General features: G+C 68.4%; 117 protein-coding genes and 3 pseudogenes (1 of these 120 only partly in view). 66 read left to right on the top strand and 54 right to left on the bottom strand.

Annotation, left to right across the window (positions count from 1 at the left end; genetic code table 11):
• The 3 genes from NA3_RS00860 to NA3_RS00850 all read left to right on the top strand — a co-directional run.
• Positions 1–656, top strand: the 3' portion of a protein-coding gene (locus tag NA3_RS00860) for an exodeoxyribonuclease III (RefSeq protein WP_062961670.1). The gene continues 133 nt to the left of window position 1, outside the view; only the last 656 of its 789 coding nucleotides appear in the window; its start codon lies beyond the left edge, outside the window; its stop codon occupies positions 654–656.
• Positions 657–760: 104 nt separating this feature from the next.
• Positions 761–1,273: a guanyl-specific ribonuclease gene (locus tag NA3_RS00855; RefSeq protein WP_062961669.1), complete on the top strand. Its 513-nt coding sequence runs from the start codon at positions 761–763 to the stop codon at positions 1,271–1,273.
• A complete protein-coding gene (locus NA3_RS00850) occupies positions 1,273–1,791 on the top strand; it encodes a barstar family protein (protein ID WP_062961668.1) in 519 nt (172 codons plus the stop codon). Before NA3_RS00855 ends, NA3_RS00850 begins: the two co-directional genes overlap by 1 nt.
• Positions 1,792–1,798: 7 nt before the next feature.
• On the opposite strand, the gene NA3_RS00845 is transcribed toward NA3_RS00850, so the two are convergent.
• Entirely contained in the window at positions 1,799–2,440 is a 642-nt protein-coding gene (locus NA3_RS00845) for a TetR/AcrR family transcriptional regulator (RefSeq protein ID WP_227995372.1), read from the bottom strand.
• A gap of 99 nt (positions 2,441–2,539) precedes the next feature.
• On the opposite strand from NA3_RS00845, the gene NA3_RS00840 reads away from it, so the two are divergent.
• From NA3_RS00840 to yhjD, 3 genes are read left to right on the top strand one after another with little or no spacing between them, the layout of a single operon-like run.
• Positions 2,540–3,472: an oxygenase MpaB family protein gene (locus NA3_RS00840; RefSeq protein WP_062961666.1), complete on the top strand. Its 933-nt coding sequence runs from the start codon at positions 2,540–2,542 to the stop codon at positions 3,470–3,472.
• A 59-nt stretch (positions 3,473–3,531) separates the two neighbouring features.
• The gene (gene trpS, locus NA3_RS00835; protein ID WP_062961665.1) at positions 3,532–4,554 is read left to right on the top strand and encodes a tryptophan--tRNA ligase; all 1,023 of its coding nucleotides are present in this window, start codon (positions 3,532–3,534) and stop codon (positions 4,552–4,554) included.
• Between the two features lie 50 nt (positions 4,555–4,604).
• Positions 4,605–5,618 carry an inner membrane protein YhjD gene (gene yhjD / locus NA3_RS00830; RefSeq protein WP_062961664.1) on the top strand — a complete coding sequence of 338 codons (1,014 nt, stop codon included), beginning with the start codon at positions 4,605–4,607 and terminating at the stop codon, positions 5,616–5,618.
• A gap of 21 nt (positions 5,619–5,639) precedes the next feature.
• On the opposite strand, the gene NA3_RS00825 is transcribed toward yhjD, so the two are convergent.
• Positions 5,640–6,071: a YbaB/EbfC family nucleoid-associated protein gene (locus NA3_RS00825; RefSeq protein ID WP_063917251.1), complete on the bottom strand. Its 432-nt coding sequence runs from the start codon at positions 6,069–6,071 to the stop codon at positions 5,640–5,642.
• Positions 6,072–6,175: 104 nt separating this feature from the next.
• On the opposite strand from NA3_RS00825, the gene NA3_RS00820 reads away from it, so the two are divergent.
• From NA3_RS00820 to NA3_RS00795, 6 genes are all read left to right on the top strand, one after another.
• Positions 6,176–6,685: a YbaB/EbfC family nucleoid-associated protein gene (locus NA3_RS00820; protein ID WP_062961663.1), complete on the top strand. Its 510-nt coding sequence runs from the start codon at positions 6,176–6,178 to the stop codon at positions 6,683–6,685.
• Positions 6,686–6,692: 7 nt separating this feature from the next.
• On the top strand, positions 6,693–7,052 hold the full coding sequence (locus NA3_RS00815) for a WXG100 family type VII secretion target (RefSeq protein ID WP_062961662.1): 360 nt from the start codon (positions 6,693–6,695) through the stop codon (positions 7,050–7,052).
• 3 nt (positions 7,053–7,055) lie between these two features.
• Positions 7,056–8,084, top strand: coding sequence for a WXG100-like domain-containing protein (locus NA3_RS00810; RefSeq protein ID WP_062961661.1), 1,029 nt, complete (start codon positions 7,056–7,058; stop codon positions 8,082–8,084).
• Between the two features lie 98 nt (positions 8,085–8,182).
• Positions 8,183–8,806 carry an antibiotic biosynthesis monooxygenase gene (locus NA3_RS00805; protein WP_062961660.1) on the top strand — a complete coding sequence of 208 codons (624 nt, stop codon included), beginning with the start codon at positions 8,183–8,185 and terminating at the stop codon, positions 8,804–8,806.
• 534 nt (positions 8,807–9,340) lie between these two features.
• Entirely contained in the window at positions 9,341–10,219 is an 879-nt protein-coding gene (locus NA3_RS00800; protein WP_062961659.1) for a helix-turn-helix domain-containing protein, read from the top strand.
• Positions 10,219–10,419 carry a DUF397 domain-containing protein gene (locus tag NA3_RS00795; protein ID WP_062961658.1) on the top strand — a complete coding sequence of 67 codons (201 nt, stop codon included), beginning with the start codon at positions 10,219–10,221 and terminating at the stop codon, positions 10,417–10,419. Before NA3_RS00800 ends, NA3_RS00795 begins: the two co-directional genes overlap by 1 nt.
• Positions 10,420–10,455: 36 nt before the next feature.
• On the opposite strand, the gene NA3_RS00790 is transcribed toward NA3_RS00795, so the two are convergent.
• Both NA3_RS00790 and NA3_RS00785 read right to left on the bottom strand, forming a co-directional pair.
• A complete protein-coding gene (locus tag NA3_RS00790) occupies positions 10,456–11,556 on the bottom strand; it encodes an NAD(P)-dependent oxidoreductase (protein WP_062961657.1) in 1,101 nt (366 codons plus the stop codon).
• Between the two features lie 31 nt (positions 11,557–11,587).
• Positions 11,588–12,898 carry a D-alanyl-D-alanine carboxypeptidase family protein gene (locus NA3_RS00785; RefSeq protein ID WP_062961656.1) on the bottom strand — a complete coding sequence of 437 codons (1,311 nt, stop codon included), beginning with the start codon at positions 12,896–12,898 and terminating at the stop codon, positions 11,588–11,590.
• 320 nt (positions 12,899–13,218) lie between these two features.
• Here NA3_RS00785 and NA3_RS00780 point away from each other — a divergent pair, with 320 nt between their 5' ends.
• Positions 13,219–14,679, top strand: a complete 1,461-nt coding sequence (locus NA3_RS00780) for an MFS transporter (protein WP_062961793.1) — start codon at positions 13,219–13,221, stop codon at positions 14,677–14,679.
• Between the two features lie 49 nt (positions 14,680–14,728).
• A complete protein-coding gene (locus NA3_RS00775) occupies positions 14,729–15,319 on the top strand; it encodes an acyl-CoA-like ligand-binding transcription factor (protein WP_439956159.1) in 591 nt (196 codons plus the stop codon).
• A 12-nt stretch (positions 15,320–15,331) separates the two neighbouring features.
• Here the strand turns inward: NA3_RS00775 and NA3_RS00770 are convergent, their stop codons facing one another.
• From NA3_RS00770 to sdhC, 7 genes are all read right to left on the bottom strand, one after another.
• The gene (locus tag NA3_RS00770; protein WP_062961654.1) at positions 15,332–16,216 is read right to left on the bottom strand and encodes a phenylalanine 4-monooxygenase; all 885 of its coding nucleotides are present in this window, start codon (positions 16,214–16,216) and stop codon (positions 15,332–15,334) included.
• 121 nt (positions 16,217–16,337) lie between these two features.
• Positions 16,338–16,772 carry a PIN domain nuclease gene (locus NA3_RS00765; RefSeq protein ID WP_062961653.1) on the bottom strand — a complete coding sequence of 145 codons (435 nt, stop codon included), beginning with the start codon at positions 16,770–16,772 and terminating at the stop codon, positions 16,338–16,340.
• Complete coding sequence (locus tag NA3_RS39170) at positions 16,769–16,978, bottom strand: type II toxin-antitoxin system VapB family antitoxin (protein WP_039776673.1); 210 nt, start codon at positions 16,976–16,978, stop codon at positions 16,769–16,771. Before NA3_RS39170 ends, NA3_RS00765 begins: the two co-directional genes overlap by 4 nt.
• 172 nt (positions 16,979–17,150) lie before the next feature.
• Positions 17,151–17,927, bottom strand: coding sequence for a succinate dehydrogenase iron-sulfur subunit (locus NA3_RS00755; protein WP_036498394.1), 777 nt, complete (start codon positions 17,925–17,927; stop codon positions 17,151–17,153).
• Complete coding sequence (gene sdhA, locus NA3_RS00750; RefSeq protein WP_062961652.1) at positions 17,927–19,711, bottom strand: succinate dehydrogenase flavoprotein subunit; 1,785 nt, start codon at positions 19,709–19,711, stop codon at positions 17,927–17,929. Before sdhA ends, NA3_RS00755 begins: the two co-directional genes overlap by 1 nt.
• 13 nt (positions 19,712–19,724) lie before the next feature.
• A complete protein-coding gene (locus NA3_RS00745; protein ID WP_062961651.1) occupies positions 19,725–20,156 on the bottom strand; it encodes a succinate dehydrogenase hydrophobic membrane anchor subunit in 432 nt (143 codons plus the stop codon).
• Between the two features lies 1 nt (position 20,157).
• Complete coding sequence (sdhC, locus tag NA3_RS00740; RefSeq protein WP_051024341.1) at positions 20,158–20,559, bottom strand: succinate dehydrogenase, cytochrome b556 subunit; 402 nt, start codon at positions 20,557–20,559, stop codon at positions 20,158–20,160.
• 329 nt (positions 20,560–20,888) lie between these two features.
• Here sdhC and NA3_RS00735 point away from each other — a divergent pair, with 329 nt between their 5' ends.
• The 5 genes from NA3_RS00735 to NA3_RS00715 all read left to right on the top strand — a co-directional run bounded on the left by NA3_RS00735 (position 20,889) and on the right by NA3_RS00715 (position 24,988).
• Positions 20,889–21,290 carry a cytidine deaminase gene (locus NA3_RS00735; RefSeq protein ID WP_030513574.1) on the top strand — a complete coding sequence of 134 codons (402 nt, stop codon included), beginning with the start codon at positions 20,889–20,891 and terminating at the stop codon, positions 21,288–21,290.
• 44 nt (positions 21,291–21,334) lie between these two features.
• Positions 21,335–22,621: a thymidine phosphorylase gene (locus tag NA3_RS00730; protein ID WP_062961650.1), complete on the top strand. Its 1,287-nt coding sequence runs from the start codon at positions 21,335–21,337 to the stop codon at positions 22,619–22,621.
• 150 nt (positions 22,622–22,771) lie between these two features.
• Positions 22,772–23,284, top strand: coding sequence for a DMT family transporter (locus tag NA3_RS00725; protein ID WP_167354937.1), 513 nt, complete (start codon positions 22,772–22,774; stop codon positions 23,282–23,284).
• Positions 23,281–23,784 (top strand): DMT family transporter, encoded by a 504-nt coding sequence (locus NA3_RS00720; RefSeq protein WP_062961648.1) that lies wholly within the window; start codon positions 23,281–23,283, stop codon positions 23,782–23,784. The genes NA3_RS00725 and NA3_RS00720 overlap by 4 nt, the downstream gene beginning before the upstream one ends.
• A 109-nt stretch (positions 23,785–23,893) precedes the next feature.
• Positions 23,894–24,988: an adenosine deaminase gene (locus NA3_RS00715; protein ID WP_062961647.1), complete on the top strand. Its 1,095-nt coding sequence runs from the start codon at positions 23,894–23,896 to the stop codon at positions 24,986–24,988.
• Between the two features lie 40 nt (positions 24,989–25,028).
• Here NA3_RS00715 and NA3_RS00710 read toward each other — a convergent pair whose 3' ends face one another.
• From NA3_RS00710 to NA3_RS00690, 5 genes are read right to left on the bottom strand one after another with little or no spacing between them, the layout of a single operon-like run.
• Positions 25,029–26,291, bottom strand: coding sequence for a SatS C-terminal domain-containing protein (locus NA3_RS00710; RefSeq protein ID WP_062961646.1), 1,263 nt, complete (start codon positions 26,289–26,291; stop codon positions 25,029–25,031).
• A 33-nt stretch (positions 26,292–26,324) separates the two neighbouring features.
• On the bottom strand, positions 26,325–26,657 hold the full coding sequence (locus NA3_RS00705) for a YbaB/EbfC family nucleoid-associated protein (protein WP_030513580.1): 333 nt from the start codon (positions 26,655–26,657) through the stop codon (positions 26,325–26,327).
• Between the two features lie 16 nt (positions 26,658–26,673).
• On the bottom strand, positions 26,674–27,024 hold the full coding sequence (locus NA3_RS00700) for a hypothetical protein (RefSeq protein ID WP_030513581.1): 351 nt from the start codon (positions 27,022–27,024) through the stop codon (positions 26,674–26,676).
• Positions 27,021–28,163, bottom strand: coding sequence for a C40 family peptidase (locus NA3_RS00695; protein WP_062961645.1), 1,143 nt, complete (start codon positions 28,161–28,163; stop codon positions 27,021–27,023). Before NA3_RS00695 ends, NA3_RS00700 begins: the two co-directional genes overlap by 4 nt.
• Entirely contained in the window at positions 28,160–28,486 is a 327-nt protein-coding gene (locus NA3_RS00690; protein WP_439956156.1) for a type VII secretion target, read from the bottom strand. The genes NA3_RS00695 and NA3_RS00690 overlap by 4 nt, the downstream gene beginning before the upstream one ends.
• A 140-nt stretch (positions 28,487–28,626) precedes the next feature.
• Between NA3_RS00690 and upp the strand changes: the two genes are divergently transcribed.
• On the top strand, positions 28,627–29,256 hold the full coding sequence (gene upp / locus NA3_RS00685) for a uracil phosphoribosyltransferase (protein ID WP_062961644.1): 630 nt from the start codon (positions 28,627–28,629) through the stop codon (positions 29,254–29,256).
• A gap of 151 nt (positions 29,257–29,407) precedes the next feature.
• Here upp and NA3_RS00680 read toward each other — a convergent pair whose 3' ends face one another.
• Positions 29,408–31,036: a phospho-sugar mutase gene (locus NA3_RS00680; protein ID WP_062961643.1), complete on the bottom strand. Its 1,629-nt coding sequence runs from the start codon at positions 31,034–31,036 to the stop codon at positions 29,408–29,410.
• An 8-nt stretch (positions 31,037–31,044) separates the two neighbouring features.
• Positions 31,045–31,824 (bottom strand): purine-nucleoside phosphorylase, encoded by a 780-nt coding sequence (locus NA3_RS00675; protein ID WP_062961642.1) that lies wholly within the window; start codon positions 31,822–31,824, stop codon positions 31,045–31,047.
• A 101-nt stretch (positions 31,825–31,925) separates the two neighbouring features.
• On the opposite strand from NA3_RS00675, the gene NA3_RS00670 reads away from it, so the two are divergent.
• From NA3_RS00670 to NA3_RS00655, 4 genes are all read left to right on the top strand, one after another.
• Positions 31,926–32,834, top strand: a complete 909-nt coding sequence (locus NA3_RS00670) for a ribonuclease Z (RefSeq protein WP_062961641.1) — start codon at positions 31,926–31,928, stop codon at positions 32,832–32,834.
• A 113-nt stretch (positions 32,835–32,947) separates the two neighbouring features.
• Complete coding sequence (locus NA3_RS00665) at positions 32,948–33,649, top strand: enoyl-CoA hydratase-related protein (protein ID WP_062961640.1); 702 nt, start codon at positions 32,948–32,950, stop codon at positions 33,647–33,649.
• A gap of 45 nt (positions 33,650–33,694) precedes the next feature.
• A complete protein-coding gene (locus tag NA3_RS00660; RefSeq protein WP_227995371.1) occupies positions 33,695–35,053 on the top strand; it encodes a M20 family metallopeptidase in 1,359 nt (452 codons plus the stop codon).
• Positions 35,054–35,274: 221 nt separating this feature from the next.
• Complete coding sequence (locus NA3_RS00655; protein ID WP_062961789.1) at positions 35,275–36,438, top strand: M20 family metallopeptidase; 1,164 nt, start codon at positions 35,275–35,277, stop codon at positions 36,436–36,438.
• Between the two features lie 57 nt (positions 36,439–36,495).
• Here NA3_RS00655 and NA3_RS00650 read toward each other — a convergent pair whose 3' ends face one another.
• Complete coding sequence (locus NA3_RS00650; RefSeq protein WP_039776727.1) at positions 36,496–36,978, bottom strand: gamma-glutamylcyclotransferase family protein; 483 nt, start codon at positions 36,976–36,978, stop codon at positions 36,496–36,498.
• 201 nt (positions 36,979–37,179) lie between these two features.
• Here NA3_RS00650 and NA3_RS00645 point away from each other — a divergent pair, with 201 nt between their 5' ends.
• The 4 genes from NA3_RS00645 to NA3_RS00630 all read left to right on the top strand — a co-directional run bounded on the left by NA3_RS00645 (position 37,180) and on the right by NA3_RS00630 (position 42,620).
• Positions 37,180–38,598: an NAD(P)H-quinone dehydrogenase gene (locus tag NA3_RS00645; protein WP_227995492.1), complete on the top strand. Its 1,419-nt coding sequence runs from the start codon at positions 37,180–37,182 to the stop codon at positions 38,596–38,598.
• A gap of 359 nt (positions 38,599–38,957) precedes the next feature.
• Entirely contained in the window at positions 38,958–40,097 is a 1,140-nt protein-coding gene (locus NA3_RS00640; protein WP_227995370.1) for a hypothetical protein, read from the top strand.
• Between the two features lie 84 nt (positions 40,098–40,181).
• Complete coding sequence (locus NA3_RS00635) at positions 40,182–41,351, top strand: DUF8176 domain-containing protein (RefSeq protein WP_062961638.1); 1,170 nt, start codon at positions 40,182–40,184, stop codon at positions 41,349–41,351.
• An 84-nt stretch (positions 41,352–41,435) separates the two neighbouring features.
• Positions 41,436–42,620 carry an aminotransferase-like domain-containing protein gene (locus NA3_RS00630; protein WP_062961637.1) on the top strand — a complete coding sequence of 395 codons (1,185 nt, stop codon included), beginning with the start codon at positions 41,436–41,438 and terminating at the stop codon, positions 42,618–42,620.
• A 10-nt stretch (positions 42,621–42,630) separates the two neighbouring features.
• Here the strand turns inward: NA3_RS00630 and glpK are convergent, their stop codons facing one another.
• A complete protein-coding gene (gene glpK / locus NA3_RS00625; RefSeq protein ID WP_062961636.1) occupies positions 42,631–44,130 on the bottom strand; it encodes a glycerol kinase GlpK in 1,500 nt (499 codons plus the stop codon).
• A gap of 133 nt (positions 44,131–44,263) precedes the next feature.
• Here glpK and glpD point away from each other — a divergent pair, with 133 nt between their 5' ends.
• Positions 44,264–46,012, top strand: a complete 1,749-nt coding sequence (gene glpD / locus NA3_RS00620; RefSeq protein ID WP_062961635.1) for a glycerol-3-phosphate dehydrogenase — start codon at positions 44,264–44,266, stop codon at positions 46,010–46,012.
• 15 nt (positions 46,013–46,027) lie between these two features.
• Here the strand turns inward: glpD and NA3_RS36585 are convergent, their stop codons facing one another.
• The 4 genes and pseudogenes from NA3_RS36585 to NA3_RS39420 form a co-directional block, all read right to left on the bottom strand.
• A complete protein-coding gene (locus tag NA3_RS36585) occupies positions 46,028–46,201 on the bottom strand; it encodes a hypothetical protein (RefSeq protein ID WP_157126518.1) in 174 nt (57 codons plus the stop codon).
• Between the two features lie 119 nt (positions 46,202–46,320).
• A complete protein-coding gene (locus NA3_RS00615) occupies positions 46,321–47,127 on the bottom strand; it encodes an Fpg/Nei family DNA glycosylase (protein ID WP_062961634.1) in 807 nt (268 codons plus the stop codon).
• A gap of 41 nt (positions 47,128–47,168) precedes the next feature.
• A pseudogene (locus NA3_RS39425) lies at positions 47,169–49,892 on the bottom strand (Lhr family ATP-dependent helicase); the annotation flags it as partial.
• A gap of 354 nt (positions 49,893–50,246) precedes the next feature.
• A pseudogene (locus NA3_RS39420) lies at positions 50,247–52,091 on the bottom strand (DEAD/DEAH box helicase); the annotation flags it as partial.
• A gap of 163 nt (positions 52,092–52,254) precedes the next feature.
• On the opposite strand from NA3_RS39420, the gene NA3_RS00605 reads away from it, so the two are divergent.
• From NA3_RS00605 to NA3_RS00595, 3 genes are all read left to right on the top strand, one after another.
• Positions 52,255–52,719, top strand: a complete 465-nt coding sequence (locus tag NA3_RS00605; protein ID WP_084490798.1) for a VOC family protein — start codon at positions 52,255–52,257, stop codon at positions 52,717–52,719.
• 81 nt (positions 52,720–52,800) lie between these two features.
• Positions 52,801–53,748, top strand: coding sequence for a patatin-like phospholipase family protein (locus tag NA3_RS00600; protein WP_062961633.1), 948 nt, complete (start codon positions 52,801–52,803; stop codon positions 53,746–53,748).
• Positions 53,745–54,596, top strand: coding sequence for an SDR family NAD(P)-dependent oxidoreductase (locus NA3_RS00595; protein ID WP_062961632.1), 852 nt, complete (start codon positions 53,745–53,747; stop codon positions 54,594–54,596). Before NA3_RS00600 ends, NA3_RS00595 begins: the two co-directional genes overlap by 4 nt.
• A 4-nt stretch (positions 54,597–54,600) precedes the next feature.
• Here NA3_RS00595 and amaB read toward each other — a convergent pair whose 3' ends face one another.
• The gene (gene amaB, locus NA3_RS00590) at positions 54,601–56,130 is read right to left on the bottom strand and encodes an L-piperidine-6-carboxylate dehydrogenase (RefSeq protein WP_062961631.1); all 1,530 of its coding nucleotides are present in this window, start codon (positions 56,128–56,130) and stop codon (positions 54,601–54,603) included.
• A gap of 97 nt (positions 56,131–56,227) precedes the next feature.
• Between amaB and NA3_RS00585 the strand changes: the two genes are divergently transcribed.
• The 5 genes from NA3_RS00585 (at position 56,228) to NA3_RS00565 (ending at position 61,164) form a co-directional block, all read left to right on the top strand.
• Positions 56,228–56,680 (top strand): Lrp/AsnC family transcriptional regulator, encoded by a 453-nt coding sequence (locus tag NA3_RS00585; protein WP_030513603.1) that lies wholly within the window; start codon positions 56,228–56,230, stop codon positions 56,678–56,680.
• Between the two features lie 76 nt (positions 56,681–56,756).
• The gene (lat, locus tag NA3_RS00580) at positions 56,757–58,109 is read left to right on the top strand and encodes an L-lysine 6-transaminase (protein WP_265338015.1); all 1,353 of its coding nucleotides are present in this window, start codon (positions 56,757–56,759) and stop codon (positions 58,107–58,109) included.
• A gap of 146 nt (positions 58,110–58,255) precedes the next feature.
• Positions 58,256–59,896, top strand: a complete 1,641-nt coding sequence (locus NA3_RS00575; RefSeq protein WP_062961629.1) for an acyl-CoA carboxylase subunit beta — start codon at positions 58,256–58,258, stop codon at positions 59,894–59,896.
• 205 nt (positions 59,897–60,101) lie between these two features.
• Positions 60,102–60,437, top strand: a complete 336-nt coding sequence (locus NA3_RS00570; RefSeq protein ID WP_062961628.1) for an acyl-CoA carboxylase subunit epsilon — start codon at positions 60,102–60,104, stop codon at positions 60,435–60,437.
• A gap of 1 nt (position 60,438) precedes the next feature.
• Positions 60,439–61,164 carry a Maf family protein gene (locus NA3_RS00565; protein ID WP_062961627.1) on the top strand — a complete coding sequence of 242 codons (726 nt, stop codon included), beginning with the start codon at positions 60,439–60,441 and terminating at the stop codon, positions 61,162–61,164.
• On the opposite strand, the gene NA3_RS00560 is transcribed toward NA3_RS00565, so the two are convergent.
• Positions 61,078–61,863, bottom strand: coding sequence for a helix-turn-helix transcriptional regulator (locus NA3_RS00560; protein ID WP_062961626.1), 786 nt, complete (start codon positions 61,861–61,863; stop codon positions 61,078–61,080). The genes NA3_RS00565 and NA3_RS00560 overlap by 87 nt on opposite strands.
• A gap of 158 nt (positions 61,864–62,021) precedes the next feature.
• On the opposite strand from NA3_RS00560, the gene NA3_RS00555 reads away from it, so the two are divergent.
• The gene (locus NA3_RS00555) at positions 62,022–62,951 is read left to right on the top strand and encodes a sulfurtransferase (RefSeq protein WP_062961625.1); all 930 of its coding nucleotides are present in this window, start codon (positions 62,022–62,024) and stop codon (positions 62,949–62,951) included.
• A gap of 121 nt (positions 62,952–63,072) precedes the next feature.
• A complete protein-coding gene (locus NA3_RS00550) occupies positions 63,073–64,875 on the top strand; it encodes an acetyl-CoA carboxylase biotin carboxylase subunit (protein WP_062961624.1) in 1,803 nt (600 codons plus the stop codon).
• 216 nt (positions 64,876–65,091) lie between these two features.
• Here NA3_RS00550 and NA3_RS00545 read toward each other — a convergent pair whose 3' ends face one another.
• Positions 65,092–66,705, bottom strand: a complete 1,614-nt coding sequence (locus tag NA3_RS00545; protein ID WP_062961623.1) for a serine/threonine-protein kinase — start codon at positions 66,703–66,705, stop codon at positions 65,092–65,094.
• A gap of 287 nt (positions 66,706–66,992) precedes the next feature.
• Here NA3_RS00545 and NA3_RS00540 point away from each other — a divergent pair, with 287 nt between their 5' ends.
• The 7 genes from NA3_RS00540 (at position 66,993) to NA3_RS00510 (ending at position 71,697) form a co-directional block, all read left to right on the top strand.
• On the top strand, positions 66,993–67,448 hold the full coding sequence (locus tag NA3_RS00540) for a DUF1707 SHOCT-like domain-containing protein (RefSeq protein WP_062961622.1): 456 nt from the start codon (positions 66,993–66,995) through the stop codon (positions 67,446–67,448).
• Positions 67,448–67,786, top strand: coding sequence for a hypothetical protein (locus NA3_RS00535; RefSeq protein ID WP_030513613.1), 339 nt, complete (start codon positions 67,448–67,450; stop codon positions 67,784–67,786). The genes NA3_RS00540 and NA3_RS00535 overlap by 1 nt, the downstream gene beginning before the upstream one ends.
• A 132-nt stretch (positions 67,787–67,918) precedes the next feature.
• Positions 67,919–68,149, top strand: a complete 231-nt coding sequence (locus tag NA3_RS00530) for a hypothetical protein (protein WP_062961621.1) — start codon at positions 67,919–67,921, stop codon at positions 68,147–68,149.
• 117 nt (positions 68,150–68,266) lie between these two features.
• Positions 68,267–69,064 (top strand): biotin--[acetyl-CoA-carboxylase] ligase, encoded by a 798-nt coding sequence (locus NA3_RS00525; protein ID WP_227995369.1) that lies wholly within the window; start codon positions 68,267–68,269, stop codon positions 69,062–69,064.
• A 29-nt stretch (positions 69,065–69,093) separates the two neighbouring features.
• Positions 69,094–69,642, top strand: a complete 549-nt coding sequence (locus tag NA3_RS00520; RefSeq protein ID WP_062961619.1) for a PH domain-containing protein — start codon at positions 69,094–69,096, stop codon at positions 69,640–69,642.
• Between the two features lie 60 nt (positions 69,643–69,702).
• A complete protein-coding gene (locus tag NA3_RS00515) occupies positions 69,703–70,380 on the top strand; it encodes a response regulator transcription factor (protein ID WP_030513615.1) in 678 nt (225 codons plus the stop codon).
• Positions 70,381–70,386: 6 nt separating this feature from the next.
• On the top strand, positions 70,387–71,697 hold the full coding sequence (locus NA3_RS00510; protein ID WP_062961618.1) for a sensor histidine kinase: 1,311 nt from the start codon (positions 70,387–70,389) through the stop codon (positions 71,695–71,697).
• 9 nt (positions 71,698–71,706) lie between these two features.
• On the opposite strand, the gene NA3_RS00505 is transcribed toward NA3_RS00510, so the two are convergent.
• On the bottom strand, positions 71,707–72,252 hold the full coding sequence (locus tag NA3_RS00505) for a GtrA family protein (RefSeq protein WP_062961617.1): 546 nt from the start codon (positions 72,250–72,252) through the stop codon (positions 71,707–71,709).
• Positions 72,253–72,403: 151 nt separating this feature from the next.
• On the opposite strand from NA3_RS00505, the gene NA3_RS00500 reads away from it, so the two are divergent.
• Complete coding sequence (locus NA3_RS00500) at positions 72,404–73,606, top strand: 5-(carboxyamino)imidazole ribonucleotide synthase (protein WP_062961785.1); 1,203 nt, start codon at positions 72,404–72,406, stop codon at positions 73,604–73,606.
• Entirely contained in the window at positions 73,599–74,135 is a 537-nt protein-coding gene (gene purE, locus NA3_RS00495; protein WP_062961616.1) for a 5-(carboxyamino)imidazole ribonucleotide mutase, read from the top strand. The genes NA3_RS00500 and purE overlap by 8 nt, the downstream gene beginning before the upstream one ends.
• Positions 74,136–74,142: 7 nt before the next feature.
• Here the strand turns inward: purE and NA3_RS00490 are convergent, their stop codons facing one another.
• Positions 74,143–74,709: a PIN domain-containing protein gene (locus tag NA3_RS00490; RefSeq protein WP_062961615.1), complete on the bottom strand. Its 567-nt coding sequence runs from the start codon at positions 74,707–74,709 to the stop codon at positions 74,143–74,145.
• Position 74,710: 1 nt separating this feature from the next.
• Entirely contained in the window at positions 74,711–75,163 is a 453-nt protein-coding gene (locus NA3_RS00485; protein WP_062961614.1) for a helix-turn-helix domain-containing protein, read from the bottom strand.
• A 101-nt stretch (positions 75,164–75,264) separates the two neighbouring features.
• Here NA3_RS00485 and NA3_RS00480 point away from each other — a divergent pair, with 101 nt between their 5' ends.
• From NA3_RS00480 to NA3_RS00470, 3 genes are all read left to right on the top strand, one after another.
• Positions 75,265–75,945 carry a TetR family transcriptional regulator gene (locus NA3_RS00480; protein WP_062961613.1) on the top strand — a complete coding sequence of 227 codons (681 nt, stop codon included), beginning with the start codon at positions 75,265–75,267 and terminating at the stop codon, positions 75,943–75,945.
• Positions 75,946–76,127: 182 nt separating this feature from the next.
• Positions 76,128–77,285 (top strand): acyl-CoA dehydrogenase, encoded by a 1,158-nt coding sequence (locus NA3_RS00475; protein WP_062961612.1) that lies wholly within the window; start codon positions 76,128–76,130, stop codon positions 77,283–77,285.
• Positions 77,286–77,586: 301 nt separating this feature from the next.
• Entirely contained in the window at positions 77,587–77,895 is a 309-nt protein-coding gene (locus NA3_RS00470) for a hypothetical protein (RefSeq protein ID WP_030513629.1), read from the top strand.
• A 37-nt stretch (positions 77,896–77,932) separates the two neighbouring features.
• On the opposite strand, the gene NA3_RS00465 is transcribed toward NA3_RS00470, so the two are convergent.
• Positions 77,933–78,223, bottom strand: coding sequence for a GNAT family N-acetyltransferase (locus NA3_RS00465; protein ID WP_062961611.1), 291 nt, complete (start codon positions 78,221–78,223; stop codon positions 77,933–77,935).
• Positions 78,224–78,280: 57 nt separating this feature from the next.
• The gene (locus NA3_RS00460) at positions 78,281–79,639 is read right to left on the bottom strand and encodes an FAD-binding oxidoreductase (RefSeq protein WP_062961610.1); all 1,359 of its coding nucleotides are present in this window, start codon (positions 79,637–79,639) and stop codon (positions 78,281–78,283) included.
• Between the two features lie 50 nt (positions 79,640–79,689).
• Here NA3_RS00460 and NA3_RS00455 point away from each other — a divergent pair, with 50 nt between their 5' ends.
• A complete protein-coding gene (locus NA3_RS00455) occupies positions 79,690–80,010 on the top strand; it encodes a GroES family chaperonin (protein ID WP_030513633.1) in 321 nt (106 codons plus the stop codon).
• Positions 80,011–80,057: 47 nt separating this feature from the next.
• Here NA3_RS00455 and NA3_RS00450 read toward each other — a convergent pair whose 3' ends face one another.
• On the bottom strand, positions 80,058–81,521 hold the full coding sequence (locus tag NA3_RS00450; protein WP_062961609.1) for an MFS transporter: 1,464 nt from the start codon (positions 81,519–81,521) through the stop codon (positions 80,058–80,060).
• A gap of 157 nt (positions 81,522–81,678) precedes the next feature.
• On the opposite strand from NA3_RS00450, the gene NA3_RS00445 reads away from it, so the two are divergent.
• Entirely contained in the window at positions 81,679–82,266 is a 588-nt protein-coding gene (locus NA3_RS00445) for a TetR/AcrR family transcriptional regulator (RefSeq protein ID WP_062961608.1), read from the top strand.
• A 12-nt stretch (positions 82,267–82,278) separates the two neighbouring features.
• On the opposite strand, the gene NA3_RS00440 is transcribed toward NA3_RS00445, so the two are convergent.
• Positions 82,279–82,923: a cysteine hydrolase family protein gene (locus NA3_RS00440; RefSeq protein ID WP_062961607.1), complete on the bottom strand. Its 645-nt coding sequence runs from the start codon at positions 82,921–82,923 to the stop codon at positions 82,279–82,281.
• A gap of 4 nt (positions 82,924–82,927) precedes the next feature.
• The gene (locus tag NA3_RS00435; protein ID WP_062961606.1) at positions 82,928–83,254 is read right to left on the bottom strand and encodes a YciI family protein; all 327 of its coding nucleotides are present in this window, start codon (positions 83,252–83,254) and stop codon (positions 82,928–82,930) included.
• Positions 83,255–83,321: 67 nt separating this feature from the next.
• On the opposite strand from NA3_RS00435, the gene NA3_RS00430 reads away from it, so the two are divergent.
• Positions 83,322–83,654, top strand: a complete 333-nt coding sequence (locus NA3_RS00430) for a winged helix-turn-helix transcriptional regulator (RefSeq protein WP_062961605.1) — start codon at positions 83,322–83,324, stop codon at positions 83,652–83,654.
• A gap of 26 nt (positions 83,655–83,680) precedes the next feature.
• Here NA3_RS00430 and NA3_RS00425 read toward each other — a convergent pair whose 3' ends face one another.
• From NA3_RS00425 to NA3_RS00415, 3 genes are read right to left on the bottom strand one after another with little or no spacing between them, the layout of a single operon-like run.
• Positions 83,681–84,331: a Type 1 glutamine amidotransferase-like domain-containing protein gene (locus tag NA3_RS00425; RefSeq protein ID WP_062961604.1), complete on the bottom strand. Its 651-nt coding sequence runs from the start codon at positions 84,329–84,331 to the stop codon at positions 83,681–83,683.
• Between the two features lie 6 nt (positions 84,332–84,337).
• Complete coding sequence (locus NA3_RS00420; RefSeq protein WP_062961603.1) at positions 84,338–85,177, bottom strand: maleylpyruvate isomerase family mycothiol-dependent enzyme; 840 nt, start codon at positions 85,175–85,177, stop codon at positions 84,338–84,340.
• Positions 85,174–85,644, bottom strand: coding sequence for an HIT family protein (locus NA3_RS00415; protein ID WP_062961602.1), 471 nt, complete (start codon positions 85,642–85,644; stop codon positions 85,174–85,176). Before NA3_RS00415 ends, NA3_RS00420 begins: the two co-directional genes overlap by 4 nt.
• A 248-nt stretch (positions 85,645–85,892) precedes the next feature.
• Between NA3_RS00415 and NA3_RS00410 the strand changes: the two genes are divergently transcribed.
• The 4 genes from NA3_RS00410 (at position 85,893) to NA3_RS00395 (ending at position 89,321) form a co-directional block, all read left to right on the top strand.
• A complete protein-coding gene (locus tag NA3_RS00410; protein WP_372464249.1) occupies positions 85,893–87,059 on the top strand; it encodes a Re/Si-specific NAD(P)(+) transhydrogenase subunit alpha in 1,167 nt (388 codons plus the stop codon).
• Positions 87,059–87,376 carry an NAD(P) transhydrogenase subunit alpha part 2 gene (locus NA3_RS00405; RefSeq protein WP_039776763.1) on the top strand — a complete coding sequence of 106 codons (318 nt, stop codon included), beginning with the start codon at positions 87,059–87,061 and terminating at the stop codon, positions 87,374–87,376. Before NA3_RS00410 ends, NA3_RS00405 begins: the two co-directional genes overlap by 1 nt.
• A gap of 3 nt (positions 87,377–87,379) precedes the next feature.
• The gene (locus NA3_RS00400; protein ID WP_062961601.1) at positions 87,380–88,792 is read left to right on the top strand and encodes an NAD(P)(+) transhydrogenase (Re/Si-specific) subunit beta; all 1,413 of its coding nucleotides are present in this window, start codon (positions 87,380–87,382) and stop codon (positions 88,790–88,792) included.
• Positions 88,793–89,003: 211 nt separating this feature from the next.
• Positions 89,004–89,321, top strand: a complete 318-nt coding sequence (locus tag NA3_RS00395) for a hypothetical protein (protein WP_062961600.1) — start codon at positions 89,004–89,006, stop codon at positions 89,319–89,321.
• Positions 89,322–89,327: 6 nt separating this feature from the next.
• On the opposite strand, the gene NA3_RS00390 is transcribed toward NA3_RS00395, so the two are convergent.
• Positions 89,328–89,834 (bottom strand): MarR family winged helix-turn-helix transcriptional regulator, encoded by a 507-nt coding sequence (locus NA3_RS00390; RefSeq protein WP_084490792.1) that lies wholly within the window; start codon positions 89,832–89,834, stop codon positions 89,328–89,330.
• Positions 89,835–89,893: 59 nt separating this feature from the next.
• On the opposite strand from NA3_RS00390, the gene NA3_RS00385 reads away from it, so the two are divergent.
• Positions 89,894–91,330, top strand: coding sequence for an MFS transporter (locus tag NA3_RS00385; RefSeq protein WP_062961599.1), 1,437 nt, complete (start codon positions 89,894–89,896; stop codon positions 91,328–91,330).
• A gap of 6 nt (positions 91,331–91,336) precedes the next feature.
• On the opposite strand, the gene NA3_RS00380 is transcribed toward NA3_RS00385, so the two are convergent.
• The 4 genes from NA3_RS00380 to NA3_RS00365 are packed head-to-tail and all read right to left on the bottom strand — an operon-like array spanning position 91,337 to position 93,681.
• Entirely contained in the window at positions 91,337–91,621 is a 285-nt protein-coding gene (locus NA3_RS00380; RefSeq protein ID WP_062961598.1) for a hypothetical protein, read from the bottom strand.
• A gap of 9 nt (positions 91,622–91,630) precedes the next feature.
• Positions 91,631–91,933, bottom strand: coding sequence for a hypothetical protein (locus NA3_RS00375; RefSeq protein WP_062961597.1), 303 nt, complete (start codon positions 91,931–91,933; stop codon positions 91,631–91,633).
• Positions 91,934–93,355 (bottom strand): hypothetical protein, encoded by a 1,422-nt coding sequence (locus NA3_RS00370; RefSeq protein ID WP_063917250.1) that lies wholly within the window; start codon positions 93,353–93,355, stop codon positions 91,934–91,936.
• Between the two features lie 5 nt (positions 93,356–93,360).
• Positions 93,361–93,681 (bottom strand): hypothetical protein, encoded by a 321-nt coding sequence (locus NA3_RS00365; RefSeq protein ID WP_062961595.1) that lies wholly within the window; start codon positions 93,679–93,681, stop codon positions 93,361–93,363.
• 407 nt (positions 93,682–94,088) lie between these two features.
• On the opposite strand from NA3_RS00365, the gene NA3_RS00360 reads away from it, so the two are divergent.
• From NA3_RS00360 to NA3_RS00355, 3 genes are all read left to right on the top strand, one after another.
• Positions 94,089–94,316: a hypothetical protein gene (locus tag NA3_RS00360; RefSeq protein ID WP_128145096.1), complete on the top strand. Its 228-nt coding sequence runs from the start codon at positions 94,089–94,091 to the stop codon at positions 94,314–94,316.
• A 115-nt stretch (positions 94,317–94,431) separates the two neighbouring features.
• The gene (locus NA3_RS36570; RefSeq protein WP_157126517.1) at positions 94,432–94,590 is read left to right on the top strand and encodes a hypothetical protein; all 159 of its coding nucleotides are present in this window, start codon (positions 94,432–94,434) and stop codon (positions 94,588–94,590) included.
• Positions 94,578–95,009, top strand: a complete 432-nt coding sequence (locus NA3_RS00355; RefSeq protein ID WP_062961593.1) for a DUF4254 domain-containing protein — start codon at positions 94,578–94,580, stop codon at positions 95,007–95,009. The genes NA3_RS36570 and NA3_RS00355 overlap by 13 nt, the downstream gene beginning before the upstream one ends.
• A gap of 71 nt (positions 95,010–95,080) precedes the next feature.
• Here NA3_RS00355 and NA3_RS00350 read toward each other — a convergent pair whose 3' ends face one another.
• The 3 genes from NA3_RS00350 to NA3_RS00340 all read right to left on the bottom strand — a co-directional run bounded on the left by NA3_RS00350 (position 95,081) and on the right by NA3_RS00340 (position 97,881).
• The gene (locus NA3_RS00350) at positions 95,081–95,869 is read right to left on the bottom strand and encodes an SDR family oxidoreductase (RefSeq protein ID WP_062961592.1); all 789 of its coding nucleotides are present in this window, start codon (positions 95,867–95,869) and stop codon (positions 95,081–95,083) included.
• A 71-nt stretch (positions 95,870–95,940) separates the two neighbouring features.
• The gene (locus tag NA3_RS00345; protein WP_062961591.1) at positions 95,941–96,516 is read right to left on the bottom strand and encodes a TetR/AcrR family transcriptional regulator; all 576 of its coding nucleotides are present in this window, start codon (positions 96,514–96,516) and stop codon (positions 95,941–95,943) included.
• A 9-nt stretch (positions 96,517–96,525) separates the two neighbouring features.
• A complete protein-coding gene (locus NA3_RS00340; protein WP_062961590.1) occupies positions 96,526–97,881 on the bottom strand; it encodes an MFS transporter in 1,356 nt (451 codons plus the stop codon).
• A gap of 354 nt (positions 97,882–98,235) precedes the next feature.
• Here NA3_RS00340 and NA3_RS00335 point away from each other — a divergent pair, with 354 nt between their 5' ends.
• A complete protein-coding gene (locus tag NA3_RS00335; RefSeq protein WP_227995368.1) occupies positions 98,236–98,697 on the top strand; it encodes an acyl-CoA thioesterase in 462 nt (153 codons plus the stop codon).
• On the opposite strand, the gene NA3_RS00330 is transcribed toward NA3_RS00335, so the two are convergent.
• Genes NA3_RS00330 through pdhA form a run of 3 tightly spaced genes read right to left on the bottom strand, consistent with a single transcriptional unit; the run spans position 98,694 to position 102,217 of the window.
• A complete protein-coding gene (locus NA3_RS00330) occupies positions 98,694–100,079 on the bottom strand; it encodes a dihydrolipoamide acetyltransferase family protein (RefSeq protein WP_062961589.1) in 1,386 nt (461 codons plus the stop codon). The genes NA3_RS00335 and NA3_RS00330 overlap by 4 nt on opposite strands.
• Before the next feature lie 24 nt (positions 100,080–100,103).
• Entirely contained in the window at positions 100,104–101,084 is a 981-nt protein-coding gene (locus tag NA3_RS00325) for an alpha-ketoacid dehydrogenase subunit beta (RefSeq protein ID WP_062961588.1), read from the bottom strand.
• Complete coding sequence (gene pdhA, locus NA3_RS00320; RefSeq protein WP_084490772.1) at positions 101,081–102,217, bottom strand: pyruvate dehydrogenase (acetyl-transferring) E1 component subunit alpha; 1,137 nt, start codon at positions 102,215–102,217, stop codon at positions 101,081–101,083. The genes NA3_RS00325 and pdhA overlap by 4 nt, the downstream gene beginning before the upstream one ends.
• A gap of 177 nt (positions 102,218–102,394) precedes the next feature.
• On the opposite strand from pdhA, the pseudogene NA3_RS00315 reads away from it, so the two are divergent.
• From NA3_RS00315 to NA3_RS00305, 3 genes and pseudogenes are all read left to right on the top strand, one after another.
• Positions 102,395–102,877, top strand: a pseudogene (locus NA3_RS00315) (Lrp/AsnC family transcriptional regulator); the annotation flags it as partial.
• Positions 102,878–103,125: 248 nt separating this feature from the next.
• The gene (locus NA3_RS00310) at positions 103,126–104,280 is read left to right on the top strand and encodes a benzoate/H(+) symporter BenE family transporter (protein WP_062961781.1); all 1,155 of its coding nucleotides are present in this window, start codon (positions 103,126–103,128) and stop codon (positions 104,278–104,280) included.
• Positions 104,281–104,342: 62 nt separating this feature from the next.
• Positions 104,343–105,158 carry a sulfurtransferase gene (locus NA3_RS00305; RefSeq protein WP_062961780.1) on the top strand — a complete coding sequence of 272 codons (816 nt, stop codon included), beginning with the start codon at positions 104,343–104,345 and terminating at the stop codon, positions 105,156–105,158.
• A gap of 12 nt (positions 105,159–105,170) precedes the next feature.
• On the opposite strand, the gene atzF is transcribed toward NA3_RS00305, so the two are convergent.
• The 5 genes from atzF to NA3_RS00280 are packed head-to-tail and all read right to left on the bottom strand — an operon-like array spanning position 105,171 to position 111,715.
• A complete protein-coding gene (gene atzF, locus NA3_RS00300) occupies positions 105,171–106,763 on the bottom strand; it encodes an allophanate hydrolase (protein ID WP_062961586.1) in 1,593 nt (530 codons plus the stop codon).
• A 10-nt stretch (positions 106,764–106,773) separates the two neighbouring features.
• Positions 106,774–108,792 carry a 5-oxoprolinase/urea amidolyase family protein gene (locus tag NA3_RS00295; RefSeq protein ID WP_084490766.1) on the bottom strand — a complete coding sequence of 673 codons (2,019 nt, stop codon included), beginning with the start codon at positions 108,790–108,792 and terminating at the stop codon, positions 106,774–106,776.
• Entirely contained in the window at positions 108,789–109,409 is a 621-nt protein-coding gene (locus NA3_RS00290) for an urea amidolyase associated protein UAAP2 (RefSeq protein ID WP_062961585.1), read from the bottom strand. Before NA3_RS00290 ends, NA3_RS00295 begins: the two co-directional genes overlap by 4 nt.
• Positions 109,406–110,158: a DUF1989 domain-containing protein gene (locus NA3_RS00285; protein ID WP_062961584.1), complete on the bottom strand. Its 753-nt coding sequence runs from the start codon at positions 110,156–110,158 to the stop codon at positions 109,406–109,408. Before NA3_RS00285 ends, NA3_RS00290 begins: the two co-directional genes overlap by 4 nt.
• Positions 110,159–110,191: 33 nt before the next feature.
• Positions 110,192–111,715 (bottom strand): amino acid permease, encoded by a 1,524-nt coding sequence (locus NA3_RS00280; RefSeq protein WP_062961583.1) that lies wholly within the window; start codon positions 111,713–111,715, stop codon positions 110,192–110,194.
• Positions 111,716–111,887 lie beyond the last annotated feature (172 nt).

Raw genomic sequence — 111,887 nt, 5'->3', positions numbered from 1 at the left:
ATGAGCAGACTCGCAAGGCGCTGGCGCCGGTCCTCGACGCCGGGTGGTTCCTCGCCCACGCCGAGCCGGGCGCCAAGGGTCGCGCCGGGGTGGGAATACTGTCGCGCCGCGAGCCCACGCGGGTGCGGATCGGCTTCGGCAGCAGCGAATTCGACGGCGTCGGCCGTTACGTGGAGGCCGATTTCGACGACGTCACCGTCGCGAGCGTGTACGTGCACACCGGTGAGGCCGACACTCCCATGCAGGACGAGAAATATCGTTTCCTCGGCGAACTGGGCGCGCATATGAAGGCGCAGACCCGCGATTTCGTGATCTGCGGCGACTGGAACGTTGCGCACACCGAACTCGACATCAAGAATTGGAAGGGCAACGTCAAGAACTCCGGCTTCCTGCCGGGGGAGCGGGCGTGGATCGACGAGATGCTGGCCGCGGGCTATGTCGACGTGGTCCGCCAACTCCATCCGGGCGTGGCCGGCCCCTACAGCTGGTGGTCGTATCGCGGCCGCGCCTACGACAACGACGCCGGGTGGAGGATCGATTACCATCTCGCGCGCGGTGCGATCGCCGGCCGCGCGAAGCAGGCCGTCGTCGAGCGCGCGCCCGAATACGCGCTGCGCTGGTCGGACCACGCTCCGGTCACAGTCCAATACCGCTGAACCCTGATCGACCCCTTGCGGTGGGAACATCGGTTCCGCACCGCGTCCCCCGTCAGCGTGGACGGGACTTCCGCAAGTCCGGCAGCACCGATGAACAGGCACCGATGAACATGTCCGACAAGAGAATTCGCATCCTGATGGTTCTGGGTGGGCTGGTGATCGCGGCGATCGTGGCCGGCGTCCTGGGCCTGCGCGGCGGTTCCACCAGCCACGACACCGCGAGTTCGGTGGCGGCGACCGTGCACTCCACCAAGGCCGCGCAGTCCACCACCCAGTCCGCCAAGCCCGCGCCCGGAAACGGCGCCACCCCCGCCGCGTCGGCGACCCGGGCGCCGGGCGTGCCCGATCGCGCCTACGCCACTCTCGCCGAGATCGACGCCGGACGCTGGCCCGGTTCGGCGAACGCGCCGGGCACCAAGGGCGGCGATCAGTGGATGAACCGCGCGGGGACCCTGCCGAAGACCGACTCGAGCGGGAAGGCGATCACATATCAGGAATGGGACGTCAACCCGAAGCAACGCGGCCAGACCCGGGACGCCGAACGCATCGTGACCGGCAGCGACGGGTCGGCGTACTACACCGGCGACCACTACCAGACCTTCACGAGGATGCGCTGATGGCCGAAACCATGTCGTTGTCGCAATTCCTGGCCCCGCCGGCATCCGGCTCCGACGCGATCGCGGCGCGGCACAACGCCCACCGGGCCGCGACGGGGCCGGTCCTCGGTGCCCTCGATGTCGGCGCCGGACCGTTCAGCGGGGTGCGATTCCAGGTCCCCGACGGGTATATCGCCCGCGAGGTCCGGGGCACGAAGATGCGCACCACCGCCGGAGTCTTCGACGAATTCGCCGCCGCCCTGCAGTTTCCCTACTATTTCGGCGACAACCGCGACGCGTTCGACGAATGTCTGCGCGACCTGGACGAATTCGTCGGCGAAGCGCCGGGATACGTTGTCGTGATCCGTGATTCGAGCGAGTTGCTGGCCGACCAGCGCGAAGATCTGGAATGGTTCGCCGACGCGATGACTCGGGCGGCCGAATACTGGGCCGTGCACGGCACGGTCTTCCGGGTGGTGCTGCAGCAGCATCCGGCGGTGCTGTCGCCGGTCGAGCTCACCATGGCCGACCCGGCGTGAGGTCCTTTCAGCGGAGGCGCTGTGCGAGGTCCTCGCCGAGGAGGACGAACACGTCGGTCGTCTCGTCGATGAGCTGTTCCCGCGTCATATCGATATCGCCCTGCAACCAGCTGGTGAGTGTCTGCACCAGCCCGCCCACCAGGTAGGTCGCGCGGAAACCGATCGCCGGGTCGGGCGTGGGCGTGCCGAGGCCGTAGAAGTCGATGCCGCGCGCGGCGACCAGATTCGCGAACGAGGCGATCGTTTGCAGCGTGCGGGAGCGCAGCTCCGGCGTGGAGGCACTCACCGCGAGCGCGACCTGGGCCTTGCGCGGATCGTCGGTCAGCACGTGGATACCGGCCGCGACGGCGGCGTGCGCCATCGTGCGCGTATCGGAGCCACCTGCCACCTCCTGCAGCGCCCGCACGATGGCGTTCGCGAGTTCCTCGGCGATGCCGTCGAACAGCGCGGTGAGCACCGCGTCGCGGCCGGTGAACTGTTCGTAGTAGTAGCGCTCGTTCAACCCGGCCTGGGCGCACAGCCCGGCGACCGTCAACTTGTCCACGCCCTGGGTGCCGATGATCTCGAGAGCCGCGTCGAGCAGCGCGGCACGCCGGCCCGCGCGCCGTTCGGCGGCCGAGATACCGCCATAGGTCCGCTGTGCCGTCACGGTCCGATTGTGGCACGGACGCATTTCTGGCATGGACTCTTGCCAGAACGAGGGTTTCTGGTGGATGCTATTGCCAGATTCCATGCGAGGAGGGCGACGATGCCTGGTCCGGGATATTTCTCCGACGATTCGATGATCCGCCGGGTGATGCGCAAACGGGCCGTGGGACTGACCTACGGCCTGCGGGCGCTGGTGATCGGCGCGGTCCATCCGCTGCTGTTCGTCGGCACCGCCGAGAACACCGCCCACCGCGCCACTCCCTACACGCGGCTCGCGCTCACCGGCCGCCTGTTCGAGGCGGTATTCCTCGGCGACAAGGACGAGGCGGACCGCGCGCTGGCGTTCACCCGGAAACGCCACCTTCCGGTGGACGGTGTACTGCCCGAGGACGCGGGCCCGCATCATCCGGCCGGTTCGCACTACTCCGCGCTGGACCCGCATCTGATGTTCATGACCATGGCGTTCACCGCCGACTCCGCAGAGGTCATGCACGACCTCCTGGTGCGCAAGCTGACCCCGGGCGAGCGGGAGGCCCTCTACCAGGACTACGTGCGCTGGGGTGAGTTGTTCGGCATGCGGCGGTCGGCCGCGCCCGCCGACTATCCGGCCTTCCGGCGCGTTTTCGATGCCTACCTCGCCTCCGACGAGCTGTATCTGACCGACGAGGCGCGGCTGGTCGGCTCGTATCTGGCGGGCGCACAGGTGCCGCATCCGCTGCCGCGCCCGTTCCAGCAGGCCAGCAGCGGGGCGCATCTGCTGGTCCAGGGCTCGCTACCGCCGCGGATCCGGCGGATGTACGACATCCGATGGGGCCGGCGCGAGGAGCTCGCCTATCGCGGGCTCGCGCAGGCCGTGCGCACCGCCCATCTGCGCCCGCCGCTGGCGCCGCCGGTACTGCGCGACACCCTCTCCGGCCCGAGTGCCCCGGTCTATCGCCTGATCACGCGGCGGGAAAAGGACCTGGTCGCCAGCGGCCGGTCCAGCATGCCGGGGGTCGATCCGCGGAACTACGCCCAACGGCACGCGGTCTGAGCGGCGCCACCCCGCTCCCTCGGGAAAAACCACTTGGGCGTGCATGGGAAGATCGGTTCATGTCCAGTCCTGCCCCCAGCGAACGCAAGCAGCGGGTCCTCTCCGGCGTCCAGCCGACCAGCGACTCCTTCCACCTCGGCAACTACCTTGGTGCGCTGCAGTATTGGGTGCCGCTGCAGGACGACTACGAGGCGCTCTACTTCATTCCGGACATGCACGCCATCACGGTGTCCCAGGACCCCAAGCAGCTGCGCAACCGCACCGTGCGCAGTGTCGCGCAGCTGCTCGCGATAGGTGTCGACCCCAAGCGGTCCACCCTGTTCGTGCAGAGTCAGGTGCCCGAACACGCCGAGCTCACCTGGGTGCTGAGCTGCATCACCGGCTTCGGCGAGGCCAGCCGGATGACCCAGTTCAAGGACAAGTCGGCCAAACAGGGCTCCGACAACGCCACCGTCGGACTGTTCACCTATCCGATCCTGATGGCCGCCGACATCCTGCTGTACCGCCCGCAGCTGGTACCGGTCGGTGAGGATCAGCGCCAGCACCTGGAGCTGACCCGAAACCTGGCGCAGCGCTTCAACACTCGTTTCAAGAAGACCTTCGTGGTCCCCGAACCGCATATCGTCACCGGCACGGCGAAGATCTACGACCTGCAGGATCCGACCTCGAAGATGAGCAAGTCCGCCGCCAGCGACGCGGGCCTGATCAATCTGCTCGACGACCCGAAGGTGTCGGCGAAGAAGATCCGCTCGGCCGTCACCGACACCGAACGGGAGATTCGCTACGACCCGGAGACCAAACCGGGCGTCAGCAACCTGCTGGTGATCCTGTCCTCGCTCACCGACACGCCCATCGTGACACTCGAAAAAGGCTTCGAGGGCAAGGGATATGGCGAGCTCAAAGCCGATGTGGCCGACGCCCTGGTGGAATTCGTGACACCGCTGCAGGCGAAAGTGCAAGAGTATCTGGACGATCAGGGCGAACTCGATCGCATTCTCGCCACCGGAGCCGAGCAGGCGCGCGAGATCGCCGGTAAGACCCTCGCGCAGGTGTACGACCGAGTGGGTTTCCTGCACCGCTGATCTGCGCCGCGCGAGGCCGTGTGTTGCGTTGAACAGGTTCGGGAGGACAGGTGCTCGACAAGCTGAAGGCGCGGATCCAACGTGAGGTGCGAGCACGGCCGTGGCTGGACCACGCCGTCCGCGCCGGCGGCAGCTACCAGCGCCAGCGTGGCGACTACTTCGCGGCCGGCATCACATACTTCACCGTGCTGTCACTGTTTCCGCTGCTGATGGTCGCCTTCGCGGTCGCCGGATTCGTCCTCGCCCGCGATCCGCACCTGCTCGACGAGTTGCGCGACAAGATCGTCGAGAACATCCCGGGCTCGTTCGGCGGCCAGGTCAACGATCTGATCGACCAGGCCATCAAGTCCCGGACCAGTGTGGGCATCATCGGTCTGTTCATCGCCGCCTACAGCGGACTGGGCTGGATGGCCAACCTGCGCGCCGCCCTGACCGAACAGTGGGAACAGCCCGCGCACGAAGGCAATTGGCTCAAGACCAAACTGTCGGACCTGCTGGCCCTGGCCGGACTCGGTGTCGCGATGGTGGTGTCGCTGGGCTTGTCCGCGCTGTCGTCCAGCGGGCTGGCGCTGCAGGTGCTGGAAAGCGTCGGTCTCGACAAGGCGCCGGGTGTCTCGTGGCTGTTGCGATTGCTGACGCTGGTCCTCGCGGTGCTCGCGTCCTGGGCGGTGTTCGTGTGGATCATCGCCCGGCTACCCCGCCAGCCGGTGACCTTCCGCAGCGCCGTGCGCGCGGCGTTCATCGCCGCGATCGCGTTCGAGATCTGGAAGCAGGTGGCCTCGTTCTACCTGCAGAAGGTGCTCACCAGCCCCGCGGGCGTCGCCTTCGGCTCGATCATCGGTCTGATGGTCTTCGCCTACATCACCGCCCGCATCATCCTGTTCGCCACCGCCTGGGCGGCCACCGCCCGGGAGAACGAGGTGGAGGCCGAGATCCCCGCGCCGGGACCCGCGGTGATCGAGCCGCGGATGCACGCGGGCATGTCGGCGAGCACGGGCCTGGCCCTGTTCGGCGTGGGCGCGGCGCTGGGTTCGATGATCGGTATCGCGCGCCGGAAGCGGTGAGGCGTCCCGTCGGGCCGAAAGTTACTGTCCGCCTGGCTGTCTCGGCGGCGAACCGTCCGCATCGGGGCCGAAGTCCGGCTCGGTCTCCTCGGGATCGGGGAACCGCTCGGCATAACGGCCGATGATGTTCGCCCCCGCTTCGTCGTCGCCGACCGTCTCGTGCACCGTGGCCGCGATCTGCTCGCGCATCCGCACCTGGGCGCGCTGCAGGGTGCGCATCAGCTCAGCGGACAGCGCGGCGGGTTCGGTGCCGCGAACGGACTCGGCGAAGCGGATATCGGTGGGGATTCCCTGGGCGTCCACCGTCACCGCGATGCCGCCTCGTGAGGTTTCGGTGACGCTCAGACTCGACATCCGGTCGTGCAGTTCCCGGTACTGCTCGGCCTTGTGCTCGAGGTCGTCGGCCCAGGCCGTCAGCTGATCGGCGGCGCCGTCCGGGTCGTTCGGATCCACGGGGACCATCCTGACACAACGGACAGGTTTGCCGGGCGCTGGAACCGGCAACCGATCCGATGCGTCGGAGTACAGGACGCGACAAGTCCGATTGAGGGGAACCAGTGGATTCATCCGGTTACGATCAGCTGCGCGCGCGAACCGACGCCCTGCAGGTACAGGTCGATTCGATGCTCGAGAGCTACGAGCATCAACTGCGCGATATCGCCACGGCCCGAGACACTTTGGCCGCCACGACCGCCGAAGGGTGGTCATCGGACAATCTGATCCGCGTCACCAGCAATTCGGCGGGCATCCCGATCGGGGTGTGGGTCGACCCTGCCGCGTTCAAACGCACGACCCCGGAGAAACTCGGCGCCGCCATCACCGAGGCGGCACAGGCCGCCGCCCGCGCGGCGAAGTCGGAGGTCGGTGCGGCGATGGCCCCGATCCTCGCCGAGGAGAAGCGCTTCCACATCACGAATCCGCTCGGCGAGGATCTGGACCTGGAGCGCGTCGTGGGCGGCATCCTGCCGCCGCCACCGCAGCCGGCGGCCGACCCGGAACCGGCCGCGGAGCCGCCGCGTGTCGCGGACGACGACGAGGACAACGGTCCGCACTGGAAGGGTTGGTGAGCCGGAAATGACCAGCGGCAACGAGTTTCGCATCGAGCTCGACGAATTCCGGCGGCACGCACCGCGTCTGGGCCAACTCGGCAAACAGCTCGAGCAGGATCTGAAGAATCTCACGGTCGACCTGGGTGAGGTCACCGGCGCATGGGGAGACGACATCTTCGGTTCCGCGTTCGCGCAGAACTATCTACCGAAAGCCGAACAGGCGCTACAGGACATAGCGAAGGCGGCGCTGATGTTCGCACATCTGGAGGAGTCGTCCGGCGCTGCCGCCGACACGCTCGAGGCCGCCGACGAGGGACTCGCCGGGGTGCTCGACAAGGTCCGCGACACCATCGAGAAGAACGGCATCAACAGGGGGAAAGCGTAAGCGATGGGCATCGAGATCCCCGACTATCTGAAGCCGGTCGCCGCCCTCGTCGCCTGCGAGTGGCCCAAGGCCGACGAAACCGCCCTGCTGCGGATGGCCGACCACTGGGAACACATGGGCGACACGCTGTCGCAGATCCGTGCGGAAGGCGACGCCGTCACCACCGCGATTCTCGCCCGCATCGACGGCCGGACCCACGAATCCATCCAGCAGTTCTGGCGTACCGCGGGGGACGACCTGGACGGTCTGGTCACCTTCTGCAAGGCGATCGCCATCGCCTGCCGGGTGATGTCCGTACTGATTCTCGCGGTGAAGCTCTACATCATCGCGATGCTGGTCGAACTGGCGATCAACCTCGCGATCGCCGCCGCCGCGGCCGTCGAGACACTGGGCGCGAGCATGGCCGAGGCGGCCGCGGCCGAGGTCGCGACCCGCGTGGTGATCCAGCAGGCGCTGAAGCAATTACTGACGCGCATCATCAAGGAAACCGCCATCGAGGGCTTCAAGGGATTCATGAAGGGGGCCGGTAAGGAGCTGGCCTGGGAGGCGGGGGAGAACGCACTCGGCCTGCGCGACGGCTTCAGCCTCGACGACATCGGGAAAGCCGGTCTGCACAACGGCATTTCGAGCGCGGCGAGCGGTGCGCTCGGCGGCGCTCTGCGCAAGGTCGGGGTGGACGAGCACAACAAATCCCCCGACGGGCGCAACCCGCACACCCATGAGCCGGAGAGTCCCGGCGCGCCGAAGACCAAGGAGCGCAAGAAGTTCGAGGGGAAGGTCGGCGACTTCGGGGAGAAGGTCGCCGGAGAGGTCGTCGAGGGTCCGCAGGACGACAAGAAGCGCTTGAAGACCGATGCCACACAGCTGGCGAAGAACAGGTTCGGCCACGACTCCGGCAGCGGCGGCGATGCCGAGGTACCGCAGCCGGCCGTGAGTAGCGCCGCAGTGAGCGGCAACTCCGGTTTCAGTCTCGATCTTGACGGTGACACCTTCTACCGGGAGGAGAACGGCGGCCGGTTGCGCCTCGACTGACGCCGAAACGGCCTATTGCGAGCGCCCGCGCATCGGAGCAGGCTGAGATGCACCGGTGGCGCCGCCGGGCGCTGCCCCGAGCAGAGAGGGGGTGGGTCGTGTTCGCACGGTCTACCACGATTCAGGCGCAACCCTCCGCTATCGACGCCGGAATTGCGCATATGCGGGACGAGGTCATGCCGGTGCTCGAGGAGACCCCGGGCTGTACCGGTTTGTCCCTGCTGGTCGATCGCACCTTCGGTCGTTGCATCTCCACCACGGGCTGGGAGTCCGAGGCCGCGATGCACGACAGCGAGAGCGCCTTCATGGCCGCGCGCGACCGGGCGGTGACGGTTTTCGGCGGTACCGCCGCACAGGTCGCGGAATGGGAGATCGCCGTCCTGCACCGGGACCATCGCACGATGCCCGGAGCCTGCGTGCGCGTCACCTGGATCAAGACCGATCCGAGCCGCCTCGACATGTCGACCGACGCCTACCGCAACTACATCCTGCCGGGGATGGAACAACTCGAGGGATTCTGCAGCGCGAGCCTGCTGATCAACCGCGCGTCCGGCCGTGCCGTCTCCTGCGGCGTCTTCGACAGTGCCGAGGCCATGCAGCGCAACCGCGAACAGTCCGCGGCACTGCGGGTCGACGCGGCCCGCCAGGTCGGCGTCGAGGCGATCGACGTGCGCGAGTTCGAACTGGCGCTGGCCCATCTGCGGGTGCCCGAGCTGGTGTGAGGGCGGCGCGGAGCGGTGCCGAAGTTACTTCGGCACCGCCGGCCGCTTCCAGCTTCGCGGCGAGCCACCGTCCGTCCACGAACTGCATCGTCAGCAGAACCGAGATCCGGCTGCTCCGTTCGGTCGAAACACTGAGCGCCGGACACGTGGGATCGCGCCTGCGACTGGGCGACGACATCCTGCACGGTACGGAGCCGGACGCAGGTGCCGCGTGCGGCGCGTGAGTCGCGCTTCCGGCCCATGCGCAATGAGCGGCGGCCGCGAGTTCGCCGCAGCTGCTGAACCGCTCCTGCTGATTCTTCACCGTGGCCCGCGCAGTCACCGCGCCGAAAGCCGTTGGCAGCCAGGGGTTCTGCTGTCCCGCCGGGGAAAGCCCCCGGTGCGCCGTCCGGAATGCGGGTCGGAAGGCGCCGGTCGGTGCAAAGCTTCCTGGGATTATGCGGAGATCGAATGAAATTCCGCGGTGGACGCGTCGTGACGGTTCGCGTGATGGTGTGCTGGCGGCGTCGAATCGGAACCTGTTGGGAGGCAGGCATGTCGGAGTACGGGTCCACCTTGCCGCGACGGCAGCTCGGAAGGTATCTGCGCAACGGGCGTGAGGAATGCGGGCTGACCCTGCATCAGGCCGCCGCGCTCATCCAGCGCAGCGCGAGCACCCTGCAACGCATCGAGCACGGCATGGTCGCGCAACTGCGGGAGGTGGATATCGAAGCCTTGTGCAAGATCTACGGCTTCGAGGGGGACGCCGTGCTCGCGATGAAAGCTCTTGCGGTCCAGGGCAAAGAGTTGAGCTGGTGGTGCGAATACGGAGACGTGATTCCGGAGAACTTCGACTTCTATGTCGGGTTGGAGGCGTCGGCGCGAAGTTTGAAAACTTACGAACCGGAACTCGTTCCCGGTCTTCTCCAAACGCCCGCGTATGCCGGCGCGATGTGCTCGACTGCTCATCCGGAAGACACCGCCGAGGAGCATGCGCGCCGGGTGCAACTGCGGATGCGCAGGCAGACCAGAATCACGCGCAAGTATCAGCCTGCCGTGCTGGACGTGATCCTGCGGGAATCGGCCCTCAGGTGTGTGGTGGGCAGCCCCAAAGTGATGTCTGCGCAGCTGAAACACCTCGCGGACGTGAGCTGTCGCCCGAATGTCAGCGTGCAGGTACTGCCGGATCGCGCCGGGTTTCCTCTCGGCGAAGCAGTCGGCTCGTTTGTGATCCTCGACTTCGGCAAAGACCGCGGCGGGCAGCTCGCAGAGCCGCCGGTTGTCTATGTCGAAGGCTTCATCGGGGATATGTATCTCGAAAAACCGGTAGCGGTGCAGCGGTACCATCAAGCCTACGAAGGTCTCCGGCAAAGCGTGATGGATCCGGTCGCGAGCCGATCCCTGCTCCGGCAGATAGCGAAGGAGTACGTGTGATGGTCGATCTCGCGGGTGCGCGGTGGTTCAAGAGCAGCCGTAGCGGCGGCTCCAAGAACTGTGTCGAAGTAGCGTTCCTGGACGATAGCCTTGTAGGAGTGCGGGATTCGAAGAATATCGCCGGTCCGGCGTTGATCTTCACCGGGGCGGAGTGGACGGCGTTCACCGCGTCCGCAGCCCGGGGTGACCTCGACTTCTGATAGCGCCGTCGCCCGCGCCGAGGTCTGGTGGTGCCTTCAGTCAGGTCGGGCAGTGAACTCCGCTGCGCTCTGATAGAACCGCGAGATCGCGGTAAGCAGCTGCGCGGAACTGGCTTTCATCGCCTCTACCGTCATTCCGCCCACGTGCGGGCTGAGCGTGGTGTGCGGATTCGATGCCAGGGGCGACGCGAATTCTGTTCCTTCCGTGGCGAATACGTCGACAGCCACGTGGCCGAGACCGCAATCCGGGTCGCGCAGTGCCGCATCGAGAGCGTCTTCGGGAACCACCTGCGCCCGTGAGGTATTGACCAGGATCGAGCCGGGTTTCATCCACCGCAGTTCCCGCGCGCCGATGAGCCCGGCGGTCGCCGCGGTGGACGGTACGTGGACGGAGACGATGTCGCAGCCGGTCATCAGCTCGCGGAGGGTGGCTGTCCATCGCGCGGGCCAGCGCTCCGCATCCCGCGCGGTGAAGCGCGGCGAGCCGTGGACCCAGATCTCGGCTCCGCACGGTCGGAGTCGTGCCGCCACTTCCCGTGCGATCGCGCCGTTCCCGATGAGGCCGACGCGCGAATCCACCAGGCTCCGAACCGGAATACCGCCGATCGCCGCACTCCAGTCACCGGCGCGCAGTGCGGCGTCGCGCGTGCTGATTCCGCGCAGAGCGTCGAGCATGAGACCGATCGTCAACTCGGCGACCGCGCCGGCATTCGCGCCCGGCGTGGACAGCACGGTGATGCCCCTGTCGGCGGCAGCGTCCAGGTCGAAGCTGTCCACACCCGAGGCGGCCTTGGCGACCAGGCGCAGCGGTTGGTCGTGCGTGTTCGCGGTCAGTCGCTCGAAGACGTCGCAGGTCAGCGGTATGCCGGCGCGGCATTTCAGCGCGTCGTAACCGCCGTGGCCGTCGAACGCCGTCACGATGTCGTCCGCACGGAAACCGTCGATGTCGATCGAGTCCCACCGGCGGGAGATCTCCGAACGCAGCTTCGGATCCGCTACTCGCCGCAGGTTGACCGTCGGGGCGAGTCCGAGTGCCGCCAGGGCCTCGAGTTCCGGGATCGCGAGCTCGCCCGGTGCGGGATCGATGACGAGGACGCGAGGGTGTGCGGGCCGTTTCCTCGGCTCGGCGGTTCTCACCGCACGCTCGCAAGCCGTCTGGACGGGCCGGCTACCGCCGCGACCGTCCCATGCGTGACCACCCGAACAAGCCCAGCGCGATCGCCAACCCCAGCGCGCCGATGATCCCGATCGTGCGCAGGTTCGAGTTGCCGTGGGGCGTCGTCGGCGCGGCGGCGGTCGGGGTGTCGTGGGCCGGCGGGGACGCCAGGGCGACGTTGGTGTTCGAGTCCGCACCGGCGTTGCGGTCGGGGAGGGAGCCGATGGTCGAGCCGGAGGGGAGGGCGAAGGCGTAGTCCAGCAGGCGGGCGGCCTGCTCCGGCGGGCGGATGGGCAGGACGTCGGCCTTGAGCAGGGTGACGACGAGGCGGTGGCCGTTGCGTTCGGCGGCGGTCACGAAGGTTTGCCGCGCGTCGTCGGTGTAGCCGGTCTTGCCGCCCAGGTCGCCGTCGTAGTCGTAGAGCAGGCGGTTGTCGTTGGCGATGGGGAAGCCGGGGTGGTCCTTGTCGTCGGGGATCGCCGGGTTCGCGGGATAGCCGGGGAAGTCGTACTGCTCGGTGTGGATGATCGAGGCGAAGGTGGGGTTCTGCATGTCGTGGCGGAAGATCGTCGCCAGGTCGTAGGCCGAGGTGCTCATCCCGGGGCCGTCCAGGCCGGAGGGGGTGGCGGCGCGAGTGTCCATGGCCTGCAACCGTTTCGCCATCGCGTTCATCTTCGCCACGGTGGCTTCGTCGCCGCCGAGCTGGGTGGCGATGGCGTGGGCGGCGTCGTTGCCGGAACACATCAGCAGCGCGTGGAACAGCTGGTCGTTGGTGTAGCGGCCGCCGGGGCCGATGCCGACCCGGGTGCCGTCGGCATTCGCGTCGTCCTGCGTGCCGATCACGACCTGGTTCGGGTCCAGCGCGGGAAGTGCGACAGCGGCCAGCAGCGTCTTGATCGTGGAAGCCGGCCGGTAGCGGCCGTGTGGATCCTTCGCGGCCAGCACCTTGCCGGTGTCGAGGTCGGCGACCAGCCAGGCGGTCGCCGAGATGTCGGCGGGCACCGGTGGTGCGCCCGCCGGAACCACCACCCCGCAGCGTCCGAGTTTGTCGCCGCCGATCGGATCGGACGGCACCGGGAGCGGTGATGGCGTCGTGCTCCCGGGCACCGGCACCTCCGACGTGTCGATCGGCGGCGGCGGAGCGGTCTTGTTCGGGCACGAATCCGTATTCGGCGTGGTGAACGGCGTGGACGGCGGCGTGGGGGCCGCGTCTGCCACGTCGAGCCCGGTGACCGCGGTGGCGCCCAGCAGCCCGGCAGTCAGTACGGCGGCCGCCACCGCGCGGGATCGGCGGCGGACGGTGCGGGACATGCGGGTGTTCATCGATATGCAGCTTATGCGGCGTTGCGCGATGGTGCCGCGAACACCCGCGGCCCGAAGTATTGACAGAGACGGGGAAATGAGAGCTACTATCAAAATGTAGACACAGCCAACTGAATGGACATGTCATGAACCTGCGGAGATCATCGGAATCGCCCGCACTCGCCGGGGCCGCGGCGCGAGACGAAGCGACCGACAGCCCGCAAGCGACCGGCGGGCCGTCGGCCTTGGGCCGCGAAGTGTCCACTGTCGATGCGCCGGGAGTGGATGCGCCGGGCGCCGGCCGGGCGCGCTGGCTCGCCCTCGGTGCGCTCGCGCTCGCGATGCTCACCATCGGCCTCGACACCACCGTGCTGGTCGTCGCGCTACCCACCATGGCCATCGACCTGCACGCGAATACCGCTGCGCTGCAATGGTTCACCACCGCCTACACCCTCGCGCTGGCGGCCGTGATGCTGCCGGCGGGCGCGCTCGGCGACCGCTACGGCCGCAAGAAGTTCCTGTTGGCGGCGCTGGTCGTCTTCGGCGGGGCGTCGCTGTGGTGTGCGCTGGCGACCTCGGCGGGGATGTTGATCGCCGCGCGCGCGGTACTGGGCATCGCGGCGGCCGCGATGATGCCGCTGTCGATGTCGGTGCTGCCCGGCCTGTTCCCGGACCAGGCCGAACGCCAGCGCGCGCTGACGATCTGGGTCAGTTCCACCGCATTGGGTCTGCCGCTCGGGCCGATCGTGGGTGGCTGGCTGCTGAACCACTTCTGGTGGGGTTCGGTCTTCTTGATCAACGTGCCCCTGGTCGTGGTCGGACTGATCGCGGTCGCGCTCCTGGTTCCGGAGACCCGCAGCGATACGGCCTTCCGCATCGATCTGCCCGGTGTGCTGCTCTCGGCCGCGGGCATGCTGGGATTCACCTACGGATTCATTCGATTCGGCGAACAGGGGTGGGGTGACGGCGCGGCCTGGGCGGCGGTGGTCGCCGGTGCGGCGCTGCTGGCCGGCTTCGTGTGGTGGCAGCGGCGGATCGCGCACCCGCTGGTCGACATCGCACTGTTCGGCAACCGTGGTTTCCGGTGGGGCACGGCGTATTCCGTCTTCGTGAACTTCGCGATGTTCGGCATGTTCTTCACGGTGCCGCAGTACTTTCAGGCGGTGCTCGGCGTCGATTCGCTCGGCAGCGGGCTGCGGTTGCTGCCGCTGATCGGCGGGCTGGTGGTCGGCACGCGCGCGGTCGACAAACTGCTGCCGAAACTCGGGGCGCGGATCGTGCTCAGCGTCGGCTTCCTGATCCTCGGCGCCGGCCTAGCCATGGGGGCCATGACCCAGGTGAGCAGCGGCTACGGTTACACCGCCGCCTGGACCACGATCCTGGGCTTCGCGATGGGCCTGGTCATGCCGGCCGCCATGGGAATGGCGATGGGGCAGCTCGGCGCCGAGCGCGCCGGTTCGGGTTCGGCGCTGCTGCAGGCGCTGCGCCAGGCCGGCGGCACCATCGGCGTGGCGGTGCTGGGCACCGTCCTCGCCACGCAGTATCGCTCCGACCTGGGCTCCTACAACCACGAGCCGGTCTCGAACGGTGTGAACGCGGGTGTCGCGGTGGCTCATGCCACCGGCAACGCCGACATGCTCGCCCAGGTGCAATCGGCCTTCGTCTCGGGTATGGGCGCGATGCTGTGGCTGTGCGCCGGAGTGTGCGCGGTGGCGGCGCTGCTCGCCGCGATCCGGACCCGAAGCGGGGAGCCGGACCCGCACCCCGGCGCCGATGCGGGAGAATCGGTGCATGTCGGCTGAGTCGAACGCACCCGCTCGGGCCCATTCCGGGGCGACCACGTCGCCCCGGATGGGGCTGCGCGAACGCAAGAAGCAGCGCACCCGCCGCACCATCCGCGCGGAGGCGATGAAACTGTTTCAGCGGCAGGGGTATTCGGCGACCACCATCGAGCAGATCGCCGAAGCCGCCGATATCTCGCCGAGCACGTTCTTCCGCTATTTCCCGTCCAAAGAGCAAGTGGTGCTGGCCGACGACGTCGATCCGATCATGATCCACGCGCTCGAATCCCAGCCGCCGGAGCTGACGCCGCTCGCCGCGTTCCGCCAGGCGATGCGGGACACCTTCGACAATCTGGACCCGCAGGACTGGCAGTTCGAGCAGGACCGGATGAAGCTGATCTACAACGAGCCCGAGTTGCGCAGCGTGATCATGCAGGAGACCGAACGCAACGTGGATCTGGTCTCCGCGCTGCTCGCCCACCGCGTAGGCCGCGACCCGGGCGACTTCGAGGTCCGCGCCTTCTCCGGGGCGATGATCGGGGCGATGATGACCGCGTTCGGCCGGGAGGGGCTGGATCTGGACAAGATCGACCGGATCGTGGAATTCATGGAGGCGGGCATGCCGCTGCGACCGGCGGCTCCCTCGGAATCCGGCGACTGACCGCTCCCGCACTCAGGACGCGGCCAGCTCGGCGGCGGCGCTGTCGTCGGTCATGGTGGCGAAGAAGCCGCCGATCACGTCCTCGATCTCGGAAATCGACTGCGCGCAATACAGAATCGGCTGATAGTGCGTGATGTCGTAGGTCGCGGTGCCCATATCGTGAATGTTCAGCGGACGCAGCCGGGCGTGCCGGAACTCCTCGATCTCGCCGTACGAGGACAGCAAACCCGCACCGTAGCAACGCACTTCGCCCTTTTCGCGCACCACGCCGAATTCCATGGAGAACCAGAACACGTCGGCCAGGAACTTCAACGCCGCTTCGGTCTCCAGCCGGGCGGCCGCGGCGCCGACTTCGGCATAGATCGCGGCGAACCGCGGCGACGCCAATTGATTTGCGTGCCCGATTATTTCGTGGATCGAATCCGGCTCCGGCGTGTACAGCGGAGCGGAATGGTGGCGAATGTACTGGGTGGAGTGGAAAATTCGATCGGCGAACGAGCCGAAGAACTCGCGCAACGGCACCAGCCCCGCCGCCGGCACATAGCGAAAGCCGGTGAGCGGAACCAATTTCGCGGTCACCTCGTCCAGCTGCGGAATGTGATCGGCGGGCAGGTCCAGCCGCCGTGCGCCCTCGAGCACCTCCGCCGACGCGTAGGTCCGATGTTTGCGCGTCAACTCCGCCGACACGATGCGCCAGACCTGCTGCTCCTCCTCGGTGTAGTCGATGCGCGGCAGCGTCTCGCCCTCCCGATACGCCAGCGCCAGCGCGGCGATAGCGTTGCGCCGCGCCCGATACTCCGGATCGTGCACCCCCGGATGCTCGGCACTCAAATGCACCGTGACATCGCCGTCGCTACCCGTGGTAACCGGCGAATACAGCTGACCTTCGGTGAACATGCCTCAAGGCAAGCACCCCGCCCCGGATCCGACAACAAACCCCCGGCAAACTGAGCAAATTGCCTAGTTGCGGCCGGTCCACCGGCCACCGCGCTCGAAGTGACCTTTCCGGACTCGATCGTCAGTCGATACTTCCTCTCGGCACGACCCAGACATGTGGCTGACGCGTGACCGAGGCGATGTGTTCGAAGTCTTCGTCATAGTGCAGGATCGTGGCTCCGTGGTACTCGGCGACTGCCGCGGTGAGTAGATCGACGATCCCGGCGGCGCGGTGTTTTCCGTGTCTGGCGAGCAATAGCTGCACCTCACGAGCCCGGTCGGCGATCGGCTCGGTAACCGGAAGCGTGGTGAATCGTGCCCGGCGGCTGTGCGCGATGTTCTGGACGTCTGCCAGATTTCGACCCGAGTAGCCGGCTTCGAGATCGAGCGTGACGCACGTTGCGGCCGCACGATCGGCGAGCAGACCGGCGATGACGGTCCGGACGCCGGGGTCGCTCAGGCGGGCATATGCGGATGTATCGATCAGGTGCAGACGCAGTGGGATCGGTTCGATCACCGCCGAGCCCCGCGCATGACCTCGGGGTCGCCGATATCGGGACCGACTCCGAAGCCGTAGGGATCGTTCAGAATCTCCTCGACGCGTCGGCGACGTTCGGCGACGAACCGGAGCGCCGCGTTGACGGTGTCCTTCTTGGTGGTGGTGCCCAGCTCCTTCGCCGCCAGGGTCAAGGCCTCGTCGTCCAAGTCGATCATCGTCTTCATATTTACCACGGTATGTCCGCCCCCTTATGACGAGCAATACTGGTTGATGCAACCGTTATTCGGCGCCACCGGCCATATGGATGGGTGCGTGCGGGGCGGCCCGGCACCGGATACGAAAAGGCCGCCCGCATCGAAAGATGCGGGCGGCCTTCGTGTTTCGGGCTCTGCTACCTCAGGGTCGGGCGAACAGGAGGGCGCGCTTGACCTCCTGGATGGCCTTGGTGACCTCGATGCCGCGGGGGCAGGCGTCGGTGCAGTTGAAGGTGGTGCGGCAGCGCCAGACGCCTTCGACGTCGTTGAGGATGTCGAGACGCTCGCGGGCGCCCTCGTCACGGCTGTCGAAGATGAAGCGGTGGGCGTTCACGATCGCGGCCGGGCCGAAGTAGCTGCCGTCGCTCCAGTACACGGGGCAGGAGGTGGTACAGCAGGCGCACAGGATGCACTTGGTGGTGTCATCGAAGCGGTGCCGGTCGGTCTGGGACTGGATGCGCTCGCGGGTCGGCGCGTTACCCGAGGTGATCAGGTACGGCTTCACCGCGCGGAACGCGTCGAAGAACGGCTCCATGTTCACCACGAGATCCTTCTCCACGGGCAGGCCGCGGATCGGCTCGACGGTGACGGTGAGCTCCTTGCCGTTCTTCGGCAGCATGTCGCGCATCAGCACCTTGCACGCCAGCCGGTTCACGCCGTTGATGCGCATGGCGTCGGAACCGCAGACACCGTGCGCGCAGGAGCGCCGGAAGGTGAGCGTGCCGTCCAGGTAGGACTTGATGTAGATGAGCACGTTCAGGAAGCGGTCGGTCGGCAGGACCGGCACCTGGAACGAATCCCAATGCGCGCCCTTGTCGTCCTCCGGGTTGAACCGGGCGACCTTGACCGTCACCATGGTCGACCCGTCGGGCACGGGGGCCGGCTTCTGCCCGGCCGGGGCTTCGGCTACAGCAGTCATCAGTACTTACGCTCCATCGGCTCGTAACGGGTCTGCACGACCGGCTTGAAGTCGAGCTGGATGTCGGCGATCAGCTCCGCCGGCTTACCGGGCTCGACCTGCTTGTACGCCATGGTGTGGCGCATGAAGTTGACGTCGTCGCGGTCGGGGTAGTCCTCGCGGGCGTGGCCGCCGCGCGATTCCTTGCGGTTGAGCGCGCCCACGACGGTGACCTCGGCCAGCTCCAGCAGGAAGCCGAGCTCGACGGCCTCGAGCAGGTCGCTGTTGTAGCGCTTGCCCTTGTCCTGCACGGTGATGTGCTGGTAGCGCTCCTTGAGCGCGTGGATGTCGGTCAGCGCCTGCTTCAGGGTCTCCTCGGTGCGGAACACCGCGGCGTTGGCATCCATGGTGGCCTGCAGCTCGGTGCGGATGTCGGCGACCCGCTCGTTGCCGTGATCGCTCAGCAGCAGCGCCAGCCAGTCTTGCACCATCTGCGCCGGGTTCTCCGGGAGCTCGACGAATTCGGTGCGGGCGGCGTACTCCGCGGCGGCGATACCCGAGCGGCGGCCGAACACGTTGATGTCCAGCAGCGAGTTGGTGCCCAGGCGGTTCGAGCCGTGCACCGACACGCAGGCGCACTCGCCGGCGGCGTACAGGCCGGGGACCACGTCGGTGTTGTTGCGCAGCACCTCGCCGCGGATGCGGGTCGGGATGCCACCCATCACGTAGTGGCAGGTCGGCATGACCGGCACCGGCTCCTTCACCGGGTCCACACCCAGGTAGGTGCGGGAGAACTCGGTGATGTCGGGCAGCTTCTCCTCGAGCACGTCCTCGCCGAGGTGGGTCACGTCGATGAAGACGTAGTCCTTGTTCGGGCCGCCACCGCGACCCTCGAGGACCTCCTTGACCATCGACCGGGCCACGATGTCGCGGGGCGCGAGGTCCTTGATGGTCGGGGCGTAGCGCTCCATGAAGCGCTCACCGGAGGCGTTGCGCAGGATGCCGCCCTCACCGCGGACGGCCTCGGAGATCAGGATGCCCAGACCGGCCAGGCCCGTCGGATGGAACTGGTGGAACTCCATGTCCTCCAGCGGCAGTCCCTTGCGGAACACGATCGCCATACCGTCACCGGTCAGCGTGTGCGCGTTGGAGGTGGTCTTGTACATCCGGCCGGAACCGCCGGTGGCGAAGATGATCGCCTTGGCGTGGAAGACGTGGATCTCACCGGTGGCCAGCTCGTAGGCGACCACGCCGGTGGCGACCGAACCGCGGTCGGTCTCGCTCATCACCAGGTCGAGCACGTAGAACTCGTTGTAGAACTCCACGTCGTGCTTGACGCAGTTCTGGTAGAGCGTCTGCAGGATCATGTGGCCGGTGCGGTCGGCGGCGTAGCAGGCGCGGCGCACGGGCGCCTTACCGTGGTCGCGGGTGTGACCGCCGAAGCGACGCTGGTCGATCTTGCCCTCGGGCGTCCGGTTGAACGGCAGGCCCATCTTCTCCAGGTCCAGCACCGCGTCGATGGCCTCCTTGGCCATGATCTCCGCGGCGTCCTGGTCGACCAGGTAGTCACCACCCTTGACGGTGTCGAAGGTGTGCCATTCCCAGTTGTCTTCTTCGACGTTGGCCAGCGCGGCGCACATACCGCCCTGGGCCGCGCCGGTGTGGCTGCGGGTCGGGTACAGCTTGGTCAGCACAGCGGTGCGAACCCGGGGGCCGGCCTCGATCGCCGCACGCATCCCCGCGCCGCCGGCACCGACGATGACCACGTCGTAGCGGTGCTCCTGAACCGGTCGAGTCTCACTCATCGCGGAGGCGTTCCTAACTGATGTTGGGGTCGAAGGTGAAGATGACGTAGGTGCCCACGCCCATGATCAGGACCATGGCGACGACCAGCAGGGTCTTCAACCAGAAGCGGGTGGAGTCCTTGCGGGAGTAGTCGTCGATGACCGTGCGCAGGCCGTTGCCGCCGTGCAGCTGCGCCAGCCACAGCATGGCCAGGTCCCAGCACTGCCAGAAGGGGCTGGCCCAGCGGCCGGCCACGAAGCCGAAGTTCAGCCGTTTCACGCCGCCGTCGAGCATCAGCATGATCGTCATGTGGCCCAGCACCAGCACGATCAGCAGCAGGCCGGAGAAGCGCATGAACAGCCACGCGTACTTCTCGAAGTTGTTGCCGGAGGAGCGGCGCGGGGCGCGCGGCGAGTCGAGGCTCGCGGGCCGGTCGTAGGACTTGCCGAGAACAGGTGCGGTCATATCAGTGCTCCGTCAGCAGGTAGAAGAACTGGCGGCCGACGCCGGCGGCGGAGACCAGAACCCAGATGGTGAGCACGATCCACAGCATCAGGCGCTGGTACTTGGGGCCCTTGGACCAGAAGTCGACGAGGATCACGCGGACGCCGTTGAGCGCGTGGAACAGCACGCAGACGACCAGGCCCATCTCCATGAGGGCCACGACCGGGTTCTTGTAGGTCTCGATGGCCCGGTCGTAGGTGTCCGGGCTGACCCGCACCAGAGCGGTGTCGAGTACGTGGACGAACAGGAAGAAGAAGATCGTGACACCGGTGATCCGGTGCATCGCCCAGGACCACATACCCGGGTCGCCGCGGTACAGGGTCTTCCGCTTCGGCTGGGCCGGAGCTTCCAGTGTGGTCGTCATAGAGTGCGGTGCCTCCAACGTCGTTGATGGACACGCCGGCGAGCCGGCAGTCGGATCCGGTCGCAGCTTCGGCATACGCCGAGCATGTGAATCTGGAGAAACACCAGCTCATCTCGGGCGCTGACATCCGGAGGCGGTGGCCGGCGGTGCGTTGCCAAACCTGGACCGATCTGTGGAGAACTCTAATCCCCGGCGATTCGCGGAACTAATTCGGCGTGCCGTGCGTTGAGCCTCCAAGCGGGGAGTTAGGTTTGCCTTGCCTGAATGTTCGACAGCGTCGCGATGCCATTTCTACGCTGTCATATCAGCCATTCGAGCGGAGGTCCGATATGCCGGAAATTGATTGGGATTCCCTGCGTCACAACGCATTTCGAGTAATGCGTAATGCGTATGCGCCGTACTCCGGCTTTCCGGTCGGTGCCGCCGCTCTCACCGCCGGCGGTTCCATTGTGAGCGGCTGCAATGTGGAAAATGTCTCATATGGGCTCGGCGTCTGTGCCGAAACTGTACTCGTCGGTAACTTTTGTTCCTCCGGGGGCGGCCGTTTGCTGGCGGTCGCGGTCTGTGATTCGCACGGGGAAATCCTGATGCCCTGCGGACGGTGCCGGCAGGTGCTCTACGAGCACGGCGGGCCGGAACTGCTCGTCGACCATCGCGACGGACCGGTACCGCTGGCGAGGTTGCTGCCGGACGCCTTCGGGCCGGACGATCTGGCCGCCGGCCGGAAATGATGTGAATTTCCGCACCCCGAACGGGATCTGGAAGGCTTTTCGCCATGACCCATACGGCGGTGTCGGTGATCGCGGCCAAGCGCGACGGTGCGGAACTCGACGACGAGCAGATCGATTGGGTGGTCGACGCGTTCACCCGCGGCGAGGTGGCCGACGAACAGATGTCGGCTCTGGCGATGGCGATCGTGCTGCGCGGCATGACCCGCCGGGAACTCGCCCGGTGGACCGCCGCGATGATCGCCTCCGGGCAGCGGATGGACTTCACGGACCTGCCCCGGCCGACCGTCGACAAACACTCGACGGGAGGGGTCGGCGACAAGATCACCCTGCCGCTGGCGCCGCTGGTGGCTGCCTGCGGGGCGGCGGTCCCGCAGTTGTCGGGGCGCGGACTGGGCCACACCGGCGGGACCCTGGACAAATTGGAATCCATTCCGGGCTGGCAGGCCGATCTGGACCCCGCGCGGATGCGTGCGATCCTCACCGATCCGAAGATCGGCGCGGTGATCTGCGCGGCCGGGGCGGATCTGGCGCCCGCCGACAAGCGCCTGTACGCGCTGCGCGACGTCACGGGCACCGTGGAATCGGTGCCGCTCATCGCCAGTTCGATCATGAGCAAGAAGATCGCCGAGGGGACCGGCGCACTCGTCCTGGATGTGAAGGTCGGCAGCGGCGCGTTCATGAAGAACTTCCGTGACGCCACCGAATTGGCCACGGCCATGGTCGAGTTGGGGACCGACGCGGGGGTGCGGACGGTCGCGTTGCTGACCGCGATGGACACCCCCCTCGGGCGTACGGCGGGCAATGCCCTCGAGGTCGCCGAATCGGTGGAGGTGCTGGCCGGTGGCGGCCCGGCCGATGTCGTCGAGCTGACCGTGGCCCTGGCACGAGAAATGGTGGCGCAGGCGGATATTCGCGATGTCGATCCCGCCGATGCGCTGGCCGACGGACGCGCGATGGATCACTGGCGGGCGATGGTCGCGGCGCAGGGCGGCGATCCCGACGCGCCACTGCCGCGGGCGCGGCACACCGAAACCCTGGTGGCGCAGGAATCGGGCGTCCTCACCCGGCTGGATGCGATGGCCGTCGGGCTCGCCGCCTGGCGGCTCGGTGCCGGACGCGCTCGTCAGGGTGATCCTGTGCAGTCCGGCGCGGGCGTCGAAATGCACTGCAAGCCAGGCGATTCGGTGACGGCCGGGAAGCCGCTGTTCACCCTGCACACCGACTCCGAAGCGGCCGTACCCGCGGCGATCGCAGCACTGCGGCCGGGATTCGACATCGGGCCGGTCCCGCCGGCCGCGCATCCGCTGGTCCTCGGCCGGATCGGGCTCTGAGCACACGAGTGACCTATTTATTGTGCCGATAACCAACGGCACGTCACTTGGGTTGCTATTCTGTGCTCGCACGACCGCAGAATCCGGCTGGTGACGAAGTACCGCCTGCGTGCGGACGGCATTCGATTGCCTAGCGAAGGACGTGTGCTCGTGGGTGCTGTCGCTCTCGGACTCATCTTCGTGTTCATCCTGGCCGCCGGCGGATTGCGGTCCGTCGAGGTCGGCTGCCAGAACACGCAAAAATTCCATCTGAAGAACATGTGGCTGTGCGCGGTGGTGTCCTACGCCGTCGCGCTGGCCGGATTCTCGGTCTTCCTCGTCATCTCGACCGTGGTCTCGCATTCGCCGTGGCCGACCTGGGACGATGTGGAACGGATGCCCTGGTGGGCGCCGTTCGGCGGGCTGATCGGGGGTGTCGCGGTGCTCGGCATGATCACCGTGGCCAAATATGTCGGTGTCGCCACTTTCAACGCCGTCGTCATCGTGGCCGAAATGCTGGTCGCGCTGGTGATGGACGACCTGGGCGCGATGGGGTTCGCCGAGCGGCACGCGACGCCGCCGCGGCTGCTGATCACCGTGGCCGTGTATCTCATGGCGAGCGATTCTCGTGAGGCCGCGCCCCGCCGACCCGAGTTCGCCCCGGCCGGGGAGGCGGCACGATGACCGCCCGCACCACGGTCCGGCGGGCGGCCCTCGGCCGCGGGGCGATGATTCTCGTCTTCGTCCTCATGCTCGTCGGCGGCGCCCTGCGCTCGGTCGAGGCCGGATGTCAGAACTCGCTGAAACTTGCCTTGCACAACGTCTTTCTGTGCGGCGTGATCTCCTACGCGGTGGCGCTCGCCGGTGTCGGCGCGATTTTCGCTGTGACACTGGCGGTTTCGCCGCGTCAGCCATGGCCGTCCCGAGCGGATCTGAAGGCGATGCCCCGATGGGCTCCCTTCGGCGGGCTCACCGGTGGCGCCGCCATCTTCGCGATGATCACCGTGGCGTCCAGCGTCGGCGTGAGTACGTTCAATGCCCTGATCATCGCCGGTCAGATGCTGCTCGCGGCGGTCATGGACCATTTCGGTGTCATGGGTTTCCCGCGCCGGCCGGTCAGCGCGCAGCGACTGGCGGGCTGTGCGCTGATCGTCGTGGGCGCCTATCTGATGGCGAAGTACTGAGCCGGGTCCGGCTACGCGCGGGCGACCATCGGGCAACGACAGTCCGGCGGGTAGATGCACACCGGGCAAGTTGCCTGCGCGGGCCCGCGAATGCGGATAGCGTCGTTACATGACTGGACCGATGCCTTTGACTCTCGCCTCGATCCGCCAGGCCCCCAAGGCCGTGCTGCACGACCATCTCGACGGTGGCCTGCGTCCCGCGACCGTGCTCGAACTGGCCGAGGATTGCGGATACGACCAGCTACCCGCCACCGATGCGGAGGCGCTGGCGCACTGGTTCCGCGAAGCGGCCGACAGCGGATCGCTCGAGCGCTACCTCGAGACCTTCGCGCACACGGTGGCGGTGATGCAGACCCCGGAGGGACTGCGGCGGGTGGCCCGCGAATGCGCGCTGGACCTGGCCGCCGACGGCGTGGTGTACGCCGAGGTCCGCTTCGCGCCCGAACAGCATCTCGAACGCGACCTCACCCTCGACGAGGTCGTCGAGCACACCCTCGTCGGCTTTCGCGAGGGCGAGCAGCTGGCCGCCGAAGCCGGCACCCCCATCCGGGTGACCTGCCTGCTCACCGCCATGCGTCATGCCGCCCGGTCCCGTGAGATCGCCGAACTGACGGTGCGCTTCCGCGACCGCGGCGTCGGCGGGTTCGATATCGCCGGCGCCGAGGCGGGCTATCCGCCCTCGCGGCATCTGGACGCCTTCGAATACATGCGGGCCAACTGCGCGCAGTTCACCATTCACGCCGGAGAAGCGTTCGGACTGCCGTCGATCCACGAGGCGCTGGCGTTCTGCGGCTGCGATCGGCTCGGGCACGGAGTGCGGATCACCGACGACATCTTCGACAGCGACGGCGCCGAGCCCACCCTCGGGCTGGTGGCAAATTACGTTCGCGACAAACGGATTCCGCTCGAGCTGTGTCCGTCGTCGAATGTGCAGACCGGTGCCGTGCCGGCCCTGGACAAGCATCCGTTCGACCTGCTGGCCCGGTTGCGGTTCCGGGTCACGGTCAATACCGACAACCGGCTCATGAGCGATACCGACATGAGCCGGGAAATGCTGAAGCTGGTCGAAACCTTCGGCTACGGGTGGAGCGATCTGGAACGGTTCACGATCAACGCCATGAAGTCGGCGTTCATCCCGTTCCCGGACCGGCTGCGCATCATCGACGAGGTGATCAAGCCCGGGTACGCCGTGCTGATCGGATGACCGCCCTGTCCTCGGACGACTGCTGCGCCTCGGGAACCGGCTAGGCCTTCTCCAGCCGGTTCTCGAAGGCCTGCTCCAGGGCTCGCCAGCTCTCGGCCTCGGCGGTGAACGGCGGGCTCGGCGCCAGCCGGGTCGGGTCCGGCTCCAGCAGATAGGAGACGTACCAGCCCAGCGGCGTCGACTTCGCCAGCGCCTGCTCGACCGAGTCGTCACCGGCGTAATCGGCTGCGTCGGTGAACAATTCGACCGCCAGATCCAGTTGGTCGATGTCCACCGCCTTGGGGCCCTGCCCCAGATCGTCGGCCAGGCCCGGGAGCACGTAGATGTTCTCCTCGGTGACCTCGACCTCGAGCGAACCGTCGGTCGCCGCTGTGCGGACCTCACCGTAGGTGCTGACCCGTGCCAGGTCGTGGTCGTGATCGTCGGCCAGGTAGCGGGCCAGTGCGCGCTCGGAGGGGAAAACGGTGATGGTGCCGTTGCGGCCGAGGAACACCGGCTCGTCGTCCAGATAGCAACGCAGGGTGAAGAATTCGCCCTCGGAGGTGACGATCTTGACCGGGTCGATGCCGACCTCGTGCCAGAAGGTCTCCTCTTCGTCCTCGTCGTCTTCCTCGTCGGTGTCCTCGTCCTCGTCGAGGTCGACCGGCTCGATATCGTCGTCGTCGGTGTCGGCGACGTCCTCGGCGTCGACGACGTTCTCCTCGGCGGCCAGCAGTTCCGCCTCGGCCACGGCCAGCGCTTCGGCGTCGACCTCCGGCGAGGCCACCACCGAATCGATGGCGTCGACGACCTGGTCCCAGTCCTTGGCGATCGCGTTGCCGACCTGGTCCCACAGCTGTTCGCCGTCGCGGCCGACGAACGCGGTCACACCCGCCGGCAGTGCGCCGAGGACGGGATGTGAGCCGAAGAACTTGGTGACCACCTCGAGTTCGCACACCTCGCCGATGGTGCGGACCATCTCGAGGGTCTCTTCCAGTTCCGCGATGGTCTCCGGGTCGGGTTCACCGGCCGCCAGTTCGGGCACGCCGACCAGATCGAAGACGTGCTCCTCCTGGGGTTCCAGCTCGGCGGCGGACAACCCGACGACGACCTTCCAGGACGGATGGTCCACCAGATCGTTGTCGTCGTTGGTACGGATGAACGCGGCGAGCTCCGCGGGGGAGTCGAATCCGTAGAGCTTGTCCTCGTGACCGAGGAATGCCTCCCACTCGTCGTCACCGTCTCGCCAGCGCGGTGCCCACAGGGTGACCAGATCGCCGTCGGTGAGACCGAGCTCGATCGGGACGATGTCTCCAGAAGCCATGAACGGAAGCCTATCGAGCCGTTGCCTTCGGCACTATTCGGCCCGCCCCCCAACGTTTCCCGATTCGGGTGCGGTGAAGGCGGAATTCAGGGTGGCGACCACCTCCGAGCGCTGCTCTCCCGCATTCTGCGCAGCTTGCTGGCACGCCCAGATGATCAACTGGCCCACCTCGGCCGGTGAATGGGAGGTGACGGCCTCGGACAGGTCCAAGCCCACGAGGGCGCCGTCGCTGTCGACCTCGACGCTCACCGAACCGTCCTCGGCGGTGAAGCGGCCGCGCACGTTCTTCAGGTTGTAGAGCGCGGCCTCGAGGGCCTCGAGTTTGTTCGTCGCCGCGGCGACGAGGGCATCCATTTCCGCGCTCACAGTGCGTCCTTTCCGGTCATACGGGCCTCATCCAGCTGGTGGGTCCGGTGTCCTCGTCGTCCATGCGGTCGAGTTCGTCGACGGCTTCCTGACGGGTGGGCAGGCCCAGCTTGTCCAGGATCTCGGTGGGCATGCCGGATTCGGCGAGCAGTTCACGCCGGCGGGCCTTGGCGACGATCGCCGACCGCTTGGTCAGCCGCAGGATCTCCGCCGCCAAAGCCTGTGCGCCGTACCGGTATTCGCTGCGCTCGAATTTGATCTCGACCGGAATGCCCTGATCGGTGGCCCGCACACTGATGGTGCCGGCGCGATTGGTGCTGGCGGCGACCGTGACGCTCGGGATCTGCTGGTGCTGCGGCTGGCTCATGACGTCGGCCTGTAGAACCCGTGGAACGCCATTCCCATGTTCTCCGTTCGAATCGGGTCGATCTGCACCGGATCACCGGCCTCGACCATCTGTCCGTTACCGACGACCATCGCGACGTGCCCGTCCCAGATGGCCAGATCGCCCGGCATGACCTCGCCCGGACTCACCGGTGTGGCGCCGGCACTCTGATCGCAGGCGAGCCGGGGCAGATCGACGCCGGCCTCGCCGTAGGCCCACTTGGTCAGGCCGCTGCAGTCCAGGCCGGCCCCGGGGGTGTTGCCGCCCCAGACGTACGGCGTGCCGCAGGCGCTGATCGCCGCCTTGACCGCGGTGGCGGCCTTCTGATTGGGCGCCTCGACCTGACTGCCGTCGGGCAGGGTGATCATGACGCCGCCGTGGCGGCCCGGCTTGTCGGCGCCGGACTGCTGCGCTCCGGGGGTTTTCGTGGCGCCCGAACTCGACCGCGACCGCGTCGCCGCGGAGGCCGGGGTGGTCATACTGCTCATCATCGAACCGCCGCTCGACACCAGCCCGCCGAGCAGTGAACCGGCCGTCTGCGCGCCGGTGCTCAGCGCGGGCGCGGCGACCGAGGCCGCGGCCACCGGGGTACCCGACATGGACGGCGTCGGCGGGGGCGGGGTCAGTTCGGTCATCGAGGCGGTGTGCGTGTCGAGTTCCGACCGCACCCGGCCGACCACGCCCAGCGCTTGGCCGAAATGGTCGATCGCGGAGTTGACCACCGTGATCAGTCCCGGGGGAGTCGTCACCGCCGGCCCCAGCGCCGTGACCGACTGCACGAACGACTGGACGATTCCGTCGAGTTCCTTCTGGCCCGTCTGCACCGAAGCGGCGGCCTGACTGACCACATCGGCCATATCGTTGCCGCGATCCGACATCGCGGCCGCCGAGGTCTGCACCTTGAGCGCCTTGTCCATCGCCGCGTCGCCACCACCGCCGTTCCAGGCGTTGGTCATCTGATTGATGCTCGCGCTGCCGGCCTGGTGAATTCCGTCGAGGTGGATGGACACCTGGCGCAGCGCATCGGCCGGGCCGCCGGCGGGCAGCACACCGGAGCCGAAGCTGGTGAGCAGATCGATGAGTGGTTGGGCGAGTGCGTCGAGATCGATGACGCCCGTCATCCGATCGGCCCTTCCGCGGCGCGCAGTGCGGCGGCGTGGGCGGCGTCGGTTTCGGAGTAGGTGGCGGCGGCGCCCGTCGCGGCGGCCCCCACGCTGCCCATCACCGCGGACAGTTCGCCGATCCCCGCGACGTGCCCGGCGTGGGCCGCGGCATAGGCAGCGACGAAATCGCCCCCCACCAGTCCGAAGATCGGGCCGAGCAGGACCGGGTCGGCTCCGGCGGCGCCCGCCGCGGCCACACCCATTTCACCGGCCAGTCCCGCAGCTGTGGCACCGTAGGCGGCGACGCCCTCGGTGTCGACCGAGATCTTGTGCATCAACATCCCCCATCGTGCTGGTCTGGTGGCAGATTACGTCATCCGAGTAGTTCGACGCATGCCCCTGCGCAACGGTTCCCACTCCGGATGCGGAAATCCGCCCTCGGTTGAGGATTTCGAACCCCGACAGACCTTATCGTTCCCTCATGCGTACGCATATCGTGGAACACCCGCTGACGGCCACCCTCCTGACGGCCATGCGCGATGCCCGCACACCCAACGCGGGTTTCCGGGCGGCACTGGCGGATCTGACCGGATTCCTCGTCTACGAAGCGCTGCGGGAAGCCCCGACGCACAGCTTCGACATCGACACCCCGGTCGCGCCGACCCGGGGCACCCGGCTGGCGCAACCACCTCTGCTGGTGCCGGTGTTGCGTGCCGGCCTCGGCATGGTCGACGCCGCCAGCGCGCTGATTCCGGAATCCCGAGTGGGTTTCGTCGGCGTGGCGCGCGACGAGCAGACCCATCGTCCGGTGCCGTACATGGAATCGCTGCCCGCGGATCTGTCGGGCCTGCCGGTCTTCGTCCTCGATCCGATGCTGGCCACCGGCGGATCGATGCGCCACACCCTGGAACTGCTGTCCGCCCGCAACGCCACCGACATCACCGCCATCTGCGTCGTCGCCGCCCCGGAAGGCATTGCCGCACTGGAGAACTCGGGCCTGCCGGTGCGATTGGTGACCGCCGCGGTCGACTCCGGACTCAATGCCGACGCCTTCATCGTGCCCGGCCTCGGCGACGCCGGCGACCGCCAATTCGGTCCGCGCCACGACTGATGCCGCGCGGCGGTGGGCCGCGAAACGATGGTGCGTGCGCGGGTCGCCGATCCGGTGTGACAGCGCGACGCCCGGCCGAACTGCCGACGGTCGCGCGGCGGTCTGCGCCGAGGGGTCCCGGCGCGGAATCGGGCCGGGCGGCTCGGGCGGCTCACAAATTTTCGCAGAAGACCCGTAGCGCCGAGAGTCGATCTGCTGCGATCGCTTTCGATCGATCCAGTGCATCGCGGTCGGGAACCGGTTCGACTACTTCCAGATAGCACTTGAGCTTCGGCTCGGTACCCGAGGGACGGATGACGATGCGCTGCCCATCGCCCTCGAAGATCAAGGCGTCGGTTCGCATCCTGCCGCGCACCGTGGACAGGTCGGTGCAGGTGACCGGGACACCCGCGATGACGTCGGGCGGCGTATCGCGCAGGCGCGTGACGGCTTGCGCGGCGGCCGGCTGATCGGCCAGTCGCAGCGACACCTGGTCGCCGGCGTGCAGGCCGAACTCCACGGCGTAGTCGTCGAGGACGTCGAGCAGGGAACGTCCCTGCTCTCGCAGACGGGCGGTGAGGTCGGCGGCGGCGACGGCGGCGGTGATGCCGTCCTTGTCGCGCACGGCGGCCGGATCGACGCAGTGTCCGATGGCCTCCTCGTAGGCGTATACGAGGCCCGCTCCGGCGCGGGCCAGCCATTTGAATCCGGTGAGTGTTTCGGCGTAGCGGGCCCCGCGCGCGGGCGCGAGCTTCCCCAGCAGCCGCGACGACACGACGGTGGTCGCGACCAGCGCGTCCGGTGCGGCGTTGCGCAGGACGTAATCGGCCAGCAGCACACCGGTTTCGTCGCCGCGCAGCATGCGCCATCCGCGCGGGCCGGGGACCGCGAGCGCGCAGCGATCGGCATCGGGATCGAGTGCGACGGCGAGGTCGGCGTCGATCTTCTCCGCGAGCGCCAGCAGCAGATCCGCGGCGCCCGGCTCCTCCGGATTCGGAAAGGCCACCGTCGGGAAGTCCGGATCGGGCGCGAACTGTTCCTCGACCACGTGGACGTCGTGGAACCCGGCGGCGGCCAGCGCGGCCATCGCCGTCTCGCCGCCGACGCCGTGCATGGGAGTCAACGCGATCCGGATATCGGTGCGCTGCACCGTCATTCGGTCCCCGGCGGCCGGTTCGCCGTCCGGTGTCCCGCCCGCCGCGTGGTGGCCCGCATGGACCGGAATCGTTCGTGCGCCGCCGATCGTCTCGGGCACGGCGGCGGCTCGTGCCAGGTAGCGGCGAACGAGTTCCTCGCCGAGTTCGGCTCGGGCGGCGTCCGCGGGGAGCGACAGGATCGACGGCGACGGGGCGCCGGCGGCCGGATCGGTGCGCGCGATCGGTTCGGTGACCGCATCGATGCAGCGCTCGATCTCCGCGTCGGCGGGCGGGATCAGCTGCGAACCGCCGTCCAGATACAGCTTGTACCCGTTGTCGGTGGCGGGATTGTGGGACGCGGTGATCTGCACTCCGGCGACCGCACCCAGCTCCCGTACCGCGAACGCCACGATCGGCGTCGGCAGTGGACGCGGCAGCAGCAGAACGGAAAAGCCCGCTGCCGCAAACACTTCCGCGGTGACCGTGGCGAACTCCGCGGAGCCGTGCCGGGCATCGCGACCGACGATCACCAGGCCGCCGCCGAGGCAGCGGTCCCGGAGCCATGCGGCCACACCGGCGCTCGCGCGTGCCACGGTGCCGACGTTCATTCCGTCCGGCCCGTCCTGCAGAGGGCCGCGCAGACCGGCCGTTCCGAATCGCAACATGCGCCCGCCTACAGCCGTTCCAGCACACCGCGCAGCAGTTTGCCCAATCTCGGTGCGGCGGCCTGCCCTTCGGCGAGTACCTCCTGATGGGACAGGGGTGCGCCGGTCACGCCCGCGGCCAGATTGGTCACCAGCGATATGCCCAGCAGCCGCAGCCCCAGCGAGCGCGCCGCGATCGCCTCCAGCACGGTCGACATGCCGACCAGGTCGGCGCCCATACCGCCCAGCATGCGAATCTCGGCGGGCGTCTCGTACTGCGGCCCGTTCAGGCCCGCATAGACGCCCTCACCGAGCGAGGGATCGATTTCCCTTGCCAGCGTGCGCAATTCGGGATCCCAGGCGTCGACCATGTTCACGAACGCGGCCCCGGTGAGCGGGGTGCGCCCGGTGAGATTGAGGTGATCGCTGATCAGCACCGGCTCGCCGACGCGCAGGCCCGGGCGGATACCACCCGCGGCGTTGGTGAGGATCACCGTCTCGGCACCCGCCGCGGCCGCCGCGTGTACCGCGTGCACCACCCGATGCGGTTCGTAGCCTTCGTAGAGGTGCTGGCGGCCCATCAGCAACAGCACCGGCACCTCGCCGACCTGCACCGAATGGACGATGCCCTGATGTCCCTGGGCCGTCGGCGGTTCGAAGCCGGGCAGCTCGGTCATCGGAATCGACGCTCGCGGCGCTCCGATCTCGGTGGCGGCGGACTGCCAGCCGGATCCGAGTACCACCGCGACCCGATGACGCGTGACTCCCGTACGTGTGGCGATCGCCTCGGCGGCCTGTTCGGCAAGCATGGGCCCACGATAGTGCGCCGGCAGGCCGGTTGTGCGCGTCGCGGGCCGGACACGGGTGCCGCCGCCGGGCGCGGTCGCCGGGGCGAGGGCAGGATGGTGCCGTGCGTGAACTCGTGGTCCTCGGGACGGCCAGTCAGGTGCCGACCCGCCGACGCAATCACAACGGATATCTGTTGCGCTGGGACGGTGACGGCCTGCTCTTCGACCCCGGCGAGGGGACACAGCGGCAGATGCTGTTCGCGGGGGTTTCGGCGAGTGGCATCACCCGGATCGGCCTGACCCATTTCCACGGCGACCACTGCCTGGGCCTGCCCGGGGTGCTGGCGCGGCTCAATCTGGACCAGGTCACCCATCCGGTCGACATCTGCTTCCCGGGATCGGGCGCCGAGCTGCTCACCCATCTGCGCGGCGTGGTACCCGCGTTTCCCGGTCTGCGCGAACATCCGATCGACGCGGACGGTCCGGTGCCGCTGCCGGACGCCCCGTTCACCTTCGAGGCGGTGCGGCTGTCGCATCGCATCGACACCTTCGGCTATCGGCTCGTCGAACCCGACAGCTATCGGATCCTGCCGGAGCGGCTCGCCGAATTCGGCCTGGCGGGTCCGATGGTCGGGACCCTGCAGCGCGAGGGCGCGGTCCGGCTGCCCGACGGTCGCACGGTCACCGTCGACGAGGTCTCGGCCCCGCGGCCCGGCCAGCGCTTCGCCTTCGTGATGGACACTCGAATGTGTTCGGGGATAGCGGAATTGGCCGAAGGCGCCGATATGCTGGTCATCGAGTCCACCTTCCTGGAGGCCGAGGCGCAGCTGGCCGACGATTTCGGCCACCTCACCGCGGGGCAGGCGGCACGGGTGGCCGCGGAGGCGGGCGTGCGGACACTCGTCCTGACCCATTTCTCGCAGCGCTACGGCGATCTGGCCGGGCACCGGGCCGAGGCGGAGCGGTATTTCGACGGGGACCTGGTGATCGCCGAGGATCTGATGCGGGTGCCGATTCCGCCACGTCGCTGACCCGTACCCGGGCAGGGTCGCCGGCCCGTACCCGGGGCAGTGATGACAACTCGTCGGTAACTTGGCCGGGGGTGTGATGCGGGCGTTCATCCGGAGCTGCATATTCTCTGCCTATGCCGTACTTGGACCGTGACGGGGACGTATTCGTGCTCTACCTCGGCAACGAGGGTCAGACCGACAGCGAGAACCGCTTCCATCCCGACTGGATCGACGCCATCCACGCCAAACTGGACGAGGTCGAGGCCGCCGAGGGGCCGGCGGCGCTGGTCACGGTGGCCACCGGAAAGTTCTTCAGCAACGGCCTGGACACCGATTGGCTGTTCGGCAACATGGACAAGATGCACTGGTATCTCGACCGGGTGCACACCGTCTTCAGCCGGCTGCTGGCCTTCGGCATGCCGACCGTCGCCGCACTGAACGGCCACGCCTTCGGTGCGGGCGCCATGCTGGCCACTTCGCACGACTTCCGGGTGATGCGCTCGGATCGCGGGTACTGGTGCCTGCCCGAGGTTCACCTGGGGATGCCGTTCACGGTCGCGATGAACGCGCTCGTCACCGAACGGCTGGCCAATCAGGTCGCGCTCGAGGCGATGACCACCGGCCGCCGCTACGGTGCCGCCGACGCGATCGCCGCGGGCATCGTCGACGAGGCGGCCGAGGCGGACGGCGTCTTGGCCGCGGCCGTGGCGCGGGCCGCGGCACTGACCGGCAACCGCAAGCCGAATCTGCCGGTCATCAAGCGTGCGCTGCACGGACGGGCCCTCGCGGGCCTGAATACCCCCACCACACCGGAGAATCTCGCCTTCGGCTCCTGATAACCCGATGATCATCGCGTGGCGCACAGTGCGAGACTGTGTGCCATGCCACGCAGCGGGGACGAACGCAGCTGGAGTCGAACGGACCGGTCGGCGCACCGGGCCGCCGCACCCGGCTGCGCCCGCGCCGACGAACCTGGCGCCGATGACGCCGGCGACGGTAACCCCGGTACTCACGGCGTCCGCGCCGGCGATGCCGACGCGGCGGTGGCCCCGGCGGATCCGGACCTCCTCGCCGCCGCCGATGCCGCGGTCACGGCCGCCGCATCGGATCTGATCGCCCTCTCACATTCCATCCACGCCGAACCCGAGCTGGCGTTCGCCGAACACCGCAGTGTCGCCAAGACCCTGGCCCCGCTGCGTGAACGCGGTTTCGGTATCGAGACGCCGGTCGCGGACCTGGACACCGCCTTCGTGGCCACCTTCGGCAGCGGTGATCTGGTGGTCGGAATCTGCGCCGAATACGACGCGCTGCCCGAGATCGGTCACGCCTGCGGCCACAACATCATCGCCGCGGCCGCCGTCGGCGCGGGGCTGGCGCTGGCCGAGGTCGCCGATCGGTGCGGGCTCACCGTGAAGGTGTTCGGCACGCCGGCCGAGGAGAGCGGCGGCGGCAAGGTGCTGATGCTCGAGCGCGGCGTCTTCGACGGGGTCGCGATGGCCCTGATGGTGCATCCGGGTCCGCTGGACATCGTGGGTGCGCGGTCGCTGGCCCTGGCCGATCTGTCGATCACCTTCCACGGCCGCGAGGCACATGCCAGCGCCGCGCCGGAGTACGGCCGCAACGCCGGGGACGCCGCCACCGTCGCGCAGGTCGCACTGGGTCTGCTGCGTCAGCATCTGCGCCCCGGCCAGCAACTCCACGGTATAGTCGAGTCGGGCGGTGTTGCCCCGAATATCGTGCCCGGCCATGCGGAACTGTTGTACTACCTGCGGGCAGACGACTCCGCATCCCTCGACGATCTGCTGCAGCGCGCCTCGGCCTGCTTCGAGGCGGGAGCGCTGGCTACCGGATGCACCCATGAAATCCGGGCGCTGGCGCCCACATATACCGAGCTCACGCCGGATTCCGCACTACTGTGTGCCTACCGCGAGCAAATCCTCGGTATGGGTCGTATGCCGCTCGCGCCGGACCTCGAGGCAGCACGGCCGCTGGGCAGTACCGATATGGGCAATGTCACGAACGTCATTCCCGGCATCCACCCGGTTATCGGCATCGAGGCGAGCGGCGCGGTGACGCACCAGCGGGAGTTCGCCGCGGCCTGTGTGACGCCGTCGGCCGATCTCGCGGTGGCGGATGGGGCGCGCGCACTGGCCCGTACCGCAATCCAGGTTGCGGGCGATCAACTACACAGGGACAGGTTGTTGGAGCGCAGTATTCAGCGACAGGAGGAAATTCGGTGAGCACGATCGGCCGGTCATCACCGGCGGGCCGCGAAGGAGATGCCGCGGCGGGCCGCGGCGACGAGACCGCCACCGGTTCGGAGGACGACTCCGCGACCGGTTCGCGCCCTTCCGCGGCGGCGGGCCGCAAAGCAGCAGCCCCGGGCCTGCAGAGCAAGGCGGCGGGCCCGGAGGCCGGTACCTGTCGGCACACCGGGCTCGCGACCGGACGGCAGGCGGAGATCACGGCCGGACAGGCCGCGGTCGAGGCGTGGCTGCGCGACCACGGTGACGATCTGATCGGCTGGCGCCGCCACATCCACGCCAACCCGGAACTGTCCCGCGCCGAGCACCGCACCACCGAATTCGTCGAGTCCTGGCTGGTCAAGGCCGGTCTGGAACCGCGCAAACTGCCCACCGGCACCGGTTTGATCTGCGATATCGGCCCGGCCGGGCCGCGCCTGGCCCTGCGCGCCGATATGGATGCGCTGCCGCTGCAGGAGTACACCGGGCGGCCGTTCGCCTCGGCCGTCCCCGGCGTATCGCACGCCTGCGGTCACGATGCCCACACCTCGATCCTGCTCGGCACCGCCCTCGCCCTCGCCGAGCTGGACGAACTTCCGGTCGGCGTCCGGCTGGTCTTCCAGCACGCCGAGGAGGTCATGCCCGGCGGTGCCATCGATATGGTCGCCGCGGGTGCGATGGACGACGTCTCCCGCGTCTTCGCCCTGCACTGCGATCCCCGGCTCGAGGTCGGCCGGATCGGGGTGCGGGTCGGCGCCATCACCTCGGCTGCCGACACCGTGGAACTCGTGCTCGACTCGCCGGGCGGGCACACCTCCCGGCCGCATCTGACCAGCGATCTGGTCTACGCCATCGGCACCGTCATCACCGGCCTGCCGGGTCTGCTCAGCCGCCGCATCGATCCGCGAACCAGCACGGTGATGGTGTGGGGCGCGGTATCGGCGGGTAAGGCGCCCAATGCGATTCCGCAGACCGGCATGCTGACCGGGACCGTGCGCACCGGGGACCACACCACCTGGTCGCTGCTCGAGCCGATGGTCCGCGAGATCGTCGACGGGCTCCTCGCGCCGACCGGTGTGCGGTACCAGCTGAACTACAAGCGTGGCGTGCCGCCGGTGGTCAACGACGAATTCTCCACCCGGATGTTCGAGGACGCGATCCTCGGCCTGGGCCCGGACGCGCTCTCGGATACGCCGCAGTCGGGCGGTGGCGAGGACTTCTCCTGGTACCTCGAGGAGGTTCCGGGTGCCATGGCGCGGCTGGGCGTGTGGTCGGGCGAGGGCCCGCAATTGGACATCCACCAGCCGACCTTCGACATCGACGAGCGCGCGCTGGCGGCCGGCGTGCGCGTGATGACCAATCTGGTCCTGCAGGCACGCTGACCGGGCGGCCCGCCGGGTGCGAACTCGGCGGGCTACACCCAGGCGGGGCCGGGCCGGCTACATCGAGCCGAAGGTCCCCGGGCCCACGTTGCGGCTGTTGCGGGTGCGCAGCGCGTGGACGTAATCGGCCGGGGCTCCGGCCTTTTCGGCCGCGTCCGCGATCACTCCGATGTAGCGGGCCGAGGGCAGCCCGCCCTCGTAGGCGTCCAGGACGTACAACCACGCCAGGACCGGCTGTGTACCCGTGCCCGAATTGGGCGAGACCCGGAGCCGGATCTTCTTGTGGATACCGAAATCCGAACCCTCCCACCGGTCGAGGCTCTGCTCGTCCTCGGCGGAGACGTCGTACAGCACGACGAACACCCGGGAGCCCGGATCCTCGACCACCGTCGCGAGCGGCCCTTCCCAGCCGATGTCGTCGCCGGCGAAGGTCAGGCGCCACCCTTCCAGCCAGCCCGTTCCGTAGACGGGGGAGTGCGGACAGCGCTTGAGCATCTGCTCCGGGTCCATATTGGATCCGTAGGCGGCGTATATCGGCACCTGGCAAGAGTATCGAATGTAGGGACCGCTTGTTTCGATCCGGCCGGGTTCGGTCCCTGCCTGTCTTCGGCGAGGCGGGCGTATGTCCGGAGAATTGCCGGAAGGTGACACGCGCAACGTCACCCATGACGCGGTCAAAACGATGAGGAGCAGGACCGATAACGTTGACGGCAGTGCCGGAGATCCCGGCCGCACGGCTCGATAGCGGAGGTACACATGGCCCGCATTGCAATCATCGGGGGCGGCCCCGCCGGCTACGAGGCGGCGCTGGTGGCAGCTCAGCACGGAGCCACGGTCACCGTGATCGACTCCGACGGTATCGGTGGCGCATGCGTGCTGTGGGACTGCGTCCCGTCCAAGACCTTCATCGCTTCGACCGGGGTGCGCACCGATCTGCGGCGCGCGCGTGATCTGGGCATCACGCTGCACATGGCGCAGGCGCAGGTGCGGTTGTCGGAGGTGAACTCCCGGGTGAAGGCGCTGGCGCAGGCGCAGTCGTCCGATATCCGGTCCAAACTGCAGGCCGCCGGCGTCACCATCCTCAACGGCCGCGGTCAGCTGATCGACCAGATCGCCGGACTGGCCACGCATCTGGTGCGCGCGACGCTCGCCGACGGCACCGAGCGGGTGATGGAGGCCGAGATCGTCCTGATCGCCACCGGCGCCAGCCCGCGGGTGCTGCGCGGCGCCGAACCCGACGGTGAACGCATTCTCACCTGGCGTCAGCTCTACGACCTCAAGGAGCTGCCGGAAACGCTGGTCGTGGTCGGCTCGGGTGTCACCGGCGCCGAATTCGTCTCCGCGTACACCGAGATGGGCGTGAAGGTGAAGCTCGTCTCCAGCCGCGACCGGATGATGCCGGGCGAGGACGCCGACGCCGCCCTGGTCCTCGAGGACGCCCTGGCCGAACGCGGGGTGGAGCTGGTCAAGCAGGCCCGTGCCGACGCCGTCGAGCGGACCGCGGACGGGATCGTGGTGAAACTGTCCGACGGGCGCACGGTCACCGGCTCCCACGCGCTGATGACGGTCGGTTCCACGCCCAATACCCAGGACCTGGGCCTCGAGCGCATCGGTATCGAACTCGATCGGGGCGGTTATCTGCGTGTCGACCGCGTGTCGCGGACCTCGGTGCCCGGTATCTACGCCGCCGGTGACTGCACCGGCCTGCTGCCGCTGGCCTCGGTCGCGGCGATGCAGGGCCGGATCGCGATGTATCACGCGCTCGGCGAGGGTGTGCAGCCGATCCGGTTGAAGACGGTCGCCTCCGCGGTGTTCACCCGGCCCGAGATCGCCACCGTCGGTGTCAGCCAGACCGCGATCGACAACGGTGAGGTGCCCGCGCGCACGGTGATGCTGCCGCTCAACACCAATCCCCGAGCCAAGATGTCGGGCCTGCGCCGCGGCTTCGTGAAGATCTTCTGCCGGCCCGCCACCGGTGTGGTGATCGGCGGCGTGGTGGTCGCACCCATCGCCTCCGAACTGATCCTGCCGATCGCGATCGCGGTCCAGAACAACCTGACGGTGAACGACCTGGCGCAGACGTTCTCGGTATATCCGTCGCTGTCCGGATCGGTCACCGAGGCGGCGCGGCAGCTGATGCGTCACGACGACCTCGATTAGTGGGCAGCGGCTGTTTCAAATGCACTGCCCCGCTTGACGTTTTGCCGGACGGAGTGCGGCTTCCCACAGTCGGGTAGCACCGGTTGCCTGAAACTTGTTCGTATGGTTCACTTCCGGCAGAGATGTCACTGGTGGGCGGTTGGCAGGTTCACGTGCGGGGGGAATGAATGCAAATCTTTCCCGGGCCGGGAATCCGCGAGCGGCTCGCGGACCGCAGCAGGGTGCGGACCGGACATCGATGAGGGACCAATGGAGACGGCCCCATCGGACGGCGTTCGTCGGTCGGTGGCAGTGGCCGAGCTCGGGAAAGGGATTGCGAGACAGTGAAACATCGTAAGCCGAGTCGGGCGCAGCGAGCGATGGCCACGACGTCGTTGCCACTGGCCACGGCGGCCGCCGTGGCAACCATCCTCGCGTCGGGTACGGCGAGCGCCGCGCCGGCCGATCAGCCGAGCGTGCCGACCACTCCGGCGCAGCCGGGCGCCACCAACGAGGCACCCGCGCAGGACAACAACAACGGCCAGAGCCAGGACGCGCCGGGCACGCAGCAGAATGCCCCGCAGCAGAACGGCACTCAGCAGAACGGGCCGCAGAACAACAACCAGCAGAACGGCCCCCAGCAGAACGGCCCGCAGCGCAACGGAACTCCGCAGCCGGGCGTCACCACCCCCAATCAGCCGGGTGTCACCACGCCGAACCAGCCGGGCGTCACCACCCCGCAGCCGGGCGTCACGACCCCGAACCAGAACACCCCGAAGCCGGACCAGAACCTGGCCTCGCCGACGCAGCCGGGTGTGACCACTCCGCGTGTCGCGCCGCTGCCGGTGCCCGGCCAGGGCAGCCAGGTGCAGCCGGCCGTCGTTCCGGACCAGCCTGCGCCGAACGGTCAGGCCGACCAGCTGAAGCCGGGACAGCAGGCGCCGGACCAGACCGTGGGCACCCCGAACAAGCCGCAGTCCCACGACGGCAGCATGGACACACTGCGTAGCCAGCAGGGCAACTCGTCGCCCTCGCAGCAGGCGCAGTGGACCTCCCCGAGCCTGCAGTCCGCACCGGCCGCACCGGTCGTGCAGATGAACGGCCCGCACACCGAGGTCGGCGCCAACGTCGACGGCGGCGGTCTGCTGCCGGGCTATGTGGCCAACACCCACCACTTCAGCAACCTCGACGGCTATGTCGGCACCGTCGGCTACAGCACTCCCAACGGGGTGGGCGACGCGGGTGTGTCGGTGGAGTTCGTCGAGGCGAACAAGGTCAAGATCACCTCGTACACCCACGCCACCGGCTTCGACGATCTGAAGTCCGAGAACTACGTCGACACCACCGAGGCCAATGCGGCCAAGGCGGCCGTCGAGGGCTGGATCAAGCAGCAGCCGGGTGGCGCCGCGGCACTGGATGCGGCCGCTCAGATTGGTAGACTCCCGCAGGGTGATATCGCTCCGCAAACGGTGAATGTCGCTGGTGCGACCACACAGTGGGGTGGCACGGTCCAGTACTGATCGGGTACTGATACAGACTGAATCGACGCGTGGGGCGGTCGTTCGCGACCGCCCCACGCGTGTGTCTCGGGGAAGGAACGGGTGATGGCCTCCGGCGACGATCAGGGCCGGGACGAAGGCGAGTCGGAATTCGGCCCGCCGGTTTCCGGATTCGGACCACCGCTGAACGATTTCGGGCCGCCGACGGGTGAAACGGGTGCGATCGGCTGGGCGCCGGTCGGGGAACCGGAACGTCCCACCTTGGGCTGGCAGCCCGCCGACGCTCCCGCCACGCCGTCCGTCCCGCCGCCGCCCGCGCAATATCGTGCGCCGGATTCGACCGCTGCGCCGGAGACCGTTCGCCACCCGGCACCGGAGGCGCCGCGCGCGCCCGAAACCGTGCGCGCGCCCGCGCCGGAAACCATGCGGACGCCCGTGCCGGAAACACGCCGCATCCCCGAGCCCCCGCGCCCGGATGCGCCGCGCTCCCCGGAGACGGTGCGATACCCGGAGGCCGGCGGTACCGAGGCGGACCGTGGAACCTGGTGGCGCGCAGACGATTCCGGCTTCCCGCCCACTCCGCCGCGGGAAACCACGGGATCGCTGTGGGACGACGACGAGCTGGCGAAGAAGCTCACGGTCCCGCGTGGTGGTGCCGAGCAGAAATCGGGTTCCGGTTCGCTGTGGGACGACGATGACCTGGCCAAGAAGCTCGTGCCCACGCGGCCGGTCGCCGGGCCGGAACCTGTCGAGGTCGGCCGCAACAAGACGGTGTTGATCGGTGGCATCGGCGCGGCCGTCGTGTTGATCGTGGCACTGATCGTGGTCGTCGTCTTCGCCACGGGTGGTGGTGACGACAAGTCCGACAACGCGCAGGCCGGTGGGGCGGCCACTGCGGGCGGCGGGGCCGACTGCCGGGCCCGCACCGAGGGCAATCTGATCTACGGCAACGGGCCGGGTGACACGTCGAGCGGTGCGAACGCCATCTTCGGTTATCAGCACGCGTACTACACGGATCGCGATGCCGAGAAGGCGCACACCTTCATCGCCCCAGGAGCCAATGTGCAGGCTCCGCCGGATTTGCAGAAGACCATCGACGAGCACATTCCCAAAGGCACGACGTACTGCCTGCGCATCGCGACGACCACGCCGAACCAGTTCAACGTCGAAGTCTCGGAGTTTCACCCCGACGGTACGAAGTCGCTGTATCTGGAGGTCATCACCACCGTGAATCAGGGAGGCCGGAATCTCATCCAGCTGATCCAGTCGTTCTAAATCTCACAGTATGAGAATCTGAGTTCATATTGTGGATGGCGCTGTGCGAAAGTGGAGGTACATCCTTTTCGTTCGGAGGTTTCCATGTCGCCGCATACTCCACCCCTGTCCCGCCGGCTGGACGGTCTGCAGAGTTCGGCGATCCGGGATCTGCTCAAGCTGACCTCCCGGCCGGACATCGTCAGCCTGGCCGGTGGCCTGCCCGACGAACAGCTGATGCCGCGCGATGCCATCGCCCGCGCCGCCGAGTCGGCGCTGGCCGACCCGTCCCGGCTGCAGTACACCGAGTCCGCGGGGTGGGGGCCGCTGCGCGAGGTGCTCGCCTCCCGGGAGTCGGTGCGGCTCGGACGGCCGGTGCCGCTGGAGGAGATCTTCGTCACGCACGGCTCGCAGCAGGCGTTGTCGCTCCTGGGGGAGGTGCTGCTGGATCCGGGCGCGCTCGTGGTGGTCGAGGATCCGGCCTACGTGGGAGCGTTGCAGGTGTTCCGCGCGGCCGGGGCGCGGATCGTGGCGATTCCGCTGGATTCCGAGGGTATGCGCGTGGACGCGCTGGCCGAGCTGCTCGAAAGCGGTGAGCGCCCGGCGCTGGTGCATACGGTGAGCAATTTCCACAATCCGCGTGGTGTGACGCTGAGCCCGCAGCGGCGGCGCGAACTGGCGGCGCTGGCCGAACGGTACGGCTTCTGGGTGGTCGAGGACGATCCGTACGGTGAGTTGTGGTTCGACCGGCCCGCGCCGCAGGCCGTTGCCTCCTACTCGCCCAACGTGATCCGGCTGTCGAGCGCCTCGAAGATTCTGGCGCCGACGCTGCGGGTGGGCTGGATGATCGCCCCGAATGCGGTGTGCCGCGGCGTGGAACTGCTGAAGCAGGGCGCCGATCTCTGCGGTTCGGCGCTCACTCAGCAGATCGCCGCGGACCTGCTGGCCGACGAGCCGTGGCTGGGCGCCCACCTGGACAAGGTGCGCGGCATCTACGGCGAGCGCGCCACCGCCCTGGTGAACGCGGTTCGCACCCGATTCGGCGACCGGGTGGTGAGCACCGACGCCGCCGGTGGCATGTTCGTGTGGCTCGACTTCACCGACGGCACCGACACCGTCGAACTGCTGCCGCGCGCGATCGACCACGGCGTGGCCTACGTCCCCGGTTCCGCCTTCGCGGTCTCGCAGCCCTACCGCGGCTCGATGCGCCTGTGCTTCACCACGTCGGATGCGGCCGTGCTCACCGATGCGGTCGACCGGCTGGGCCGCGCGGTCGACGCGGCGGTGTAGCGCGGCAAATCTACTGCGCCCACCCGTAGGTGCGTTCGACAGCCTTGTTCCACTCGCCGTAGAGGCGATCGCGGTCGGCGTCGGACATGGTCGGCTGCCACACCTTGTCCTCGGACCAGTTGGCGCGGATGTCGTCGGTGCCGGACCAGTAACCGACGGCCAGACCGGCCGCGTAGGCGGCGCCGAGTGCGGTCGTCTCGGTGATCACCGGCCGCACCACCGGCACATCCAGGATGTCGGCCTGGAATTGCATGAGCAGTTCGTTGGCCACCATGCCGCCGTCGACCTTGAGGGTGGTCAATTCGAGGCCGAGATTCTCCGCCTCGGCATCGGCGCGCATCGCGTCGATCACCTCGCGAGTCTGAAATGCGGTGGCCTCCAACACCGCCCGGGCCAGATGCGCCTTCGTGACGAAGCGGGTGAGTCCGGTGATCACGCCGCGCGCGTCCGGCCGCCACCGCGGTGCGAACAGCCCGGAGAAGGCGGGGACGATATAGGTGCCACCGTTGTCGTCGACGCTGCGGGCCAGCGGTTCGATCTCGGCCGCCGATTCGACGATGCCGAGGTTGTCGCGCAACCACTGCACCAGTGAGCCGGTCACCGCGATGGACCCCTCCAGCGCGTACACCGCGGGCTGGTCGCCGAGCCGGTAACACACCGTGGTCAGCAGGCCGTGTTTGCTGAACACCGGCGTGGTGCCGGTGTTGAGCAGCATGAAGTTGCCGGTTCCGTAGGTGTTCTTCGCCTCGCCCGGTGACAGGCAGGCCTGCCCGAAGGTCGCGGCCTGCTGATCGCCCAGGATGCCGGCCACCGGAACCCCCGCGAGCGGGCCGGCGGAGATCTCGGCGTACACCTCCGAGGAGCTGCGGATCTGCGGCAGCATCGAGACGGGAACGCCGAATTCGGCGCAGATCTGCGAATCCCATTGCAACGTCTCGAGATTCATCAGCATCGTGCGGGAGGCGTTGGTGACGTCGGTGAGGTGGCGGCCGGTCAGCTTCCACAAAATCCAGCTGTCCATGGTGCCGAAGCACAAATCCCCGGCCTCGGCTCGCGCGCGCACCCCCTCGACGTTGTCGAGAATCCAGCGTAGCTTGGGCCCGGCGAAATACGTGCTCAGCGGCAGTCCGGTCCGGTCGGCGTAGCGGGCGGGGCCGATGTCGCCGGCCAGCTCGTCGCACAGCGCCGCGGTGCGGGTGTCCTGCCAGACGATGGCGTTGGCCACCGGCTTCCCGGTGGCACGGTCCCAGACCACGGTGGTTTCGCGCTGGTTGGTGACGCCGACCGCGGCGATGTCCCCGGCGTCGATCCCGGCGTCATCCAGGGCGGCGCCGATCACGAATTCGGTATTGCGCCAGATGATTTCGGCGTCGTGTTCGACCCATCCCGGCCGCGGGAACAACTGCTCGTGCTCACGCTGCCCGAGGCCGGCGATGCGGCCGGAGCGGTCGAACACGATGCATCGGCTCGAGGTTGTCCCCTGATCGATGGCGGCCACGAAGCGTCGCATCCGTGCAGGCTACTAAACCTGGCACGCGCCGCGCATCACATCGCCGCGGGGCCCGGCGGTGGACTAGGGTAGTAGCGATTACCGACGGGTAACGCAGGACGATCCCACCGAACAGTGCGGAGGAAGTCGAGCGATGAACGAGAAATCACACGGTCAGCACACCGGCGAACTGGGGCCCGAGCAGCGGGAGGCCAGCTGGGAAAGCTTGGGCGCCAAGCATTTCGACGTCATCGTGGTCGGTGGCGGGGTCGTCGGCGCGGGCATCGCCCTCGATGCCGCGACCCGGGGCCTGGAGGTGGCCCTGGTGGAGGCGCGCGATCTGGCCTCGGGCACGTCGAGCCGTTCGTCGAAGATGTTCCACGGCGGCCTGCGCTACCTCGAGCAGCTGGAATTCGGGCTGGTCCGCGAGGCGCTGCGGGAACGTGAGCTCAGCCTGAAGACACTGGCCCCGCATCTGGTGAAACCGCTGCGGTTCCTCTATCCGCTGACCCATCGCGGCTGGGAGCGGCCCTACGTCGCCTCGGGCCTGGTGCTCTACGACACCATGGGCGGGGCGAAATCCGTTCCGGGACAACATCATGTGACCCGGTCGGGTGCGCTGCGCCTGGCGCCGGGGGTGCGCCGGGACGCGCTCATCGGCGGGGTCACTTACTACGACACCGTGGTCGACGACGCCCGCCACACCATGACGGTGGCCCGCACCGCCGCGCACTACGGTGCGGTGATCCGCACGTCGACCCAGGTCGTGGACTTCCTGCGGGAGGCCGACCGGGTGGTCGGAGTGAAGGTGCGTGACAGCGAGGACGGGCGCACCACCGAGGTCCGCGGGCATGTCGTGATCAACGCGACGGGCGTGTGGACCGACGAGTTGCAGGCGCTGTCGCATGTCCGCGGCCGATTCCATGTGCGCGCGTCCAAAGGCGTGCACATCGTGGTGCCGCGTGATCGGATCGCCAGCGACGCCGCGCTGATTCTGCGCACCCAGACCTCGGTACTGTTCGTGATTCCGTGGGGCAGCAACCACTGGATCATCGGCACGACCGACACCGACTGGAATCTGGATCTGGCCCATCCGGCGGCCACCAAGGCCGATATCGACTATCTGCTCGAACGGATCAACGAGGTCCTGGTCACCCCCCTCACCCACGACGACATCCAGGGTGTGTACGCCGGGCTGCGGCCGCTGCTGGCCGGGGAGAGCGACGAGACCTCCAAGCTGTCCCGCGAGCACGCGGTGGCGCAGATCGCCCCCGGCCTGGTCGCCATCGCGGGCGGGAAGTACACCACCTATCGCGTGATGGCCTACGACGCGGTGGATCTGGCCGCCCGCGACATTCCGCAGCGGGTGTCGTCCTCGATCACCGACAAGGTGCCGCTGCTCGGCGCGGACGGCTACTTCGCGCTGCTCAACCAGACACCGCAGCTGGCGCAGACCTACGGTGTGCACCCCTACCGGATCGAACATCTGCTCAACCGCTACGGCGCCCTGATCACCGATGTGCTCGATCTGGCCGAGGGCAAACCCGAACTGCTGCAGCCGATTACCGACGCGCCCAGCTACCTGCGGGTGGAGGCGGTCTACGCGGCGGCCGCCGAGGGGGCACTGCATCTGGACGACATCCTGGCCCGGCGCACCCGGATCTCCATCGAGTTCTCCCACCGCGGCACCGAATGCGCCGAGGAGGTGGCGCGGCTGGTGGCGCCGGTGCTGGGCTGGGACGAGGAGCAGATCCGGCGCGAGGTCGGTACGTACAACGCCCGGGTCGATGCCGAGGTCCGGTCGCAGACCCAGCCCGACGACGTCTCGGCCGATGCCCTGCGCGCGGCCGCGCCGGAACCTCGTCCGGAGATTCTCGAGCCGGTGCCGCTTCCGCAGGGATAGGCGTTCCGGGCCGCGCTAGGGCGCGGTCGACACGGGCGCCGAGGTGTGGCCGGAATGCGCGGGGCTCGTACTCGCCGAGTGCTGCAGGGCATAGGTGAACAGCACGGTGGCCGCGATGGCGATGGCGGTGATCAGCAGCTGGGTGACGAGCCGTGTGCTACGACGCATCGCGGTGCTCGCATATGTCATCTGCCCTGCTTCCCGACCGGTGACGATCTGTGTCGCCCCCTATGTCGCATTCACGCTCCGAAACGTTAGCGGCAGAAGGAAATATAGCTATCGGTCGGCAAACATTGTGGTTCGTCCGGTCAGTGGCCGGTCCGGCGTGCCGCCCTCGGTTCCGGAGTCTCGGGTGCGGGCTGACAGCGGGGGCAGAAGTAGATCCCGCGTTCGGTGGCGGTGGCGGAGGCGGCATCCGGGCCGAACATGCGGACGAGGAGCATCGATCCGCAGCGTCGGCAGGGCTGGCGCTGCCGGCCGTAGACCATCGCGGGCCGGGGTGGATGGTGGGCCGCGTGCTCGAGGATGCGGTGCGCGGCGTCGACGAGGCCGGGGAGGTCGGGTACGTCCCCGACCGGGGTGGCGGGGTGGACCCGCTCGGCGAAACAGATCTCGCTGCGGAAGATGTTGCCGACTCCGGCCATGACGGTCTGATCGAGCAGTGCGAGCCCGATCGGCCGCTTCGAGTCCGCGCGCAGCCGGCGGACCGCTTCGGCCGCATCCCAATTCGGGCCCAGCAGATCCGGGCCGAGATGATCGACGGCGGTGTGCTCGTCGGCGAGCGGCAGCACCTCGACCAGGCCGAGGGAGAATCCGACGGCCTCGGCGTCGTCGGTGGCGAGAATCAGTCGCGCGGTGAATCCGGGTTTGGTCCATCGCTGGCCGGGGCGGTAGATCCGCCAGGTGCCCTCCATCTTCAGATGGGTGTGGATGCTGACTCTCTCGGTGCGCACGAACAGGTGTTTGCCGTAACTGCCGACGCTGTCGACCCGGCTGCCGCGCAGATCGAGTGTGGCATAGCGCGGGACGCGAAAGTCGCTGCGGGTCAATGTCTTTCCCACCAGCGCGGTCCGCAGCCGCGCCGCCGCGAGGTAGACGGTATCTCCTTCCGGCATCGCCGCTCACCCGCTGTGGCGCCGGCGGGTGCGCGCCGGTCTCATGCGGTGCTCCGGAGCCGGAAGCCCCGGGGAGTGGTGTGGAATCCGGCGTCGGTGAGGAAGGTGGCGAAAGTGTTGCCGTGTACCGATTCCCCGTCGACGCGTTCGACGACCAGCGAGTCGATCCGGCGGTCGTGGACCAGCGCCGCCAGTGCGGCCGCGGCCTCGGTCCGGATCCGGGGATCCTCGGTGAAGGTGAGCAGCGTCTTGCCGCCGCGTTCCAGGTAGAGGGCCAGTTCGCCGGCGGCCAGGACGACCAGGGCACCCGCCTTGCGGCCCGGGCGATGTCCGGCTCCCTCGCCCGCGTTCTTCGGCCACGGCAGGGCGGCGCCGTACGGATTGGCCGGATCGCACGCGGCGAGCGCGACCGTGCCGGCCCGGCCGGTGTCGGCGCCCGACCGGTCGGAATCATAGGAGCGCAGCCGATCCACCACATCGGTGGTGGAGAACTGCGCCCCGCCGAGGGTGTCGACGAAATAGCCGCGCCGGCAGCGCCCGCGATCCTCGAATTCGGTGAGCACCCGGTACATCAGCGCGAAGCCGCCCGGAATCTCCTCGTTCTGCACCGAACCCCGGGTCAGTACCCCGTAGCGTTCCAGCAGCAGATCGGCGGTGGCGTGAGCGCGAATCGTGTTGTCCGGCAGGCGCTGTGGCAGCAGCGACCATCGACCGGCCACCGCGGGAGGGCCGGTCCGGGTCGGCATGGCCGGTCGCGGCAGGTACATCCGCCCGCGTGGGGTGCGCCGCGGGGTGCGGTGGGCGGTGGTGCTGCGGGTGGTGCCGGACAGCCGCGCCCGCACCGGTGCGAAGGTGTCGCCGGACAGGTATCCGGCCCACACCAGCTCCCACAGTGCCGCCGCGACGGCCGCGTCGTCGAGCACCCCGGTGGCGTCGGACAGTTGCCGGAAGAAGTAGGCGCCGCCGGCGACCGCGACGATCCCGTTGCCGCCGGACGCACCCGATTCGGTGGCGACCGCGGCGTCGGCATCGAGCGCGATCGCGTCGCCGGCCCGCACCACCACCTCCGCACCCAACGCCGTCAGCAGCCGCACCTGCACATCGGTGAAGTCGATCTCCTGCGGCGGTGCCAGCGTGACCGGCGCCTGATCCGCCGGATGCAGGGCGATCCAGCCGTCCTTGGCGGTGATGGCGCCGTGGCCGGACCAGAGCACCTCACCGGAGGCGGTGAGTTCGTCGAGCATCGCCGGTGCGTAGTCGCGCACCCGCGACGGCAGAATGAGCGACTCCCACGCCGACGCCGGAATCGGCACGCCCGCAAGCTGTTCCACCACCGCGGCCACACCGTCCACGCCGCGCAGCGTCGAGGTGCCGATATGCTGCCATGCCGGCAGGAACCGGCCGAACGCGCCCGTGGATACCGGCTCGACCTCCTTGCGCGCCGCGGCCAGCGAACGGCGGCGCAGCCGTCGCAACACCTGCGCGTCACACCATTCCGCACCGGCCGAACCCGGCGTGAATTCGCCCTCCACAACGCGCTTCTCGGCGCCGAGGTGATGGAGGGCGGTGGCGGCCACCGCCGGGCCGATCCCGAAGCGCCGGGCGACGGCGTCGAGGGTGAACGGGGCGTGGGTGCGGGCGTAGCGGCCGATCAGATCGCCCAGCGGATCGGCGACCGGTTCGATGAAGGCCGCCGGGGTGCCGATCGGCAGGGGAACGCCGAGGGCATCGCGCAACCGGGCGGCGTCCTCGATCGCCGTCCACCACCGCGATCCCGCGAACGACACCTCGAGAACGCGCCTGGCCTGCAGCAATTCGGCGAACCACGGTCCCGGGTCGGCGGTGCAGCGCGCGGCCGCCTCGGCCGGGGTGAGCGGGCCGAGCAGTCGTAGCAGGTCGGCGAGCCCTTCGGCGTCGCGGGCATGGCGTTCGGGGGTGAGCCGCTGCAGTTCGCGTTCGGTCAGTTCGAGGACCGCGGCGTCGAGCAGTTCGCGCAGTTCCACCCGTCCCAGCAGTTCGGCGAGCAGGCTCGAATCCAGCGACAGGGCGGCCGCGCGGCGCTCGGCCAGCGGGCTGTCGCCCTCGTACATGAACTGGCCGATGTAGTCGAACAGCAACGCGTTGGCGAACGGTGAGGGGGAGGCCGTCTCGACCTCGACCAGTCGCAGTTTGCGCCGCGCCACATTCGTCAGCAGATCGCGCAGGGCGGGCAGATCGTAGACGTCACGCAGACATTCGCGCACCGTTTCCAGCAGGATCGGAAAATCCGGGAATTTCCTTGCCACATCGAGCAATTGGGCCGCGCGCTGACGCTGCTGCCACAGCGGCGCGCGGCGGCCGGGATCCCGGCGCGGCAACAGCAGCGCCCGCGCCGCGCATTCGCGGAAGCGGGACGCGAACAGGGCCGACCCGCCCACCTGCTCGGTCACCACGTCGTCGATCTCGTCCGGTTCGAAGACGAACAGTTCCGCACCCGGCGGATCGTCGGTGGTATCGGGCAGCCGTACCACGATGCCGTCGTCGGAGGCGGTCGGTGCGGCGTCGACCCCGAACCGCTCCCGCAGGCGCGCACCCACCGCCAGCGCCCAGGGCGCATGCACCGGTAGACCGTAGGGCGAGTGCAGGATCAGCCGCCAATCACCGAGCTCGTCGCGAAAGCGTTCGACCAGCAAGGTGCGGTCGGTCGGCAGATGACCGGTGGCCTGCCGCTGCTCGGCCAGCAGGGAGACCAGATTCGCGGTCGCGAAATCATCCAGGCCGGCGGCATGGACGAGCTGTTCGAGTTCGACCAGTTCGCCGCCCTTCGTACCGGCCGTGGCTCCCGCGCGGGAGCGGGAGGGCGCGCGTCGGGTGGCGCCGTTGCCGCTGGGATCTGCGGGCGTCCGGCGTTGTCGCGCAGGACTTTCCGGCTGCGCCGCCGAGAACTGCGGCTGCTCGCCGTCGATCGAATCGGCGCTGTTCCCCACGGCCCGGCGCGAGAACTGCTGCCGCCCGCCGCCGCGCGTCGCCGGCCCGCCGGAGTCGAGGGCCTCACCGTCGAACGCCGCGCCGGAGCCGCCCGCATCCCGTACGAGTTCCGCGATCCGTCCGGCTGGTGCGCGCTCGACCGCCCGACCGGCCGTGCGGACGAATTCGCCCAGGGCCGCGCCCAATTCGGCCGGACGCCCGAGGGAATCGCCGTGCCAGAAGGGGAGTCGGCCGGGCAGGCCGAACGCGGGGGAGACGAGGACCCGGTCGTGGGTGATCTCCTCGATGCGCCAGCTGGTCGCGCCGAGGGCGAACACATCGCCGACGCGCGATTCGTAGACCATCTCCTCGTCGAGTTCGCCTACCCGCGAAGCCTTTTCGCCGACCATGAACACCGGGAACAGGCCGCGGTCGGGAATCGCGCCGCCGGAGGTCACGGCGAGGCGCTGGGCGCCGGGACGTCCGGTCAGGGTGCCCGCATCGCGATCCCACACCAGGCGCGGACGCAGCTCGGCGAATTCGTCGGAGGGATATCGACCCGACAGCAGGTCCAGCACCGATTCGTATGCCGAGCGCGGCAGGGTGGCGAAACTTCCTGTCCCCCTGACGGTTTCGAACCACTCATCGACGTCGATCGGTTCCAGGGCGCAGGCGGCCACGGTCTGCTGGGCCAGGATGTCGAGGGGGTGGGCGGGGATCTTCAACTCCTCGATCTGTCCCGCCGTCATCCGCATCGACGCCACCGCGCAGTGGATCACATCGGTGCGGTGTTTGGGGAAGATCACCCCGCGCGAGATCTCACCCACCTGATGTCCGGCGCGACCGACCCGCTGCAGCCCGCCGGCGACCGACGGCGGCGCCTCGACCTGCACCACCAGATCCACCGCGCCCATATCGATGCCGAGCTCGAGGCTGCTGGTCGCCACCACGCACCGCAGCCGGCCGCTCTTGAGGTCGTCCTCGATGATGGCGCGCTGTTCCTTGCTCACCGAGCCGTGATGGGCCCGGGCCAGCAACGGCGCCGCCCCGTGATTGACCTCGGTCGGCGAACCGAGCTGGGCGGGCGGCGCGTGCTCGCGGCGTCCCGCGACCTCCTCCGCCTCGTCCGGTCCGGCGAGCCGCTCGGCGTATTCCTCGTTCAGCCGCGCCGTCAGGCGTTCGGCCAGCCGCCGCGAATTCGCGAAGACGATCGACGAGCGGTGTGCCAGCACGAGATCCACGATCGCGGCATCCACATGGGGCCAGATCGAGCCCGGCTGATCGGATTCGTCCGGCTCGGTCATATCCGCCACCGGCACCCGCACCGACAGGTCGAACGTTTTCGGCGCCGGCGGCGACACGATCGTGATCGGCGCCGAGCCGACCAGAAAGCGCCCCACCTCCTGCGGCGGACGAACGGTGGCCGACAACCCGATGCGCTGGGCGGGGCGCTCGGTGAGCTGGTCGAGCCGGGCCAGCGACAGAGCCAGATGCGCCCCGCGCTTGGAACCTGCGATCGCGTGGACCTCGTCCACGATGACGGTGCCGACCTGCGACAACGTCTCGCGGGCCGCCGAGGTGAGCATGAGGTACAGCGATTCCGGGGTGGTGATCAGGATGTCGGGTGGCCGGCGCTGCAGGGTCCGCCGGTCGGCCGGGGTGGTGTCGCCCGAGCGCACGCCGACGCTGATCTCCGGGGCGGGCATACCGAGCCGGGCGGCCGTGCGGGTGATGCCCACCAGGGGTGCGCGCAGATTGCGCTCGACGTCGACCGCGAGGGCCTTGAGCGGCGAGATGTAGAGCACGGCGGTGCGTTGCGGGCCGTCCGTGGGTTCGCGGGTGGCGAGCCGGTCGATCGCCCACAGGAAGGCCGACAGGGTCTTGCCCGACCCGGTCGGCGCGATCACCAGCGTGTGTTCTCCGGCGGAGATCGCCTCCCAGGCCCCCAGCTGGGCGGTCGTGGGCGCGGGGAACGCGCCGTCGAACCACTCCTGGGTCGGCCGGGAGAACTGCTGCATGGGTTCAGTGTGCACCCGGGCACCGACATCGAGTCCCGGCGGCGATGTCGGGCGGGGCATTGCCCGGGGTTCGGGGTGGCAGACGCGGACGGATCGACCCCGGTCCACGGCTGCTCCCGATAGGCTGGCCGCGACCGCGGTGGCTACCGACGATGGGACCGACATGAGCGAGCGCCCCGACACTGTGACCGAGATTCCGGCCGATCCCGCGCAGGTCACGAACGATCCCGGGAACCCGCCCGTCCCGCCCGGCACGCTGCTGCTGGAATTGGTGCCGGTCCCCGTCCGCGACATCGATCGGGGAATCGAGTTCTATCGCGATCGGGCCGGCTTCCATCTGGATGTGGACGTCGCTCCCGCGCCCGGGGTGCGGATCGCGCAGCTGACCCCGCCCGGTTCGGCGTGTTCGATCCTGCTGTCCGAAGGCGTCCCCACCACGGCCGGCGCGGTCGGTTCCCTGCGCGGACTGCATCTGGTGGTGGCCGATATCGAGGCGGCTCGCGCGGACCTCGTCGCGCGCGGCGTCGCCGTGGGGCCGATCGAAGATGTCGGTGGTGGTGTGCTGTACGCCCATTTCGCCGACCCCGACGGCAATACCTGGAGTCTGCAATACATGCCCTGGCGATAGCCGGGGCCATTCATTGCCGAACGGTTGCGATCGGCCGGCCGGACCCCACATCAAACCGCTCGCCCGCTAGTGTTTGAGACCATGTGTAACAGTAACGCGTTACAGCGACGTGGCCTGGCGATCGGATGCGGCGGCACGGTCGGCGCGGCCTGGATCGTGGCGGCGCTCGCGGCGGTGCGAGACGTCCTGCAGTGGGATCCGCGCGAAGCCGATGCGCTGATCGGCACGTCCGCCGGCGCGGAAATGGTGACGATGCTGGCCTCGGGAGTCTCCGTCGACGATCTGGTGGCGATGCAGCGCGGTACCGTCGCCGATCCGGTCCTGGCCCGGCATATGGCCGACGCACCGGGCCGCTTCCCGCCGCTGCCGCGACCCCGCCTCGGCGCACCGCGAATGGCCTTGCACGGCAATCGTTCCCGGCAGGCCCTGCTGACCGCGGGCAGCCGGCTGCTGCCGGTCGGCGGCGGCGATGCGAGCTGGCTGCAGCGCCTGGCCACCGATCTGAACGGCGATCGCGACTGGTTCGCCCATCCGGCCGCGTGGCTGGTCGCGATGGACTACGACTCCGGCGAGCGGGTCGCCTTCGGCGCACCGGAGGCACCGGCCGCGACGGTAGGCCAGGCGTTGCGGGCGTCGTGGGCGGTTCCGGGTTGGTTCCCGCCGGTGCCGATCGCCGGCCGGCGATTCGTCGACGGCGGCGCCGCCTCCACCGCCTCGGTGGATCTGCTGCTGCCGCTGCGCCTGGACGAACTGGTGGTGCTGACGCCGATGGCCTCCACGCGGTCTGTGCCCGCCGGCGGACCGGGACACTGGCTCGAGCGTCGGCTCCGCGGGCCGATGAGCGCGCAACTGGACTCCGAGATCGCCGCCGTGCGCGCGGCCGGCACCCGCGTGCTGCGGCTGGCGGTGACCGCCGCCGACCTGGCGGTCATGGGCCCGAATTTCATGGACGGCCGCCGCCGCGGCGAGACCTTCGAACACAGTCTGCGCAGCACCCGCCGCGCTATGGAACGGAGTGAATTCGCATGAACCTGTTCGGTAACGGTTATCCGCCGATCGACCTGGCCGCGGCCCGCGTTCTCGTCACCGGCGCCGGTCGCGGTATCGGCCGGGCCACCGCGGAGTTGTTCGCGCACAAGGGATCCGAGGTGGTCATCGCCGATGTGGACGCCGCGGCCGCCACCGCCGCGGCGGCCGATCTCGGCGCCCGCGCGGTCGAACTGGATGTGCGCGACCGGGCGCGGTGGGACGAGGTTGTCGCCGATCTTGGGCGGATCGACGTCCTGGTGAATAATGCCGGTGTGATGCCCGCGGGCCCGTTCCTGAGCGAGCCGGATGCGGTGGGACACACCACGATCGATGTGAACGTCTGGGGGCTCATCCACGGCATGCGGGCCGTCGCACCGGCGATGATCGATCGCGGTCGCGGTCATATCGTCAACGTCGCCTCGCTGGCCGGGAAAATCCCGCTGCCCGGGTTGGCGGTGTACAACGCGAGCAAATTCGCCGCGGTCGGCCTGTCGGCCGCGACCCGGCTGGAATTCGCCGAAGCGGGGGTCAGCGTGAGCTGTGTGCTGCCCGCCGCGGTGCGCACCCGGCTGTCCTCGGGCCTGACCCTGGGTCGCGGGCTGCCCACGGTCGACCCGGTCGACGTCGCCGCCGCGATCGTCAAGACCTGCCGGTCCCGGCGGGCCGAGGTGGCGGTGCCGCAGTATCTCGACCCCGTCGACATCGCGCTGGCCGCCGCGCCCGAATCGGTCGTGCGCATGGTGCGCGGACTCTTCGACGGCGACCGGGCCCTGCATCCGGGCGATGCGGCGGTGCGGGCCACCTACGAGGACCAGGTCCGCGCCATCGCCCGCGAACCGGAGCGCTGAACGCTCAGCCGAACCGAATCCCTTGTGCCAGTGGCAGTTCGGTGGAGTAGTTGACGGTATTGGTGGCGCGGCGCATATACGCCTTCCAGGAGTCCGAGCCCGATTCGCGCCCGCCGCCGGTCTGTTTCTCACCGCCGAACGCGCCGCCGATCTCCGCGCCCGAGGTGCCGATGTTCACATTGGCGATGCCGCAGTCGGAGCCGTCGGCGGCGAGGAACCGTTCCGCCTCGCGCTGGTCGCCGGTGAAGATGGCCGATGAAAGTCCCTGTGGCACATCGTTGTGCAGGGCGATCGCGGAGTCCAGATCGCGGTAGGTGAGCACGTACAGAATCGGCGCGAAGGTCTCCTCGCGCACGATCGCGGTCTGGGCCGGCATCCGAATGATCGCCGGGCGCACATAGTAGGAATCGTCGCCGCCGGCCTCGACGCGCTCACCGCCGCAGATCAATTCGCCCCCGTCGGCGAGGGCACGCTCGATCGCCGTCCGCATCGCGGCGTGCGCGCGGCCGTCGATCAGCGGTCCGACCAAGACCGAGTCGTCGAGCGGATTGCCCACGGGCAGTTGGCGATACGCCGCGCTCATCCGCTCCAGCAGTGGTCCGGCCACGTCCTCGTGTGCGATGACCCGCCGCAGCGTCGTGCACCGCTGTCCGGCCGTTCCCGCCGCGGCGAAAACCACGGCCCGCGTGGTGAGGTCGAGATCCGCGGACGGGGTGACGATCGCGGCGTTGTTTCCACCCAGCTCGAGCAGGCACCGGCCGAACCGCGCCGCCACCCGCGGTGCCACCGCCTGTCCCATCCGCACCGAGCCGGTGGCGCTGACCAGGGCCACCCGTTCGTCGTCGACGAGCTGGGCGCCGACGTCGGCGCCACCCTGGATCAGCTGGTGGATCCGCGGGTCGGCGCCGACGTCGAGGGCCGCGCGCCGCAGCAGCGCATCGCAGGCCAGTGCGGTCAGCGGCGTCGTCTGCGAGGGTTTCCACACCACGGTGTCGCCGCAGACCAGCGCGATCGCGGTATTCCACGACCAGACCGCGACCGGGAAGTTGAACGCCGAGATCACCCCGACCACCCCGAGTGGGTGCCAGGTCTCCATGAGCCGATGCCCGGGGCGTTCGGAGGCCATGGTGCGGCCGTAGAGCTGGCGGGACAGACCGACGGCGAATTCGCAGACGTCGATCATCTCCTGGACCTCACCGCGCGCCTCGGCGCCGATCTTGCCCGCCTCCAGGGTGACGAGCTCGGCCAGCGCGTCGAGATTGTCGGTCAGTAGTCGTCCCAGGCGCCGCACCACCGCGGCGCGCTGCGGCGCCGGGACGGTGCGCCACGCGCGAAAAGCGCTGTGTGCCTTGTCGATCGCGCGGGTCACGTCGAATGCCGAGGTGACCGGGACGCGCGTCAGCTCACCGCCGGTGATCGGGGTGCGGGCGGGCAGGTCGCCCGAATCGACCGGGTCGACGCCGAGTTCGAGCAGCACGCGCGCGGCCCGATCGCGCAGTTCGCCGGTGGTGGGCAGAACGGGTGCGGATGTCATGTGCGGCTCCGTTTCCGAAATCGGTTGATGAGGGACTTCGCACCGGTGGGAGATCGTTTCCGGCCCCGGCCACCGCCCGCTGGGTTAGCCTTCGCTGATGGCGGATGCACCTGCGAAACCTGTTCTCGACGACATCGATCGGCTCCTGATCCGCGAATTGATGGCCGACGGCCGGGCCACGCTGTCCAATCTCGCCGAGAAGGCCAGTCTGTCGGTATCCGCGGTGCAGTCGCGCGTGCGCCGGCTCGAGGCGCGCGGCGTGATCCGCGGATACTCCGCGAAGGTCGACCCGGAGGCGCTGGGACAACTGCTGTCGGCATTCGTCGCGATCACTCCTCTCGATCCCTCACAGCCCGACGATGCTCCGGCCCTGCTGCAGCACATCCCCGGCATCGAGGAATGTCATTCGGTGGCGGGGGAGGAGAGCTACATGCTGCTCGTCCGGGTTGCCTCGCCCCGGCATCTCGAACAGTTGCTGCAGGAGATCCGCGCCACCGCCAATGTCCGCACCCGAAGCACCATCATTTTGCAGACATTCTATGACAGATGAGACCTGATCGTAATTTATCCGTTTGTTCGTAGTGAAACCGTAAATATTTTCGTATCCTGTGGGAGTGACCCTCGAACTGGAGCGCCCCGGAACGGCCGACGCGGAGGTCACGAACCCGGCGTCGGTCACCGCCTCGCGCGTACACGACATCCTGTCCGCCCACATGCTCGCCGACGGATTCGATCTGGTGCTGGACCTGCGCAGATCGCGGGGACTCGACCTGGTCGACGCCCGCGACGGCACCGTCTATCTGGATATGTTCGGCTTCTTCGCGTCGTCGGCGCTGGGGATGAACCATCCGGCGCTGGCGGCGAATGGTCGTTTTCGCGCCGAACTCATCATGGCCGCACTGAACAAGCCCAGTAACTCCGACATCTATACGGTGCCGATGGCGCGCTTCGTCGACACCTTCGCCCGCGTCCTCGGTGATCCGGCGCTGCCGCATCTGTTCTTCGTCGACGGCGGCGCCCTGGCGGTCGAGAACGCGCTGAAGGTCGCCTTCGACTGGAAGAGCCGCCACAACGCGTCGCACGACCGCCCCGCAGACCTCGGCACGAAGGTGCTGCATCTGACCGGCGCCTTCCACGGCCGCTCCGGCTACACCCTGTCACTGACCAACACCGACCCGATCAAGACCGAACGATTTCCCGCCTTCGACTGGCCGCGCATCGAGACCCCGTATCTGCGGCCCGGCGTCGACATCGAGGCCGCCGAGCGGCGTGCGCTGGCGCAGGCCCGGGCCGCATTCGCTGAAAATCCGCACGACATCGCGTGTTTCATCGCCGAGCCGATTCAGGGCGAGGGCGGGGATCGGCATATGCGGCCGGAATTCCTGCTGCGCATGCAGCAGCTGTGTCACGAGAACGACGCGCTGTTCATCGTCGACGAGGTGCAGACCGGCGTGGCGATGACCGGGTCGCTCTGGGCCTACCAGCAGCTGGGCCTGCGACCGGACGTGGTCGCCTTCGGAAAGAAGACGCAGGTCTGCGGAATCATGGCCGGTGGGCGCGTCGACGAGGTGCCCGACAACGTGTTCGCGGTGAGCTCGCGGCTCAATTCCACCTGGGGCGGCAATCTCGCCGATATGGTGCGGGCCCGGCGCATCCTCGAGGTGATCGAATCCGAAGACCTCGCCACCCGCGCGAAGGAGCTAGGCGCGCTGCTGCTCGACCGGCTGCGCGCGCTCGCCGACCGGCACGAGCGGCTCACCGATCCGCGCGGGCGCGGGCTGATGTGCGCGGTGACACTGGATTCGGCCGAGCTGCGCGATGCCGTCGTCGCGGAACTGCGCGAGCGCGAACGGGTACTGTTCCTCGGAACCGGCGAGCGCGGTATCCGGTTCCGGCCGCCGCTGACGGTCACCGCCGAGGAGCTCGAGCGGGCGGTGGAGGCTCTGGACCGCGTCCTGACGGGGATGGCCGATCGGTGACGATTCCCGGGCTCGCGCGAGCGTGTCCGGACCGTCGTTGTGGCACTTCACCAGCGCTTTTCTGCTGGCAGGTAGTCAATAAGGGTACTGGTCGGTAGCCCCCACTGGAATTCCGCCGGGATGCGCCACTGGTTACACTCCGGGGCATGACGAGTGTCCAGAGTCAGCCTTCGCCGGGTTCGGCGGGCGCCCCCGATATCCACACCACCGCAGGGAAGCTGGCTGATCTGCGCAATCGGCTGGAAGAGGCCAAGCACCCGATGGGTGAGGGCGCGGTCGAGAAGGTCCACGCCAAGGGCAAGCTGACCGCGCGCGAGCGCATCCTGGCCCTGCTGGACGAGGGTTCGTTCGTGGAGATGGACGCCCTGGCCCGGCACCGCAGCGTCAACTTCGGCCTGGAGAACAACCGTCCGCTCGGCGACGGCGTGGTGACCGGCTACGGCACCATCGACGGCCGCGACGTCTGCATCTTCAGCCAGGACTCCACGGTGTTCGGCGGCAGCCTCGGCGAGGTCTACGGCGAGAAGATCGTCAAGGTCATGGACCTCGCGCTCAAGACCGGCCGCCCGTTGATCGGCATCAACGACGGCGCCGGCGCTCGCATCCAGGAGGGCGTGGTCTCGCTCGGCCTCTACGGCGAGATCTTCCACCGCAACATCCAGGCCTCCGGCGTGATCCCGCAGATCTCGCTGATCATGGGCGCCGCGGCCGGTGGGCACGTGTATTCCCCGGCGCTGACCGACTTCGTCGTGATGGTCGACCAGTCCAGCCAGATGTTCATCACCGGCCCGGACGTGATCAAGACCGTCACCGGCGAAGAGGTCACCATGGAGGAGCTGGGCGGCGCCCACACCCACATGGTGAAGTCCGGTACCGCGCACTACGTCGCCTCCGGCGAGCAGGACGCGCTGGACTGGGTCAAGGACCTGCTGAGCTACCTGCCCAGCAACAACCGCGCCGAGGCCCCGCGCTTCCCGGCCAGCGACCCGATCGCCGGCGCGATCGAGGATTCGCTGACCGAGGAGGATCTCGAGCTCGATTCGCTGATCCCGGATTCGCCGAACCAGCCCTACGACATGCACGAGGTCATCCGGCGTCTGGTCGACGACGACGAGTTCTTCGAGGTGCAGGCCGAGCGCGCGATGAACGTCATCGTCGGCTTCGCCCGCATCGACGGCCGCAGCGTGGGTTTCGTGGCCAACCAGCCCACCCAGTTCGCCGGCTGTCTCGACATCGACGCCTCGGAGAAGGCCGCGCGGTTCGTGCGCACCTGCGACGCGTTCAACATTCCGATCATCACGCTGGTCGACGTTCCGGGCTTCCTGCCGGGCACGGGCCAGGAGTACAACGGCATCATCCGCCGCGGCGCGAAGCTGCTCTACGCCTACGGTGAGGCGACTGTGGGAAAAATCACCGTCATCACCCGCAAGGCCTACGGCGGCGCGTACGACGTGATGGGCTCCAAGCACATGGGCGCCGATGTGAACCTGGCGTGGCCCACCGCCCAGATCGCCGTGATGGGTGCCTCGGGCGCGGTCGGCTTCGTCTACCGCAAGAAGCTGCAGCAGGCCGCGGCGGAGGGCGCCGATGTCGACGCACTGCGCCTCGAGCTGCAGAACGAGTACGAGGACACGTTGGTCAACCCCTACGTGGCGGCCGAGCGCGGCTATGTCGACGCGGTGATTCCGCCCTCGCACACCCGCGGCCAGATCGTCGCGGCGCTCCGCTTGCTCGAGCGAAAGATGGTTACTCTTCCGCCGAAGAAGCACGGCAACATTCCGCTCTGATCCGACGATATGCGCGGTAGCGGAGGCACACTTTCCGGATGAGTGATGCGTTCGCACCGCGCACGATCGCCGCATCCGGGCGAAGATGGTAGGAAAAGGCCCTCATTCGATGAGGGCCGCACGAATACCCTTCGCGGCGTGGGTTCGTCCCGCACCGTGAACGCCGGCCCCTCGGGGCAGGCACAGAACAGGAGGAGTTGGCGCTGTGACGGCTGTGGCTGACGAAGAGATATTGCGCGCTGCCGAATTGGATTTGGCGGTCGACGAATTCGGTGACGACGACACGAAGCTCGCATCCGTCACCGCTGCCGTCGAGGTCGAGGCCGGTCACGGGCCGGTGATCCGCGTCCTGAAGGGTTCGCCCACCGACGAGGACCTCGCCGCACTGGTCACCGTGTTCGCCGCCGCGAGCGCGAATGCCGGCGCGGCACCGCAGGATCAGGGTCCGGTGGACAACTGGGGCCGGCCCACCATGATGCACCGCGGTACCTCGCCGTTCTCCCCGTACGCCTTCCCCTATCTGTCGCACATCCGCGGCTGACGTGACGGGATTCGTTCTCGGTTCCGCCTCGCCCGCGCGGCTGCAGGTGTTGCGTGCGGCCGGGCTGGATCCGGTGGTGCGAATATCCGAGGTCGACGAGGACGCGGTCGCCGCGGCACTCCCGCCGGACACACCACCCGCGGGCGTGGTGACCGCGCTCGCCAGGGCCAAGGCCCACACCGTCGCCGCCGCGTTGATCGCCGACGCCGCCGCATCCGCGCACGATCCGGCCGCCCCGGATTCCTACGGCCTCGTCGCCGCGCGGGCTCCGCGATTGGTGGACGATTGTGTTGTCGTCGGCTGCGATTCGATGCTGCTGGTCGGCGGCGTCCTGCAGGGCAAGCCCCATACCCCGGACGTCGCTCGCGCCCGCTGGGCCGAAATGGCCGGGCGCAGCGCCGATCTGCTGACCGGCCACTGTGTGCTGCGCCTGCGGGACGGGGCGATCGTCGCCGACGCCCAGGACTGCAGCACCACCACCGTGCATTTCGCCGAACCCGGCCCGGTCGAGCTGGATGCCTACATCGCGACCGGCGAGCCACTGCGGGTGGCCGGTGCTTTCACCCTGGACGGAATGGGCGGCTGGTTCGTCGACCGCATCGACGGTGACCCGTCCAGTGTCATCGGAATCGGCCTACCGCTACTGCGTCGCCTCCTGGGCGACGTGGGCGTCGGTATTGCGCAACTGTGGGTCCGTGCGCAGCTGCGGGCCGACGCGATTGGCTGACGGCGTCGGTAGTCGCGGTCCGGTCCCGGCCTGATCGGGGATGTGGGCGGGATCCGGCAGGGTGCTCGCCAGTGCCTCCAGGTGGAGCACGCACAGTTCCGGGCCCACGAACGGGTGCAGCCGCACGTTGACCGCATCGCGGCCGCCGTTGCGGTCCAAGACCTCGCGCATCAGGCCCTGATGCACCCCGCAGACCACCTCGGAGTGGGTGCGCGCCAATTCGCGCAGCGGGCAGGCGGTCAGGCGGATGTTGAGCTGCTCGCCGGTTTCGGAGGCGGGATCGCGCTCGGGAGCGAAGCCCAGTTCCGAGCTCACCGTCACCGCGACGTCGCGCGCGTCGTCGAGCGTGGTGATGGGCTGCTCCAGCTGTTCGACCTTGGCGCCCCAGGCCCGCCCGGCCGTCACGGCCAATTCGGAGCGGCGGCGGGGATCACTGCCGAGCTGATCGGCCAGCACCTGCGCCAGATCCTGATAACCGACCGATCGCTGTACCGCCGTGTATCCGATGCGCGGGCGGCCGCGGCCACGGGGCGGCTGCTGGAATTGGCGGACCAGCGATTCCCGGGTGAGAACATCCAGATGAAAACGGACGGTGGTGACGTGCTGTCCGGTGATGCGCGCCAGTTCCTGGGCATCGAGAGGCTCGCTGGCGCCGCGTAGGATCGCAAGCAGGCGCCGTCGTGGCCAAGAATCGGACATAGCTCACCCCTCCTCCCATGTGACTTTATCGGACGAAGCTGCGACTTAATCGCGCTTCATCCGATTCGTGATGTGAAACCGACGGCGCACCATGTTCGCACCTACGATCGGAACTGCCCAGCCGCCCATCGTCTACCACGCGTGAAGGATCTTCCACCGTGCCCGTCGCTCCGGACTCTCACCCATCCTTCGGCTCTCATGCATATCCACAACGATTGGTAACCACCGAGTGGCTGTCGGCAAACATCGGTACGCCGGGCCTCGCGATCGTCGAGTCGAACGAGGACATCCTGCTCTATGACATCGGGCATGTACCAGGAGCGGTCAAGATCGATTGGCGGGCCGAGCTTACCGATTCCCTCACTCGCGACGTGATCGACGGCGCCCGTTTCGCCGAGCTCATGCGTGCCAAGGGCATCGCCCGCGACGACACGGTCGTCGTCTACGGCGACAAGGCCAACGGCACCGCCGCCGCCACCGCCTGGGTCTTCGGCCTGTTCGGGCATCCGGACGTGCGGCTGCTGGACGGCGGCCGGGACGCGTGGATCTCCGAGGCCCGCGACACCACCTTCGAGGTGCCCGACGTCGGGCTGGGGGAGTATCCCGTCGTCGAACGCGACGATCGGAGCGGCCGGGCCTTCCTCGCGGACGTGCGCGCCCGTCTGAACGACGGCGCAGCGGGGGTGGGACTGGTCGACGTGCGCGCGGTGGGGGAGTACACGGGCGACGACGACCGCATCCGGGACCGTCCGGAGGAACAGTCGTTGCGCGCCGGGCACATTCCGACTGCCGTCAACATCCCGTGGACCGCGGCCGTGGGCGGCGACGGCCGATTCCGCAGCCGGCCGGAGCTGGAGGAGATCTACGCGCCGCTGCTCGGCGCCGAGGACATCATCGTCTATTGCCGCATCGGCGAACATTCGGCACACACCTGGTTCGTGCTGACTTCGCTGCTGGGCGTGGCGAATGTGCGCAACTACGACGGCTCGTGGACCGAGTGGAGCAACGCCGTGCGCACGCCGATCGTCAAGGGAAGTGAACCGGGTTCGGCTCCGGCCGCCGTGTCGGCGGCGGCACAGTCGGTCTAAGGTGTTGTTCACGTCACGGGGGTCCGGGCTACTGTTCGGTAGCCCTATCCCTGTTCGGAGTCTGTTGGCAGACTGCCTACACTCACCCGAGACGTAAGTTGTCCAAAGCACAGGAGGCTCAGTGCCCAGCCATGCCAGCGCGCAGATCACGAAAGTCCTGATCGCCAATCGGGGCGAGATCGCGGTGCGTGTGATCCGGGCCGCCAAGGATGCCGGTATCGCCAGTGTCGCCGTGTACGCGGAACCCGACGCCGACGCGCCATTCGTCAAGTTGGCCGATGAGGCATTCGCGCTCGGGGGGCAGACCTCGGCCGAGTCGTACCTGGTCTTCGACAAGATTCTCGACGCGGCGCGCAAGTCCGGCGCCGACGCGATCCACCCCGGTTACGGCTTCCTGTCCGAGAACGCGGACTTCGCCCAGGCCGTCCTGGACGCCGGGCTGATCTGGATCGGCCCCTCGCCGCAGTCGATCCGCGATCTGGGCGACAAGGTCACCGCCCGCCACATCGCCGAACGCGCGCAGGCGCCGATGGCCGCGGGCACCAAGGATCCGGTGAAGGACGCGAACGAGGTTGTCGAGTTCGCCAAGCAGTACGGCGTCCCGGTGGCCATCAAGGCCGCCTTCGGTGGTGGTGGCCGCGGCATGAAGGTCGCCCACACCATCGAGGAGATTCCGGAGCTGTTCGAGTCCGCCACCCGCGAGGCGACCGCCGCCTTCGGCCGCGGCGAGTGCTTCGTCGAGCAGTACCTCGACAAGGCCCGCCACGTCGAGGCCCAGGTGCTGGCCGACAAGCACGGCAACGTGATCGTCGCCGGTACCCGTGACTGCTCGCTGCAGCGCCGGTTCCAGAAGCTGGTCGAGGAGGCGCCCGCGCCGTTCCTGTCCGACGAGGTCCGGGCCAAGATCCACGAGTCCGCCAAGCGGATCTGCAAGGAGGCCGGCTACTACGGTGCCGGCACCGTGGAGTACCTGGTGCAGGGCGAGACCGTGTCGTTCCTCGAGGTCAACACCCGCCTGCAGGTCGAGCACCCCGTCACCGAGGAGACCTCGGGTCTGGACCTGGTGCGCTGGCAGTTCCGCATCGCCAACGGCGAGGAGCTGACCATCACCGAGGACCCGACCCCGCGCGGACACTCGATCGAATTCCGCATCAACGGTGAGGATGCCGGCCGTGGCTTCCTGCCCGCACCGGGCCCGGTCACCGTCTACAAGGAGCCGTCGGGCCCCGGTGTGCGCGTCGATTCCGGCGTGGTCGCGGGCAGCGTCATCGGCGGTCAGTTCGACTCCATGCTGGCCAAGCTGATCGTCACCGGCGAGAACCGCACCCAGGCGCTCGAGCGGGCCGCGCGTGCGCTGGCCGAATACGAGATCGAGGGCCTGGCGACGGTGCTGCCGTTCGACCGCCACATCGTGACCAACCCCGCCTTCGTCGGTGACGGCACCAAGTTCGACGTCTACACCAAGTGGATCGAGAACGAGTGGGAAAACACCATCGAGCCCTACACCGGTGCCCAGCCCATCGAGGACGAAGAAGAGGGTGCGCGCCAGACGGTGGTCGTCGAGGTCGGTGGTCGTCGCCTCGAGGTGTCGCTGCCGGGCCAGTTCAGCGTGGGCGCGGGTGTGGCCGCCGCCGGTGGCAACGGCGCCGGCGTGATCCGCAAGAAGCCCAAGCCGCGCAAACGTGGTGGCGCGGGCGCCTCGGCCGCATCCGGTGACGCCGTGACCGCGCCGATGCAGGGCACCGTGGTCAAGGTGGCCGTCGAGGAGGGGCAGTCGGTGGAGGCCGGTGACCTGATCGCCGTGCTCGAGGCCATGAAGATGGAGAACCCGGTCAACGCGCACAAGTCCGGTGTCGTCACCGGGTTGGCCGTCGAGGCCGGCGCCGCCATCACCCAGGGCACCGTGCTCGCCGAAATCAAGTAGGCGGCAAGCGTTTTCGTGAAAGCCCCGCTCCGCAACGGAGCGGGGTTTTTGCGTTCCGGGGAGAGCAGTCGGCAACCTGCTCCGGGACGGGCCCCTCGGCGAGCACGAATCGCATGCCGGTGCAGGATGACGCCGCACCGCTCGTGGTGCCGGATACCGGAGCCGCCGCCGGGCCTACTGCTGCGCGCCGCAGGCCGGCCCTTTCTGACACGAGACCTAACCGGCGTGCGGTGAGTGTTGTTTACCGGGCTCTGTCGGTTTGTCGTGCTTGTTCCCGGAATACCCTGCGGCATGGGGGATTTGGAAGGGCGGCGGCAGCACGCCGGTGGGGAAGGGCAGTGGCCGGCGCGGTGGGATGACCGCGGTGGTGTATTCCGGGGTCGCCGGCGCCTCGCTGGCCGGTGCGGGAGTGGTGGCTTCCGGGCGTGTGGTCGACTGCTGCTCGGAGGGAGCGCCGGAACCGCTGCTCAGCAGTGCCGTGCATCCGGCGACGACCGCGAGGGCGACGATGGCCGCGCCGATCAGCGCGGCGGCGCCGGTGACCGCCGAGCGCCGGGGCGGTGTCGATGAAATGTGCTGTGCCGCAGCGTTTTCGCGTCGGAAGGAGCTACTGCCGACCAGGGTGGGCCGGGCATTGCGGACGGAAGCCGGATGGTGGGCGGCCGCCGCGTGACCTGCCCGTGCCGCCGGCGGGCCTGCCGGTGCGCTCGCGTCCGGCAGCATGCGAGTGGCCCGCACCGATGCAGGCGGGCGGTCGGCGGCGATGCCCGCGGCTGCGACGGCTGCCGGATCGGAGCCGAACTTCCTGGTTGCGGGTGGGCGTCCGGTGTGCCCGGATGCGGCGGGTGCGGGACTCACACGATCGCCCGTGGTGGGCGCCGGACCGGAATATCCCTGCGCGGCGCCGTCCTGCCGAGTGGCCACGAAGGTGGGTCCGACGTGCCGGGTCGTGGACGCCGGTCCCGGCTGGGCTGTGGTCGGCTGTTCGGAGTGCAGCGTCGGCGGTGTGCGGTCGGCGATAGTCATTCCGACGGCGGCCCGGGCCGCGGCCGCGAGTTCGCCCGCGGTGCGGTACCTGTCGTCCGCGCGCTTGGCCATACCTCGCGCGACCACCGCGTCGAGGGCGGCGGGAATGCGCCCGTCGACCGCCGAGGGACGCGGCGGAGGCTCGTGCAGATGGGCGTGCAACTGCCGGACGGCGTCGGTATCGCCGAACGGCCTACGCGCGGTGAGGCATTCGTACAGCACGCAGGCCAGCGAGTAGACGTCCGAGCGGGAGTCACCGTGCCCGGTGAAGCGTTCCGGTGCCATATAGGCGAGCGTGCCGACCGTGAAACCCGTTGCGGTGATCGTGCTTTGGCCGGCCGCGCGCGCGATCCCGAAGTCGATGAGATACGCGAACCCGCTCGTGTGCACGATGATATTGGCGGGCTTCACGTCCCGGTGCACCATCCCGGCCGCATGTGCGGCATCGAGCGCCTCGGCGATCTGCGAGATCAGGTCGACCGCCTCCGGGACCGCCATCGCACTCGACCGCACCAGCCGCGCCAGATCCACCCCCGGGATGTAGGCCATGTCCAGGTAGAGCCGCCCGGCGTAGGCGCCGAACCGATGGATCGGCGCGATATGCGGATTGTCCAGATGCGTCCCGATCCGGGCCTCGCGCTCGAACCGTCGCCGGTAATCCGCGTCCTCGGCCGCGCTCCCGGACAAGATCTTCAGCGCGACGGTCCGCGCCTCCGCCGGGTCGTACGCCAGCCACACCTCCCCGGCCGACCCCCGGCCGAGCAGCCGATCGAGCCGGTACCGCCCGAATTCCCGCGCGGTCATCGCATCCGCCCGATGTGCGTACCCGGCCGGAAGCCGCCGACGGCACGAGGGCCGGCCGGTGACGTCCGCGCCGGGAGCCGCGCGTCGCGAATCTGCGGCCGCGTCTCGGTACTCGGCTGTGGTGCTCGACCGCTCCTCGCGGCGACGAGCGGGGCGGCAGCGGTTCCGATGCCGCGCTGGCGGAACATGAGACCGACGATAGTGCCGATGGGCGGCCGGCGGTACCGGGGGTGGACGGCCGCGGCGACGAACCCGCTCACCGGCGCCCCGCGCGGTAATCTCGTGCCATGGCTGATTCCCCCGACGTCCGCATCGGTACCGCGGAGCGCGAGCAGGCGATGCAGCGCCTGTCGGAGCATTTCGCCGCCGGGCGGTTGTCGGTCGCCGAGTTCGACGAGCGCAGCGGACTCATCGCCGCGGCGGTGACGCGGGGCGATCTGGCGCCGGTGTTCAGCGACCTCCCGGCGGCCGTGCCGGAGCCCCCGGAACCACCGGAACCGGCCGCCGCCCAGCCGGGTGGGCGGCGCGAATTCGCCGGTTCGATGATGGGCCTGGTGGTGATCATCGCGCTGGTGCTGTTCTTCACCACCCACACCTGGCTCTGGTTCCTGCTCATCCCCGCGGCCGGCATCATCACCGGCGGGCTCCAGCAGCGCGGCCACGATCGCCGGCTCCCCGACGGCGACGACCACCGCATGCTCGACCGCCGCCGTCGGCGCGACCGTCGCCGGAGGAGGTACTGATGGAACCGATCGAAATCAACGCCGGCAGTTGGTATCTGCGTGCGCTGCGTGCCGACGACCGCATCGACGACCGCCCGGCACTGGCCGACGGCGGCATCACCGACCCCGGCTATGTCGAACGCCGTGCCCGCGAATGGGCGGAACAGACCGGATATTCGTGGGCGGTGTGCGAACCCACCACCGCGGAACTGGTCGCCGAGATTGTGGTGACGCCGCAACCCGATGGCACCGCCGAGATTTCGGGCTGGTCGCGCGAGGGCTACGATTCCGCGCTGCAGTCCGGCCTGACCGCGGTGAGCCGCTTCGTCGCCGGAGCCTTGGGTCTGCAACCGCTGTGACGCTCGCGGAAGACGCGGCACCGCAACGCTTTTCGCGGCGATCGACAGGTTGTGCCGAGTAATTCGGTGGATTGCCGGGTGCGCGTACCCGTACGGTGAAGACTCCGAAATCAAGCACTGGGGAGGTGCGCGATGTGGGAGTGGAGTAGATCGGTCGCGGAACGGGCCACCGCGACGGCGTGGACCCGGTCGGCAGGAGAGCCGGAGCCGACCGTCGTGGATCCGGAGGTCTGGGCCGAACAGGCGGGGCAGCCGGCGCCGGACGAGGCCGGCGAACCGGCCTCCGACGCCGTCATGGCATGCGGTGGAGCGGACGGACTCGTGCGCTCGATCCATCTGCCGGAGTACGACCTGGCCCGATGAGACGACCCGGGCTGCGGGTGCCGCCGATGAGCCGGCACCCGCATCTCGGACGACGCGAGAGAGCCATCGCGGAGCGGCATAGCGGCCGCCCGAGCCCGCTGGAGTAGCCTGCGAGGCGTGCAGAGGTCACCGTTGGACGCCGATATCCTGCGACATGCCGTCGCCGAACAGCCCGACCTGTCGTTCTTCTCCCGCATCGATGTGGTGGAGTCGACCGGTTCGACCAACGCGGATCTGATCGGCGAGGCCGGCGATCCGTCCTCCGATCGACGGGTGCTGGTCGCCGAATATCAGGACCGGGGTCGCGGCCGCCACGAACGTTCGTGGGTGAGCCCGCCGCGCGCGCAGATCGCGATGTCGATTCTGGTGCGGCTCGGCGGTATCGAGCCGGCCGTCCTCGGCTGGCTGCCGCTGCTGACCGGTGTCGCCGTCGTCGACGCGGTCCGCGAAACCACCGGCCTGGACGCAAACCTCAAGTGGCCCAACGACGTTCTGATCGGCGGCCGCAAGGTGGCCGGCATCCTGGCCGAGGTGGCCTCCGGCGCGGGTGCGCCGGCGGTCGTGGTCGGCGTCGGGCTGAACGTCAGCCTCACCGAGGACGAACTGCCTGTGCCGCATGCCGTTTCGCTGACCCTGGCCGGCGCGGAGAATGTCGACCGCACAGCGTTGGTCCTCGCCCTGCTGCGTGCCTTCTCCCGCCACTTCACCGAATGGCGGACGGATAACTGGAATGTCGCAGCGCTGGCCGACGCCTACCGGGCCCGCTGCGCCACCCTCGGCGCCGACGTGCGGGCGGAACTGCCCGGCGGTGAGGTCATCACCGGCGTGGCCACCGATATCGACGCCTACGGCCGCCTGATCATCGGGGATCGGTCGGTCTCGGCGGGCGACGTCACTCATCTTCGCCCGGCATAACGGGACGAATCAGGGGGTAGGGTTCGCATATGAGTTATCCGGAGGAGCTGCTCGCGCCGGACGAGCAGCTGCTACTGCACCGTCATCCGCATTGGAAGATGTTGTTCTTGCCGGCGCTCACCTTCATCCTCGCCACGGCGCTGGCCGGATTCCTGAGCGGGCTGGCCTGGCGCAACACCGAGGGCACCACGCGCAACGTCGTTCTCATCGCGATCGTCGTGGTGTGGGCGCTGCTGGTCGTGTGGCGGTGCCTGTCGCAGGTGATCCGTTGGAAGTCAACGCATTTCATCATCACCGACCGACGGGTGCTGGTGCGCGAGGGCGTGCTCACCCACACCGGCATCGATATTCCGATGAACCGCATCTCCAGTGTGCAGTTCCGCCACGGGTTGTCGGACCGGTTGCTGGGCACGGGCACCCTCATCATCGACGCCGCCTCGGGTGATCCGTTGGAGTACGACGACATTCCGAACGTGCAGAAGGTGCATTCGCTGCTGTACCACCAGGTCTTCGACAGCCCGCACGGCGATCCGGGCCACGAGCAGTATCAGGACCCTCGCTACGGCCGCCGCCGGTAGCCGCGGCCGCGGTACGGTGGCGCACGCCCGATCGGCCCGGTTCGCCAGTAATCTTGTGCTGTGACCGCCGTATTGCTGGCCGAGGACGATGAGGCCATCGCCGCTCCGCTGTCGCGAGCGCTGGGGCGCGAAGGCTATTCGGTAACCGTCGAGAGCTTCGGCCCCGCCGTGTTGCGCCGCGCGCTGGAGGGTGAACACGATCTGCTCATCCTCGACCTCGGGCTGCCCGGTATGGACGGCCTGGAGGTATGCCGCCAGGTCCGTGCCCGGGGCGCCGATCTCGCGGTGCTGATGTTGACCGCCCGCACCGACGAGGTCGATTTCGTGGTCGGTCTCGACGCCGGCGCCGACGACTATGTGGGCAAACCGTTTCGCCTCGCCGAACTGCTGGCTCGTGTGCGAGCCCTGTTGCGGCGCAGCGGCATCGGCGACGAGGCGGTGGAGATCGGCGGCGTGCGGCTCGAACCCGCGGCGCGGCGCGTGCTGGTCAACGGCCACGAGGTGAATCTGGCCAACAAGGAGTACGAACTGCTCAAGGTGCTCATCGACCGCGCCGGGCAGGTCGTGCCGCGCGAGACGATTCTGCGCGAGGTGTGGGGCGATGCCGATCTGCGCGGGTCCAAAACCCTCGACATGCACATGTCCTGGCTGCGCCGCAAGATCGGTGACGAGGGCCCGGTCGCGGAGCGGCGCATCGTCACCGTGCGCGGTGTCGGTTTCCGCTTCAACACCGATTGATCGCCGATGCGGCGCCGAATTCTGCTGTCCATGCTGGCGGCCCTGACCCTCACCACGGTGGTGCTGGGTATCCCGCTGGCGTTCACCGCGTGGCAGTGGGTGGCCGATATCACCCGCAGCGACCTGCGGGCCCGCCTGGATCGCATGTCGGTGGAGATCGTCGGCCAGGAACGTGAGGACGGGCTGGTCCACGGTGTGCTCGATCTGCGCTCGGTGCGGCCGCTGATCCCGGCCGACGGACGGCTGACGATCATCTATCCGACCCCCGAGGACGCCGCGCTGCGGGTGGACGCGGGGGCGCCGGTGGTACAGAACCCGGTGGTGGAATCGCTGTCGATGGGCACGTCCGGCTCGCTGCGACTCGAGGTGCCGGCCGCGCCCATGCATTCGATGCAGCGGCAAGCGGTGGGCGCGGTGGCGCTGGTGGCCCTGGCCTCGCTGGCGGCGGGCGCCGCGGTGGCGGTGGTGACCGCGCGGCGGGTCGCCGATCCGCTGCGAGATGTGGCCGCGCGGGCCGCGCGGCTGGCGAAGGGTGATTTCCGGCCCGATCCGCGCCGCCACGGGATCACCGAACTCGACCGGGTCTCGGATGTGCTGGATTCGGCCACGGTCGAGATCGCGGGCCGGCTCCAGCGCGAACACGCGCTGGTCGCCGACGTCTCCCATCAGTTGCGCAGTCGCCTGACGGCGGTGCGGCTGCGCCTGGACGAATTGTCGGCGCATCCGGATCCGGCGGTCGTCCAGGAATCGGAGGAGGCGATGGCGCAGGTCGATCGGCTCACCGAGGCGATCGACGAATTGGTTCGCGATTCCCGCGACCAGGATGCCGCCGATCACGAACCGGTTCCGGTGGTCGCGGAATTGCGCGGGGTGGTCACCGAATGGCGGCATCCCTTCGCCGAGGCCGGTCGCAAACTCGTGCTTTCCGGCGATCCGGCCCTGCGCGCACCGGTGACCGGATCGCGGTTGCGCGAGGCGGTGGCCGTACTGGTCGACAACGCGCTGGTGCACGGCGGCGGAGACTGCACCGTGTCGGTGCGCACCGTCTACGGCGGGCCCGACCGGGAACCGCTGGTCGCGGTGGAGGTGGCCGACGAGGGCGAGGGGGTCAGTGACGAACTGGCCCCGCACATCTTCGACCGCGGCTTCTCCGGCGCCGGATCGACCGGGGTGGGTTTGGCGCTGGCGCGCGCGCTGATCGAGGCCGATGGCGGCCGCCTGGAACTCCAGCGACGGCGTCCGGCGCTGTTCGCGGTATTCCTCGGTAAGCCGACCGCGGGGCGGTCGGGTAACGGCGTCATCGGGGAGCCCCGCTGAACGGTGGGTTCAGCTGAAGCCGAGCGGTTTCTCTTCCTCGTACAGCTCTTCGAATTCTTCGACCAGTGCGTCGATTTCGTCGGGGAACACCCAGCGCTTCATCGCCCAGAATCGGAACACCATCTGCAGGATGTTGCCGATGATGAAGGCGCTGACGAAGTCGGCGATGTTCTCCACGGTCAAGCTGACATCGGGAACGTGCAGATGGAAGAAATACCGCGAAACCCACAGCGGGACATTCGACAACAGCACGCCGATGGCGCTGACCACGAAGAACAGCAGGGCTTCGTGGTGTTTCTCACGACCGCCGCGACCCTTGAACGACCATTCCCGGTTCAGGATGTAGGACGCGATGACCGCGATAACCCCGGAAATGATCTTGGCCGTGATCGGTTTGGATTCGAGAACCGTCAATTTGAGGATGTAGAAGATACCGCTGTCGATGACGAAAGTGGTCGCTCCGACAATCGCGAACTTGATCAGCTCGTGATGGCGAACAGCGAGGTCCCGTAGTGTTTTAGGGAGGATGTTGACCACATCGTCGACAAATGGCACCCGGTGAGTCTACGTCCGTCTCGCGCCGGGCAATCAACCCGCACTCATCCCCGCGTGTGGGCGCATGACAACATGGTGGGCTGTGAGCGAGCGTAGTGGGCCATCGATGGACCCCTCCACCGGGGTGCAAGAGGTTGCCGAAGGTGAACCGATGCCGGTTTCGCGCAGTTTCGAAGGTGGTGGGATGCCGACCGTCGCGATGATCGGCGGCGGGCAGCTGGCGCGGATGACGCATCAGGCTGCCGTGGCGCTGGGCCAGTGCCTGCGGGTCCTGGCCGACCGACCCGACGATCCGGCGGCGCAGGTCAGTCCCGAGCTGGTGCTCGGATCGCATACCGATCTCGCGGCCCTGCGCAAGGTCGCCGTCGGTACGCACGCGGTGACCTTCGATCACGAACATGTGCCGACCGAGCATCTGCTGGCGCTGGTGGCCGAGGGCGTGAACGTCCAGCCGCCGCCGGCCGCGCTGGTCTACGCCCAGGACAAGCTCGCGATGCGGCGCAAACTGGCCGAGATGGGCGTGCCGGTCCCGGCCTTCACCGCGGTCGAGAACGTCGCGGATGCCACCGGATTCCTCGCCGAACACGGTCCGTTCGTGCTCAAGGCGGTGCGCGGCGGCTACGACGGGCGTGGCGTGTGGATGATCGACGACGAGGCCGAGGCCGAACGCATCGTCACCGATCAGCTCGGGCACGGTGTGACGGTGCTCGCCGAGCAGCGGGTGGATCTGAAGCGTGAGCTCTCGGCGATGGTGGCGCGCTCGCCGTTCGGGCAGGCCGCGGCCTGGCCGGTGGTGGAGACCGTGCAGCGCGAGGGCCAGTGCGCCGTGGTGATCGCCCCCGCGCCGGAGCTCTCGGACGAGGCCGCGACCGAGGCCGAATCGCTGGCCCTGCGGCTGGCCGCCGAACTCGGCGTCACCGGTGCGATGGCCGTCGAGCTGTTCGAAACCCACGCCGGCGACCTGCTGGTCAACGAGCTGGCCATGCGTCCGCACAATTCCGGGCACTGGGGGATGGACGGCGCCGTCACCGGACAGTTCGAGCAGCATCTGCGGGCGGTTCTGGACTATCCGCTCGGTGCCACCACGCCGCTGGCGCCGGTGACGGTGATGGCGAACATCCTCGGCGCGGCCGAGGCGCCGGCGATGTCGATGGACGAGCGCCTGCACCACCTGTTCGCCCGGATTCCGGAGGCGAAGGTGCACCTCTACGGCAAGGGCGAGCGCCCGAAGCGCAAGATCGGGCATGTGAACATCCTCGGTGACGATGTGGCCGAGGTGCGGGAGAAGGCCGAACGGGCGGCGCACTGGATGTCGCACGCGGTGTGGACCGATGGATGGGATCCCCATGAGTAACGGAACCGGGTTCGATGGTCGCACCGCGAGCTCCGCTCCGGCGGTCGGCCTGATCATGGGCAGCGATTCCGACTGGCCCACGATGGAGGGCGCCGCGGAAGCGTTGGCGGAGTTCGGGATTCGCTTCGAGGTCGGTGTCGTCTCGGCGCATCGCACGCCGCAGCGCATGCTCGACTACGCCCGCGAGGCCGCCGGTCGCGGCGTCAAGGTGATCATCGCCGGTGCCGGTGGCGCCGCCCACCTGCCCGGCATGGTCGCCTCGGCCACCCCGCTGCCGGTGATCGGCGTCCCGGTGCCGCTGAAGTACCTCGACGGTATGGACTCCCTGCTGTCGATCGTGCAGATGCCCGCCGGCGTCCCCGTCGCCACCGTCTCCATCGGCGGCGCCCGCAACGCGGGCCTGCTCGCCGTCCGCATTCTCGCCGCCGCCGACCCCCAGCTCCGCGCCCGCATGGAACAGTTCCAGGCCGACCTGGAAAAGCTGGTCCTCGACAAGGACGAAGCCCTGCGCACCCGCCTGCTGGGCTAGGACGGATTCATTCCGCGGCCCGGCCTGCGCGCAGGGCCGCGATGGATTCGATAAGACCCGCGCGTTCGAGCGCGTCGAGGACGTCTTCGACGGTCTCCGGAGGATTGTTGCGTGAATCGGCAATCGACTGTATGCAAGCCCAGACGATTCGATCATCGAGTGACATCTGGTCCAGAATGAACTCGTCGGGGCTCTTCGCCTCGATGTGCCACTGCGCGAGATACTCGTTCGGAAAGTCGTCCAGGTTGGCGGTGACGATGACTCGTGCACCCGCCTTGATCGCGGCGGCGAGTACGTGGCGGTCGTCCGTGTCGGGCAGTTTCAGGCCCTCGATGAGCGGTTCGTAGCCTTCGACCAGACAGTCGGGAACAGCCCGGATGAGCAACTGCCGAAGCCGCACGAGCTTGTCGGGTGCGATATCGGGTCGCTTGGCGGACAGGTTGACGAAGGTTTCGTCGAGAATGCGCGCCGACCATTTCGCCTGGACCAGGCCCGACCGCGCGAGCCGAACCATCATGTCGCGCAGCGTATTTCCGTAGAGAACGTTGGCGTCGTAGAGCACCACGAACGCCACGTCAGATGCCCAACTCTTGCCCCAGGGCGCCGAGTTCGTCGGCTGCGGACCTGCTCAGGGCTTCGGTCCGCTGCTGGTATGCCTTCAAGTCGTCGAACCGGACTCGCCGGTGGCGACCGACGAGCCGGAACGGGATCTCGCCGGACTCGAGGAGGTCGACCAGATACGGTCGCGACACATTCAGCATGTCGGCTGCCTGTTGGGTGGTCAATTCCGCGTTGGACGGGACGACGGTTACCCCCCGACCTTCTGCTGCCTGGGCGAGAATGAATGCCAACAGGCTCACGGCTTCGCGCGGGAGAATCAAGGCGTCGCGACCGGTCTCTCCGGAGGCGACGATGGTCTGTTCGTCCGGGTGGCGCATGAGATAGTCCTTGATCCGGCGCATGGCACGCGCTGCGACTTCCGGATCGATGGCGCCGGGCTCTGTCCGTTTGGCTGTTTGCATCCCCATGAGTCGCTCCTTCCTGATCGAACTATACGAAATATTCGCAATATTCGAAACAGTCGACGGTCTGCCGCGGTGTTGCCCGGTTGTCTCGCTACCGTTTAGACGTGCCCAGCGACAATTCGTCCCCCGTTCGTGCTACCGACGCGGCGGAATTTCGGCTGGCTGTGGTCGCTCACGCGTTGCGGCTGTTCGCGGAGCAGGGGTACGAGGCGACGACGGTGGACGAGATCGCGGAGGCGGCGGGGATTTCGCGGCGGACGTTCTTCCGGCAGTTCCGGTCGAAGGAGGATGTGGTCTTCGCCGATCACGAGGAGCAGCTCGCCCGGGCGAAGGCGTATCTGACTGCGGCGCAGGGTGATCCGTGGGATGCCGTGCGGGAGGCGGTGGTCGGGATCTTCGAGCGGTTCACCGAGACCAGGGAGCTGGCGGCGCGGCGGTATCGAGTCGTCCGGCAGGCGCCGGCGCTGCGCGATCGCGAGATCGTGACCGTCTTCCGATACGAGCGGCTGTTCACCGACTATCTGCGCGATCGGCTGCCCGAGGTGCCCGATCTCGCGCTGATCCAGTTCAGTGCGGCCGTCACCGCCACGCACAACTACCTGCTGCGCCGTATGGTGCGTGGCCGATCCGAGGCGAGCGCGGCCGATCTGCGCGCGGCGGTCCGGGCGATCGTGCCTCCCGGTGCGGCCCCGGAGCCGGGTGAGATGGTGGTGGCGGTGTTCCCGCGCGAGATGCCCGCCCGGCAGGTCGCCGACCTCCTGGCCGACCGCCTCGATACTCTGTGAACCGGGCCGCCGGATCGACCATATGGCACTGAGTGCCACGCATGATTCCGACCATCCCCTCACGTTGAGGCCCTTCGACGGCGTATACTCGAATCCGACTGGCACTGAGTGCCGAGGTGCGCCAGTGTAGTGCCGGGATTCGCGGACCAGGCGAATCGAAACCCACGACCAGGAGTGAACCCATGGCGGGCAACCCCGATTTCGAACTGTTCAAATTGGACGACATCCACAACGAGTTGCGCGAGGCGATTCGCGGCCTGGCCGAGAAGGAGATCGCGCCGCACGCGAAGGATGTCGACGGCAACGCCCGGTTCCCGCAGGAGGCCTTGGACGCGCTCAACGCCGCGGGCTTCAACGCCGTGCACGTCCCCGAGACCTATGGGGGCCAGGGCGCCGACTCGGTCGCCACCTGCATCGTGATCGAGGAGGTCGCCCGCGTCTGCGGTTCGTCCTCGCTGATCCCGGCGGTCAACAAGCTCGGCACCATGGGCCTGATCCTGCAGGGTTCGGAGGAGCTCAAGCAGCAGGTGCTGCCCGATATCGTCGCGGGCAAGATGGCGTCCTACTGCCTGTCCGAGCGCGAGGCCGGTTCCGATGCCGCCGGTATGCGCACGCGCGCCCGCCGCGACGGTGACGACTGGGTGATCAACGGCTCCAAGTGCTGGATCACCAACGGCGGCCAGTCCACCTGGTACACCGTGATGGCGGTGACCGATCCGGAGAAGGGCGCCAACGGCATCTCCGCGTTCATGGTCCACAAGGACGACGAGGGCTTCGTGGTCGGACCGCTCGAGCACAAGCTGGGCATCAAGGGTTCGCCGACCGCCGAACTGTACTTCGAGAACTGCCGCATCCCGGGCGACCGGATCATCGGCGCCGAGGGCACCGGTTTCAAGACCGCGCTGCAGACCCTCGACCACACCCGGCCCACCATCGGCGCACAGGCCGTCGGCCTGGCCCAGGGCGCGCTGGACGCCGCGATCGCCTACACCAAGGAGCGCAAGCAGTTCGGCAAGGCCATCGCCGATTTCCAGAACACCCAGTTCATGCTCGCCGATATGGCGATGAAGGTCGAGGCCGCGCGCCTGATGGTCTACACCTCCGCCGCGCGCGCCGAGCGTGGTGAGAAGAACCTGGGCTTCATCTCCGCTGCCTCCAAGTGCTTCGCCTCCGATGTGGCGATGGAGGTCACCACCAACGCCGTGCAGCTGTTCGGCGGCGCCGGCTACACCACCGACTTCCCGGTGGAGCGGATGATGCGCGACGCCAAGATCACCCAGATCTACGAGGGCACCAACCAGATTCAGCGTCTGGTCATGTCGCGCCAGCTGCTGCGCTGATCGCGGATCCGCTCGACGACGCGGGCGACGCCGGGGAACGACTCGGCGCCGCCCGCGTCGCCTTGTGACATCGAACCGAGGCGGCACCGCCTCGTGGCGCGTCGCGCGCGGCGCGTTGTCAGGACGCGTTACGGTATCGAGACGCCGAATTCAGTGAATTACCGGCAATTTTCGCTGGTAGAACGGTAGTGCCACGAAAATCTCTGCGAAGTACTTTCAGATGCAATTTCAAATGTTCGTTCAATCGCAATCGGGCGAATTCGGAATTGTCCCAACGGCTTTCGCAGCGCACTATTGATGCATGGCAGGCGTGGAGATCACCGACAGGTTCGTCCGCCGCACCCTGGACAACGGGCGAATCGAAGAGGTCACCTGGCTGGAGCTGACCGAGGTGCGCATCATCACCACCGCCGACGGCCCCTTCGCCGACGACGTGTTCTTCGTGCTGATCGGTGTACGCGGGAACGGTTGCGTGGTCCCGCATTCCGCCGCCGACACCGAGTTCCTGGCCCGCCTGCAGAAACTACCGGGTTTCGACAACGCCGCCGTGATCGAGGCGATGGGGACGGTCGGCGACCGCCAGTTTCTGGTCTGGCGGCGCCGCATCTGACGCGGACGTCGCACACGACCGCGCCGCAGGAGGATCGCTAGGCGACCAGGTCGGCGTATTCGCGATGGTCGCCGATGTACTGCTCCACGTACCAGCAGGTCGGCACCACCGCGAAGCCGTTGTCGCGACAGTCGGTGAGCGCGTATTCGACCAGTTGCGCCGCCACCCCGCGCCCGCGGAATTCCGGGAAGGTGAGGGTGTGGTTGAGATCGCGAATCGGCTTCTCGCCCGCGCCGCTTTCGTTGTAGTCCGCGTAGCCCGCGAGAGTGTCGTCGATGTAGATCTCGTAGCGGCCGGCGGCCGTATTGTGCTCGAGCCTGGTCGTCATGTCAGGTAGAACTCCCTCGTCGCCACGATTTGTTCCGGCCCCCGATGTGGCGCCCCGCTACAGCACCGCACCCGGGTTGAGGATGCCGTGCGGGTCCAGGGCCTCCTTGATGCGCCGGGTCAGATCCATCACCTCCGGCCCGACCTGGTCCGGCAGCCACGCCTTCTTCAACCGGCCGACCCCGTGTTCGCCGGTGATCGTGCCGCCCAGCGCGATGGCCAGATCCATGATCTCGCCGAAGGCCTGATGTGCGCGTGCGGTCTCGTCCGCGTCGGCGGGGTTGTAGACGATCAGCGGGTGGGTGTTGCCGTCGCCGGCGTGCGCGATCACCGAGATCAGCACCTCGCGCCGCTCGGCGATTTCGGCGATACCCGTGACCAGCTCGCCCAGACGCGGCAGCGGCACGCCGACGTCCTCGAGCAGGAGCGGACCCTTGCGTTCCACCGCGGGAATCGCGAATCGCCGTGCGGCGCAGAACGCTTCGCCCTCCTCCGGGTCCTCGGTCCGGAAAACCTCGGCGGCTCCGGCGTTTTCGCAGGCCTCGGCGATGATCGCGGCCTCCCGGGCGCGGTATTCGCCGGGGGCGTCGGAGCGGGCCACCAGCATGGCGGCGGCCTCGCGATCGAGTCCCATCCGCATCTCGTCCTCGACGGCGTTGATCGCCACCGAATCCATGAATTCCAGCATCGAGGGCCGCAGCCGGGCCGCGACCGCCTCGATCGCCGCGGTGGCCGCGGTGAGGGTGGAGAACGTGGCGACCACGGTGCTCTGCTGCGGCTGCGCGGGCAGCAATCGCAGCGTCAGCTCGGTGATGATACCGAGCGTGCCTTCGCTGCCCACGAACAGCTTGGTCAGCGACAGCCCGGCGGAATCCTTCAGCCGCGGCCCGCCCAGCCGTACCACCGTGCCGTCGGCGAGCACCACCTCCATACCCAGGATGTAGTCGGTGGTGACGCCGTACTTCACGCAGCACAGCCCGCCCGCGTTGGTGGCCGCGTTGCCGCCGATCGAGCAGATCTCGAACGACGACGGGTCCGGCGGATACCACAGTCCGTGTTCGGCGGCGGCCCGTTTGACCTCGGCGTTCAGCAGTCCGGGCTGGGTCACGGCGGTGCGGGTGACCGGATCGACCGTGATCTCCCGCATGCGCTCGGTACTCACCAGCAGTGCGTCGTCCTGTGCGGTCGCGCCGCCGGACAGTCCGGTCCCGGCGCCACGCGGCACCAGCGGAACCCGATGTTCGTGCGCCCAGCCGACGACCGTCGCGACCTGTTCGGTGGTCAGCGGCCGGACCAGTGCCGCCGGCATCCCGGCATGTGGATCGAGTGCGCGGTCGTGGCGGTACCCGGCGAGGATGTCGGGATCGGTGACGACCGTGCCGTCGGGAAGCCGGTCTGCGAGTGTTGCGATGTCCACACCCCGAACCTACGTGCTCGCGCGGGATCCGTGCGCAGTACACTGCCGCGGTGTCCGATGCCAAGCTAGAGATCCAGATGCTCCACGACCGGATCATGGTTCGCGTTTCCCAGGAGGAGGGCGAACGACGCAGCAGCGGCGGCATTCTGATCCCCGCCACCGCGCAGGTGGCCAAGCGGCTGACCTGGGGTGAGGTCAGCGGGGTGGGGTCGCACGTGCGCAGCGTGGGCGTCGGCGACCGCGTGCTGTTCAGCGCCGAGGACCAGTTCGAGGTGGAGGTGCAGGGCCAGGCCTACCTGGTGCTGCGCGAACGCGACCTACACGCGGTGGCGAGCGAACGCCCCGAACACGGCACCGGCCTGTATCTGTGAGCGACACGACGATGCCCCCGGTCGTGCGGCCGGGGGCATCGAGCCGATCAGCGGGTTCGCCGGGGCAGCGCCAGCGCGGCGGCGAGCACCACGCCGAGGACCACGATTCCGGCCACCGCGGCCATCTCCATGGCGGTCACATAGCTACCCGTGGTGTGCACCGCGCCCAGCGCCGAGAAGAAGATGACGCCGAGAACCGTTGCGCCGATGGCGTTTCCGAACTGTTGCGCGGTGGTGAGCACGCCGGCCGCCATCCCGGCCTGCGGCGCGGGGATGCCCGAGGACAGCACGGCCGAGACCACCGACGGGATGGTCATACCGTTGCCGAGGCCGACGATCATCATGCCCGGAACCAGCGCGAGGGCGCTCACCTGCGTGCCCATGCCGGCCAGCACCGCCAGGGTGATGCCCAGACCGGTCAGGCTGGTGCAGGTTCCGATCACCATCACCCGGTTTCCGAAGCGGTTGGCGACCCGCGGCGCGAGGAACAGTGAGCTACCCGCGAAGCACAGTCCCAACGGCGCGAACGCCAGACCCGCACGCAGCGGCGACAATCCGAGGCCGCCCTGCAGCATGAGCGTCAGGCACAGCATGAAGCCCGCGAAGAAGGTCAGATAGCCGCCCGCGATCACCAGACCGAGACTGAAGCCGCGTTCGCGGACCATGGCGGTGTCGAGGACCGGTTCGCCGCCCCGGCGTGCCAGCCGGTTCTCGTAACGCAGGGTCGCCAGCAGCACCGGCGCCGCGGCCGCCATCGACACCCAGGTCCACAGCGGCCAGCCGTCCGGCCGGCCCAGCGTGATCGGAATCAGCAGCAGTGCCAGCGCGGCGGAAATTCCCACGGCGCCAACGGGATCCAACCGTGCCCGGTGAGTGCTGCCGGCGCGGGGGAGCCAGCGTGCGGCCAGGGCGGCCGCGACCACTCCGATCGGCACATTGATGTAGAAGATGGTCCGCCAGCCCCAGCCGAACAGATCGGCGTCGAGCAGGATGCCGCCGAGGACCTGTCCCGCGACCGCGCCGAGGCCGATGGTGGCGCCGAACGCGGCCATCGCGCGCGGCCGTTCGAGCGGCGGGAACAGCGTGTTGATCAGGGCCAGCATCTGCGGCACCATCAGCGCCGCGGTGCCGCCCTGCAGGACGCGCGCCCCGACCAGTGCCCAGGCGTTGGGGGCGAGGCCGCAGAGCAGCGACGCCACCGTGAACGCCAGCATGCCGATCACGAACAGGCGCCGGTGACCGAACAGGTCGCCGAGCCGGCCGCCCGTGATCAGGCCCGAGGCGTAGGCGAAGCCGTAGCCGCCGACGATCAGTTCGAGCGCCGCTTCGCCCGCGTTCAGGTCGTGTTGCAGCGAGGACGCGGCGACATTGACGACGAACCAATCGAACATCGCCATGAACATGGCGCTCAGCACCACCGGCAGGACCCGCCAGCGGGCCGGGTAGGGCACGACGTCGGCCGGCGGTGTGCGCAGAAGTGTTGGGGCGGTAGGGGTTTCGAGGGTGGACATATCGGACTCCCCGGAATCGGTCGAGAGTGTCGACGGCGCCGCGCTGCGCCGCGGGATGCGGATCGGTATCCGCAGGGGTTGTAACTAACCGGTTGGTTAGAACTATTCCAGCGCCCGCGCCGCCGTGTCAACCAGTTGGTTGGTTAGCATCGATGGCATGCCCCCGCGCGATCCCGAGGCCACCAAGGCCCGCATCTTCGAGGCGGCGACCGAGGAGTTCGCCGCCCACGGCATCGCCGGTGCCCGCGTGGATCGCATCGCCCGCAACGCCAAGGCCAACAAGCAGCTGATCTACGCCTACTTCGGCGACAAACAGCACCTGTTCGAGCAGGTGCTGGAGAAGGCGATGCTCGATGTCGCCGCGGCGGTGTCGACCGATATCGACGATATCGACGCCTGGGTGGACGCCCATATCGCCTACCACCGCGAACATCCGGAGTTTCTCCGGCTGCAGATGTGGGAGGCGCTGGAACTGGCGCCGGATGAGGTGACCGCCGGTGAGGCCCGCGCGCGCCGCTACCGGGACAAGATCGAGAAGGTCGAGGCCGCGCAACGGCGCGGACTGCTGCGCGACGATATGCCGCCCGGATATCTGCTGACCCTGCTGACCGGGCTGATCAACTATCAGCAGGCACTCCCGCAATCCCGGCGGTTCGTCGTCGGCGGCCCCGACGACCCGGCGGAGCTGCGCAACTGGGTGCGCGACGCCGCGCGCCGGATCGTGGCGCCGCGCGAGGATGCCTGAGCCGAACGCTCGCTAACGGCGCGCGGCCATCTCCTGCTCGAGGCCGGCGAGGTCGGTGGTGAGCGAGCCGCCGGCGAAAGCCATTGCGGCATAGGACCGCTCGGCCGCATCGGGATGTCCGGCGCCGCAGGCGTCGGTCACCATGATCGGCAGATAACCCAGATCGATGCCGTGTCGCACCGTCGGCTCGATACCGACCTCGAGAGCGATCCCCGCGATCACGACGGTATCCAGGCCCAGGTCGCGCAGGGCGATATCGAGAGGCGTGCCCGCGAACGCCGACATGGTGATCTTGTCGAAGACCACCTCGTCCGGGCCCGGCGTCAGCTCCGGAACCAGCTGATACGGCGGTGAACCCTGCGGGAACATCGACCGCACCCGGCTCGGATCGTCCACCCGCTGCCACGCCATGGCAGTCCGCAGCTGCGCCACCCCGGATGCGGCCGGCGGCAGTGACATGTGCCGGGTGTAGAACACGCGAAAACCGTTGGCCCGGGCAGTGTCTCGAAGCCGGACGCAACCATCGACGATCTGCTGCCCCGCGGCGATCTGACCGACGATGCCGACCTGCATGTCGTAGATCAGCACCGCGGTCCGAGCCGGATCGCACGCGTCCGCCACCGTCAGGGGAATATCGAGTCCGAAGGCATGCCGCATATGCTCACCTGGTTCGATCGTAGGGTTCGGCCGTGTCGACCGACGCGTCCATGAGCGCCTCGAGCGGGAGCGGCGCGGTCACCGGAACGTAGGTCCATTCCAGAAAGCCCTTCTTGGACAACGGGAAATCGTCCACATAGCGCCGGGCCTGCGCGACACTGTCCACCTCGAAGACGATCACCACACCCGATTCGTCCGCCCGGGCGTAGTTCTCCCGGACGATTCCAGCCTTCCAGAGGCGCCACACATTGGCGACCTCCTCGGGCAGATACGGTGTGATGGTCTCGAGCGTGACCCCGGGTTTGAAGCGGTCGAAGGCGATAACTTTCATGAGAACCATGCAAGTCCGGTGATTACAGTGTTACAAGGGCGCACTTTTCGGTAAGTAGGTGAGCGCGATGTCGCAGCGGCGGTATTACTGTCCGGTCGAGGTCACTGTCGACCTGATCGGCGGGAAGTGGAAACCGGTGATCCTCGCGCATCTGAAGGAAGGTGTGCGGCGCTATGGTCAACTGCGCCGGGCCATGCCCTCGACCAGTGAGAAGATGCTGGTGCAGCAGTTGCGCGAGCTCGAAGCCGACGGTCTCGTCAGCCGGACCGTGTTCGACACCGTCCCGCCGCAGGTGGAATACGATCTGACCGCCGAGGGGCGCAGCCTGGTCCCGGTTCTGACCGCATTGTACGAATGGGGTGAAAAGCGGTGTGAGCGAACGGGTATCGCCCTCGGGTGAGCGGGCTCGCGGCCGATGCTGCGGCGTCAGTTGCCCGCGGTCAGCACCTCGGTGCGCGCACCGTCGACCACGACGGCGTCGTCGTCGGTCAGCGCCCAGTGCGGCGTTCCCGCCGCGCGCAAACGGGCGGCCAGGCGGGTGCCGTGGCCGTCCGGATCGGTGGCCGGTGAATCCACATGCGGCACGATCGCCCGGTCCACCACCCCCAGCCCGTCCCAGCGTGGATCGATACCGCAGGCGGTCCGCACCTCGGCCGGGTCGTCGGCGTCCTCCAGACCGTGCAGATCGGGAGTGAGCAGGCAGGCTCCCGCGCTGTAACCGGTGTAGGCCAGCGCGTCCTCGGCCAGCAACTCCCGCAGAACGAGATCGGCCGCGCTGCGGGCGAATTGGGCTCGCAGGACGAAGGTGTTGCCGCCGCGGACCCACAGTGCCGGATAGCCGCGCAGCACCCGCTCCAATTCGGCGCGGCGACCGACGTAATCGCGCAGATCGACCACCTCGGGCCGGAAACCGCTGCGCCGCAGGGGGACCAGATCGCTGGTCACCGCGCCGGACCACGCGGACGGCCACGCGTCGCAGGCGTTCGGAATCACCGCGATCGGTCCCGGGCCGCCGACCAGCTCGGCGAACCGGTCGTAGTGGGCGCCGAATCGATAGCTGGACAGGAAGAGTCGCACGGCGAGTCAGAGGGTGAACGCGAGATTCGCGGCGATCCGCTCACCCAGTTCACGGTCGCCGCCGACCTCGATCTCGTCTCGATGATCCGCGGCGGCGGTGCGTCCGCCGCACAGGCGGGCGAACAGGCTCGACGTCAGCCGAATCACGGTATCGGCCGGACGGTCCAGGGCCGCAACGACTTCCGCGCGCCCGTCGACGCGGATGTGGACCGAGCGCGCGACAGGGCCGGTCGTCTCGATCGTGATGCGGGACCCGTCGGGCGCGCCGCCACGCTTGACCACCACGCGCCCGAGGAAGGGTTCGATCTCGTCCACGGCGATCTCGGCGCGCCGCCCGCCCTCGTCCATGCCCAGGGCTTTCGCGTCGCCACCGAGCGCGTCGGTGATGTCGAGCTGATGCATCCAGCAGTCGAACAGCCGCACCCGCATGAACCGGCCGTAGGACACGACCCCGATCGGGGACTGGATGTCGGCTGCCCAGGCAGCCTCGTCGACGGCCGCCAGCGCGGCGCGGCGGCGGCCGGTCACCTCGGTGAACCGCCGCAGCAGTTCGTCGCCGCGCAGCGGCCGCAGCGATTCCAGCCACATCTCGTTCAGCGCCCCGGTGTCGTTGCGGACGTGACCGAAGGCGCTGACGTCGCTGTCCACCTGCGGCAGCGGCTCGCCGAGCAGCATCGATTCGGTGCCGACGACGTGGGCGAGCACATCGAAGATCGTCCAGCCCGGTAGCGGTGACGGCAGTCGCCAGCGGTCCTCGTCCAATCCGGCGGTCAGCTCCGCCAGCGCATCCCACTGGCCGGAGAGCGCACTGGTCAGTTCGGTGCGGTCGAGTGAGGCTGTGCTCATGAACGAGTCTCCCTGTCGGTCGGGTCGAGTCGGTCCGGCTCCGCGCCGAGCCGGTCGAGCCCGGCGCGCAGCGCGGCCGCGGTGGCCGTCGGATCGTGCGGGCGCCGCAGCAGGAAGCCGCGAGCGAAGGTGAACAGGTCGCCACCGCGGCGCGGCACCACGTGCAGGTGGACGTGATGCACTGTCTGGAAGGCCGCTTTACCGTCGTTGAGCACGAGATTCGCGCCGTCGGCGCCGAGATCGCTGCGCCGCAACGCCTTGGCGATGCGATGGCCCACCCGGAACAGATCCGCGCCCAGCTCGGCGTCGAGTTCGTCGAGGTGGGCGGCATGGCTTTTCGGAATCACCAGGGTGTGTCCCCGGGTGATCGGCCGGATGTCGAGGAAGGCGTACACGCGCTCGTCCTCGTAGATCCGCGTCGCCGGCGCGTCACCCGCGACGATCCGGCAGAAGATACAGCCATTCACCAGGCAGACATTACGGCGTAAGGCGCACCGGGCATAGTCCGCTTCTGTGCAGCGTGAGCGGGAAATCGGCGGAAAAGCCGCGGTGTGGTGTGACGTTGATCTCAACTAATCTCACCGGCCTGCCGGGTACAGTTGCGAGAATTATTTCGGAACTTACTGAAAAGTAAGTTCTGCTCGGCCAGACCCAACAGGCGGCCCACCTGGATATCAGGGGGCCAGCTTGCCGTCACAAGTAAGGAAGTTGACCAGTGGAGACAACGCAGGGCGCGAACGAGGGCGCGCAGCCCGGCGACGACAGTCGCACGTCGCACCGCACGCGTGTCGGTGTGGTTCGTGAGACCAATGCCGACGAACGACGCGTCGCGTTGGTGCCGAAGATCATCCCGAGCCTGGTGAAGCAGGGTGTGCAGGTCGTCGTCGAAGCCGGCGCGGGCGTGGGGGCATTGATTCCGGACGAAGCCTACGAGGCCGCGGGCGCGACGATCGGTGATCCGTGGCAGGCCGAGGTCGTGGTGAAGGTGGCCCCGCCCAACGACGCCGAGATTGCCAAGTTGTCGCAGGGCCAGACGCTGATCGGATTCCTGGCTCCGCGCAACGCGGACAACAAGATCGGGGCGCTGCAGGATGCGGGCGTGCGCGCGTTCGCGGTGGAGGCGATTCCGCGGATCTCCCGCGCGCAGGTGATGGACGCTCTGTCCTCGCAGGCCAATGTCGCCGGGTACAAGGCGGTGTTGCTGGCGGCGTCGGAGTCGACGCGGTTCTTCCCGATGCTGACCACCGCGGCGGGCACGGTGAAGCCGGCGACGGTGCTGGTGCTCGGTGTGGGTGTGGCGGGTCTGCAGGCCCTGGCCACCGCCAAGCGCCTCGGTGCGCGTACCACCGGTTACGACGTGCGGCCCGAGGTGGCCGATCAGGTGCGGTCGGTGGGTGCGCAGTGGCTGGATCTGGGTATCGACGCGGCCGGTGAGGGTGGTTACGCCCGCGAGCTCACCGATGACGAAAAGGCCCAGCAGCAGCAGGCTTTGGAGGACGCGATCACCGGCTTCGACGTGGTGGTGACCACCGCGCTGGTACCGGGTCGCCCCGCGCCGCGTCTGGTGACCGCCGCCGCGGTGGAGGGTATGAAGCCCGGCAGCGTGATCGTCGATCTCGCGGGGGAGACCGGTGGTAACTGTGAGTTGACCGAACCCGGTAAGACGGTGGTCCGCCACGGTGTCACGATCTGCTCGCCGTTGAATCTGCCGGCGACGATGCCCGAGCACGCCTCGGAGCTGTACTCGAAGAATATTTCGGCGCTGCTGGAGCTGATGCTGACCGACGGCAGGCTCGAGCCCGATTTCGGTGACCAGGTGATCGCCGATTCCTGTGTGGCCGGTGCGCCGAGCCGTCCCGCCGACTCCGAGGAGCAGGGCTGATGTATACCGAGCTTTTGGCCAATATCGCGATTCTGGTGTTGTCCGGTTTCGTGGGTTTCGCGGTGATTTCCAAGGTGCCCAACACCTTGCACACGCCGTTGATGTCGGGCACCAACGCCATTCACGGCATCGTGGTGCTGGGTGCGCTGGTCACGTTGGGCAAGGTCGAGCACCCGTCGGTGATCACGCAGATCATTCTGTTCGTCGCGGTGGTGTTCGGAACGCTGAACGTGGTCGGTGGTTTCGTGGTGACCGACCGGATGCTGGGGATGTTCAAGGGTAAGAAGCCCGCTGCGGGTGAGAAGGCGGGTAAGTAACCGATGGATAATCTGGTCAATATCCTTTATATCGTCGCGTTCTCGCTGTTCATCTACGGTCTGATGGGCTTGACGGGCCCGAAGACCGCGGTGCGGGGTAACTGGATCGCGGCGGTCGGTATGGGCATCGCGGTGATCGCGACGTTCATCTCCATTCGTGACACCTCGAACTGGATCATCATCATCGCGGGCCTGGTTGTCGGTGTGGCACTGGGTGTTCCGCCGGCGAAGTTCACGAAGATGACCGCGATGCCGCAGCTGGTGGCCGCGTTCAACGGTGTCGGTGGTGGCACGGTCGCGTTGATCGCGTGGTCGGAATTCCTCAACAGCAAGGGCTTTTCGCAGCTGCACGAGCAGCCCACCGTGCACATCGTGATCGGTTCGCTGTTCGCGGCGATCATCGGCTCGGTGTCGTTCTGGGGCTCGCTGATCGCGTTCGGCAAGCTGCAGGAGATCCTGCCCGGCCGCCCGATCGGTCTCGGCAAACTGCAGCAGCCGGTCAACCTGCTGCTGCTCGTGGGCGCGGTCGCCTCGGCTGTGGTGATCGGTATCGGCGCGACCAAGGATGGTGCGCCGTGGTGGTGGATGGTGCTGCTGCTGGTGCTGGCCGCGGTGCTCGGTTTGATGGTGGTGCTGCCGATCGGTGGCGCGGACATGCCCGTGGTCATCTCGCTGCTGAACGCCCTGACCGGTCTGTCGGCCGCGGCCGCCGGTCTGGCGCTCAACAACACCGCGATGATCGTGGCCGGCATGATCGTCGGCGCGTCGGGCACCATCCTGACCAACCTGATGGCCAAGGCGATGAACCGCTCCATCCCGGCCATCGTGGCGGGTGGTTTCGGTGGCGGCGGCGGTGCCGCGGCGGCCGGTGGCGGTGAGCAGAAGCAGGCCAAGGCCACCAGTGCCGCGGATGCCGCGATCCAGATGGCCTACGCCAACCAGGTCATCGTGGTGCCCGGCTACGGTATGGCCGTCGCGCAGGCTCAGCACGCGGTCAAGGAGATGGCCTCGCTGCTGGAGGCCAAGGGTGTCGAGGTCAAATACGCCATCCATCCGGTCGCGGGCCGGATGCCCGGGCACATGAACGTGCTGCTGGCCGAGGCCGAGGTCTCCTACGACGCGCTCAAGGAAATGGACGACATCAACGGCGAATTCTCGCGCACCGACGTGGCGTTGGTGATCGGCGCCAACGACGTCACCAACCCCGCCGCGCGTGAGGACTCCTCGAGCCCGATCTACGGCATGCCGGTGCTCAATGTCGACCAGGCCAAGAGCGTGATCGTGCTGAAGCGGTCGATGAACTCCGGCTTCGCCGGCATCGACAACCCGCTGTTCTACGCCGACCACACCTCCATGCTGTTCGGCGACGCCAAGAAATCCGTCGGCGCCGTCACCGAAGAACTCAAGGCGCTGTAACACCGGAGGTCCTCCACCCCATCGGTGGTGGCGCAGGTTCGACCCGAAACGGCCCGCAGCACATCCGCTGCGGGCTGTTTCCGTTCCTTTCTGTTGCGCTTTCCGGGCAACGGCGGGCGCGCGCCAGTTCCCAGCGGCGTGGGGCGGACTAGAGTGGCCCCCAGAGCGCGGTGGTGTCGGGAGCGTGGCACAACAGCCGGAAGGGGCCGAGATGACAGTGCGGGAGCGATTCGATCTGCCCGCGGTGGGCGATGATTCGGCGATCTACGGGACGCCGTATCAGACTCCCGAGGGCGCCACGGTCATCCCGGTGACGCGCCCCGGCGGAAAATTCCGGCGCGCCCGGCCGCTGGGCGTCTTCGTGATCCAGGACGGGAACACCGGCTGGCACGCCGTCACCGACGACACGGCCATCGCGCTGCTGGGCATCTTCGTCGGTTTGGTGGCGACGACGCTGTCCTTGATCGCGGTCGTGCGGAATCCGCCGTGGCCCGACGTCACCATCCGGATCGACCGCAAAGAGCGCTGACGAGAATCATCGCCGCCAGGCGTCGGTGCGCTCGGCATTGTCGAGAAACGCGTCGACCATGCGGTGGTTGAGCGCCGCGAGCAGACGCAGATCCTCGGTGGACCAGTCCGCCAGCGCCTCGCGCATGTGGCTGCGGCTCACCGCGCGGATCGCGTCGACGGTGGCCCGGCCCTCGTCGGTGATGCGCACGCGCTGTGCCCGGCGGTCCTCCGGATCGGTCACCCGGTCGACGTAGCCGGCTCGTTCCAGGCGCTGGATCTGGCGCGTGACATGCGGCGCCTCCACGTCCAGGCAGGCCGCGAGTTCCCCCATGCGCATGGGCTCCGCGGCGTCGGCGAGCATCCGCAGCAGTGGCACGTTCGCGCGGTCGAGGTTCACCCCGGCCGCGGCCACGGTGCGATCGTGCCGTCTGGCCCGGGTGAGCAGGTGCGCTATCCGGGTGAGGGCGCGCTCGAGCTCCACGATGTAGTCGGCGTCGACCACCGATTCGGGACTTCCTTCGGAACGCGGCACAGGGTTATCCTACTACCCAACTTACTTAAGTTAGGTAAGTATAAAGATAGGGAACTCAGATGACATCGACCGTCACCGGCCGATCCACCGGAACCGATTCCGACACCCGTGCGCCGGCGCACCTGGTGGTGACACTGCTGGCGCTGTGCGCGGCCGGACTCGTGGTCTCGCTGCAGCAGACCGTGGTAATTCCGTTGCTGCCCAGGCTGATCGGGCAACTGCACACCGACGTCGCGGGCGTGACCTGGTTGTTCACCGCCGCGCTGCTCACCGGAGCCGTTGCCACACCGCTGCTTTCACGCTTCGGCGACATGTACGGCAAGAAGCGCATGGTGATGTTCTGCATGGGACTGCTGATCGCCGGTTCGGTGGTCTGCGCGGTGGCGAGTTCGCTGGGCGTCTACATCGTCGGCCGGGCGCTGCAGGGCACGTCGTCGGCGCTGATTCCGCTGGGAATCGGCATCATTCGCGACACCTTCCCGCGCGAACGCCTCACCACCGCGATCGGCGTCATCAGCGGCACCATGGGCGTCGGCGGCACCGTCGGCATGCTGGTGACCGGTGTCATCGCGGACAAGACCACCGATCCGCATCCGGTGTTCTGGATGACCGCGGTGCTGGCCGTGGTCGCCACCGTGCTGGTCGGGGTGAGCGCCAAGGACGTCGGGCAGCGCCACGGCGGGCAGCCGGACTATCTGGGCGCGGTCCTGCTCGCCGGTCTGCTGGTGTGCCTGCTGCTGGCCATCAGCGAGGGGCCGCGGTGGGGCTGGGGAGAGACCAGCGTGATCGGCCTGTTCGCCGCGGCCGCGGTGCTGGCCGTGGTGTGGGTGCTGGTGGAACGCAAGGTCGCGCAGCCGCTGGTGCGCCTGCCGCTGTTGGTCGGCCCGCGTTCACTGTCGGCCAATATGGCCTCGGCGCTGCTGGGCTTCGCGATGTTCGGCTCCTTCACCCTGATCTCGAACTTCGTGCAGACCCCGGCCGACAAGGTCGGCTACGGTCTGTCCGGGTCCATGCTGGCCGTGGGTCTCTACGGCATTCCCAGCTCCGTGCTGATGACCTTCTTCTCCTTCCGCGCCGGGCGCATCGTCGCGCGCATCGGCCCCGCCTTCACCCTGGCCATCGGCGCGGCCTTCGCCGGTGCGGCGACCGGGTGGCTGGCGTTGTCGAATGCGCACGGCTACGACATGGTCATCTCGAATACGCTGCAGGGCATCGGCTTCGGGATCGGCTACGCGGCGCTGGGAACGCTTGCCGTTCAGCATGTTCCGATGAGCGAGAGCGGAATCGCCAGCGGGATCAACTCACTCGTGCGCACCGCCGGTGGCAGTATCGCCGGCGCCATCACGGCCTCGATCCTGAGCGCTCTCACCATCGGCCACACCGGCGTGCCGTCGCTGCACGCCTACGTGATCAGCTTCGCCGTGCTGAGTGCCGGGGCGTGGCTGGCCGCGGCCGTGGCACTGGGCAACGGCCTGCGGCACAAACACGAACGGTAGCGGTCGTCAGGACAACCGTCCCAGTGCGGGGAGCAGCACAAAGCAAGCGGCAGTGCCGACCAGCGCCACCGCGATGCCAGTGCAAAGCTGTCGCGCGCGCCCTCCGCGAGCGCAGAGCACGGCAGCGGCGATCAATTCGATCACGTACAGCAGGACGAGCGCGATGATCAGGTATCCGTTGATGAAGAACGGAATCACGTTCAGCGTGAGGCAAACTGCCGCCCCTCTGAATGACAGCGGGCCGAACCAGGTTTCGCGCCTGTGCTGCGGATCGGAGCGTTCTCGGGTCACAGGACGCTCCTATCTGGTCGCGAAATAGAGGCATCCGATGATGACAGACGACCCGAGCCATATGCCCGCGGTGGTCACCGCGGCAAGAGCTACGCCGCGGACGGGCCCCCGCGCCTTCCATCGAAGGAGCGAGGCGATGAGGGCACCTACCACCGAGGAGGCGAGACACGAACCGAAGATCGTGCCGTCGGTGTCCGAGTGCATCACCCGCGCCACGATCATCATGACCACCAGCTGCAGCAGAAAGAAGCCCGCGACGCCCCAGGTGGCGAGGCACCAGAACCGCGCATCTTCCGACGAAGAGGGCGTCATTCAGGCCGTCCCTGCGGGTATCCGCTGCACTGGGGCGGTGGGCGGCGCCGTGACCGGACCGAACGAGGCCGACGGCTTAGGATTCCCTGGCACGTCGTAGCGGTCGTTCCAGTCGGTGAACGGACCGAAGGCCGCACCGCCCACGCCGATGTCGTGGTGAAACGGCAGATTCATGGCTGGGCCGAGTGAGCTCCCGGATCGAGCCGGGTCCAGCGCGATCGTTTGCGTGCGACCATCGGGGGTGTCTTGATACACCTCCAATGATGGGTAATCGGTGCGCGTCCCGTTCACTTGGACCCCGTTCGGACCGGGCTGGAACACCAAATCGCCGTTGACCGTGACATCGTGGCCATCCAGGCCGGAAGGTTTGGTCATCCAAGAGGGCGGCAATGGGTTACCCGCGTCGTACTGGATGCGGACCGACCCGTCCGGGTTCTGCCACACCTTGCCGTCCGGCGCACCAACTTTGACCTCGCCCGGGCTGCCGTCGTTGTTCTCGCGGACAGACGGGTTCTGGCGCATGACGACGATGCCGTTCTCGTAGTCGACATACGTAGTGACCTTCGTATGTTCGGGATCGAAGTTCGGGTCGGCCGTTCGATTGTTCCCCAAGTCGCGAGCGCCGGGATTGAGATTGAGCGGGTTGGGGTCCGGGTCGGAGACGTCACGTTGCTCGATGTACTGAGACGATCGGACCACCCCCTGCCCAGGAACGGGCGTGATCTTGACGACACGGATCTCGGGCCCGACTCCCTTGAACTCCGGGGTATAGCTGTTCGGGTTCAGGGCCTCGGCTGTATTCCAGTCGGATGCGGTTGTCGGCGGACGTCCGAACAACTGCTGGAACGCCGCGGCAGAGGTACGGATCCGATCCGGATCGGCACGGGAATCCATCGATTTGAAGCTCTGATCGGCCACCTTGATCGCCGTCAAGGTAGTCGTCGATGCCATCCTCGTCAGTTCGTCGTTGGCCGTGGCAATGGCGGCGCTCCATTGCGCGTCGGCGGTTCGGAGGCTGGCGACCAGTCCCGGCAGGCGAGAAAGCTGCACGCCCGCTTCGGAATTCGGATCTTGTATTCCGGTTGCGCTCCAGTCGTCCGCGACGGCAACCGGCGGGACGACGTAATGCTGAAAGATCGTCTTGATTTCCGCTATCGGGTACTGAAGGTCGCGAGCTGCGCCGGCGCAGGCGGCACTGAGGTCATCGTATGCGGTGGCAATCGCTCGCATCTGAGTCTGTTCGCGGTCGGCTTTGTCTTCGGCGGCTCGGGCCGCCGCGCCTTGCCACGCCAGATCGTCGTGGATGGTCTTGTGCAGCGTGCCCGCTACTTTGACGATGGCGTCGGCAATCTGGCCGGCCCGGTCGGCGACGCCCTGCAGGCCCGAGGTATCCATGGCCAGCACTTCTTTCGGAGTCGGCATGCCGGCTACCGGCCCGCGTGCGGGTCGCCGGAATTCAGATCCGCGACAGCAGCGAGGCGCTGAGCGGCGTCTTGGTCGTTGCCGTGAAAGCTGTCTGCACACGTCACCAACAGGGCCGAGAACTCGTTGAAGCGCGCCTTCAGAACGTCCTTGGCTTGCGTACTTGCCGCATTGGACTTGCCGAGTTCGGTCCCTACCGACAAACCCGCGAGCAATTTCGCCACCGGATCGGCGTCGAGTTTCGGCGCATTGTCGACATCGGTCGGTAGTAGCGCCAACTCTCCCGCCGCGGCCCGCAGTCCGTCCGGGTTGACTTGAAATGTCATTTTCCCCTCCTCGTGTCAGCATAGGGCAGGGAAGCGGGTCTCGCTGTGGATGACGACTGCGACGACCGAGCGCACAGTTCGGGTCAGTAGTACTCCCGCACGTCCCCCCTTGCGTTCTCGAACACATCGTTATCCCGGATCTTGAACTGCACGCTTCGATCGGGGCGGGGCGCAGGATCGCCGTATTGCCCGGTCCGGGACAGCATCGTTGGCCGGGCCGAGTTGATCCGGCCGAATCGTTTCGGCACCTTCGACGTCGAATACGATTGCAGCAGAGAGGGTTTGCCGATCCGCTAGAATCACCCGGTGTCGTATCGGCATGCGCGGTCGGTGACGGGTTGGCCGAAGCGGGAAGCATCGCGTACGCCTGCTATGGGCAGCGTCCAGGGCGAGACGCTGAGCGTGAGTTGGCCAAGAAGATCGGCAAAGACTTCGCGCGCGCAGTCGATCAATGGCCGGATTTCGACACGTGGCGATTTGTGAGGAACGCGCCTGTCGGTCCGGTTGCGTCGCAGACCGTGGTGAAGCTTCAGCGGACGTTTGGCCCCCAATCCGCGCGGCCGCTCACGATTCGGGTCTTCGATATCGACAAGCTATGGACAGACATCGTTGCCACACTCGACATGCCGTCCTGAACGAACTCTTCCCCGGAGCGCCGGGCATCGCAAACGTGGAGCTGGCGGATCTGATTCCATTGCTGGACACGCTCGATACCACGAGTTCGGCCTGTTCCGGCTCAACGTGTCGATCGTGGCGGCGGGTGCGGCGATCGCACTGCCCTCGCCGACGGCGGCGTCGGTGCGGCACCGCCGCTGGATCGTCGCGCCACGCGACAGTTTCCGGCCGGCCGAGGAGGCGATCCTCGACGCGGTCGCCGCCTGCACGGGTGGATGGTCATGGACCCGATAGCTTCCCTGCCACCGAAATATCAACTGCTGCAAGCATGTCGCGGCGATATCCGCGCCGGTCACCCGCTCCTGCACGGCGCGCACCGGCTCGCTGTCCTGCACGCCCAACGGCGGCACTGTGACCGCGACGGCGCCGATGCCGTCGACCGGGCCAGAGAACTGCTCATCGCCGAACTCGATCACTGGATCACCGGCCGCTTCCCACCCGCGCACGGCGCCGCATCGATTCACACCGAAACCTTGGGCTCGGTCATCGACCGGCTCGCCTACTACACCGCCAGTGTCGATGCGGCGTTCGCCGAGGCGCGCGCCGCGGAATTACGGTATCTGTGGAGAAAGCTCGGCGAGCTGGCAGTTGCCTACTCCGATCTCGTCACCGACGTTCAGAGCGGCCTGCGCCGCTTGCCGGGCTGCAGTTGACCGATTGGGCGTGGCTGGCCGCGGCCGTGGCGCTGGGCAACGGCCTGCGGCACAAGCACGAACGGTAGTGGTCAGGCGACTTTCAACGTTCCGCCGTCGATGATGTAGTCGGCGCCGACGATATTGCCGGCCCGGGCGGAGACGAGGAAGGTGACCAGCGCGGCCACCTCCTCGGGCTCCGAGATCCGCCCCGAGGCGATGCCGAAATTCTCGCCGATGCCCGCGAGCAGGTCTTCGTGCGAGATACCTTGCGCCGCAGCGAGTTTTCCGCCGAATCCGTTCGGGTCCCGCCACAGCGGAGTGCCCACGACACCGGGGGAGACGGTGTTGACGCGCACGCCGCGCGGGGCCAATTCCTCACTGAGGCGTTTGCTCAGCGAGGTGAGCGCGGCTTTCGCCTCGCTGTAGCCGATCGGCCCGGCCGCGGGCAGGCGCGAGTTGATCGAGGAGATGTTCACGATCGAACCGCGGCGTTCCAGCAGGCTGGGAAGCGCCGCGCGCGTGGTCCAGATGGCGCTGAACAGATTGAGGTCGAACAGGGTTCGCCACTGTTCGTCGGTGATGTCGGTGAATGCGCCCAGTCCCAGCCGATCCGCGTCGCCGCCACCGACATTGTTGACGAGGATGTCGATGCCGCCGAGGTCGCGCAGCGCCGAATCGATCAGCGTGGTGGCGCCTTCCGAGGTGCCGAGATCGACCGAATAGGCGGCGACACCGGCCTTTTCGAGTTCAGGCGTGACGGTGCGCGCCCCGCCGACGACCAGTGCGCCCTCGGCGGTCAGCGCCTCGGCGATCGCCAGTCCGATGCCACGGCTCGCGCCGGTGACGACGGCGGTCTTACCGGTCAGTTCGAGATCCATGAGCTTCCCTTTCTTGAACTTCGGGTCAAAAATTGAGGTGGAAAAAAAGGGCCGCGGCAGCGGCCCGGACATCAGAGTGTGGTCAGTGCGGTCTCGATGATGCGGTGCAGGGATTCCGCATCGCTGGTCTTGGCCATGACGCGCAGTCCCACGATGGTGTTCATCAGGAATTCGGCGGCTGCCCGCGGATCGACGTCCTGCGCCACGTCACCGTCGCGTCGCCCCCGATCGATCCGATCGGCCAGTGCGGTCATGGTGTTCTCCTGCATGGTCCGGACCGCCTTCGTGATCTCCGGATCCTGCGCGGAGAATTCGGTAGCGGTGTTCACCGCCAGGCAGCCACGCCGAACAGGCTGTGCGACATCGGAATCCACCAGAAATCGCATGAAGGCGCCGATGCACTCCCGTGCGGTCCCCGGCCGCGCCATGAACCCCCCGGCCACTTCCGAGCCCATCCGGTCGTAGCGGTCCAGCACCCGCTCGAACAGCTCCCGCTTGCTGCCGAACGTGTTGTACAGACTCCCCTTTCCGATCCCGGTCGCCTCGGCCAGCTGCGCCGGCGAGGTATTCGCATACCCATGGGTCCAGAACGCGTCCAGAGCCCGATCCACCACGGTCTCGGTCTCGAAGTTACGCGGTCTGCCCATGCCCCCACGCTACGAGTTTTTGTCCTCTAGGTCAACAACTCGGTTCGTGTCCCCGACGGTCCCTGCGAACCAAGCGCAGAGCAGGACGGCTATCAGGGGGAAGGTGAAGGCGAGGGTGAGGGAGGTGAGTTGGGCGAGCCAGCCGATGACCGAGGGGCCGGCGAGGAAGCCGAGGTAGCCGAGGCCGAAGACCTTGGACATGTCGGTGGCGGCCGTGGCGGTGCCCAGATTGCCTGCGGCGGTGAAGATCTGGGGGACGCCGCCGGCGAGGCCGAGGCCGGCGAGGATCCAGCCGGCGAGGCTCAGTGGCAGCCACGGCGAGGCCATGATGACGGCGAGACCGGCGGCGCCGAGGACCGAACCCCAGCGGACCACGGCGATGCGGCCGAAGCGTTCGCTGACGCGGTCCGCGGTGAAGCGGCCGACGGTCATCGCGATGGAGAACGCGCCGAACGACAGGGCGGCGGTGGCGTCGCCGACCCCGAGATGTTCGTGCGTCTGCAGGGCGCTCCAGTCGTTGGCCACGCCCTCGGCCATCAGGAGGGCGAAGGCGATGGCGGCCAGTGCCAGGACTTTCGGCGGGAGCCATCGCCGGATGCGTCGCCGCACGGCGGAATCGCTACCGGCTCGCGAACCCGAGGTCGCCGCGCCGGCTCCCCGACGTGCCGTGGCCGATTCGGTCACAGCCACAACATGTCCGGCCGCGTGGCCCGGGACCGCCGCCGCGGATTCGGCGACTGCGGCTGCCGGCTCGACGTGCGAGGTCGCGTGCGGGCGGGGGAGCAGACTCGGCACACTGGCCAGCATCACCAGCAGGCCGAGCACCGCCGCGACCGCGAAACTCGCCCGGATATCGGCGCCGGCGTGCATGGCCGCCGCGCCGGCGAGTGAGCCGACCAAGCCGCCGCAGGAGAACAGCGCGTGGAACGCCGCCATGATCGGCCGGCCGTAGACCCGCTCGACCTGCACCGCCTGGGCGTTCATCGACACGTCGAGCGCGCCGTTGCCGAAACCGAAGAGCGCGAGCGCGATGCCGAGCTGGATCGGCCCGGTCGCCCACGCCGGCGCGCTCACCGCCACGACCAGCCAGCTGACGGCGGCGCCGACCAAGGTCCGGCTGCCGAAGCGGTCTGCGAGCGGGCCCGCCGCCTGCATACCGACGATGCCGCTGCCCGCCATCACCAGGATCAGTAATCCGAGAGTTCCGTGCGAGACCCCGGTGCGGTCGGTGATGACCGGAATGTGCACCACCCACATCGCGGCCAGGAACCCGTTGAGCGCGAAGGTCGCGAACACCGCTGCCCGCGCGCGGCGAGCAGCCGGAGCAACCGTCCCGCGCCGGGTCGTCTCCACCGATGAATGCATCGACTCGACGGTACCGGGCGCACACCGATTGTTCACCGCACGAGAGGCCGTGCCGGGCCGTGCGGCTCGGCACGCGGAACCCCTTGGGGCCCAACACCCGAAGCGCCTGACCCGAGGGTACGACTCCGGAGCGGAGGAGTGCGTCGAAGCGTCGTTGATTCGGCGGCGCCGACCGCGGTCGGCGGCTCCCCGTATCCCGGACGATCACGGCATCGTCGACGTCACCGCACGGGCCCCGGATGTAACCGGTTTCGATTCGAGTGTATGACCTACCACCGACACGTTTCTGCGCCGCGCCGGGTTCACTGCCGCCTCGGCCCGCGTCGTTCCGGTCGCGTCACTATTGTCGGGGCGGTGACCACACAGCAGGACTATCCGGTGCTCTGGCCGGTGCCGACCCGATGGGCCGACAACGACCACTACGGCCACGTCAACAACGTGACCTACTACTCGTACTTCGACACCGCGGTCAACGCGTGGTTGATGGCCGCGACCGGCACCGACATCCGGGAACTGCCCGCGATCGGCGTGGTCGCCCAGACCTCGTGCCAGTATCTGGGCTCGCTGAGTTTTCCCGACCAATTGCGGGTCGGACTGCGAATCAGCCGCCTCGGACGCTCCAGCATCACCTACGACCTGGCGATCTTCCGCGTCCTGGACCCCGGCACCGCCGCCGACACCGTGGGTGAAGACCTGGAGCTGGCCGCCACCGGCACCTTCGTGCACGTCTACGTGGACAACGAGACCCGCAAATCGGTGGAGATCCCGGCGATCATCCGCCGCGCCGCCGCCGCTCTGGTGACCGACGAGACCTAGACCCGGCCCAGCAGGGTCAGCGGATCCTCGAGCAGTGAGGCCACCGTCGACAGGAACCGCGCGCCGAGCTCCCCGTCGATCATGCGGTGATCGAAGCTCACACCGAGCGTGGTGATCCACCGGATCGCCGGTTCGTCGCGGTACACCCACGGGCGTTTCCGGATCGAACCCAGGCACAGAATCGCGCCCTCACCCGGATTGACCAGCGGCACACCGGTATCCACACCGAAGACACCCACATTGCTGATGGTGAAGGTGCCGCCGCGCAGATCGGCCGGGGTCGCCGAGCCGGCCCGTGCCACATCGGCGAGCCAGCCGATCTCCCGGCACAGTTCGCGCAGGCTCAGCGACTGCGCCTCCTTGATGTTGGGGACGAGCAGCCCGCGTTCGGTGGCCACGGCGATGCCGAGATTGACGTAATGCTTGGTGACGATCTGATTGGCTTCGGCGTCCCACCAGGAGTTGATCCCCGGGAATTCGGCGATCGCCGCCAGCGTCGCCTTCGCCACCAGCGCCAGGGGAGTGAGCGACAGGCCGGTGAAGGAGTCGGTGCTGCGCAGATGGTCGAGCAGTTCCATCGAGGCGGTGAAATCGGTGGTCACGAACGCGCTGGCCTGCGGAATGGTGCGGGCGCTGGTGGTCATGGCCGCGGCGATGCGCTTGCGGACGCCGCTGACCGGGGTGCGGGTCTCGCGTTCGCTCGGCGTCGGCCGGATGACGCCGCCGTCGGGCCGCATGGTGGGCACCGGTGGCGCGGCCGGGCGTGGCCCGTCGGCGGCTTCCTCCTCGGTCCGCACCCGGCGCGGCGGCGGCGATACCGGCACCGCGTGGCGCACGTCCTCGACCGTCACCGCTCCGCCCGGACCGGAGCCGGCCACGAACGCGATGTTGATACCGAGTTCGCGAGCCAGCTGGCGGGCGGCGGGAGTGGCGGGCGGGCGGCCCGGGAACTCCGGCGGGATCTCCTCGTCGCGCGCCGATGTGGCCGAATGTGGCTTCGCCGCACCGTTTTTCGACACGGAGCGACGCCGGGTGGGGGCCTCGGCGCCGGGGCCGTAACCGACCAGCACCGACGTGCGGCCTTCGGGGGCCGATGCGGCAGCGTCACCGGCCGCATCGGTACGCACTCTGATCAGCGGTGCGCCGACCGCCACCGTCTCCCCGGGCCGGGCCAGCAGCTCGGCGACCTGCCCGGCGAACGGACACGGTAGCTCGACCTGCGCCTTGGCGGTCTCCACCTCGGCGATGGTCTGGTTGAGTTCGACGGTATCGCCGACGGCCACCGACCAGGAGATCAGTTCGGCCTCGGTCAAGCCTTCCCCGAGATCGGGCAGCCGGAACTCGAGTATGTGATTGTTGTCGTCCACAGCAGCGTCTTCCAACGGGCACCTCTGTCCGAACTGGTATCAAGCGGCGAACGTTCGATCGACCGCGTCGAGAATGCGATCGGGGTCTGGCATGTGGTGCCGTTCGAGCTTAGCCGGGGGATACGGGATGTCGAAGCCACCGACGCGCAGGACCGGCGCCTCGAGATAGTAGAAACACCGTTCGGCGATGCGGGCGGCGATCTCGGCGCCGAGCCCCGCGAAGACCGGCGCCTCGTGCGTGACGATCAGCCGGCCGGTGCGGCGCACCGATTCCTCGATGGTGTCGAAATCGATCGGCGACAGGCTGCGCAGATCGATCACCTCGAGCGAATGCCCCTCTCCGGCCGCGATTTCTGCCGCGGTCAGCGCGGTGGCGACCATCCCGCCGTAGGCGACGATCGTGGCGTCGTGGCCCGATCGGCGGATGCGTGCCCGCTCCAGCGGGAGCGGATCCGCGTCCAGCGCGGCGAAATCCAGATCGGCCTTGTCCCAGTAGCGCCGCTTCGGCTCGAAGAAGACGACCGGGTCGTCGCACGCGATCGATTGGCGCAACAGCCGATACGCGTCCTCGGGCGTACTCGGCGACACCACCCGCAATCCGGCGGTATGCGCGAAATACGCCTCCGGCGACTCCGAATGATGTTCGACCGAACCGATTCCGCCGCCGAAGGGAATCCGGATGGTGATCGGGGCGCGGACCTTTCCCTGGGTGCGGTAGTGAATCTTGGCGACCTGGGAAACGATCTGGTCGAAGGCCGGGTAGACGAATCCGTCGAACTGGATCTCGCACACCGGCCGGAAACCGCGCAGTGCCATGCCGAAAGCCGTTCCGATGATGCCGGATTCGGCCAGCGGCGTATCGATGACGCGATTGTTGCCGAAGTCCTTCTGCAGCGTGTCCGTCACCCGGAAGACACCGCCGAGCCGCCCGATGTCCTCACCCATCAGCACGACTTTCGGATCGTCCTCCAAGGCCCGGCGCATCCCCGTGTTCAGCGCGTTCGCGAAGGTGGTGATCATGCCCGTACTCCTTCCTCGAAACCCGCCAGGTATCCGGCGTACTCGTCGCGTTCGGCGGCGATCAGGGGATGCGGGGTGGTGTAGACGTGCTCGAACAGCTGCATCGGATCCGGATCGGGCATGTCGATGGTCGCGGTGCGGACCGCCGCGGCGACCGCGTCGGCACGTTCGGTGACCTGCCGTTCGAAGTCGCTGTCCCACAGGCCTTCTCGTTCGAGCAGCCGTCGCATGCGGTCGATCGGGTCGCGGCGGCGCCACAGTTCGGTTTCCGCGGCGGATCGGTAGCGGGTGGGATCGTCGGCGGTGGTGTGCGGGCCCATCCGATAGGTGATCGCCTCGATGAACGACGGCCCGCCACCGGCGCGGGCGCGGGCGACGGCCTGGCGGGTCACCGCCAGCACGGCGAGCACGTCGTTGCCGTCGACCTGCACGCCCGGAATGCCGTATCCGTAGGCGCGCCGGACGATGGGAGTCTGGCTCTGCAGCTGCACCGGCTCGCTGATCGCCCAGTGGTTGTTCTGGCAGAAGAAGACCACCGGCGCGCTCCAGGAGGCGGCGAAGCCGAGCGCCTCGGCGATATCGCCCTGACTGCTGGCCCCGTCGCCGAAGTAGGTCAGCACCGCGATCTCCGCGCCTTCCAGATGCGCGGCGTAGGCGTAACCGGTGGCGTGCAGGCCCTGAGAGCCGACGACGATGTTCGGATTGGTCATGTTGATCTCGTCCGGATCCCAGCACGAATGCGACACGCCCCGCCACAGCCGGGTGATGAGAGTGGGATCCACACCGCGGCAGTAGGCGACACCCGCCTCGCGGTAGCTGCAGAAGACGTAGTCGTCCTCGTGCAGCGCGCGGGCCGAGCCGATCTGCGATGCCTCCTGCCCCAGCAGCGGGGCCCACAGACCCAGGTGGCCCTGCCGCTGTAGTGCGGTGGCCTCGACGTCGATGCGGCGGGTGACGACCAGGTCTTCGTAGAGTTCGCGAAGTTCGGCCGGACCGACATCCGCGACCACGGCCGCGTGCTCGCGGTCGAGGACACGGCGCCCGTCGGGCTGGACCAGTTGTACGGGATAGGGGTTCGTCCCGGTGTCGTTCCCGGTTGTGGTGTGGTGCGTCGTGGTGTGGTGCACAGCCATCACCTCCTTGTCGCCGCGTACGACGGGGTCTCCGTCCCTCGCGATCCGGCACTGCTCTTCGCCAGCTGTGTGCTGTACTTCACAGCATCCACGATTGAGCGTGATGCGCAAGTGGCGACACGCGAACTGCGCAGAATGCTCGATCAGAAGGGGTCCCGGACTGTCATACTGCGTTACATGCCCAGTGCCGAACCCGCTCCGGCGACTATCGACGCCACCGACGCCCGGCTGCTGCTGGAACTGGTCGCCAACCCTCGTGCCACCGGGGTGGAACTGGCCACGCGGCTGGGGCTGTCCCGCAACACCGTGCAGGCGCGGCTGGCCCGGTGGGAGGCGGCCGGTGTGCTGGCCGGATTCGAGCGGCGGGTGGACCCCCGCGCCCTCGGCTACCGGCTGGCGGCCTTCGTCGCGGTCGTGGTCGATCAGCATCGGCTCGCCGACGTGGTGGCCGAACTCGCCGAGATACCCGAGGTGACCGAGGTGTGCGGCACGACCGGACAGACGGATCTGACCGTTCGCGTGGTCGCCCGCGACGCCGACGATCTGTATCGCATCACCGGCGCGATTTTGAAGATCGCGGGCGTGCAGCGCACCAATATGGCGCTGGTGATGCAGCAGTTGGTCGGACCGCGCACCGCGCCGCTGCTGCAGCGCCTCGCCGGAGCCGACGAGCCGGCAGGATCGCGACAGGACGCCGGGCGAAACGACGCGGGGAGATCCGATCCCGGGGAGAATTCGGTCCAGTTCCGGCGCACTGGCCGCTGACGGCAGGGCCGGCCGCCCGCGAAGATAGCCCGGTGACTGCCACCGCCGATTCCGCATCCCGCCCGCCCGCAGTTACCGAGGCGCAGACGGAACTCCCGGCGGCGGTCGAGGGCGAGCCCGGCCCCGCGGGTGCGGGACAGGCGATCGGCGCGGGCATCATCGCGGCACTGGTCGGCTTCACCAGTTCGTTCGCGGTCGTGCTGGCCGGACTGACCGCGGTCGGCGCGACGCCGGCGCAGGCCGCCTCGGGCCTGCTGGCCGTCTGCGTCACCCAGGCGGTGGGCATGTGGATCCTGAGCCGGCGCTACCGCATGCCGATCACCCTCGCCTGGTCGACTCCCGGTGCGGCGCTGCTGGCGGGCGCCGGTGCGGTAACCGGCGGCTGGCCCGCGGCGGTGGGGGCGTTCGCGGTCACCGGGATATTGATCGTTCTCACCGGTTGCTGGTCCCGGCTGGGCCGGCTGGTCACCGCGATCCCGGTCGAGATCGCGCAGGCCATGCTCGCCGGCGTCCTGCTGCCGTTGTGCCTGGCGCCGCTGCGAGCCCTGACCACCTCGAGTGCGGTGGTGGTGGCGCCGGTGCTGGTGGTGTGGGTGGTGCTGCAGCGGTACGCGCAGCGGTGGGCGGTGCCCGGGGCCTTCGCCACCGCGGTGGCGGGCGCGGCGATCACGATGGTCGCCCGGCATCGTTCGATTCCGGTCGCCGATCTGGTGCCGAAGCTGGAAATCACTGTGCCGCACTGGAGTTGGCAGGCGATCATCGGGATCGCGATACCGCTGTACGTGGTCACGATGGCCGCGCAGAACATCCCCGGCGTGGCGGTCATGAGCTCGTTCGGCTACCGGGTGCCGTGGCGGGCGTCGATGACGATCACCGGACTGGGGACCATCGTCGGCGCGCCGGCGGGCGGGCATGCGATCAATCTGGCCGCGATCAGCGCGGCGTTGGCGGCCGCGCCGTCGGCCCATCCCGATCCGCGGCGACGCTGGGTGGCCACCATGGCCGCTGGGGCGTCCTACCTGGTGCTGGCCCCGGCCGCCGCGGCGCTGGTCGCCCTCGCCGCCGCCGCGCCCGCCGGTGTGCTGGAAACCGTTGCCGGACTTGCCCTCGTCGCCACCTTCGCCGCCGCCCTCACCGCGGCGCTCGGGGTGGCCGAACACCGCGTCGCGGCCACGGTGACCTTCCTGGTCTCGGCCTCCGGGATAGCGGTGTTCGGCATCGGCGCCGCGTTCTGGGCGGTGGTCGCGGGCCTGGTCGTGCGATGGATGCTGACCCGCCGGGACGCGCCCGTGTCGTAGGCTGACACGTGTTCGCGTCACGGGTACATCTGTTGACTGAGGAGCCGGGCTTGACCGCGGTACTGATCTCTCCCGAGGAACTCCGGAAATCGCTGGCGGACAGCGAGAGCCGGATGCATCTGCTGGATGTGCGATGGGCGCTGGGCGATCCCGACGGTCCCCAGCACTATCTCGCCGGCCACATTCCCGGCGCGATCTTCGTCGATCTGGAGACCGAGCTGGCCGCCCCGCCGTCTCCGGCGCACGGCCGCCACCCGTTGCCGACGCTCACTCACCTGCAGAAATGTGCCCGCAGCTGGGGGCTGCGCACCGGGGAGCCGACGGTCGTCTACGACGCCACCGGCGGCATGGCCGCCGCGCGGGCGTGGTGGCTGCTGCGCTGGGCGGGCCTGCGCGACGTGCGCATTCTCGACGGCGGCCTGCCGGCGTGGGAGCGCGGCGGCGGCGATCTGGCCGTCGGCGCCGAACCCGACCCGACGCCCGGCGACGTGGTGCTCACGCCCGGCAACATGCCGGTGGTGGAAGCCGACGAGGTCGCGGGCTGGCGGGGCGCGCTGCTGGACGCGCGGGCCGGGGAACGCTATCGCGGGCAGGTCGAGCCGATCGACCCCCGCGCCGGCCACATTCCCGGCGCGGTGAGCCTGCCGACCGCGGAAAACCTCACGCCCGAGGGCACTTTCAAGTCTCCGGACCAGTTGCGGGCGCGCTTCTCCGACCTCGTGTCCGGTCCGGTGGCGGTCTACTGCGGTTCCGGGGTGACCGCCGCGCACCAGATCGCGGCGCTGTCGGTCGTGGGAGTGTCGGCCGCGCTGTACCCGGGTTCGTGGTCGCAGTGGTCGTCGGATCCGGAGCGCCCGGTCGCCACGGCGCTGGATTGAGACGGTCGCCGATCAGCCCACGGCCCCGGCCGCGAGGGCCGCGCGCCAGTCGCCGTATTCGCTGATGTCCTTGCCTTCGGCGGCGGCGCTCCCATCACATCCGAATGCGGTGTGCCAGGTGCCGTCGTCGAGTTCGACGGCGCCCAGTTGCATCGGCGCCGGTAGTCCGGCGAGGAAGCGGCCGAGGGCGGCGGGGGAGAGCAACCAGCGCTCACCCGCCACGGACACACCGCCCTCGCAGCGGGTCACCGCGGGTTTCGGTGGTGTGGTGTCCAGGGCGGCGAGGCGATAGGCCGCGGCCGTGCGGACCGGTCCGGCCCAGCGCGCGCCGAGTGCGTGCAACTGGTGTTCCAACGGCTGGCCGCGCAGATGCGCCCCGAACACGATCAGCTCGCACACCGGCGCCACCGTCAGTGGCCACGGCCGCGTGATCTCCGCATCGCCGGTGATCGAGACGGCGATGTCCAAGGCCACCGCATCCTCGAACGGCCGCGCGAAAACCGTGACACCGAAACGGGATTCGCCCGCCATCCCGGCGGGCACGGCCACGGCACACAGATCGAACAGATTGCAGAAGTTGGTGTAGGTGCCCATGCGGGAGTTGATTCCGATCGGATCCGCCTCGACCTGTGCGATGGTCGGATGCGTCGGGGTGGTCGGCGCGAGCAGGGCGTCGGCGCCGCTCAGGCTGTCCATCGCGAGGGCGCGCAACCGCTCGAGTTCGGCGCGGTCGGTGACGAGCCGATGCGCCGGAATGTCGCGGGCGGCCCGGATGATGCTCGCGACGGTGGGGTCCACGGCATCGGGTCGTGCGTCGATGAATTCGCCTACCGCGGCGTATCTTTCGGCGACCAACGCCCCGTCGTAGAGCAGCCGGGCCGCGGCCAGGAACGGTGCCGGGTCGATCTCCACGATGGTCGCGCCGCGCTGCCGGAGCGCGGTGACGGTCCGGTCGAAGGCCGCCCGCCACACCGGGTCCAGGTCCGGCAGCTCGGCGAAGATCGCGACGGTCGGGCGCGGCGGCGCCGCCAGTCTGGTATCGGCGGGCCAGGCGCGTCCGGGCGCACCGGCGGCCATCACCGCCATCGCCTGATCGGCCCGTGCCGGGTCGGCGGCGAAGATCGTCACGCAATCGTAGGAACGGCAGGCCGGGACGACCCCCTCGGTGGAGACGACGCCCACGGTCGGTTTGATACCGACGATGCCCTGCAGCGCCGCCGGAACACGCCCCGACCCCGCGGTATCGGTGCCGATGGCGATATGGGCCGCACCGGTCGCGACGGCCACCGCCGAACCGGAACTCGAACCGCCCGAGATGAATGCGGGACGCCGCGAGTCGGGGACGGGTCCGTAGGGCGAGCGGGTGCCGACCAGGCCGGTCGCGAACTGATCCATATTGGTCTTGCCGGCCACGACCGCACCCGCGGCGCGCAGGGCCGCGACCGCGGGCGCATCGCGGTCGGGCAGATAGGAGTAGTCCGGACAGCCGGCGGTCGTCGGCAGGCCGGCGACGTCGACGTTGTCCTTGACGGCCACCCGCAGACCCGCCAGCGGGCCGGTGCCCTGCGGACCCGGGTCTTCGGATCGGTGAATCCAGATGCTCATATCGGACTCCTCACCCTCGTTCGTGCAACTCGCCCGCTGCCTGCCACGAATCACGCTCGGCGGCAAACGCTTCCGCCTGCACGGCGCGGAAGTCGGCGATGGATTCGGCGTTGGCGGACAGGAAGTCGCGATATTCGGCGAGGCGGAATTCGCCCTCCTCCGCCCGCAGTGCGCCACGACCCCGGGCGACGTCGGCCCGCAGGTCCAGTAGTTCCTCCGCGGAGACCGGATACCAGCGGATGCGGTCGAAATATCGCAGCAGCCAGGGATCCTCGGCATCGCCGGTCGAGCTGTGGTTCCACACCTGCGTGGTACGGCCGACGAATTGATATCCGCCGGGGCCCTCCATGCCGTAGATGCACAGATAGGCGCCACCGATGCCGACCGCGTTCTCCGGCGTCCAGGTGCGGGCCGGATTGTATTTGGTGGTGACCAGACGATGGCGCGGATCGGTCGGGGTCGCGACCGGTGCGCCGAGGTACACGTCACCGAGGCCGAGCACGAGGTACTCGGCGGCGAAGACGGTATCGAAAACATCTGCCACCGTGGACAATCCGTTCATCCGGCGAATGAACTCGATATTCCACGGGCACCACGGCGCATCGGCCCGCACGCCGTGCATATAGCGGGTGATGGCCTCGCGCGTGGCCGGATCGTCCCACGACAGCGGGAGGTGCACCGTCCGGCTCGGCACCACCAGTTCCGCCGCCGGGGGCAGCGCGGATTCGGCCTCGCGCAGCAGTCGCAACAGTTTCGGCACGGCCAGCCGGTCCGGATCGAAACGCACCTGCAGCGAACGGATTCCGGGCGTGAGTTCGGTGATCGCCGGCTCGGCGTATTCGAGCAGATGCCGGTGCAGGGCGTGAACTCGGGCGCGCAGACCGAGATCCAGTGTCATATCACCGTATTCGACGAGGACGCCGTCGTCGCCCGCGCGGCGATAGGTGACGGCGGTGGTGTCGTCGGCGTCGGCGCGGCCCAGGATGCCGTCGTCGCGGTCACCGCCGTCGGACAGCACGATCGGCCAGTCGGCGCGCCGGGCCGGACCCAGGGCGCGGATCGAGGCGGCGCGGTCGGCGCGCACCGGGACGAAGCGCACGGTGTCACCGGGGCAGAGCTGGCCGAGTTTCCAGCGCTCCGCCGCGACGACCGTGACGGGACAGACGAACCCGCCGAGGCTGGGGCCGTCCGGACCCAGCAGGATCGGCGTATCGCCGGTGAAGTCCAGGGCGCCGACCGAATATGCGGTGTCGTGGATGTTCGAGGGGTGCAGTCCGGCCTCGCCGCCGTCGCTGCGCGCCCAGTGCGGTTTCGGGCCGATCAGCCGCACCCCGGTCCGATCGGAGTTGAAGTGCACCTCGTAGTCGGTGCCGAGGATGGTGTCGATATCGGCCCGAGTGAAGAACTCCGGTGCGCCGTGCGGACCCTCGGTGACCGCGAGTTCCCATCGCCGGGTCAGCACCGGCTGCTCGGCCATCGGCACCCCGGAGCCGATGGCGCCGGTCGCCTCGCCCAGGGGTAACCGGTCACCGGCGCGAAGGGCGGCGCCGGTCCCGCCGCCGAACCTGCCGAGCGTGAAAGTGGCTGTGCTGCCGAGGTATTCGGGAAGGTCCAGACCGCCCGCGAACAAGACGTAGGTCCGCATACCCGGTCCCCGCACGGCGCCGACCTCCAGCGTGCCGTCCGCCGGGACCTCGACGGTGCGCCACTGGCGGACGCGCTCACCGTCGACGGTCACCGTCGCGGGGGCGCCGGTCACGCACACCCGGGTCGCGGTGCGGAATCGCAGTGCCGGCCCGGCGAGGGTGCATTCGAGTCCGGCCGCGCCCTCGTCGTTGCCCAGCGCGCGGTTGCCGAGCCGGAACGACAGATCGTCCATCGGCCCCGACGGCGGGACGCCGACGTGCCAGTAGCCGACGCGGCCCGGCCAATCCTGCACGGTGGTCAGCATTCCCGGCCGCACCACCTCGATGTCGGCGCCGGATTCCAGAGTTGTTGTGCCGGTGTCGATGTCGGTTGCCGTCGTCATCGCGTCACCACCATGCGGACCGGCGTCGGATCGAATCCGTTGCACGGGTTGTTGATCTGCGGGCAGTTCGAGATCAGGACGAGGGTGTCGATCTCGGCGCGCAGCGTCACCGACTTACCCGGGGCGGAGAGCCCGTCGACGATGCCGAGGGTGCCGTCGGCCTCGACCGGAACATTCATGAACCAGTTGATGTTCGAGACCAGATCGCGTTTGCCGAGCCCCCATCGCAACGCCTCGGTGAGGAAGTTCTCCACGCAGGCGTGCTGATTGCGGGTGTGGTGGCCGTAGCGCAGGGTATTGGATTCCTGCGAGCACGCGCCGGCGATGGTGTCGTGGTTGCCGACCTCGTCGGCGACCACGGTCATCAGTGCCGTCCCCGATTCGGCGCGGAGCACGCTGCCGGTGGTCAGGAAGATATTGCGCTGGGCCGCGACCGTCGCCTGGGCGCTGTAGCGGTCGGCGTGATCGGCGGCCGAATAGAGCAGGCAGTCCACCGCCTGATTGCCGTACAGGTCGATGATCTGCCACTGCTGACCCGCCCGGACCACGGTCGACCACGGTGCGCAGGCGGCGACGGTCTCGTCCAGGACGACGGTGCGTTGGGTAACGGTGGTCATGCGATCGCCTCCGGATCGTGTGCGGCCAGCCAGGCCTGTTCGGTGTTCTCCACGGCCCGGCGATATTCCGGTTCGGCCTCGTCTGCGCCGTCCGGCTCGCCCGCGCCGCGCCAGGCGACGACGTCCAGCGCCGTGGCGGGCCGGTCGTCGAGCGGATGCCTGCCGTTGGCGATCAGGGCGGTCAGTGGCAGGTGGATCAGCAATTCGACCCAGCGGCCCGGACCGGCGCTGCCGGTGGCGGTGAGGGTGCCGTCCGCGCCGACCCGCACACCGCGGAACAGCGCGATCGAGGGGCCGATATCGCGCGGTGTGAGACCGTGTTTCGCCCCCGCGACCCGCATCATCTGTCGTACCTCGGGGGTCGGCCCGCACAGCGTGTCGTGTCGGCCGGACGTGTCGGCGACGATCGTGGCGAGGACGCGACCCTGATCCGACAGCAGCGGATGGCCCGGGCTCGGGTAGGCCTGCCACGGCACCTTGATCGTGTCGGCGACGTTCAGCCGTTCCCAGGGCGCCTCGGCCCGCAGGAGCAGCAGGTGCGCGCCGGCCGCGCCGTCCGGATCGGCCAGCCGGAGCCGGGTGCCGCGGGCGAGCACCGCGGTGGTGTAGCCGTTGCCCGGAACCCGTTGGGCGAAGGTCACTGTCGCGGGATCGAGGCCGTCCGGCAGGTCGGGGCCGGTGACGGTCGCGGCCGCGGCTTGCGCTCGCGCGTGGTCGCGGGCGCCGACGGTGGAGGCGGTTGCGGACATGATGTCTCCTCGCAGAGTCGGATGGAATGTCGCTCAGGCGGGTTGCGGCGCGGGCCGGGCTTCGGCCGTCGCAGCACGGGGTGTGACGATGCGGTGCACCACCGCGCCCACCGCGACGGTCAGGAGCAGGAACAGCGGTGCGGCCCAGAGCATCCACCAGGCGCCGCCGGCGGGCGTGTACACCTGCGCGCGGGGCCAGGCCAAATTCACCGCCATCGCGATGCCCCACAGCACCGCCGCGACGTTCACCGCGATGCCGTAGCGGCCCAGCGAGAACAGGCCGGGTTCGGCCGGAGGCAGCCCGCGCAGCCGCCGGACCAGCAGCGGTACGGTGACCAGCAGATACGCCACGTACAGCGTCACGATGCAGACACTGGCCAGCGTCGCGAACAGCGCGGCGTTGCCGAGGTTCACCACGAGCAGCGCCACGGCGAGCACGCCGATGATCACCGCGGGCAGGATCGGGGTGCCGAAGCGCGGGTGCACGGTGGCCAGCCGGGACGCGAACGGCAGACGGCCGTCGCGGGCCATCGAGAAGATCAGTCGCGACCCCGCGGTCTGAATGGCCAAGGTGCACACCGTGATCGCCACCGCGACACAGCAGAGCAGTACGGTGCCGGCCGGACTGTCCAGTTTGGCGGTGATCACGTAGGCCAGTCCGTCGGTGGCCAGGTGACCGTCGCTGATGCTCGGCGCGGCCATCAACGCGCCCAGCAGGAGCAGGCCGCCGCCGAGAGCGGAGGCGGCGAGCGCCAGCAGGATGGTGCGCGGCGCGACCCGGCGCGGATTCTTCGTTTCCTCGGAAAGCTCTCCGGCGGAATCGAATCCGACCATCACATAGGCGGCCATCAAACCCGAGACCAGAAACGCCGCCCAGTACGGTCCGGGCGCCGCCTGGTCGGTCTGCAGGACCACATCGGCGCCGCGTTCGGTATGGGTGAAGAACAGGGCGATGACGGCGAGCACGCCCACGATTTCGACGGTGACGCCGATCGAATTGATGCGGGCCATCAGATCGATGCCGATCACATTGATCACCGTGGTGATCACCAGCAGCACGCTGCCCAGCAGAACCGCGTTCGCCGCGCCGTCGGTGGACGTGAGAGCGGTATCGGTGCCGACCAGCTGGAATCCGCTCCAGATCGAGGGCAGGACCACCTGGAGCGCGATGGCGGCCGCGGCGGCGGTGACGATCTGCGCGATGATCATCATCCAGCCCGCGAACCAGCCGACCATCTCACCGGCGAGCCGGCGCGACCACTGGTAGATGCAGCCCGAAATGGGATAGCGCGCGGCGAGTTCGGCGAAATTCAGGGCGACGAGGAACTGGCCGGCGAACACGATCGGCCAGGTCCAGAAGAACGCGCCGCCGCCGAATCCGTAACCGAATCCGAAGAATTGGAAGATGGTGGTGAGGATCGAGACGAAGGAGAATCCCGCGGCGAACGAGGCGTAACGGCCGAGTTTGCGATGCAGCACCGGCTGATATCCGAAGCGTTCGAGATCGGCGCTGTCACCGGTCGGGGATTGCGAGGGTGGATCGAGTGCGATGGCCATGGGCTGTCCTTCGGCGTCGCGGCCAATATCTATCAGGTGACAGTTTTGCGGGCCGGATCGCGCTTTCGGTGACGGCCGTGTATCGCTTGCGGTAACCCGCGTAACGTCTGCGTTGCCGTTATTTCTATCGAGTGACAGATATTTCACAACCGCAGGTGGGACGCCGTGCAGG

Source organism: Nocardia africana NBRC 100379, assembly GCF_001612635.1.
GTDB lineage: Bacteria > Actinomycetota > Actinomycetes > Mycobacteriales > Mycobacteriaceae > Nocardia > Nocardia africana.
The sequence above is the reverse complement of the archived record's forward strand: the minus strand, read 5'-3'. Positions and strand labels throughout refer to the sequence as shown.

Coding starts and splice junctions, on each gene's coding strand:
- NA3_RS00855 (WP_062961669.1), top strand. CDS start 761: ATGAACATGTCCGACAAGAGAATTCGCATCCTGATGGTTCTGGGTGGG.
- NA3_RS00850 (WP_062961668.1), top strand. CDS start 1,273: ATGGCCGAAACCATGTCGTTGTCGCAATTCCTGGCCCCGCCGGCATCC.
- NA3_RS00840 (WP_062961666.1), top strand. CDS start 2,540: ATGCCTGGTCCGGGATATTTCTCCGACGATTCGATGATCCGCCGGGTG.
- trpS (WP_062961665.1), top strand. CDS start 3,532: ATGTCCAGTCCTGCCCCCAGCGAACGCAAGCAGCGGGTCCTCTCCGGC.
- NA3_RS00815 (WP_062961662.1), top strand. CDS start 6,693: ATGACCAGCGGCAACGAGTTTCGCATCGAGCTCGACGAATTCCGGCGG.
- NA3_RS00810 (WP_062961661.1), top strand. CDS start 7,056: ATGGGCATCGAGATCCCCGACTATCTGAAGCCGGTCGCCGCCCTCGTC.
- NA3_RS00800 (WP_062961659.1), top strand. CDS start 9,341: ATGTCGGAGTACGGGTCCACCTTGCCGCGACGGCAGCTCGGAAGGTAT.
- NA3_RS00795 (WP_062961658.1), top strand. CDS start 10,219: ATGGTCGATCTCGCGGGTGCGCGGTGGTTCAAGAGCAGCCGTAGCGGC.
- NA3_RS00785 (WP_062961656.1), bottom strand. CDS start 12,898: ATGAACACCCGCATGTCCCGCACCGTCCGCCGCCGATCCCGCGCGGTG.
- NA3_RS00780 (WP_062961793.1), top strand. CDS start 13,219: ATGCTCACCATCGGCCTCGACACCACCGTGCTGGTCGTCGCGCTACCC.
- NA3_RS00775 (WP_439956159.1), top strand. CDS start 14,729: ATGGGGCTGCGCGAACGCAAGAAGCAGCGCACCCGCCGCACCATCCGC.
- NA3_RS00770 (WP_062961654.1), bottom strand. CDS start 16,216: ATGTTCACCGAAGGTCAGCTGTATTCGCCGGTTACCACGGGTAGCGAC.
- NA3_RS39170 (WP_039776673.1), bottom strand. CDS start 16,978: ATGAAGACGATGATCGACTTGGACGACGAGGCCTTGACCCTGGCGGCG.
- NA3_RS00755 (WP_036498394.1), bottom strand. CDS start 17,927: ATGACTGCTGTAGCCGAAGCCCCGGCCGGGCAGAAGCCGGCCCCCGTG.
- sdhA (WP_062961652.1), bottom strand. CDS start 19,711: ATGAGTGAGACTCGACCGGTTCAGGAGCACCGCTACGACGTGGTCATC.
- NA3_RS00745 (WP_062961651.1), bottom strand. CDS start 20,156: ATGACCGCACCTGTTCTCGGCAAGTCCTACGACCGGCCCGCGAGCCTC.
- sdhC (WP_051024341.1), bottom strand. CDS start 20,559: ATGACGACCACACTGGAAGCTCCGGCCCAGCCGAAGCGGAAGACCCTG.
- NA3_RS00735 (WP_030513574.1), top strand. CDS start 20,889: ATGCCGGAAATTGATTGGGATTCCCTGCGTCACAACGCATTTCGAGTA.
- NA3_RS00730 (WP_062961650.1), top strand. CDS start 21,335: ATGACCCATACGGCGGTGTCGGTGATCGCGGCCAAGCGCGACGGTGCG.
- NA3_RS00720 (WP_062961648.1), top strand. CDS start 23,281: ATGACCGCCCGCACCACGGTCCGGCGGGCGGCCCTCGGCCGCGGGGCG.
- NA3_RS00715 (WP_062961647.1), top strand. CDS start 23,894: ATGACTGGACCGATGCCTTTGACTCTCGCCTCGATCCGCCAGGCCCCC.
- NA3_RS00710 (WP_062961646.1), bottom strand. CDS start 26,291: ATGGCTTCTGGAGACATCGTCCCGATCGAGCTCGGTCTCACCGACGGC.
- NA3_RS00700 (WP_030513581.1), bottom strand. CDS start 27,024: ATGAGCCAGCCGCAGCACCAGCAGATCCCGAGCGTCACGGTCGCCGCC.
- NA3_RS00695 (WP_062961645.1), bottom strand. CDS start 28,163: ATGACGGGCGTCATCGATCTCGACGCACTCGCCCAACCACTCATCGAT.
- NA3_RS00690 (WP_439956156.1), bottom strand. CDS start 28,486: ATGTTGATGCACAAGATCTCGGTCGACACCGAGGGCGTCGCCGCCTAC.
- upp (WP_062961644.1), top strand. CDS start 28,627: ATGCGTACGCATATCGTGGAACACCCGCTGACGGCCACCCTCCTGACG.
- NA3_RS00680 (WP_062961643.1), bottom strand. CDS start 31,036: ATGTTGCGATTCGGAACGGCCGGTCTGCGCGGCCCTCTGCAGGACGGG.
- NA3_RS00675 (WP_062961642.1), bottom strand. CDS start 31,824: ATGCTTGCCGAACAGGCCGCCGAGGCGATCGCCACACGTACGGGAGTC.
- NA3_RS00665 (WP_062961640.1), top strand. CDS start 32,948: ATGCCGTACTTGGACCGTGACGGGGACGTATTCGTGCTCTACCTCGGC.
- NA3_RS00660 (WP_227995371.1), top strand. CDS start 33,695: ATGCCACGCAGCGGGGACGAACGCAGCTGGAGTCGAACGGACCGGTCG.
- NA3_RS00640 (WP_227995370.1), top strand. CDS start 38,958: ATGGCCACGACGTCGTTGCCACTGGCCACGGCGGCCGCCGTGGCAACC.
- NA3_RS00635 (WP_062961638.1), top strand. CDS start 40,182: ATGGCCTCCGGCGACGATCAGGGCCGGGACGAAGGCGAGTCGGAATTC.
- NA3_RS00630 (WP_062961637.1), top strand. CDS start 41,436: ATGTCGCCGCATACTCCACCCCTGTCCCGCCGGCTGGACGGTCTGCAG.
- glpK (WP_062961636.1), bottom strand. CDS start 44,130: ATGCGACGCTTCGTGGCCGCCATCGATCAGGGGACAACCTCGAGCCGA.
- glpD (WP_062961635.1), top strand. CDS start 44,264: ATGAACGAGAAATCACACGGTCAGCACACCGGCGAACTGGGGCCCGAG.
- NA3_RS36585 (WP_157126518.1), bottom strand. CDS start 46,201: ATGACATATGCGAGCACCGCGATGCGTCGTAGCACACGGCTCGTCACC.
- NA3_RS00615 (WP_062961634.1), bottom strand. CDS start 47,127: ATGCCGGAAGGAGATACCGTCTACCTCGCGGCGGCGCGGCTGCGGACC.
- NA3_RS00605 (WP_084490798.1), top strand. CDS start 52,255: ATGAGCGAGCGCCCCGACACTGTGACCGAGATTCCGGCCGATCCCGCG.
- NA3_RS00600 (WP_062961633.1), top strand. CDS start 52,801: ATGTGTAACAGTAACGCGTTACAGCGACGTGGCCTGGCGATCGGATGC.
- NA3_RS00595 (WP_062961632.1), top strand. CDS start 53,745: ATGAACCTGTTCGGTAACGGTTATCCGCCGATCGACCTGGCCGCGGCC.
- amaB (WP_062961631.1), bottom strand. CDS start 56,130: ATGACATCCGCACCCGTTCTGCCCACCACCGGCGAACTGCGCGATCGG.
- NA3_RS00585 (WP_030513603.1), top strand. CDS start 56,228: ATGGCGGATGCACCTGCGAAACCTGTTCTCGACGACATCGATCGGCTC.
- NA3_RS00575 (WP_062961629.1), top strand. CDS start 58,256: ATGACGAGTGTCCAGAGTCAGCCTTCGCCGGGTTCGGCGGGCGCCCCC.
- NA3_RS00560 (WP_062961626.1), bottom strand. CDS start 61,863: ATGTCCGATTCTTGGCCACGACGGCGCCTGCTTGCGATCCTACGCGGC.
- NA3_RS00545 (WP_062961623.1), bottom strand. CDS start 66,705: ATGACCGCGCGGGAATTCGGGCGGTACCGGCTCGATCGGCTGCTCGGC.
- NA3_RS00540 (WP_062961622.1), top strand. CDS start 66,993: ATGGCTGATTCCCCCGACGTCCGCATCGGTACCGCGGAGCGCGAGCAG.
- NA3_RS00535 (WP_030513613.1), top strand. CDS start 67,448: ATGGAACCGATCGAAATCAACGCCGGCAGTTGGTATCTGCGTGCGCTG.
- NA3_RS00530 (WP_062961621.1), top strand. CDS start 67,919: ATGTGGGAGTGGAGTAGATCGGTCGCGGAACGGGCCACCGCGACGGCG.
- NA3_RS00520 (WP_062961619.1), top strand. CDS start 69,094: ATGAGTTATCCGGAGGAGCTGCTCGCGCCGGACGAGCAGCTGCTACTG.
- NA3_RS00510 (WP_062961618.1), top strand. CDS start 70,387: ATGCGGCGCCGAATTCTGCTGTCCATGCTGGCGGCCCTGACCCTCACC.
- NA3_RS00500 (WP_062961785.1), top strand. CDS start 72,404: ATGCCGGTTTCGCGCAGTTTCGAAGGTGGTGGGATGCCGACCGTCGCG.
- purE (WP_062961616.1), top strand. CDS start 73,599: ATGAGTAACGGAACCGGGTTCGATGGTCGCACCGCGAGCTCCGCTCCG.
- NA3_RS00485 (WP_062961614.1), bottom strand. CDS start 75,163: ATGGGGATGCAAACAGCCAAACGGACAGAGCCCGGCGCCATCGATCCG.
- NA3_RS00475 (WP_062961612.1), top strand. CDS start 76,128: ATGGCGGGCAACCCCGATTTCGAACTGTTCAAATTGGACGACATCCAC.
- NA3_RS00470 (WP_030513629.1), top strand. CDS start 77,587: ATGGCAGGCGTGGAGATCACCGACAGGTTCGTCCGCCGCACCCTGGAC.
- NA3_RS00465 (WP_062961611.1), bottom strand. CDS start 78,223: ATGACGACCAGGCTCGAGCACAATACGGCCGCCGGCCGCTACGAGATC.
- NA3_RS00450 (WP_062961609.1), bottom strand. CDS start 81,521: ATGTCCACCCTCGAAACCCCTACCGCCCCAACACTTCTGCGCACACCG.
- NA3_RS00445 (WP_062961608.1), top strand. CDS start 81,679: ATGCCCCCGCGCGATCCCGAGGCCACCAAGGCCCGCATCTTCGAGGCG.
- NA3_RS00440 (WP_062961607.1), bottom strand. CDS start 82,923: ATGCGGCATGCCTTCGGACTCGATATTCCCCTGACGGTGGCGGACGCG.
- NA3_RS00435 (WP_062961606.1), bottom strand. CDS start 83,254: ATGAAAGTTATCGCCTTCGACCGCTTCAAACCCGGGGTCACGCTCGAG.
- NA3_RS00430 (WP_062961605.1), top strand. CDS start 83,322: ATGTCGCAGCGGCGGTATTACTGTCCGGTCGAGGTCACTGTCGACCTG.
- NA3_RS00420 (WP_062961603.1), bottom strand. CDS start 85,177: ATGAGCACAGCCTCACTCGACCGCACCGAACTGACCAGTGCGCTCTCC.
- NA3_RS00405 (WP_039776763.1), top strand. CDS start 87,059: ATGTATACCGAGCTTTTGGCCAATATCGCGATTCTGGTGTTGTCCGGT.
- NA3_RS00400 (WP_062961601.1), top strand. CDS start 87,380: ATGGATAATCTGGTCAATATCCTTTATATCGTCGCGTTCTCGCTGTTC.
- NA3_RS00395 (WP_062961600.1), top strand. CDS start 89,004: ATGACAGTGCGGGAGCGATTCGATCTGCCCGCGGTGGGCGATGATTCG.
- NA3_RS00385 (WP_062961599.1), top strand. CDS start 89,894: ATGACATCGACCGTCACCGGCCGATCCACCGGAACCGATTCCGACACC.
- NA3_RS00375 (WP_062961597.1), bottom strand. CDS start 91,933: ATGACGCCCTCTTCGTCGGAAGATGCGCGGTTCTGGTGCCTCGCCACC.
- NA3_RS00370 (WP_063917250.1), bottom strand. CDS start 93,355: ATGCCGACTCCGAAAGAAGTGCTGGCCATGGATACCTCGGGCCTGCAG.
- NA3_RS00365 (WP_062961595.1), bottom strand. CDS start 93,681: ATGACATTTCAAGTCAACCCGGACGGACTGCGGGCCGCGGCGGGAGAG.
- NA3_RS00355 (WP_062961593.1), top strand. CDS start 94,578: ATGGACCCGATAGCTTCCCTGCCACCGAAATATCAACTGCTGCAAGCA.
- NA3_RS00350 (WP_062961592.1), bottom strand. CDS start 95,869: ATGGATCTCGAACTGACCGGTAAGACCGCCGTCGTCACCGGCGCGAGC.
- NA3_RS00345 (WP_062961591.1), bottom strand. CDS start 96,516: ATGGGCAGACCGCGTAACTTCGAGACCGAGACCGTGGTGGATCGGGCT.
- NA3_RS00340 (WP_062961590.1), bottom strand. CDS start 97,881: ATGCATTCATCGGTGGAGACGACCCGGCGCGGGACGGTTGCTCCGGCT.
- NA3_RS00325 (WP_062961588.1), bottom strand. CDS start 101,084: ATGATCACCACCTTCGCGAACGCGCTGAACACGGGGATGCGCCGGGCC.
- pdhA (WP_084490772.1), bottom strand. CDS start 102,217: ATGGCTGTGCACCACACCACGACGCACCACACCACAACCGGGAACGAC.
- atzF (WP_062961586.1), bottom strand. CDS start 106,763: ATGAGCATCTGGATTCACCGATCCGAAGACCCGGGTCCGCAGGGCACC.
- NA3_RS00295 (WP_084490766.1), bottom strand. CDS start 108,792: ATGACGACGGCAACCGACATCGACACCGGCACAACAACTCTGGAATCC.
- NA3_RS00290 (WP_062961585.1), bottom strand. CDS start 109,409: ATGACCACCGTTACCCAACGCACCGTCGTCCTGGACGAGACCGTCGCC.
- NA3_RS00285 (WP_062961584.1), bottom strand. CDS start 110,158: ATGTCCGCAACCGCCTCCACCGTCGGCGCCCGCGACCACGCGCGAGCG.
- NA3_RS00280 (WP_062961583.1), bottom strand. CDS start 111,715: ATGGCCATCGCACTCGATCCACCCTCGCAATCCCCGACCGGTGACAGC.